Source organism: Mucilaginibacter sp. (assembly GCF_965201005.1).
Classification (GTDB): domain Bacteria; phylum Bacteroidota; class Bacteroidia; order Sphingobacteriales; family Sphingobacteriaceae; genus Mucilaginibacter_A.
Window position 1 is genome coordinate 403700 of sequence record NZ_OZ241747.1, and the last position, 115343, is coordinate 519042.

The 115343-nt window shown below is 41.9% G+C and carries 105 protein-coding genes (2 of these 105 running past the window's edge); 59 read left to right on the plus strand and 46 right to left on the minus strand.

The genetic code is table 11. The features are described 5' to 3' along the window. The 3 genes from ACOFKR_RS01740 to ACOFKR_RS01750 form a co-directional block, all read right to left on the minus strand. Positions 1–691, minus strand: partial view of an exodeoxyribonuclease III gene (locus ACOFKR_RS01740; protein ID WP_419802310.1) — the 5' portion only. It extends 80 nt beyond the left edge of the window; 691 of the gene's 771 nt are visible here — the first part of the coding sequence; its start codon is at positions 689–691; its stop codon lies off the left edge, out of view. 99 nt (positions 692–790) lie between these two features. Next, complete coding sequence (locus ACOFKR_RS01745; protein ID WP_419803603.1) at positions 791–1483, minus strand: peptidylprolyl isomerase; 693 nt, start codon at positions 1481–1483, stop codon at positions 791–793. A gap of 80 nt (positions 1484–1563) precedes the next feature. After that, positions 1564–1908 (minus strand): hypothetical protein, encoded by a 345-nt coding sequence (locus ACOFKR_RS01750; protein ID WP_419802311.1) that lies wholly within the window; start codon positions 1906–1908, stop codon positions 1564–1566. Between the two features lie 197 nt (positions 1909–2105). On the opposite strand from ACOFKR_RS01750, the gene ACOFKR_RS01755 reads away from it, so the two are divergent. The 3 genes from ACOFKR_RS01755 to ACOFKR_RS01765 all read left to right on the plus strand — a co-directional run bounded on the left by ACOFKR_RS01755 (position 2106) and on the right by ACOFKR_RS01765 (position 5728). Then, the gene (locus tag ACOFKR_RS01755; RefSeq protein ID WP_419802312.1) at positions 2106–2432 is read left to right on the plus strand and encodes a hypothetical protein; all 327 of its coding nucleotides are present in this window, start codon (positions 2106–2108) and stop codon (positions 2430–2432) included. 71 nt (positions 2433–2503) lie between these two features. Next, complete coding sequence (locus ACOFKR_RS01760; protein WP_419802313.1) at positions 2504–5017, plus strand: TonB-dependent receptor; 2514 nt, start codon at positions 2504–2506, stop codon at positions 5015–5017. A gap of 159 nt (positions 5018–5176) precedes the next feature. Next, positions 5177–5728, plus strand: coding sequence for a Uma2 family endonuclease (locus ACOFKR_RS01765; RefSeq protein ID WP_419802314.1), 552 nt, complete (start codon positions 5177–5179; stop codon positions 5726–5728). A 34-nt stretch (positions 5729–5762) separates the two neighbouring features. Here ACOFKR_RS01765 and ACOFKR_RS01770 read toward each other — a convergent pair whose 3' ends face one another. Further along, complete coding sequence (locus ACOFKR_RS01770) at positions 5763–6707, minus strand: SMP-30/gluconolactonase/LRE family protein (protein WP_419802315.1); 945 nt, start codon at positions 6705–6707, stop codon at positions 5763–5765. A gap of 168 nt (positions 6708–6875) precedes the next feature. On the opposite strand from ACOFKR_RS01770, the gene cobA reads away from it, so the two are divergent. Continuing rightward, positions 6876–7607 carry a uroporphyrinogen-III C-methyltransferase gene (cobA, locus tag ACOFKR_RS01775; protein ID WP_419802316.1) on the plus strand — a complete coding sequence of 244 codons (732 nt, stop codon included), beginning with the start codon at positions 6876–6878 and terminating at the stop codon, positions 7605–7607. Between the two features lie 71 nt (positions 7608–7678). Here the strand turns inward: cobA and ACOFKR_RS01780 are convergent, their stop codons facing one another. From ACOFKR_RS01780 to ACOFKR_RS01795, 4 genes are all read right to left on the minus strand, one after another. After that, the gene (locus tag ACOFKR_RS01780) at positions 7679–8413 is read right to left on the minus strand and encodes an SGNH/GDSL hydrolase family protein (protein WP_419802317.1); all 735 of its coding nucleotides are present in this window, start codon (positions 8411–8413) and stop codon (positions 7679–7681) included. A 49-nt stretch (positions 8414–8462) separates the two neighbouring features. Further along, positions 8463–8912 carry a signal peptidase II gene (gene lspA / locus ACOFKR_RS01785; RefSeq protein ID WP_419802318.1) on the minus strand — a complete coding sequence of 150 codons (450 nt, stop codon included), beginning with the start codon at positions 8910–8912 and terminating at the stop codon, positions 8463–8465. A gap of 83 nt (positions 8913–8995) precedes the next feature. Beyond that, positions 8996–10678 (minus strand): ArnT family glycosyltransferase, encoded by a 1683-nt coding sequence (locus ACOFKR_RS01790; protein ID WP_419802319.1) that lies wholly within the window; start codon positions 10676–10678, stop codon positions 8996–8998. Positions 10679–10714: 36 nt separating this feature from the next. Further along, positions 10715–11662, minus strand: a complete 948-nt coding sequence (locus tag ACOFKR_RS01795) for a Smr/MutS family protein (protein ID WP_419802320.1) — start codon at positions 11660–11662, stop codon at positions 10715–10717. A 222-nt stretch (positions 11663–11884) separates the two neighbouring features. On the opposite strand from ACOFKR_RS01795, the gene ACOFKR_RS01800 reads away from it, so the two are divergent. The 12 genes from ACOFKR_RS01800 to ACOFKR_RS01855 all read left to right on the plus strand — a co-directional run bounded on the left by ACOFKR_RS01800 (position 11885) and on the right by ACOFKR_RS01855 (position 26034). Next, positions 11885–12523 (plus strand): MBL fold metallo-hydrolase, encoded by a 639-nt coding sequence (locus tag ACOFKR_RS01800; RefSeq protein WP_419802321.1) that lies wholly within the window; start codon positions 11885–11887, stop codon positions 12521–12523. A gap of 39 nt (positions 12524–12562) precedes the next feature. Further along, on the plus strand, positions 12563–13786 hold the full coding sequence (locus tag ACOFKR_RS01805) for an FtsX-like permease family protein (RefSeq protein ID WP_419802322.1): 1224 nt from the start codon (positions 12563–12565) through the stop codon (positions 13784–13786). A 9-nt stretch (positions 13787–13795) separates the two neighbouring features. Beyond that, complete coding sequence (locus tag ACOFKR_RS01810) at positions 13796–14155, plus strand: hypothetical protein (RefSeq protein ID WP_419802323.1); 360 nt, start codon at positions 13796–13798, stop codon at positions 14153–14155. Between the two features lie 266 nt (positions 14156–14421). Beyond that, positions 14422–15918: a tagaturonate reductase gene (locus ACOFKR_RS01815; protein ID WP_419802324.1), complete on the plus strand. Its 1497-nt coding sequence runs from the start codon at positions 14422–14424 to the stop codon at positions 15916–15918. An 82-nt stretch (positions 15919–16000) separates the two neighbouring features. Then, positions 16001–16684, plus strand: a complete 684-nt coding sequence (locus ACOFKR_RS01820; RefSeq protein WP_419802325.1) for a hypothetical protein — start codon at positions 16001–16003, stop codon at positions 16682–16684. Further along, positions 16681–18453, plus strand: coding sequence for a hypothetical protein (locus tag ACOFKR_RS01825; protein ID WP_419802326.1), 1773 nt, complete (start codon positions 16681–16683; stop codon positions 18451–18453). The genes ACOFKR_RS01820 and ACOFKR_RS01825 overlap by 4 nt, the downstream gene beginning before the upstream one ends. 58 nt (positions 18454–18511) lie before the next feature. After that, on the plus strand, positions 18512–20164 hold the full coding sequence (locus ACOFKR_RS01830) for a UxaA family hydrolase (RefSeq protein WP_419802327.1): 1653 nt from the start codon (positions 18512–18514) through the stop codon (positions 20162–20164). A 66-nt stretch (positions 20165–20230) separates the two neighbouring features. Further along, on the plus strand, positions 20231–21631 hold the full coding sequence (gene uxaC / locus ACOFKR_RS01835) for a glucuronate isomerase (RefSeq protein ID WP_419802328.1): 1401 nt from the start codon (positions 20231–20233) through the stop codon (positions 21629–21631). A 1-nt stretch (position 21632) separates the two neighbouring features. Continuing rightward, a complete protein-coding gene (locus ACOFKR_RS01840; RefSeq protein WP_419802329.1) occupies positions 21633–22679 on the plus strand; it encodes a PfkB family carbohydrate kinase in 1047 nt (348 codons plus the stop codon). Continuing rightward, positions 22672–23331, plus strand: coding sequence for a bifunctional 4-hydroxy-2-oxoglutarate aldolase/2-dehydro-3-deoxy-phosphogluconate aldolase (locus ACOFKR_RS01845; RefSeq protein WP_419802330.1), 660 nt, complete (start codon positions 22672–22674; stop codon positions 23329–23331). The genes ACOFKR_RS01840 and ACOFKR_RS01845 overlap by 8 nt, the downstream gene beginning before the upstream one ends. Positions 23332–23339: 8 nt before the next feature. Next, a complete protein-coding gene (locus tag ACOFKR_RS01850; protein ID WP_419802331.1) occupies positions 23340–24713 on the plus strand; it encodes an MFS transporter in 1374 nt (457 codons plus the stop codon). A gap of 157 nt (positions 24714–24870) precedes the next feature. Beyond that, positions 24871–26034, plus strand: coding sequence for an esterase-like activity of phytase family protein (locus ACOFKR_RS01855; protein ID WP_419802332.1), 1164 nt, complete (start codon positions 24871–24873; stop codon positions 26032–26034). Between the two features lie 34 nt (positions 26035–26068). Here the strand turns inward: ACOFKR_RS01855 and ACOFKR_RS01860 are convergent, their stop codons facing one another. Further along, positions 26069–26587 (minus strand): DUF2335 domain-containing protein, encoded by a 519-nt coding sequence (locus tag ACOFKR_RS01860; RefSeq protein WP_419802333.1) that lies wholly within the window; start codon positions 26585–26587, stop codon positions 26069–26071. 11 nt (positions 26588–26598) lie between these two features. Continuing rightward, positions 26599–26811, minus strand: a complete 213-nt coding sequence (locus ACOFKR_RS01865) for a hypothetical protein (protein WP_419802334.1) — start codon at positions 26809–26811, stop codon at positions 26599–26601. A gap of 267 nt (positions 26812–27078) precedes the next feature. On the opposite strand from ACOFKR_RS01865, the gene ACOFKR_RS01870 reads away from it, so the two are divergent. The 8 genes from ACOFKR_RS01870 to ACOFKR_RS01905 all read left to right on the plus strand — a co-directional run bounded on the left by ACOFKR_RS01870 (position 27079) and on the right by ACOFKR_RS01905 (position 32342). Next, entirely contained in the window at positions 27079–28359 is a 1281-nt protein-coding gene (locus tag ACOFKR_RS01870; RefSeq protein WP_419802335.1) for a replication-associated recombination protein A, read from the plus strand. 57 nt (positions 28360–28416) lie between these two features. After that, a complete protein-coding gene (locus ACOFKR_RS01875; protein WP_419802336.1) occupies positions 28417–28653 on the plus strand; it encodes a hypothetical protein in 237 nt (78 codons plus the stop codon). A 12-nt stretch (positions 28654–28665) separates the two neighbouring features. Further along, positions 28666–29025 carry a type II toxin-antitoxin system PemK/MazF family toxin gene (locus ACOFKR_RS01880; RefSeq protein ID WP_419802337.1) on the plus strand — a complete coding sequence of 120 codons (360 nt, stop codon included), beginning with the start codon at positions 28666–28668 and terminating at the stop codon, positions 29023–29025. Between the two features lie 51 nt (positions 29026–29076). Continuing rightward, positions 29077–30549: a DUF5687 family protein gene (locus ACOFKR_RS01885; RefSeq protein WP_419802338.1), complete on the plus strand. Its 1473-nt coding sequence runs from the start codon at positions 29077–29079 to the stop codon at positions 30547–30549. A 2-nt stretch (positions 30550–30551) separates the two neighbouring features. Beyond that, entirely contained in the window at positions 30552–31247 is a 696-nt protein-coding gene (locus ACOFKR_RS01890; protein WP_419802339.1) for an ABC transporter ATP-binding protein, read from the plus strand. Between the two features lie 9 nt (positions 31248–31256). Next, positions 31257–31751: a GNAT family N-acetyltransferase gene (locus ACOFKR_RS01895; protein ID WP_419802340.1), complete on the plus strand. Its 495-nt coding sequence runs from the start codon at positions 31257–31259 to the stop codon at positions 31749–31751. A 43-nt stretch (positions 31752–31794) separates the two neighbouring features. Next, complete coding sequence (locus ACOFKR_RS01900) at positions 31795–32001, plus strand: 2-oxoisovalerate dehydrogenase (protein WP_419802341.1); 207 nt, start codon at positions 31795–31797, stop codon at positions 31999–32001. A 110-nt stretch (positions 32002–32111) separates the two neighbouring features. Further along, positions 32112–32342 carry a type II toxin-antitoxin system HicA family toxin gene (locus ACOFKR_RS01905; RefSeq protein WP_419802342.1) on the plus strand — a complete coding sequence of 77 codons (231 nt, stop codon included), beginning with the start codon at positions 32112–32114 and terminating at the stop codon, positions 32340–32342. 115 nt (positions 32343–32457) lie between these two features. Here the strand turns inward: ACOFKR_RS01905 and ACOFKR_RS01910 are convergent, their stop codons facing one another. Continuing rightward, entirely contained in the window at positions 32458–32763 is a 306-nt protein-coding gene (locus ACOFKR_RS01910) for a hypothetical protein (RefSeq protein ID WP_419802343.1), read from the minus strand. Between the two features lie 304 nt (positions 32764–33067). After that, complete coding sequence (locus ACOFKR_RS01915; RefSeq protein WP_419802344.1) at positions 33068–34606, minus strand: glycoside hydrolase family 10 protein; 1539 nt, start codon at positions 34604–34606, stop codon at positions 33068–33070. A gap of 339 nt (positions 34607–34945) precedes the next feature. Between ACOFKR_RS01915 and ACOFKR_RS01920 the strand changes: the two genes are divergently transcribed. Beyond that, complete coding sequence (locus ACOFKR_RS01920; protein ID WP_419802345.1) at positions 34946–35881, plus strand: hypothetical protein; 936 nt, start codon at positions 34946–34948, stop codon at positions 35879–35881. A gap of 190 nt (positions 35882–36071) precedes the next feature. On the opposite strand, the gene ACOFKR_RS01925 is transcribed toward ACOFKR_RS01920, so the two are convergent. Genes ACOFKR_RS01925 through ACOFKR_RS01940 form a run of 4 tightly spaced genes read right to left on the minus strand, consistent with a single transcriptional unit; the run spans position 36072 to position 41825 of the window. Next, positions 36072–39815 (minus strand): ATP-binding protein, encoded by a 3744-nt coding sequence (locus ACOFKR_RS01925; protein WP_419802346.1) that lies wholly within the window; start codon positions 39813–39815, stop codon positions 36072–36074. Positions 39816–39856: 41 nt separating this feature from the next. Continuing rightward, positions 39857–40738 (minus strand): ACP S-malonyltransferase, encoded by an 882-nt coding sequence (gene fabD, locus ACOFKR_RS01930; protein ID WP_419802347.1) that lies wholly within the window; start codon positions 40736–40738, stop codon positions 39857–39859. Between the two features lie 13 nt (positions 40739–40751). Beyond that, positions 40752–41390: a GTP cyclohydrolase I FolE gene (gene folE / locus ACOFKR_RS01935; RefSeq protein ID WP_419802348.1), complete on the minus strand. Its 639-nt coding sequence runs from the start codon at positions 41388–41390 to the stop codon at positions 40752–40754. Between the two features lie 18 nt (positions 41391–41408). Beyond that, positions 41409–41825: a 6-pyruvoyl trahydropterin synthase family protein gene (locus tag ACOFKR_RS01940; RefSeq protein ID WP_419803604.1), complete on the minus strand. Its 417-nt coding sequence runs from the start codon at positions 41823–41825 to the stop codon at positions 41409–41411. Positions 41826–41902: 77 nt separating this feature from the next. Between ACOFKR_RS01940 and mqnB the strand changes: the two genes are divergently transcribed. From mqnB to ACOFKR_RS01955, 3 genes are all read left to right on the plus strand, one after another. Continuing rightward, positions 41903–42556, plus strand: a complete 654-nt coding sequence (gene mqnB, locus ACOFKR_RS01945; protein WP_419802349.1) for a futalosine hydrolase — start codon at positions 41903–41905, stop codon at positions 42554–42556. Positions 42557–42610: 54 nt separating this feature from the next. After that, a complete protein-coding gene (locus ACOFKR_RS01950; protein WP_419802350.1) occupies positions 42611–43462 on the plus strand; it encodes a menaquinone biosynthesis family protein in 852 nt (283 codons plus the stop codon). 113 nt (positions 43463–43575) lie between these two features. After that, complete coding sequence (locus ACOFKR_RS01955; RefSeq protein ID WP_419802351.1) at positions 43576–44184, plus strand: PAS domain-containing protein; 609 nt, start codon at positions 43576–43578, stop codon at positions 44182–44184. Between the two features lie 27 nt (positions 44185–44211). On the opposite strand, the gene ACOFKR_RS01960 is transcribed toward ACOFKR_RS01955, so the two are convergent. The 3 genes from ACOFKR_RS01960 to ACOFKR_RS01970 are packed head-to-tail and all read right to left on the minus strand — an operon-like array spanning position 44212 to position 45643. Then, entirely contained in the window at positions 44212–45120 is a 909-nt protein-coding gene (locus tag ACOFKR_RS01960; RefSeq protein ID WP_419802352.1) for a prohibitin family protein, read from the minus strand. Between the two features lie 21 nt (positions 45121–45141). Continuing rightward, positions 45142–45327 (minus strand): DUF6358 family protein, encoded by a 186-nt coding sequence (locus ACOFKR_RS01965; protein WP_419802353.1) that lies wholly within the window; start codon positions 45325–45327, stop codon positions 45142–45144. Between the two features lies 1 nt (position 45328). Continuing rightward, a complete protein-coding gene (locus ACOFKR_RS01970; RefSeq protein WP_419802354.1) occupies positions 45329–45643 on the minus strand; it encodes a rhodanese-like domain-containing protein in 315 nt (104 codons plus the stop codon). 195 nt (positions 45644–45838) lie between these two features. Between ACOFKR_RS01970 and ACOFKR_RS01975 the strand changes: the two genes are divergently transcribed. Together ACOFKR_RS01975 and ACOFKR_RS01980 are read left to right on the plus strand one after the other, a co-directional pair. Further along, positions 45839–46960: a DUF4407 domain-containing protein gene (locus ACOFKR_RS01975; protein WP_419802355.1), complete on the plus strand. Its 1122-nt coding sequence runs from the start codon at positions 45839–45841 to the stop codon at positions 46958–46960. 84 nt (positions 46961–47044) lie between these two features. After that, complete coding sequence (locus tag ACOFKR_RS01980; RefSeq protein ID WP_419802356.1) at positions 47045–48349, plus strand: M28 family metallopeptidase; 1305 nt, start codon at positions 47045–47047, stop codon at positions 48347–48349. Between the two features lie 360 nt (positions 48350–48709). Here the strand turns inward: ACOFKR_RS01980 and ACOFKR_RS01985 are convergent, their stop codons facing one another. The 6 genes from ACOFKR_RS01985 to ACOFKR_RS02010 form a co-directional block, all read right to left on the minus strand. Further along, positions 48710–48889 (minus strand): hypothetical protein, encoded by a 180-nt coding sequence (locus ACOFKR_RS01985; protein ID WP_419802357.1) that lies wholly within the window; start codon positions 48887–48889, stop codon positions 48710–48712. A 107-nt stretch (positions 48890–48996) separates the two neighbouring features. Then, positions 48997–51990, minus strand: coding sequence for a T9SS type A sorting domain-containing protein (locus tag ACOFKR_RS01990; protein ID WP_419802358.1), 2994 nt, complete (start codon positions 51988–51990; stop codon positions 48997–48999). A gap of 10 nt (positions 51991–52000) precedes the next feature. Continuing rightward, positions 52001–52522, minus strand: a complete 522-nt coding sequence (locus ACOFKR_RS01995; RefSeq protein ID WP_419802359.1) for a hypothetical protein — start codon at positions 52520–52522, stop codon at positions 52001–52003. A 364-nt stretch (positions 52523–52886) separates the two neighbouring features. Continuing rightward, on the minus strand, positions 52887–54497 hold the full coding sequence (locus ACOFKR_RS02000) for an ATP-dependent DNA ligase (RefSeq protein WP_419802360.1): 1611 nt from the start codon (positions 54495–54497) through the stop codon (positions 52887–52889). Positions 54498–54550: 53 nt separating this feature from the next. Beyond that, complete coding sequence (locus ACOFKR_RS02005) at positions 54551–55660, minus strand: ligase-associated DNA damage response exonuclease (protein ID WP_419802361.1); 1110 nt, start codon at positions 55658–55660, stop codon at positions 54551–54553. 90 nt (positions 55661–55750) lie between these two features. Next, positions 55751–57859, minus strand: a complete 2109-nt coding sequence (locus ACOFKR_RS02010; RefSeq protein ID WP_419802362.1) for a carboxy terminal-processing peptidase — start codon at positions 57857–57859, stop codon at positions 55751–55753. 109 nt (positions 57860–57968) lie between these two features. Between ACOFKR_RS02010 and ACOFKR_RS02015 the strand changes: the two genes are divergently transcribed. Continuing rightward, complete coding sequence (locus ACOFKR_RS02015) at positions 57969–58292, plus strand: hypothetical protein (protein ID WP_419802363.1); 324 nt, start codon at positions 57969–57971, stop codon at positions 58290–58292. Then, positions 58216–58977: a TerC family protein gene (locus ACOFKR_RS02020; RefSeq protein ID WP_419802364.1), complete on the plus strand. Its 762-nt coding sequence runs from the start codon at positions 58216–58218 to the stop codon at positions 58975–58977. The genes ACOFKR_RS02015 and ACOFKR_RS02020 overlap by 77 nt, the downstream gene beginning before the upstream one ends. Positions 58978–59080: 103 nt before the next feature. Here ACOFKR_RS02020 and ACOFKR_RS02025 read toward each other — a convergent pair whose 3' ends face one another. Next, entirely contained in the window at positions 59081–60265 is a 1185-nt protein-coding gene (locus tag ACOFKR_RS02025; RefSeq protein WP_419802365.1) for a class I SAM-dependent rRNA methyltransferase, read from the minus strand. A 159-nt stretch (positions 60266–60424) separates the two neighbouring features. On the opposite strand from ACOFKR_RS02025, the gene ACOFKR_RS02030 reads away from it, so the two are divergent. Then, positions 60425–60670, plus strand: coding sequence for a DUF6364 family protein (locus ACOFKR_RS02030; protein WP_419802366.1), 246 nt, complete (start codon positions 60425–60427; stop codon positions 60668–60670). Positions 60671–60676: 6 nt separating this feature from the next. Continuing rightward, on the plus strand, positions 60677–61090 hold the full coding sequence (locus ACOFKR_RS02035; protein ID WP_419802367.1) for a type II toxin-antitoxin system VapC family toxin: 414 nt from the start codon (positions 60677–60679) through the stop codon (positions 61088–61090). A gap of 56 nt (positions 61091–61146) precedes the next feature. On the opposite strand, the gene ACOFKR_RS02040 is transcribed toward ACOFKR_RS02035, so the two are convergent. Both ACOFKR_RS02040 and ACOFKR_RS02045 read right to left on the minus strand, forming a co-directional pair. Beyond that, positions 61147–62418, minus strand: coding sequence for a DUF1501 domain-containing protein (locus ACOFKR_RS02040; protein ID WP_419802368.1), 1272 nt, complete (start codon positions 62416–62418; stop codon positions 61147–61149). 44 nt (positions 62419–62462) lie between these two features. Then, positions 62463–64364 (minus strand): DUF1800 domain-containing protein, encoded by a 1902-nt coding sequence (locus ACOFKR_RS02045; protein WP_419802369.1) that lies wholly within the window; start codon positions 64362–64364, stop codon positions 62463–62465. A gap of 70 nt (positions 64365–64434) precedes the next feature. Here ACOFKR_RS02045 and ACOFKR_RS02050 point away from each other — a divergent pair, with 70 nt between their 5' ends. The 4 genes from ACOFKR_RS02050 to ACOFKR_RS02065 all read left to right on the plus strand — a co-directional run bounded on the left by ACOFKR_RS02050 (position 64435) and on the right by ACOFKR_RS02065 (position 66960). Continuing rightward, positions 64435–64665 carry a hypothetical protein gene (locus ACOFKR_RS02050; protein ID WP_419802370.1) on the plus strand — a complete coding sequence of 77 codons (231 nt, stop codon included), beginning with the start codon at positions 64435–64437 and terminating at the stop codon, positions 64663–64665. Continuing rightward, positions 64652–65128, plus strand: a complete 477-nt coding sequence (locus ACOFKR_RS02055; protein WP_419802371.1) for a nucleoside deaminase — start codon at positions 64652–64654, stop codon at positions 65126–65128. Before ACOFKR_RS02050 ends, ACOFKR_RS02055 begins: the two co-directional genes overlap by 14 nt. Before the next feature lie 149 nt (positions 65129–65277). After that, on the plus strand, positions 65278–65889 hold the full coding sequence (locus ACOFKR_RS02060; protein ID WP_419802372.1) for a superoxide dismutase: 612 nt from the start codon (positions 65278–65280) through the stop codon (positions 65887–65889). A 75-nt stretch (positions 65890–65964) separates the two neighbouring features. Then, on the plus strand, positions 65965–66960 hold the full coding sequence (locus ACOFKR_RS02065; protein ID WP_419802373.1) for a quinone oxidoreductase family protein: 996 nt from the start codon (positions 65965–65967) through the stop codon (positions 66958–66960). A 63-nt stretch (positions 66961–67023) separates the two neighbouring features. On the opposite strand, the gene ACOFKR_RS02070 is transcribed toward ACOFKR_RS02065, so the two are convergent. Next, positions 67024–67959, minus strand: coding sequence for a hydrogen peroxide-inducible genes activator (locus tag ACOFKR_RS02070; protein ID WP_419802374.1), 936 nt, complete (start codon positions 67957–67959; stop codon positions 67024–67026). Between the two features lie 261 nt (positions 67960–68220). Between ACOFKR_RS02070 and ACOFKR_RS02075 the strand changes: the two genes are divergently transcribed. After that, a complete protein-coding gene (locus ACOFKR_RS02075; protein WP_419802375.1) occupies positions 68221–68736 on the plus strand; it encodes a DUF4142 domain-containing protein in 516 nt (171 codons plus the stop codon). Between the two features lie 247 nt (positions 68737–68983). Here the strand turns inward: ACOFKR_RS02075 and ACOFKR_RS02080 are convergent, their stop codons facing one another. Genes ACOFKR_RS02080 through ACOFKR_RS02095 form a run of 4 tightly spaced genes read right to left on the minus strand, consistent with a single transcriptional unit; the run spans position 68984 to position 73351 of the window. Next, on the minus strand, positions 68984–71626 hold the full coding sequence (locus tag ACOFKR_RS02080; RefSeq protein WP_419802376.1) for a hypothetical protein: 2643 nt from the start codon (positions 71624–71626) through the stop codon (positions 68984–68986). Beyond that, complete coding sequence (locus tag ACOFKR_RS02085) at positions 71589–72653, minus strand: hypothetical protein (protein ID WP_419802377.1); 1065 nt, start codon at positions 72651–72653, stop codon at positions 71589–71591. Before ACOFKR_RS02085 ends, ACOFKR_RS02080 begins: the two co-directional genes overlap by 38 nt. Before the next feature lie 19 nt (positions 72654–72672). After that, entirely contained in the window at positions 72673–72921 is a 249-nt protein-coding gene (locus ACOFKR_RS02090; RefSeq protein ID WP_419802378.1) for a GH36 C-terminal domain-containing protein, read from the minus strand. Positions 72922–72934: 13 nt separating this feature from the next. After that, entirely contained in the window at positions 72935–73351 is a 417-nt protein-coding gene (locus tag ACOFKR_RS02095; protein WP_419802379.1) for an alpha-galactosidase, read from the minus strand. Between the two features lie 89 nt (positions 73352–73440). On the opposite strand from ACOFKR_RS02095, the gene ACOFKR_RS02100 reads away from it, so the two are divergent. Beyond that, positions 73441–74109 carry a GDSL-type esterase/lipase family protein gene (locus tag ACOFKR_RS02100; RefSeq protein ID WP_419802380.1) on the plus strand — a complete coding sequence of 223 codons (669 nt, stop codon included), beginning with the start codon at positions 73441–73443 and terminating at the stop codon, positions 74107–74109. A 246-nt stretch (positions 74110–74355) separates the two neighbouring features. On the opposite strand, the gene ACOFKR_RS02105 is transcribed toward ACOFKR_RS02100, so the two are convergent. Next, positions 74356–75792, minus strand: a complete 1437-nt coding sequence (locus ACOFKR_RS02105; RefSeq protein WP_419802381.1) for a DUF4270 domain-containing protein — start codon at positions 75790–75792, stop codon at positions 74356–74358. Between the two features lie 13 nt (positions 75793–75805). After that, entirely contained in the window at positions 75806–76630 is an 825-nt protein-coding gene (locus tag ACOFKR_RS02110; protein ID WP_419802382.1) for a glycogen/starch synthase, read from the minus strand. A 147-nt stretch (positions 76631–76777) separates the two neighbouring features. On the opposite strand from ACOFKR_RS02110, the gene panC reads away from it, so the two are divergent. Genes panC through rfaE2 form a run of 3 tightly spaced genes read left to right on the plus strand, consistent with a single transcriptional unit; the run spans position 76778 to position 78498 of the window. Next, positions 76778–77608: a pantoate--beta-alanine ligase gene (gene panC, locus ACOFKR_RS02115; protein WP_419802383.1), complete on the plus strand. Its 831-nt coding sequence runs from the start codon at positions 76778–76780 to the stop codon at positions 77606–77608. Positions 77609–77653: 45 nt separating this feature from the next. Then, positions 77654–78004, plus strand: coding sequence for an aspartate 1-decarboxylase (gene panD / locus ACOFKR_RS02120; RefSeq protein WP_419802384.1), 351 nt, complete (start codon positions 77654–77656; stop codon positions 78002–78004). Then, on the plus strand, positions 78004–78498 hold the full coding sequence (gene rfaE2 / locus ACOFKR_RS02125) for a D-glycero-beta-D-manno-heptose 1-phosphate adenylyltransferase (RefSeq protein ID WP_419802385.1): 495 nt from the start codon (positions 78004–78006) through the stop codon (positions 78496–78498). Before panD ends, rfaE2 begins: the two co-directional genes overlap by 1 nt. A gap of 243 nt (positions 78499–78741) precedes the next feature. Here the strand turns inward: rfaE2 and ACOFKR_RS02130 are convergent, their stop codons facing one another. Then, complete coding sequence (locus ACOFKR_RS02130) at positions 78742–79767, minus strand: LLM class flavin-dependent oxidoreductase (protein WP_419802386.1); 1026 nt, start codon at positions 79765–79767, stop codon at positions 78742–78744. Positions 79768–80103: 336 nt separating this feature from the next. On the opposite strand from ACOFKR_RS02130, the gene ACOFKR_RS02135 reads away from it, so the two are divergent. Further along, positions 80104–81351: a peroxiredoxin family protein gene (locus ACOFKR_RS02135; RefSeq protein ID WP_419802387.1), complete on the plus strand. Its 1248-nt coding sequence runs from the start codon at positions 80104–80106 to the stop codon at positions 81349–81351. 3 nt (positions 81352–81354) lie between these two features. Here ACOFKR_RS02135 and ACOFKR_RS02140 read toward each other — a convergent pair whose 3' ends face one another. Then, on the minus strand, positions 81355–81696 hold the full coding sequence (locus ACOFKR_RS02140; RefSeq protein ID WP_419802388.1) for a phage holin family protein: 342 nt from the start codon (positions 81694–81696) through the stop codon (positions 81355–81357). A 204-nt stretch (positions 81697–81900) separates the two neighbouring features. On the opposite strand from ACOFKR_RS02140, the gene rimP reads away from it, so the two are divergent. The 11 genes from rimP to ACOFKR_RS02195 all read left to right on the plus strand — a co-directional run bounded on the left by rimP (position 81901) and on the right by ACOFKR_RS02195 (position 94402). Next, positions 81901–82365, plus strand: coding sequence for a ribosome assembly cofactor RimP (rimP, locus tag ACOFKR_RS02145; RefSeq protein WP_419802389.1), 465 nt, complete (start codon positions 81901–81903; stop codon positions 82363–82365). Positions 82366–82443: 78 nt separating this feature from the next. Then, positions 82444–83679: a transcription termination factor NusA gene (gene nusA / locus ACOFKR_RS02150; protein WP_419802390.1), complete on the plus strand. Its 1236-nt coding sequence runs from the start codon at positions 82444–82446 to the stop codon at positions 83677–83679. Between the two features lie 50 nt (positions 83680–83729). Then, complete coding sequence (gene infB / locus ACOFKR_RS02155) at positions 83730–86807, plus strand: translation initiation factor IF-2 (RefSeq protein ID WP_419802391.1); 3078 nt, start codon at positions 83730–83732, stop codon at positions 86805–86807. A gap of 454 nt (positions 86808–87261) precedes the next feature. Then, a complete protein-coding gene (gene rplM, locus ACOFKR_RS02160) occupies positions 87262–87705 on the plus strand; it encodes a 50S ribosomal protein L13 (RefSeq protein ID WP_174288123.1) in 444 nt (147 codons plus the stop codon). 19 nt (positions 87706–87724) lie between these two features. Further along, positions 87725–88111, plus strand: coding sequence for a 30S ribosomal protein S9 (gene rpsI, locus ACOFKR_RS02165; protein WP_419802392.1), 387 nt, complete (start codon positions 87725–87727; stop codon positions 88109–88111). 21 nt (positions 88112–88132) lie between these two features. Continuing rightward, positions 88133–88996 carry a 30S ribosomal protein S2 gene (gene rpsB, locus ACOFKR_RS02170; RefSeq protein WP_419802393.1) on the plus strand — a complete coding sequence of 288 codons (864 nt, stop codon included), beginning with the start codon at positions 88133–88135 and terminating at the stop codon, positions 88994–88996. Between the two features lie 156 nt (positions 88997–89152). Next, positions 89153–90004: a translation elongation factor Ts gene (gene tsf, locus ACOFKR_RS02175; protein ID WP_419802394.1), complete on the plus strand. Its 852-nt coding sequence runs from the start codon at positions 89153–89155 to the stop codon at positions 90002–90004. A 65-nt stretch (positions 90005–90069) separates the two neighbouring features. Next, a complete protein-coding gene (gene nagA / locus ACOFKR_RS02180) occupies positions 90070–91197 on the plus strand; it encodes an N-acetylglucosamine-6-phosphate deacetylase (RefSeq protein WP_419802395.1) in 1128 nt (375 codons plus the stop codon). 32 nt (positions 91198–91229) lie between these two features. Next, complete coding sequence (gene pyrH / locus ACOFKR_RS02185; RefSeq protein ID WP_419802396.1) at positions 91230–91934, plus strand: UMP kinase; 705 nt, start codon at positions 91230–91232, stop codon at positions 91932–91934. 79 nt (positions 91935–92013) lie between these two features. Next, on the plus strand, positions 92014–92577 hold the full coding sequence (gene frr, locus ACOFKR_RS02190) for a ribosome recycling factor (RefSeq protein WP_419802397.1): 564 nt from the start codon (positions 92014–92016) through the stop codon (positions 92575–92577). A gap of 70 nt (positions 92578–92647) precedes the next feature. Then, positions 92648–94402: an ABC transporter ATP-binding protein gene (locus tag ACOFKR_RS02195; protein ID WP_419802398.1), complete on the plus strand. Its 1755-nt coding sequence runs from the start codon at positions 92648–92650 to the stop codon at positions 94400–94402. A gap of 164 nt (positions 94403–94566) precedes the next feature. Here ACOFKR_RS02195 and ACOFKR_RS02200 read toward each other — a convergent pair whose 3' ends face one another. After that, positions 94567–96867, minus strand: coding sequence for a glycoside hydrolase family 3 N-terminal domain-containing protein (locus ACOFKR_RS02200; RefSeq protein WP_419802399.1), 2301 nt, complete (start codon positions 96865–96867; stop codon positions 94567–94569). Between the two features lie 448 nt (positions 96868–97315). On the opposite strand from ACOFKR_RS02200, the gene ACOFKR_RS02205 reads away from it, so the two are divergent. Continuing rightward, positions 97316–100468 carry a GH92 family glycosyl hydrolase gene (locus tag ACOFKR_RS02205; protein ID WP_419802400.1) on the plus strand — a complete coding sequence of 1051 codons (3153 nt, stop codon included), beginning with the start codon at positions 97316–97318 and terminating at the stop codon, positions 100466–100468. A 528-nt stretch (positions 100469–100996) separates the two neighbouring features. On the opposite strand, the gene ACOFKR_RS02210 is transcribed toward ACOFKR_RS02205, so the two are convergent. The 8 genes from ACOFKR_RS02210 to ACOFKR_RS02245 all read right to left on the minus strand — a co-directional run bounded on the left by ACOFKR_RS02210 (position 100997) and on the right by ACOFKR_RS02245 (position 111546). Continuing rightward, entirely contained in the window at positions 100997–101671 is a 675-nt protein-coding gene (locus ACOFKR_RS02210) for a basic secretory protein-like protein (protein WP_419802401.1), read from the minus strand. Between the two features lie 69 nt (positions 101672–101740). After that, positions 101741–104041 carry a GH92 family glycosyl hydrolase gene (locus ACOFKR_RS02215; protein ID WP_419802402.1) on the minus strand — a complete coding sequence of 767 codons (2301 nt, stop codon included), beginning with the start codon at positions 104039–104041 and terminating at the stop codon, positions 101741–101743. A 613-nt stretch (positions 104042–104654) separates the two neighbouring features. Then, positions 104655–105944 (minus strand): MFS transporter, encoded by a 1290-nt coding sequence (locus ACOFKR_RS02220; protein ID WP_419802403.1) that lies wholly within the window; start codon positions 105942–105944, stop codon positions 104655–104657. Positions 105945–105997: 53 nt separating this feature from the next. Beyond that, a complete protein-coding gene (locus ACOFKR_RS02225) occupies positions 105998–107383 on the minus strand; it encodes a M20/M25/M40 family metallo-hydrolase (protein ID WP_419802404.1) in 1386 nt (461 codons plus the stop codon). 51 nt (positions 107384–107434) lie between these two features. Continuing rightward, positions 107435–109540, minus strand: a complete 2106-nt coding sequence (gene recG, locus ACOFKR_RS02230; RefSeq protein WP_419802405.1) for an ATP-dependent DNA helicase RecG — start codon at positions 109538–109540, stop codon at positions 107435–107437. A gap of 57 nt (positions 109541–109597) precedes the next feature. Next, positions 109598–109978: a RidA family protein gene (locus tag ACOFKR_RS02235; RefSeq protein WP_419802406.1), complete on the minus strand. Its 381-nt coding sequence runs from the start codon at positions 109976–109978 to the stop codon at positions 109598–109600. Beyond that, entirely contained in the window at positions 109975–110118 is a 144-nt protein-coding gene (locus tag ACOFKR_RS02240) for a DUF6728 family protein (protein WP_419802407.1), read from the minus strand. Before ACOFKR_RS02240 ends, ACOFKR_RS02235 begins: the two co-directional genes overlap by 4 nt. 66 nt (positions 110119–110184) lie before the next feature. Next, positions 110185–111546, minus strand: a complete 1362-nt coding sequence (locus ACOFKR_RS02245; protein WP_419802408.1) for an OmpA family protein — start codon at positions 111544–111546, stop codon at positions 110185–110187. 152 nt (positions 111547–111698) lie between these two features. Between ACOFKR_RS02245 and ACOFKR_RS02250 the strand changes: the two genes are divergently transcribed. From ACOFKR_RS02250 to ACOFKR_RS02260, 3 genes are all read left to right on the plus strand, one after another. Continuing rightward, entirely contained in the window at positions 111699–112988 is a 1290-nt protein-coding gene (locus tag ACOFKR_RS02250; protein ID WP_419802409.1) for an aminopeptidase P family protein, read from the plus strand. A 181-nt stretch (positions 112989–113169) separates the two neighbouring features. Continuing rightward, on the plus strand, positions 113170–114987 hold the full coding sequence (locus ACOFKR_RS02255) for an ABC transporter ATP-binding protein (RefSeq protein ID WP_419802410.1): 1818 nt from the start codon (positions 113170–113172) through the stop codon (positions 114985–114987). Between the two features lie 251 nt (positions 114988–115238). After that, positions 115239–115343 carry the 5' end (the start) of a glycosyltransferase family 2 protein gene (locus ACOFKR_RS02260; protein WP_419802411.1) on the plus strand. It continues 819 nt past the right edge of the window, so only the first 105 of its 924 coding nucleotides appear in the window; its start codon is at positions 115239–115241; its stop codon lies beyond the right edge, outside the window.

A 115343-nucleotide genomic window follows, 5' to 3' on the forward strand; every position in this document is an offset into this window, starting at 1 on the left:
GGATTAAAGCGTGCGTGGCTAAATTATAATCAATCCGCCAGCCCAAATTTTTGCCGCGCGAACCAGCGCGAAAACTCCACCAGGTATAATTATGCGGTTCTTTGTTGAAATGCCTGAATGTATCTGTAAAGCCGGATTCGAGCAGTTTTTCCATCCATTCGCGCTCTTCGGGCAAAAAACCGGAACTGTTGGCGTTTGATTTCGGATTGTGGATATCGATCGGTTTATGGCAGATGTTGTAATCGCCGCAAACCACCAACTTCGGGAAAGCCCATTGGAGTTTATGCAGATAATCGCCAAATTCATCCAGAAAACGAAACTTAAAAGCCTGCCGCTCCGCGCCGGATGAGCCCGATGGAAAGTAAACGCTCATCACCGAAAGTTCTTCAAAATCAACACGTAAACAACGGCCTTCAAAATCAAAATCCGGGATGCCGCAGCCATATTCCACATGCACTGGTTTTTGCCTGGTAAAAACAGCAGTGCCGCTGTAACCCTTTTTTTGCGCCGGAAACCAGAAATGTTGATAACCCATTTGCTCCAGCAAAAACAGTTCGCTTGGGATGACCTCCGGCGAGGCTTTGATTTCCTGCAAACAAACCACATCAGCATCCGTGGCTTGCAGCCAGGCGAGCCAGTTTTTGCTGATGGCCGAGCGGATTCCGTTAACGTTGTAGGTGATGATTTTCATGGGTATGAGGTGTGGGGTTTGAGGAAAAAAGCGGAAGATGAAAAGGTTTGAAGACTGACTCGGCTCGTTTGCTAAAGCCTGATACCTCTAACCTCGTACCTAATCGCTCAAAATCCTATCCAGCCGCCTGCATTCTTTTTTCTTGAGCAAACTAACGGTCATTGGCACGTTTTGCAGCGGCCGGTCGTGTGCATCTTTTTTAACAGCGGCAATACGGTCAACCATATCCAAGCCAAAAACAATCTCGCCAAAAACCGTATAATTCTGGTCTAAATGCGGTACGCCGCCAACCGATTTATAAATTTCCCGTTCAGAAAGCGGGATTTTTCGTCCTTTTAAGCGCGTTTGTTCTAATTTATCCAGCTGCTCATCGGTAAAGCGTTTGCCTTCCACCAAATAAAACTGCGTGGCACTGGAAGCTTTGGTCGGGTTGTCATCGCGCGCAGCGGCAAGCACACCTTTTTTGTGGAACAGGCTGTCGCGGATTTCGGCATCAACTTTATATTTTAAATCGCCATCGCCCAAAGCTTGTCCGGGTTTGGCATTTTTAGAATCCGGATCGCCGCCCTGGATCATAAAATCCTGGATCACGCGGTGAAATAATGTTCCGTTGTAAAAACCTGCTTTGATTAGTTTGATAAAGTTGTCGCGGTGTTTAGGCGTTTCGTTATAAAGCCGGATAATACATTCGCCATAATTGGTTTTGATCCGGACATATTGGTTTTTAGGTGGTTTGGCGAAAAGGCTGAACGTTAAAAAAAGTAGGGTAAAAACAGTAGCGAGTTTTTTCATGGGAAAAGAAATTATGTTGATGGCTGCATCGTTCATGGTAAATAGTCAGTGATTTTGGCTAATAGCCGGAGCCTCACACCTCAAATATCTTCCTCCTCAAAGTAATTGATCACCAGAGATTTCATTACCATTTCCTGTTCCATCAAGGTATAATTCGGGATCGTTTTTACCAGTTTCCAGTGCGGCCAGCCATCCTGGTCCAAACCTTCCAGTTCGTAAAAACCAAGCTGACTGAACAGTTTGCAGGTGGCAATGTGCATCAGTTCTTCCTTTTGGCGTTTGGTAAATTTTTGCGGCCCTTTGCCCAGTTCCTGCACGCCAATTAAAAAAAGCATCACTTTGATATCCGGCACGTCCGAATCAAAATCCTGTGCAATACGGTTTTGTAGGGCGGTCCATTTCTGGTTTGTTTCAGCAGCGGTCATGCTGGCAAATATAAGGTTTGGCTTAAGTTGAAACTGACAAATTTAGGTCGATAAAAACAGCATCATCTGCCTGTCATTACATTGTTACAGCTAAATACCGCCAATCAGCATACCTCGCCATAACTAAAGATGGTTTTTGATGAAAAAAACATAAAAATAAAGGATATTTGCAAAATGCTTAACGCAAACAAGGTATTTTGAACAAACGGAAAGCACCTATAATTTTGGCCCGGCTGCTGCTGCTGTTTTTTGCAGTTGGGCAAATTATTGTTTTTGCGCACCAGCATCATACCAAATACAGCATTTTATCGGTTCGTCATAATCATTCGCAGCATCCGCAGGTTGTTCATGAAAGCTGTAGTCTATGTGATCAGATGCACCATGCGGCAATCAGCTATGTGGGCACCCCGGATTACAGCACTGTTTTAACACCTGTATTTCGGCTTTACACTTACGCGCGGCAGCACTATCTGGGCAATGCGCTGGTTCATGCTGATGGCCTTTCCCCGCCTGCAAAAGTTTAATTTTTGAATTCCGGTTTTCAAATTCCGGACAATTTATTTACTAAACTTTCCAAAAACGAATTTTCTTTACGATGAAAATAAAGCTATTTAGCGGCTTATTATGTTTATTTATAAGCTTCACAACCATTTTAAATGCCGCAGTAAAAACCCATAATGATGAAGAAGCCATAGGAAGCCTGTCCGGCACGGTAACAGACAAAGCAGATGGCAGCCCTATCTTTGGCGCCTCTGTAAGTATCCCCGATTTGAGGACCGGTACTTCTACCAACTCAAAAGGGCAATATACCTTAAACCGTGTGCCTAAAGGTATTTATATAGTTCAGGTCAGTTATCTGGGTTATGCTACAATTACCCAACGGGTAGATTTCTCAAAGACCAGTGTGTTGAACATTCAGTTGCAGCTTTCTGCTATCGAATCCGGTGAGGTTGTGGTTACCGGCGTAAGCAGGGCCACAGAGATAAAAAGAAGCCCGATACCATTGGTTGCTGTTGGCAAGGAATATTTAGACAGGCGCGCTGCATCAGGAAATATCATTGATCAGATTGCTAATTTGCCCGGCATCAATGCGGTTACTACAGGCCCGAATGTATCTAAACCGTTTATTCACGGTTTGGGCTACAACCGGGTAGTTACTTTGCAGGACGGCATACGCCAGGAAGGCCAGCAATGGGGAGATGAGCACGGGATTGAAGTAGATCAAAACGCTATCGACCGGGTAGAAATTATCAAAGGGCCGGCCAGTTTAAGCTATGGTTCTGATGCGATCGGAGGCGTTGTTAACCTGATTTCTCCCACACCAGTGCCGGAAGGGAAAATTTTAGGCTCTGTACAGGGGCTTTACGGGACAAACCAAAGTTTGTTAAACGGTTCATTCCGCTTATACGGCAATCAAAACGGTTTGGTGTGGGGAACGGTGATATCTGCTAAAGAAGCAAAAGATTACCAAAACCAGCATGACGGCCGCGTATATGCTACCGGTTATCAGGAAAGGGATGCCCGTGTAATGGTTGGCCTCAACAAATCCTGGGGCTATTCTTATTTCCACGCTTCTTTATATGATGACTTGCAGGATATACCTGATGGTAGCCGTGATTCTGCAACCCGACAGTTTACCAAGCAAATCACAGAAGACGATATGTTCCGGCCAATTGTATCTGCCTCTGAATTAAATTCATATCATATCCCAACCCTGCATCAGCATGTGCAGCTTTACCGGATTTACAACAACAGTAATTTTGTTTTGGGTAATGGCAACCTGATTGTTAACCTTGGCTACCAGTTTAGCCACCGCCGGGAATATACACATCCGGAAGATGCCGATATTGCCGGCCTAAACCTGCATTTAAGCACTTATACTTATGATGTTAAGTATAACTATGTTTTTGCAAACGGCTATGATGCCACTGTTGGTGTTAATGGCCAATATCAGAACAATACTATCGGCCAGGCTACAGATTTTCCGATCCCTGCCTATCACCAGTTTGATGTGGGGCCGTTTGCGATCGTTAGAAAGTCTTTTGGCAAGTTAGACCTTTCGGCTGGAGTAAGGTATGACGTCCGTACTTTTAACGGCCAGGCAGCTTTTATTGATACTTTAAGTAATAAATATCCGCAATTGTATGAAGGAAATAACCCAACCACGGCACCAGGCGTATCAGAGCAATTTACAGCCTTAAACAAAACGTTCTCCGGTTTTTCCGGAAGTTTTGGCGGAACTTACAATTTTTCTGATGCGTTTTTATTAAAGGCAAATATTGCAAGAGGTTTCAGGGCACCAAGTATTGCCGAGCTTTCTGCCAATGGCCCGGACCCTGGTTCACAGATATATCATGTTGGCAACAGCACTTTTAAACCGGAGTTTAGTGTGCAGGAAGATGTTGGCGCTTTTCTTACTTTGCCAAGTATTTCTGCAAGTGTTGAACTTTTTAACAACCATCTTGAAAATTATATTTTTCAGCAGCAGTTGTTAAACCCTGATGGTTCGCCTGCAGTTAACCCTGCATTTCCGCTATATAACATTTTCACTTATGTGCAAAGCAAGGCACGTATCCAGGGCGGCGAAATCAGTCTGGATGTTCACCCTTTGCCATGGCTGCATTTTGAAAATTCGTTAACGCTAACCTATGGACGGAATTTGGGCAGTGGCGGCAACGAACCTGATAGTTTAAAATACCTGCCTTTTATCCCTCCTTTGCACACACATTCTGAACTTCGGGGAAGCTTTAACAAAGGGCTTGATCATTTTAAAAACCTGTATGTTTTTGTTGGCTTTGATCATTACAACGCGCAGGACCGTTTCTTTTCAGCCTACGGAACAGAAACCTATACCGCCGGTTATAATTTATTAAGTGCCGGCATTGGCGGAAACCTGACCAATAGTAAAGGCCAAACATTAGTAAGGTTGTTTATTGAAGGCAGAAACCTGACCAACGTAAATTATCAATCCAACATGAGCAGGTTGAAATATTTTGACAATGGTAATGTGCCTGCCGGTGTTCAGCCCGGTATTTTCAACATGGGCCGTAACATCAGCTTTAAAGTGATCGTACCGTTTGATCTTTCCCCAAAAAGCAAACAAATTTAAAACAGGTTGCCTGCGCAAAGTTTCGCGCTTTGTAAGGATTTCTCAGGCAGATGCTTCTTTTATCAACCCAAATTTAGGCTGGTAAAAGAAGCATTTTGCTTATATATAAAACGTTGGTTGCCGTGCTGTTTTTATCGCCCCAAAAATGTATATTTGATTATGCACATCGCCGAACAGAAAAAATACACCGAAGCAGATTATAATCTGCTGGAAGAAGGCGCACCTTTTCAACTCATTAACGGAGATTTAATCATGTCGCCAGCCCCAACTTCTTATCATCAGATTTTATCAGGAAGGTTTTATTATTTAATTCAAACCTACATCGAAAAAACCAATAACAATGGCATCTGCCTCTATTCGCCAATCGATGTTCGGCTTGATGAAGAAAATACTTTTCAGCCCGATTTAATTTATATTTCTGCAGAAAGAAAAACCGAGCTGCTGCAAAACCGGATCATGGGCGCACCGGATTTGGTGATCGAAATCCTCTCTCCATCAACCGCTTATTATGATTTGAAGCAGAAAAAAGATGTTTATGAACGTTTTGGTGTGAAGGAATACTTGATTATTGACCCAATCAAAAAAGATGCTGAAGATTATTTTTTAGAAAACGAAGAATTTATGCTGAAGCAAAAAGAGAAGCAAAACGGGACAATTACTTTATCCACTTTGCCGGGTTTGCAGATTGATCTGCAAAAACTGTTTTCCTGATGCTGTTTTTATCGGCATAAAAACAGGATCAATATCACTCCACGCCTTTAACCTTCATCTGCAACAGATACAGATTTTCTGAAGCCGTAATCAACAATTGATCGCGGTTTTTACCGCCAAAGCACAGGTTGGCCGTCCATTTTGCGGGCACATCGATATGCTCAATTTCTTTTCCTGCGGCGTTAAAAACCGTAATCCCGTTTCCGGCCAGATACAAATTTCCCTGGTTGTCCAGCGTCATCCCGTCAGCTCCTTTTGGTGCAAAAAGTTGCCGGTTGGTCAGCGATCCGTCGGCTTCAATTTCATATTTATAAGTTTTATTAGCTTGAATATCTGCCACATACAGCTGTTTCCCATTCGGCGTGCCCACAATTCCGTTTGGTTGTTGCAGATCATCGGCCACCAAAACCAATTTTATTTTCCCTTTTGGCAGATAATACACTTTCTGGCCATCCAAACCGGGCTTTTTCCGCGCCCAGTAATCGCGCTGGTAATACGGATCGGTGATGTAAATGCCGCCCTTCACGTCCACCCACAAATCATTCGGGCCGTTCAATAATTTTCCGCCTAAATCTTTCACCAAAACTTTTATTTTCTTTTTTGGGGAGATTTGCCAAAGCTGATCGTGTTCGTCCGCACAAGCGATCAGGTTGCCTTTTTGATCAAAATACAAACCGTTGGAACGGCCGCTCCTGTCCATAAAAACAGAAAGTTTGCCGTTCGTACCGTATTCCCAGATTTTGTCGTTTGGCTGATCAGTAAAAAAAACATTGCCTTGCCGATCAACCGCCGGGCCTTCGGTAAAGCCGAATTGTTTGGAAACGAGCTGCAGCTTTTGCCCGTTTGCAATTACAGCCGATTTTGCAACGCTTGTGTCTTGCGCGCAAACCGCAGCCGAAAAAAAGAGGGCCAAAAGAAGCATGTATATGGAGGGCATACTGTTTTTACCGGTGTTTTTTGGGTGAGGTTTGTCAGTCATGTCATAATTGTTTCACCGCTTCAAATTAACCATCTTTCTTTCGGATAAAAACCTGCGTAAAAAAATATACTTGCAAAACCGGTCGAACACGTAAACGGTGTGTAATTTAACGCCGGATTGCAAGGCGATAAAAAGCAAACAGCCCTAAAAAAGGTTGATAAAAGAAGTATGGACGAGGAAGCAAAACCCGAATTATATGTAGTGGGCGCCGGACCGGGCGACCCGGAATTGATTACCTTAAAAGCGTACAAATTGCTGCAGCAGGCCAAAGTTATTTTGTATGATAACCTGGCCAACAAACAATTGCTCGATTTCGCCCCAAAAAACTGCGAAATGATTTACGTAGGCAAGCAGCCGTACGGCGAATACACGCCTCAGGAAAAAATCCTGGAACTGATCAAACATCATGCTTTTGCCAGCGGGCAGGTGATCCGCTTAAAAGGCGGCGACCCGTTTATCTTCGGCCGTGGTTTTGAAGAGGTTTTATTTGCCCGGGAAAACGGCATCAAAACCTATTTTATCCCAGGCATTACGAGTATGCAGGCTTCCGGTTTTGAAGACATCCCGCTAACGCACCGCAATTTGAGCGAAAGTGTTTGGGCGATCACCGGCACCAAAAAAGACGGTTCGCTTTCTGCGGATTTGCGCCTGGCCATGCAAAGCAACGCAACCGTTGTGATTTATATGGGCATGAAAAAACTAACTGAAATTGCGGCAACTTATGTAGAAGCTGGAAAAGGAACAGTTTCGGCAGCCATCATCCAACATGCTTCTTTGCCTTATCAAAAATCGGTAAAAGGTTTGGTAAAAGATTTGGTGGAGATGGCGGAAAAAGATAAACTGACTTATCCGGCGTTGGTGATAATCGGTGCGGTGGTTGGGATTGCTAATCGTGGATAAAGGCAAAAGAGGTGAGTTTTTGTCGCATAAAAGAAGCATGAAAAACAGTTCAGGCAAATTTCAAAAGCCTCTCAATGCAAAGCCTTTTTAATTGCCGCTTCCGTTACTTCCGCCATAATTTTGTAACCGGCCGCGTTCGGGTGCACGCCATCCAGTGTAAGTTCTGGCTTTTGCCCGTTTCTGCTATCTGCCAAAGGTGTAAAATAATCTAACAAAACCAAGTGTTTTTCCTTCGCGTAAGCTTCAATCAGCTTGTTTAAAGTGATGATTTTTCCGGCAGGCTCAATGCCTTTTCGCCAGGGATATTCAAACACGGGCAGGTAAGCACAAAGGATAGCTTTGATGTGGTGCCGCTTGGCCAGTTCGGCCATGGATTTAATGTTGTCCATAATGCTTTCCATTGTTATGTGGCCTCTGTTTGCGGCAATGTCGTTGCTCCCGGCCAAAATAATAACCGCTTTAGGTTTCAGGTCGATCACGTCCTGCCTGAACCGGATCAGCAATTGCGGCGCAATTTGCCCGCTGATGCCTCTATCCACATAATTTTTATTTTCAAAGAATTCAGGCATTAAAACCGGCCAGCGTTCAAAAATAGAGCTTCCCAGGAAAACCACCCGTTTATCACCTCTGGCAGGCGCAGGCAAGGCAGCGTTTTTCGCTGCGTAATGGTGCAGATCAGCCCAGTCGTCCTGGAAATCTTCTTTAACAGATATTGCAGTGGCGGCGTGCTTTGAAGTATCGGTTTGCTGCTGGCCAAAACTGATAGAAACGAGGAACAGCAGAATTAATGTTAAATTGATTTTCATGCTTTAAACGCTACAATTTGATGGTTTTTAAAGGAGATAAAAATGCCGATCACACCAGCCGTAATACAAATATCGGCACGTTAAAAATACCAGTGCGCAGGTTTTGAATGCCTAAGTTCATGAAATCGGTTACATGCCGGTCATTAAAAATACGGTCAATAATATTTCCGATTCCTCCCGCAAAAATCAAAGCAAATGATAAAAGCCGGAGCCAATTAAATTCTTTGATATGGATGACCGTGTAAAAAAACAAAGCCAGTAAAAGCAGCAACGGCATAACGCTCAGCAAGATAAAATTATAAGGCTGCGGCAAACCTGCGCCTAAGCTTAGCGCGGCCCCGGTATTTTCTGCATATTCCAGCCGAAAAGTATCATGAAAATAGGAAGCCGGTTGCTGATCTGCCAAATGTGTTTTGGCCAGCTTTTTCGTTACCTGGTCGCAACTAATCAAAGCAAAAGAGGTTAGGCAAAAAAGCAGTATTTTAATTTTCGATTGCATCACATTTTTGGTTTTAGTTCGATCCGGGTTTGTGCTTGTACTTTCAAATGCTTCTTTTATAGGCAAAAATTTGGTGTTTAAAACTACGGCTTTACCACGTCCTTTTCCACCAAAACCAAATCTTTCTGCTCCAGTTCTTCTTTTCGGGTTTGGTGGTTTAAAAACTTTCCTTTTAAGCGAGTTACCAAATAATCATCAAAGCTTTTGGCCGGTTTTATTTTCCAGCCTTTTGACTTTAATTGGTTGATGTGTTCCGGCGAAGCATACAACAAATAAGGTTTTTTCGGAAGGTTTCCTTTGCCGTCTTCATTCACCAAAAAAAGCGGCTGGTGCAGGTAAAATTCCAAAGCGTGCCTGTATTCTTCTTCCTGCAACTGCGCAACCGGGAATTTCGATAGACTGTTTTTATCGATATAAAATGCAGCTTCACTGCCGGATTGATATTTTAAAAGCGACGGATAAAAGTTAAGGTTGAGGAAAAGATTGATGCCAATTGACACCAAAACCGATTGGAAAAGCAATTTATATTTTGGCGAGAATGCTTCTTTTACCGATACAAAAATGAACAGCGCAATTGAAAGCAGCAAAGATAAAATGGTTAAAAAAGTGATATTTTCTGCCTGATAAAAATATTGTAAAAGGAGGATGATCGAAACCAGCAAAACCAAAACTGCGGTTTGTGTAACACGAATTGCCCGCCAGCCTTGTACTGTTTTTATGCTGATTAAATACTGCGCCGTTAAGACCGCAAAAAACGGAAAAACGATGGTAATGTAATGCGGCAACTGAAATTTGGAAGCCGAAAAAACCAGGAACGTAAGCAGCGCGCCGCTAATGCAAAACCATTCTTTTTTCTGCCGGATTGAATTGCTAAAAAACTGAAATAAAGCAATATATAATAATACTGACCAAGGGATAAATGCCCATAAAATTGTATGGAAAAAGAAAAACGGATCGCCGTGGCCTTTGATTGGCCCGCTGTTGAAAAAGCGGCCGAACTGGCTGTCCCAGAAAAAGAATTTAATGCCCGAAACGTGGTGCTTGTTAAAAACCAATTTTTCGGGATGCAAATCAAACTGTTGGTACAAACAATAAATTTCGGGCACTAAAAACAGTATCGTTAAAACAAAAGCCAGCAGCCAGCGCCAATGGAAAAATTGCTTCCAGTTTTTAGTGAAGATAAACTGGCCGGCAAAAGCACCAAAGATCGGAATCAGCGCAAAAATACCTTTCGTCATCACGGCGCAAGCGGCAAACACGCAACCTAAAACCAATTGCCAGATGCTGTTTTTATCAAGTGTTTTGTAGAAATGATAAACCGAAGCGATGATCAAACCGGTTAAATAAGGTTCGGCGCGCACATCGTTGTTGGAAATGATGAGATGTTCGGAAGTCAGCAAAATCAAAACCGACCATAACGCAATTTCCTGATTATAAAGCCTTTTGCAGAACAAATACGTGTAAACGCCGCCCATCAGCACAAACAAAATGGCTGGCAATTTGTAAGCCCAGGTTGTAAAACCAAATAAATTGAAGGACAAAGCCGTAACCCAAAACGGAAAATGTGGTTTGTCCAGCCAGTCTTTCCCTTGCGAAAACAAATTCACGTAATCGTGTTTCAGCACCATGGTTTTGGCGATGGTGGCGTAAAGCGGGCCATCCAAACCTAAAATCGGTACAAAAAGTCCGCTGAAATTGAGCAAAACCGCCAGCGCAATAAAAAAATAAAGCCAGTTATAATGCGGTTTTGAACTTTCGGAAACCATAATTTTAAAGCGATGCTGTTTTTATCGGGTAAAAATCTACTTCAGGAAAACCTCTGTGGCACCGTAGCCAAATTTCTCTTTTCGGGCATCGGTAAATGTTTTTACCTGCGGATGTTTGCTCACCAATTTATGGATTTCGTGGCGTAAAATGCCGTTGCCAACGCCATGAATAAACACAACCGACGGCAGCTGGTGCACAATGGCCGCGTCCAGCGTTTTCTGGAAACGCTCCAGTTGCGTTTTGATAATGTCGCTGCTGCTTAAAAATTGATAATCTTCGCGCAGTTTTTCGATATGGAGATCAACTTCTTTGAAAGGTTTTTCTACCACTTTTTTTTCCTCCGCAGATTTAAAAAAGCTTTCTTTCAATTTTTCGGCATCCACTTTTACCTCACCCAAATCCAGCTGAAACTGCCAGCCTTGTTGGTTTAAAAGGTGCACAGCCGTTTTTGACCCGGCAAAATCCTTCGCTCTAAAACGTTCGTTATAAATTAACGGATCTAAAAAATCAGCGTTTTGTTTGCTGTGATATAACAGCTGAAAAATAAATTTCGGCCAGATCGAAATATCCGGCAACGCGGCAGAAAACACTTTTACAGCAGTTTTTGGGGCGATCAACCCGGCAAATTCACCTTTGTATTCCTGGTTTTTTTCCGTGCTAAAAGAAGCAAGCAACGTATAAGAAGTGTTGTTGATCAGATGAAACTGCACCACAGAAGTTACCTGTTTTTCGGGGATGGCGGCCAGATAAATTCCTTTGGCCACAAATTCTGCCGAAGCTTCTTCAACTATAATTTCCTGCTCTTTGGCAGCGGCAATTTTGGCTTCGCGGCCATGTACCGAAGTAACTTTGGAAGCCAAAACCGGTATTTCAAAATCATCGTCGCCGGTTACGCCGATGGTTTGTTCATCAATGATCCGCGTGATAAAACCTTCCCGTTTCTCTTCCACAAAACGCACAAAATCACCTAATTTATATTTCATAACTGTTGATAATGGTATAAGCAAAATATATTTTCTGCATAAAATTAAGGATAAAAAGGCCGCAGTCAGGCACAAATGACGGATTTAAGCAGTAATATTGGGGCAGCCTGTAAGTGATCAAAAGGAAATATTTTGCAGATTTCTGGTATCTTGCCTAACAAAGCCGCTCCGTTTTTGCTTATAAGCTTACCGCAGCAATGCTTCTTTTATCCACTAAAAATTATGTTGCACGTAAAATCCTTCGCCAATAACCCTTATTACGAGAATACGTATCTGCTTTTTGACGATACGCTGGAATGCGTCATTATCGACCCCGGCATGTACACCCGCGAAGAGCAAAACAAGGTTGCTTCTTTTATCACCGAAAATTTGCTGAAACCGGTTTTGCTGCTGAACACGCATTGCCATATCGACCATGTGCTGGGCAATAAATTTATTTTTGACCAATATGGATTAAAGCCACAGTTCCATGAAGGCGAACTGCCTTTGCTTTCGGCGGTGCCAGGTTATGCGCCGCAAATGGGCATCCGTTATCAGGTTTCGCCTTTGCCGGATACGTTTTTGCCCGAAACCGGAACGATCAACTTTGGCGAAACCGAACTGAAGCTGATTTTTGCGCCCGGCCATTCGCCTGCGCATTTGTGTTTTTATGCGGAAAATGAGCATTTGCTGATTGGCGGCGATGTGCTTTTCCGCGAAAGCATTGGCCGTACAGATTTGCCCGGTGGGAACACCGAACAACTCATCAAAAATATCCGCAAAAAACTGTTTGTTTTGCCGGATCAGGTAATTGTGTATCCCGGCCACGGCCCGGAAACCACTATCGGTTACGAAAAACAATACAATCCGTTTTTAACCTGAACAACAAAAAAAGTATCATAAAAGAAGCATCACCAAAAATTGAACACCTCTGCATTTATCGCCCGGCGTTACCTTTTCTCTAAAAAATCAACCAACGCCATCAATATTATTTCCGGTATTTCTATGCTGGGCGTGCTGGTTGGAAGTGCCGCGCTGGTGCTTATTTTGTCGGTTTTTAATGGAATTGAAACATCAGTACTTGCTCTTTATAGCAGTTTTACACCTGATTTAAAAGTGCTTCCTGCAAAAGGAAAAACCTTTGACCCGCGAACATTACATTTAGATAGTTTACGAAAACTGCCAAATGTGCTTTCGATAACTGAAGTGCTGGAAGAAAAAGTGCTGCTACGCTATGGCAAAGGGCAATTTATCGGCACAGTAAAAGGCGTGAGCAACGATTTTTTAAAAAACCCGAGTTTAGACAACACGCTGCAAATGGGTTCTTTTACGCTGGAAGAAAAAGGCGAAAATCTGGCTGTGATCGGTGCTTCAGTGGCGATTAGTTTGGGCATCAACATTAAAGACCAATCGGCCATGCTGCAAATTTATTCGCCGCGGCACAATATGGTTAATTCGTTTAATCCGATGGACGAATTTGTGCTAAGAAGCATTGCACCTTCGGGTGTTTTCTCCGTTTTACAAGATTTTGATGATATCGTGATTACGCCGCTCAGCTTTACCAGGGATTTGCTGGACGAACCGGTCAAAATTTCTTATGTAGAACTGAATTTGCGTGGCAACATCGACCCAAACAAAATACAGCGGCAATTGCAAGGTAAGTTTGGCAAAAATTTCGTGATCAAAAATCGGCAACAGCAAAACACATCGCTTTATAAATTACTTAATGTTGAAAGATGGGCAGTATTTTTAATCCTCACTTTTGTGCTGATTATTGCCATTTTTAACATTATCGGTTCGCTGACCATGCTGGTGATCGACAAGCGGAAAGACATTGCCATTTTAACCAGTCTGGGTGCGGATAAAACCCTGATCCAGCGCATTTTCTTTTTTGAAGGAATGCTGATTACGCTGGTTGGCTGCCTTGCCGGGATGCTGGCCGGTTTGGTTTTTGCGCTGCTGCAGCAAAAGTTCGGCTTTATCACGATGGGCGGCAGCACCATGGTCCAGCCTTATCCGGTTACGTTAAAAGCAAGCGATTTTTTATTGGTTTTTATTACCGTAAGCGGTATTTCTGTGCTGGCATCGGGCATTAGTGCCCGTTTAAGCGTGCAAAAACTGGATGAAATTAAACAGGAACTGTAACTTAGCAGCATGAAAAGAACAGTGTTCATCGGTTTTATTTTAGGGTTGATTGTTTTTTCCAGCTGCAACACACACAGTGCCGCAGAAAGCAAGGTTTACAAAGGTTTGTACAGTTTTGGGCTGGAGGTGAAATCTTTTAAAGAGTGCAGCACCGGCCGCGAATATTGGGTGAAAGACAGTTCTGGCAAACTGGAACTGGATTACTCGAACATGAACTTTGAAAAGCCTTACGAACCGGTTTATGTAGAAGTGGAAGCCATGAAAATAAAATCCGGCCCGGAAGGTATCGGTGCCGAGTTTGACAGCACAATGGTGGTTACCAAAGTACAAAAAATCACCCGCGAAATCCCGGAAGATATGTGTAACTGAGGCTGGAGGTGTGGACTATTACCTATTAGCCGTCGGCTGTTTTCAACATTTTTTGCCGATAAAAACAGCATTGCCCATCAAATAAACGGTTATGAAAATCGGAGGGCCCTTTCCACAACGCACACCTAAAAAAGGTCGGTAAAAGAAGCATTTAAATGGAAGTAATCGGGCATTGCCGTAAAAACTTGTGTATTTTCATGGAAATGGATAATTTTCAAATCTGAACTCACCTGAACGGGAAATAAACTAATTTTTAACAACCTGAAATGATCTTATCAAAATCTAATTTAAAAGATATCCAATCGTCTGAAATAATCGTTCCTGATGCGGCAATTTTTAATCTCCCGGAGAAAGTTTTACAATTTGGAACAGGCGTTTTGCTGCGCGGTTTGCCGGATTATTTTATCGACAAAGCCAACCGCCAGGGTGTTTTTAACGGGAGGATTGTTGTTGTAAAATCAACCGCTGCGGGCAGTTCTTCAGCGTTTGACGATCAGGACGGACTTTATACTTTATGCATAAAAGGTATCGAAAACGGACAGAAAACTGAAGAGGATATCATTTGTTCTGCCATTAGCCGCGTTGTATCAGCAACAGAAAACTGGCCGGAAATTTTAAAATGTGCCCGTAACCCGGAAATGAAAATCGTGATTTCCAATACAACAGAAGTCGGGATTTCCCTGGTAAAAGAAGCACTTGATCTGCAGCCGCCAACTTCTTTTCCGGCAAAATTATTGGCTTTTTTGCTGGAGCGATTTAATGCTTTTGGCGGAAGTGAAGAAAGCGGAATGGTGATCGTGCCGACGGAACTGATTGTTAGCAATGGCGATAAATTAAAAGCTATTTTGCTGGAACTGGCGGCTTTTAACCAGCTAAAAGAAGCATTTATTAATTGGCTGAAAGATCAGAATACGTTTTGCAACTCACTGGTTGACAGGATTGTGCCCGGAAAACCGGATGTGGAAACCGTTGCCGATTTCCAGGAAAAAGCCGGTTACGAAGATGAGTTGTTAACCGTATCAGAAGTTTACCGTTTGTGGGCGATTCAAGGTGATGAAAAAGTAAAAGCTGTTTTAAGTTTTGCCGAAGCAGATCAAGGCGTGGTCATTGCGCCAGACATTGAAATTTACCGCGAATTAAAGCTCAGAATGCTGAACGGCACGCATACTTTAAGTTGCACGCTGGCTTTTCTCGCCGGTTTTGATACGGTAAAAGAAGCAATGGACAACACTGTTTTTGCGGGATTTATCAGCAAACTGATGACGGAAGAAATTGCATCGTCGATTCCTTACGAAGTAAGTAAAAAACAAACCGATGAGTTTTCGTCGCAGGTTTTAGACCGTTTCCGCAATCCGCACATCAAACATCAATGGATCGCGATCACGATGCAAAGCACGGCCAAACTGAAGATGCGCGTGGTGCCGGTTTTGCTAAATCATTACCAAAAATCAAGCGAAATACCGAAACGCATAGCTTTAGGTTTCGCCGCTTTTTTGCGTTTTGTACAAGTGCAAAAAGAAGAAAACGGCAAATATTTTGGCGAACTGAACGGAAAAAGCTATCCGGTAAACGATGACCAGGCACACTATTTTTATGCCCTTAAAAACAGCATTCCGGCCGACCTTTGGGTTTACACGATATTAAGTAATACCGAACTTTGGGGAACGGATTTGACGTTGTTGCCAGGGTTTTTGGATGCGGTGCAGTGGGATTATAATGTTATCCTTGCTGATGGGGCTTTGAGGGCGATGGAGAAGTTATAAAGAACTGTATCTAACATCTATAGTCTGATAGAACAGCATTCACAATACAATTTGCCGAAGTTTAAAACGATACTTTTACAATATGGAGATTAAAGAAAAACTTACGCTGCCTAAGCTTATTGAAGAAGCCCAACTTTTCTGTGTTGAACAATCAAAATTTCAGCATAAAGAACTTTTTGGAGTTACTGACGGCAAAGCTGTTGGGACGTTAATCGAACAGAAATTTCAAAAGTATTTGCAAGATAAATATGAAGTTACAATTGGCTCATCTGCTAATGGTATTGACCTACCATCTGCTGACATTTTAACGGATATTAAAGTAACTTCCATAAAACAACCTCAATCCTCTTGCCCTTTTAAAGATGCAAAGCAAAAAATATTCGGATTAAGTTATAATCTGCTTGTTTTCGTTTATGATAAAAGCGACGATGAGAACACCAGAACTGCAACGCTCAATTTTGTTAGTTGCTCTTTCGTTTCTAAAGAGCGAACGGCAGATTACACGACTACTTTTCGCTTAAGAGAAATGGTAAAAGATAATGCTAATGAAGCAGATATTATAGCATACTTGCAAGACAAAAACATCCCTGCAGATGAAATAACACTGTTAAAGTTATCCGAACTCATTTTGCAAACCCCACCCGAACAGGGTTACCTAACAATTTCCAATGCTTTGCAGTGGAGATTGCAGTATCAAAGGATTGTGGCGTTGATTGATGATATTCCGGGCATATCTAAAATTGTTAGTTATAATAAACCTAAATGATGAAAGTATTTGAAGCAAATATTAGTTATAAAGTTTCAGATTTCTTAAACCAAAGTTTAAGAAATATTGCATCATTTGAATTAGCCAATCAGAAAATGTTTAATGCCTTTGGTATAAAACATTTTTTTGACAATAATGAAGGTTTAGAAACTCTTAAAGAAGTAATATCTGATAATTACAATATACTTGAAGAGCCTGAAAGAGCTGAATATGGCGACTTTCAGACAAATGAAGAGTTAGCAAATAAAGTAACACTACACTTAGCTTTCAAAAGTATCTCACCAGAAGTAATAGTTGAACCAACTTGTGGAAAAGGGAATTTTATCATCGCTTCCTTAAAGAATTTCCTAAATGTCCAAAACATATTCGGAATCGAAATATACAAGCCTTATGTGTGGGAAACCAAATTTAACATTATCAATTTTTTTCTTGAAAACCCTGACACTAGAAGACCTATAATTTCTATCATTCATTGTAACGTTTTTGATTTCGACTTTAAGCAGATTGAAAAGCAGTTTTCAAACAAAGATATTTTAGTAATTGGTAATCCACCCTGGGTTACAAACTCAAAGTTAGGAAGCTTAAATTCGGTTAACTTACCAAGAAAAACGAACTTTAAAAACCATAGCGGATTAGATGCAATGACAGGTAAAGGCAACTTTGACATTGCTGAATATATTACTTTGACATTACTTAAAACCTTTCAAAAAGCCAATGGAAATTTACTTTTATTAGTTAAAAATTCCGTCGTTAAAAATATTGTTTTTGACCAATCTAAAAATAAATACAATATTGCGTCTATTGAAAAGCATTGCATTGATAGTAAGAAAGAATTTAATGTTTCTGTTGAAGCATCTTTATTCTATTGTGAATTAAATGCTGTACCTGATTTTTATTGTACTGAATTTAATTTTTACAGTAATCAAAAATCTTATCAAAAGTTTGGTTGGTTGAATAACAAATTTGTTTCAAATATTGATACTTATATCCATACAAAAGAAATTGATGGAGAATGTCCTTTCATTTGGAGACAAGGCTTGAAGCACGACTGTTCAGGCATAATGGAATTAGAAAAAGTGAATGACCATTATGTAAATGGCTTGAACGAAGAAGTAAATTTAGAAGACGGATTAGTTTATGGTCTTCTCAAAAGTTCTGACCTCAAAAATACAGTCATTGCCGGAACAAGAAAATTCACAATTGTTACACAAAGAAAAGTAGGGCAGGAAACTAATTATATAAAATACGATTATCCTAAAACATATCAGTATCTGATAGAACATCAATCCAGTTTTGATGCACGGAAATCAAGTATATATATTAACAAACCTCTTTTTTCAATTTTTGGCATTGGCAACTATTCTTTTAAACCTTTCAAAGTTGCCATATCCGGCCTTTACAAAACGTTTCATTTTACATTAATTCTGCAACAAACCGGCAAGCCTGTAATGCTTGACGACACTTGTTATTTAATAGGTTTCGATAAAATAGAATTTGCTGTATATACTTTGATGCTTTTAAATTCAGAATTAACAATGCAGTTTTTGCAATCGATAACCTTTTCTGACGCAAAAAGAACTTTTACAAAAGATGTATTGATGCGGATTGACATTTTAGAATTAACAAAAGCTATTAGTAAACAAAATTTGCAAACAGAACTGGATCAACTAAATATTAAATACAAACTTAGTTTAACATTGGACTTGTGGGACAGTTTCCTAACCGAAATATTGCATGTTGGCAGTAGACAAATTGAAATGTTTGCATAATAAACCTTGAAAGGCACTACGAAAAGAAGAGTGGCTTTACTTAACTAAGATTAACACAATGAAAAACCAAGTCTTAAAAGTTCATCCCAACGATAATATAATTGTGGCGTTAACGGATTTGGCTCAGGGAACGCAGTTTGAATTTGATAATCAGCAATATATATTAACGGAAAACGTGCCTGCGAAACACAAATTTGCCGCGCAGGATTTTCAAACTGGCGATGATATTACAATGTATGGCGTTTTAGTTGGCAAAGCGCAAAATTTCATTCCGGCCGGCGGATTATTGACCACCAAAAATATCCATCATGCGGCCAACGATTTTTTTATCGGCGAACGGCAAACCGATTGGCACAAACCGGATATTGGCAAATTTGTAAACCGTAAATTTTACGGCTTCCAAAGATCGGATGGCAGCGTTGGAACGGCAAATTATTGGTTGGTCATTCCGATGGTTTTTTGTGAGAACCGCAACCTGGAAGTTTTGGAGGAAGCACTGATCAAACCTTTGGGTTATGGCCGCAACCGCGTTTACGCCAATCAGGCGCAGGAACTGATTAAAATGTACAAATCAGGCAGCGACGTAACGCAAATCCTGAATGCTGAAATGCCTTATGTTGAGCAGGTTGCCAAGCAGGAACGCCTTTTTCCAAACGTGGACGGCATTAAGTTTTTGGTACACAATGGCGGTTGCGGCGGCACGCGGCAGGATGCGCAGGCACTTTGCGGTTTGCTGGCCGGTTACATCACGCACCCAAATGTGGCCGGTGCAACGGTTTTAAGTTTGGGTTGCCAGAATGCACAGGTTTCTATCTTGGAAGAAGAAATTAAAAAACGCCTGCCAATATTTGACAAACCGTTTTTTGTACTGGAACAACAGAAAGTTGGCACCGAAGCGGATTTACTTTCATTAGCGATCAAGCAAACTTTTGCAGGACTGGTTTTGGCCAATAAAAACAGCAGGCAACCCGCGCCGATCAGTAAAATTTGTATTGGTTTGGAATGCGGCGGTTCGGATGGTTTTTCGGGGATTTCTGCCAATCCTGCTATCGGTTATACATCCGATTTACTGATTGCCGCTGGCGGTTCTGTTATTTTGGCCGAATTCCCGGAGTTGTGCGGCGTTGAGCAAAACATGAGCGACCGCTGTGTGGACACAGAAAATGCGGAAAGGTTTTCTTATTTGATGCGCACTTATAACGAACGCGCAAAAGCAGTAGGTTCTGGTTTCGACATGAACCCTTCTCCCGGAAACATCAAAGATGGTTTGATTACGGACGCGATAAAATCTGCCGGAGCAGCCAAAAAAGGCGGCACTTCTCCAGTCGTCGATGTGCTGGATTATCCCGAAAAGGTAAAAAAACCGGGTTTAAATTTACTTTGCACGCCGGGGAACGACGTAGAATCGACGACTGCGGAAGTTGCGTCCGGCGCAAATGTGGTTTTGTTCACGACAGGTTTAGGCACGCCAACGGGAAATCCGGTCGCACCGGTTGTCAAGATTTCCAGTAACACGAAACTGTACAATAAAATGCGTGATATCATCGATATAAACACCGGAACTGTGATCGAAGGCGAAGAAACCATTGAACAAGCCGGTGAACGTATTCTGGATTACGTGATCCGCGTGGCCAGCGGCGAAATCGAGGTGAGTGCCGTGCGCCACGGTCAGGATGATTTTATCCCTTGGAAAAGAGGCGTTTCTTTATAAACCGATGCTTCTTTTATCACCTAAAAAATTGAATTTAAGCTGTTTATCAGCATAAAAAATAAATAAATGAAACCTTTTTTAGACGAAGAATTTCTGCTGCAAACGCCAACCGCGCAAAAACTTTATCATGCTTTTGCGGAGAAACTGCCGATCATTGATTACCATAACCATTTGCCTCCAGATCAGGTTGCGGGCAACATCAACTTTAAAAATATTACACAAGTTTGGTTATATGGTGATCATTACAAATGGCGCGCGATGCGTACCAACGGAATTAAGGAAGATTTTATCACCGGCGGAAAAAGCGATTACGAAAAGTTTAAAAAATGGGCGGAAACTGTTCCTTACACCATGCGGAACCCACTTTATGTTTGGACACATTTAGAATTGCGGCGATATTTTGACATTCACGATTTATTATCGATAAAAACAGCACAAAGTATTTACGATAACGCTACGGCGAAATTGCAAACGCCGGAATTTTCGGTTCAGGGTTTGCTGCAGAAAATGAACGTGGAAACAATCTGTACAACCGATGACCCGACGGATGACTTGCACTTTCATCAGCAATTAAAAAACGAAGGCGGAACGGTGAAGATGCTGCCTGCTTTTCGGGCGGACAAAGCCATGAACCCGGATGATTTAGAAGTTTTGAATGCTTATATTGATCAATTAGAATCTGTAACCAACACATCGATAGCCAGTTACGAAGCTTATCTTTCTGCCTTAAAATCCCGCCATGATTATTTTGCCGAAAACGGCTGCTCGGTTTCCGATCATGGTTTGGAGCAAATTTATGCCGAAGATTATACCGAGGAAGAAATTAAAAATATTTTTGAAAAAATACGTGCTAAAAACAGCATCAGCTATTCCGAAAACCTTAAATTTCGTTCAGCTTTATTGTTTCAATTTGCCATTTGGGACCATGAAAAGGGCTGGGTGCAGCAATATCATTTGGGCGCGCTGCGGAACAATAACGCGCGGATGCTGAAGCAGTTAGGGCCAGACACGGGCTGGGATTCGATCGGTGATTTTAGCCAGGCAAGGCAATTGTCTAAGTTTTTAAACCGCTTAGATGCGGAAGACCGGTTGGCGAAAACGATTATTTATAACTTAAATCCGGCTGATAATGAGTTGATTGCAACCATGGTCGGGAATTATAACGATGGTTCGGTTGCCGGTAAAGTACAATTTGGTTCGGCCTGGTGGTTTTTGGATCAAAAAGATGGCATGACGAAGCAGATCAATGCGCTTTCCAACATGGGTTTACTCAGTAAATTTGTTGGTATGCTGACTGATTCGCGCAGTTTTTTATCGTTTCCGAGGCATGAATATTTCCGCAGGTTGCTTTGCAATTTGTTTGGGAAAGACGTGGAAAACGGAGAATTGCCAAATGATTTGGAACTGATCGGCAAGATTATTTCGGACATTTGTTACCACAACGCCAAAAATTATTTCAACTTTTAAGATGCTACCGTCAGTTAAAATTATTTCAACGTTTAATTATGGCAAAATACTCAGTTTTGGCGAATTATTGCTGCGGATTTGCCCTGATACAGAAGGTAACTGGCTGAAAGAAAATTCGTTGCCTTTTTATGTTGGCGGTGCGGAACTGAATGTGGCAACAGCTTTGGCTTTGTGGGGTTTGCCTTCTGCCTATTTTACGGCTTTGCCTAAAAACATGCTGTCGGAACATTTGATCAGCTATCTTCAGCAAAAAAAAATTGATACAACTGCTGTTCTTTTTCAGGGGAACCGGATCGGCACGTATTATCTCCCGAAAGGAAAAGATTTGAAAAATGCTGGTGTGATTTACGACCGCAATTATTCGTCGTTTGCCGAAATCAAACCTAAAACTATTGATTGGGACGCTGTTTTTACGGGTGTTTCCTGGTTTCATTTCAGCGCGATTTGCCCGGCTGTGAGTCAAAATGTTGCTGAAGTTTGTGAGGAAGCTTTAAAAGTTGCATCTGCAAAAAATATTTTTATTTCGTTGGATTTGAATTACCGCGCCAAACTTTGGAAATATGGAAAAGAGCCGATAGAAATTATACCAAAACTTGCCCAGTATTGTGATTTGATCATGGGCAATATTTGGGCGGCAAACCAAATGCTCGGGACAGGTTTGGATGAAAACGTGCAGGAAATCGGCACAAAAGAAAACTACTTAAACCACGCGCAAAAAACTTCAGAAGCAATTATCAAAACCTATCCAAAATGTAAATATGTGGCCAATACTTTCCGTTTCGGAGATCCCGGGATTGAATATTATACGACTGCTTTTACGGAAGGAAAATTGGAGGTTTCGCAGGAGTATTCGGCAGCAAAAATTTTGGACAAAGTGGGCAGCGGTGATTGTTTTATGGCCGGATTAATTTATGGTTTGTACAAAAAACTACCGGTAAAAGAAGCATTGGGTTTTGCAACGGCCGCAGCTTACGGAAAATTATTTATTGAAAGCGACGCAACAACCATGAGCGCGGACGAAGTATTTAAAACCATCAAAAATGAGTAAAAAAACACACTCCCTCAACCTGATTTTGGAGCAGGGAACGTTGCCTTTGTTTTTTTACAAAGATGCGGAAGTGAGCTTGGAAATTACCAAAACTTTGTACAAAGCTGGTGTGCGCGTGTTTGAATACACCAACCGCGGGCCGGAAGCTTTGGAAAATTTTAAGCTGATCAGAAAGCTGGTAAATGAGGAAATGCCGGACATGGATTTGGGCATCGGCACAATTAAGTCGGTAAAAGAAGCACAGGATTTTATGGCGGCCGGAGCAGATTTTTTGGTCAGCCCGATTGTAAACCCAAAAGTTGGACAGTTAGCTTTAGAAGCTGAAATACTTTGGGTTCCGGGTTGTATGACGCCGACGGAAATTTACACAGCACAGGAAAACCAGGCAGGATTGATCAAGCTTTTTCCGGCCAATATTTTGGGCGAAGTTTTTTTAACTTCGATAAAAGATTTGTTTCCGGGACAGCTTTTTATCCCAACCGGAGGCGTAGAACTGACCAAAGAAAACCTGACCGGCTGGTTTAAAGCAGGCGTAAGTGCCGTTGGTTTGGGCAGCAAGCTCATCAGCAAAAATGTGATTGAAAACAAGCTGTACAATGAGCTTTTTTATGCCATAAAAGAAGCACACGAACTGGTTAGAAACTGCCGGTAATTTAAAAGATGATGGACAATAAAATAGGTAAATATAGGTGGACAATATGCGCCCTGTTGTTTTTTGCTACTACAATCAATTATTTAGACCGCCAGGTTTTAAGCCTGCTTTCGGGCAGATTGGAAGAAGAATTTCATTGGACAAATACCGATTATGCAAATATAACAGCCGCTTTTCAGTTTATTTATGCTATTTCCATGCTGTTTGCAGGCCGCCTGATTGATAAATTAGGGACGAAATGGGGTTATGCAATCGCTATTGTTATCTGGTCTTGCGGCGCAATTTTACATGCCAAAGCCATCCCGATCGGAGGGGCAATAGCTTCTGTTTTTGAATTGGTTGGCATTACCGGCTTATCGGTATCGGTACTGGGTTTTATTTTTTCGAGGGCTGTTTTGGGCTTTGGCGAATCCGGGAATTTTCCGGCAGCAATTAAAGCAACGGCCGAATATTTCCCCAAAAAAGAACGTTCTTTTGCTACGGGCATTTTCAATTCCGGAGCCAACGTTGGGGCAATTTTGGCACCGGCAACTGTACCTTATATTGCCAAGGTTTGGGGCTGGGAAACCGCTTTTTTAATTATCGGCGGGGCTGGTTTTTTGTGGTTGATTTTCTGGTTTATTTTTTACGATAAGCCGGAGCAGCAAAAACGCCTGTCTAAAAACGAACTGGAATACATTTTACTGGATGCGGATGAAAAAGCAATCGTCCCGAGCGAATCGGAAACAGCGGCAAAAAAAGTTTCCTGGTTTAAACTACTGGCTTACAAGCAAACCTGGGCATTTACGTTTGGCAAATTCATGACAGATGGTGTTTGGTGGTTTTTCCTGTTCTGGCTGCCTTCTTTTTTAAAAGCAGAGTATGGTATGGAAGGCACATCTATTTCCATCCCGCTGTTTGTACTTTACAGCATGACCATGGTCGGTAGTATCGGCGGCGGCTGGTTTCCGGCTTATTTCCTGAAAAAAGGTTATAACGCCTATGAAGGGCGGATGAAGGCGATGATGATGATTGCCCTGTTTCCGCTGGTTATTTTGCTTGCGCAGCCTTTCGGGCATTATTCTTACTGGGTTCCGGTGGTTTTAATCGGCATTGGTGCCTCTGCGCATCAGGCATGGTCGGCCAATATTTTCACTACCGTTTCGGATATGTTCCCTAAAAAAGCCATCGGTTCCATCATCGGGATTGGCGGTATGGCCGGCGGGATCGGCGGCGTGATCGTATCAAAAACCGGCGGTGCTTTGTTTGATCATTACAAAACCTTGGGCCACATCCAAACCGGCTACACCATTATGTTTACATTTTGCGCCGTTGCCTACCTCATTGCCTGGGCAATTATGAAAGCTTTGGTGCCCAAGTTTGCACCGATCACCGATATTTAATTAAGCTTTTCAGGATTTTTCTTTTACTTTAAAAGCCTGTTTAATTTTGTTTTCACAAAGTTTACCATGCTTCTTTTATCACCAAAATTTAGGCGATAAAAGAAGCATGACAATCGTTTCCGGCTAAATTTGGACAGGCTTTAAGGTTTATCTAAACATGAATACAAATAAAGTACAAAGCTTTTTTTTTGTGGCGATGGCTTGCCTCTTATTTTCCGGATGTTCGGTTTTTAAAAAAACACCGGTAAAAACAGCATCGGCCACAATCAGCGGTTTAAAATTTCTGGACGAATATGATCTGCCCTACAACCTGCAATATAAAAACACAACCGTTGGCGGCTTATCTTCAATAGATTATGATGTTAAAAACGACCGGTATTATCTGATTTCTGATGATCGTTCGGAGATCAATCCTTCTCGTTTTTACACGGCCAAAATCAGCCTTAGCAAAAATGAAATCAACAGTGTAAAAATAGTTGCCGTAACTACACTGTTGCAGCAAAACGGCAAACCATATCCTGATTTAAAAAAGCATACCAAACAAACCATCGATCCGGAAGCGATGCGTTTCGACCCAAAAACAAACCAATTGGTTTGGAGCAGCGAAGGGGAACGTATTGTAAACCAAGGGGATACGGTTTTGATTGATCCGTCTGTAAATACTGTTTTTACCGATGGAAAATACAGCGGCACATTGCCATTGCCGGATATTTTAAAAATGCACGCTACCGAAAACGGTCCGCGCAGAAACGGCGTTTTAGAAGGTTTAACTTTTGCGGACAACTATAAAACGCTGTATGTAAACCTGGAAGAGCCGCGTTATGAAGATGGCCCGCGGGCAGATTTAACAGACGTAAACCCATTGATCCGGATTTTTAAATTTGATTGGAAAACGAAGCGCAACACAGCGCAATATGCTTACAAACCGGAGCCGGTTGCTTATCCGGCCAAGCCCGAAAATGCGTTCAAAATCAACGGCGTGCCGGATATTTTATCTGTAGGCGAAAACCAGCTTTTAGTAACCGAGCGTTCCTTTTCCACTGGCCGCGAAGGTTGTGTGATTAAAGTTTTTCTGGCTGATATGAGTGATGCTGATAATTTGATTTCAAACCCTTCTTTTATCAAAAACCCACCGCAGCATTTGATCAGCAAAAAACTGTTGCTTAATATGGATACACTTGGGGTTTATATCGATAATGTGGAAGGCGCAACCTTCGGCCCGATGCTGGCAAACGGACATCGGTCCATCATTTTTGTGGCCGACAACAACTTCAGCAAAACCGAAAAAACACAGTTCTTTTTGTTTGAGGTGATGCCGTAAGCAGGATTGGTGATACTGTTTTTAGCAGTTAAATCTATTTAGACAATGGCAAGGCTTTTTGAGGACTTTTTGATTTTAGGTTATTTACTTGGTAAAACCTACCCATTATAAATACTGTTACCAAACCAACCAGATCAACTGACCCTAAAATACCACCTGAAACTTCATGCCCTAAGTATATTAAAAACATAGAACCAGCGAAAACAAATATTGCTATTATGAAAGCATAAATTTGTCCCCATGCACTTTGTTTTTGTTGGGAAGTTACAACTAATGTTTCCATAGCAGTTCTATGACTGGACTGATTTTTAAAAACGTCGAAAATTATTTGTACGCTTTCTGGATATATTTCTTTGTATTGCTGTAAAGTTTCAGGGTCTGGTAACGGCCCACTTTGCATTTTTGTGATACTTAAAATCTGTCTTACCAGTGCCTGTTGCCTATCAGGAGTGTTAACACTGTTAAAGAGTTTCGGATCGATCTTGCTAACAATATCCGCTTCGGTCTTAATTATCTCATCGTTGGATTTTGATTTTTTCCTAGCGTTTGCCATTAGCAAAAGAATTATTTTTCCATTATTTGAGAAATAGATTTTTTTAAATCATCTCCGGTAATATTGAAGTCATTTGCTATTGCTACTCTATCGGCTTCTTCACCGGTTTCACACGAATTATATTCATAAAAATTACCGGCCAAATTAAAAATAGTAGCTGCACCAGTTAAGTAACTGGGCGTTGTAAATAAAAAATCTGTGTGATTTTGCTCTATGTTGTTCATAACTAAATTCCTTACAAATAAAAACGTGTTTTTCTACGAAATATTTGACAGTTAGTTCGCGCTAACTTTGGAAATGATTCATTTTTAATGACATCCAAATCTATAAAAAGTTTTTTAGTTAATTTTGAAAATTAATTATTTTAACTTTCTATGTTAAACATATTTAACAAAAAGTCTTAAAAAATTTAAATTAGATACTGTAAATAAGTATACCATTGCCTTTCTATGAATTAGGTTTTCAATCTGATAATCTCCAATTTTATCGCAATGAACAACCTACCACCTTTAGCCGAACGGATGCGGCCAAATAACCTGGACGATTACGCCGGTCAGCAGCATTTGGTTGGCGCAGGAGCCGTTTTGCGCCGCGCAATTGAATCCGGGAATATGCCTTCTATTATTTTATGGGGGCCGCCGGGCGTGGGCAAAACTACGCTGGCCAACATCGTTTCCCAATCTTTAAAACGGCCTTTTTTTGCTTTGAGCGCCATAAATTCAGGTGTAAAAGAAGTACGCGAAGTGATTGAAAAAGCTTCCCTTTTGAAAAAAGGCGGACAACCGCAGCCCGTTTTGTTTATCGATGAAATCCACCGTTTTTCCAAATCGCAACAGGATTCTTTACTCGGCGCAGTAGAAAAAGGGATTGTCACCTTGATTGGTGCGACGACCGAAAACCCATCTTTCGAAGTTATTTCGGCTTTGCTTTCGCGCTGCCAGGTTTATATTCTGAAGAATTTAACAGAAGAAGAACTGATCAGCCTGCTTCAGAAAGCTATCAAAACCGATGCTGTTTTTAGTGTTAAAAAAATAGAAATTGAAGAATATGAAGCGTTAATTAGGCTTTCAGGTGGCGATGCACGCAAATTGCTTAATATTTTTGAGTTGCTGGTGAACGCTCTAGACGGCAACGAAATCACGATCACCAATAAATTAGTGCTGGAAAACGTGCAGCAAAACATGGCGTTGTACGATAAGGCCGGCGAGCAGCATTACGATATTATTTCGGCTTTTATCAAATCCATTCGCGGCAGCGATCCAAATGCGGCGGTTTATTGGCTGGCGCGGATGATTGCCGGCGGCGAAGATGCTTCTTTTATCGCCCGGAGATTGCTGATTCTGGCATCCGAGGATATTGGCAATGCCAACCCGAATGCACTGCTTCTGGCCAATAATTGTTTTCAAGCTGTAAACGTAATCGGCTGGCCTGAATCGCGGATCATCCTTTCGCAAACGGTGGTTTACCTGGCCACTTCGCCCAAAAGCAACGCCAGTTATGAAGCCATTGGCAAAGCGCAGCAAATTGTAGCACAAACTGGCGATCTGCCCGTGCCTTTGCATCTCCGCAACGCGCCAACCAAACTGATGAAAAACATCGGTTACGGCAAAGAATACCAATACGCGCACGCTTTTGAAGGGAACTTTGCCGATCAGGAATATTTACCGGAAACCATAAGCGGCACAAAATTTTATGAGCCGGGGAAAAATCCGGCAGAAGTGAAAGCACATGAACGGTTGAAAGCTTTGTGGAAAGGGAAGTATGGGTATTAAAAATTATACAAAATCACTGATTTTTAATTAAGTTTGTTTACAACATAAAAATTTATCATGAAAGTTTTATTAGAAGATTTCGATGAAAAACACATTCGTCTTTTATACGAAATGGCAGATAAATTAAAATTTAAAGTAAGCAAAATACGTAGCACTTTAACTCAGATTACTGACGATCTGGCCGTTGCATCCGAAGAAAAAGAAATGACATTATTAGCTATGCAAGCATCGGAACAAACGATGGCTAAGGTTTGGGATAAAGATGACGATGATTACTGGAATTCCTACTTGTAAACAAAACCGATAATGACTTATAAGCAAGGCGATGTTGTGCTCCTGCCATTTCCGTTTACCGATCAGCAAGGAACTAAAGTAAGGCCCGGAATTGTAGTTTCAAACGCGCTTGTCAGCAATGTATCAACTGATGTAATCATTGTACAGCTTACCACTCAAAATCTTAGTAGCAATGCTTTAGCTGTTGAATTAAACAACAAGCATATAACCATCCCTTTTAAGCCTCCGCACAATACTCAGTTTGTTTATTGCAAAAAGGTATTGGTGATTGATAGTCAAATCATTATTAAAAAGATTTCGGCTGTTGCAGATAAAGTTAAATTAAAAGAAATATTAACAGTAATTAAGTCTGTTTTTGATATTGAATTGTAAAAATACGTTCAGTTCTACTTCAAATATATGATTTACTCGCAAATTAAACCGATGACCGGAATTTTCTTTCAGCACGAAATCAAATCTTTTACGCGCACGGTGGGCGCGGGCAAAAGTATCGCCATAAAAGTAATTATGGGTATTTTGATTTTATACCTGTTTTTGAACGTGCTGGCCCTGGGGTTTTTTATGGATAAATTGCTGGAAGAAATTTTTCCGAACGAAGACCTGATCACGTCTTTTTGCAAAATTATCCTGTACTACTTTTTGTTTGATCTGCTGTGGCGTTTCCAACTGCAGGAACTGCCAACATTGCAGGTGCAGCCTTACCTGCATTTGCGGGTCAAAAAAAATGCAATTGTTCGTTATTTATCGCTCGCTTCTTTGCTTTCGGCTTTCAATTTGTGGCCGCTCATACTGTTTTTACCCTTTATTTTTAAGGTAATTTGGGTTGATACCAGCCATGTGACCGCATTGCTGTTTGTTGTCGCAATTTTGGCATTAACGGTTTTTAACAACTATTTAAGTTTGTTTATCAAGCGGAAAGCCAACTTAAACGGCTGGGTTTATATTGGTTTTGCATTGTTGCTGGTGCTGCTTACCACGGCAGATTTTTCCTGGCATTTATATTCCATCCGCAACTTGTCTTTCGCGTATTTTGGCGGATTGCTGCATCAGCATTATTTAGTATTACTACCGGTAATCCTGGCTGTGCTGATGTATCTTGTCAACTTTATCTACCTAAAAAACAACCTTTATTTAGAAGAACTCAGCAGCAAAAAAACAGCTTATAAAAGCAGTACCGATATTCCGTTTTTTAACCGTTTCGGTAAAATCGGTGATCTGGTTTCTAACGAGATCAAACTCATTTTACGCAATAAACGAAGCCGCTCTGCCTTGATCATGACGGGCACTTTCCTGTTTTACGGCCTGCTTTTTTACACCAACAAAGCGTATGGCGAAGGCATGAAACTGTTTTGCGGCACTTTCATAACAGGCTTGTTCATCATCAACTACGGCCAGTTTATGTTCAGTTGGCAGGGTTCTCACTTTGATGGCATTTTAATCAGTAAAATTTCCTTCCGGGATTTTATAAGGGCGAAATTCCTGCTGTTCACAAGCGTTTCCACACTGGCATTTTTGCTTACGCTGCCTTACGTTTACTTTGGCTGGCACGTTATTTTTGTCCATTTTATGATGTATTTGTGGAACATCGGCGTAAACACGGTGATCGTACTGTTTTTTGCCAACCGAAATTACAAACGCGTTGATCTGTCAAAAGGTGCTTCTTTTAACTGGGAAGGCGTTGGTGCCACACAGCTGCTGATGGGTTTCCCGATTTTGCTGGCACCATTTATCATTTATTGGCCAAGTTCGTGGCTCGGCCATGCAGATATTGGCTTGATTTTGCTGGGCGTTACCGGGATTGTGTTTATCCTGACCCGCAATTACTGGATCAAACAGTTGGAAGCAGATTTTGAGGTGAAAAAATATACCATTGCCGAAGGTTTCAGAAACAAATAACCATGATTGAAATTAAAAACCTAACCAAAGCCTACGCCGGCGCAACGGTTGTAAACATTTCTCACCTGAATATCAGAAAAGGCGAAACTATTGGTTTGGTTGGGAACAACGGTGCCGGAAAAACCACGCTTTTCCGCATGATTTTGGATTTGATCCGGCCGGAAAGCGGCGAGGTTTTATCCAACGGAAAAAACGTGATGCAGGACGAGCAGTGGAAAGATTATACGGCTTCTTACCTGGATGAAGGCTTTTTGATCGAATATCTTACGCCCGAAGAATATTTTTATTTTGTGGGAAGTCTGCACAATCAAAACAAGGTTTATGTTGATGAAAAACTGGCCGGTTTAGCAGATTTTTTTAACGGTGAAGTTTTGCAAAAAGGCAAATACATCCGCGATCTGTCCAAAGGAAATCAGTGTAAAGTTGGCGTGGCTGCCTGTTTGCTCCAAAACCCGGAAATTTTGATGCTGGACGAGCCTTTTGCCAATATCGACCCAACCACACAAATCCGGCTGAAAAACCTGCTCAAAAATTTAGGGCATAAAAACAGCATGACTACCATCGTTTCCAGTCATGATCTAAACCATGTAACCGATGTTTGCCAGCGCATTTTGCTGATGGAAAAAGGCGAAATCATCAAAGACATCGAAACAAATTCCAACACGCTGGAAGAACTGGAAAATTATTTTGCGGTTTAATTTTGTGCAATGATCACGATCAGACATGCTACCCTGGCCGATGTAAAAACGATACATCTTTTAGCACATCAAATTTGGTGGCCAACGTATGCCGACATCCTTGAAAAAGAGCAAATCGGTTTTATGCTGGATTTATTTTACAGCGAAGAAAAGCTAAAAAAATATATTGGCAGCGGCGGGCAAAGTTTTGTGCTTTTAACAGAAAACGGACATGCGGTAGCTTTTGCCGCTTTTGCTGCCGATCAGGAAGATGAAAAAGTAATGATTTTGGAAAAGATTTACTGCCTGCCCGAAACGCAGGGAAAAGGCTACGGAAAACAACTGCTTGATTTTGTGGCCACAGAAGCCAAACTCGCCGGAAAATTGTTCCTTCAACTTTACGTTCACCGTGAAAACAAAGCCAAAAACTTTTACGAAAAAATGGGTTTTAAGGTGATAAAAGAAGTAAACCGGCCGCTGGATAAATATTTGCTGACGGATTTTGTGATGCAGAAGGCGTTATAAATTCAGCTGAATAAACGTCTTTTAAAAACTGTAAATTTGAAATATGAACGAAATATTTTTTTTAGTAGAAGAAGCTTTAGAAGGCGGTTATACAGCTAAAGCTTTGGGCGAATCAATATTTACGGAAGCTGAAACCATGGAAGAACTTCGGGCAAATATCAGAGAAGCTGTGCAATGTCATTTTGAAGGAAATGCTTTGCCTAAAATTATACGCTTGCATTTGGTAAAAGAGGAGGTTTTAACGCTATAAAATTAATTCCTTAAAAACTTCAAGTTGAATAAGGATTTAGGATTTGTAGTTTTTCCCACAAATAATAAATTCATATTAACAGGCTCCATTTTCTGGAGCGTAACAATTATATGAAAACCCCAAGAGATTTATCTGCACAGGATCTAATAAAAATATTAATTAAACACGGCTATCAGATAACCAGACAAAAAGGAAGTCACATCAGGTTAACCAAATCATCTTCAAAAGGAGACCATCATATTACTGTACCCAATCATGATCCGCTAAAATTAGGAACACTTTCTTCTATTGTAAATGACGTTTCTATTTATTTAGAAATTGATAAAGGCGCATTTTTTTGAAATTACCTAATTGAAAAGAAAATTATATTTTGTGATATAAAAGAAGCTGAAATATATAAAATGGATTTAAACCACCGATTTAAATCCATTTATTAAACAAGTTTAATGAGAACGGTTATTCCGCTTTCATTTTGAGGAAATCCACCAAATGGCTTTCCAGCAATTCTGTATTATATTCCAGCATGTTTTCAGGTTCCGTATCATTGTCCGTAACCACAATCTGATCTTCAGAAACCGTAACGGTCAAAACCGTGCCTGCAATTACTTCCGGAAACGATACATTGATAATATCATAAACGTGTGCAAATTCGATTGTTAAAGTCGAGTCTAATTTTTCGTTGATATAATCAGGAAATTCTTTTTTTAAAATATCAAAAAGTGCTTCTGCATTTAACGGCTGGATGTTTTGAATAGATGTCATTGCGTTTTATAGTTGATGTGAAAGTATTACTTCAATTACAAAATAATGTTTGATAAAAGAAGCAAGGGCCTGTTTAAAATTGGTTCGATTTGTTTGCTGTGCTTCTTTTACCATATAAAAAACAAGAAAAACCCATGCTTCTTTTATCGGTATAAAATCGAAATACAAAATTTATAGGATAAAAGAAGCATAGTAAATTTTTTTGATACAAATCCAAACACGCCATAAATATAAAAAAGCGACAATTTTTTATATTTACTTTACCAGCTAAGGGCAAAAACCACTAATACCTTTTTTGCCCTACTTATAAACTTACGGTAGGCACGCTGATGATAACTGTATTGGATGGATAGCTTTCGTTTTTTAGCCGGTCTAAAGCCGTAACTACATATTGATAGGTTTTTCCGGCTTCGGCGGTTTGATCTGCAAAAGAACGTTCTTGCGTATAATTCAGGCTGATGATATGTTTTGGGTCGATAAGATTAATGGCTTCACCCTGATCAAAACGATAAACCACATAACCTGAAGCCGTGTTGCCGTCGCTGGCCGGGATAGGCAATTGCCATTGCAGGTTTATATTTTTGCCCATCGTGCGGGCAATCAGTTCGCGCGGAATGTTGGGCACCACGGCATCGCGCCAAAGCATGGCTGGCGGCAAAGCCGGATAGCGGTAAAAATCGTTTTTCAGGCTATCGGTAAAGCCCAGTAAATTATTTTGCAAGGATCTCGAACTGAAATAAACGGTGCCTTCTACGCGCGGATTTTCCCGTTCATAGCGTATTTGTCTGGGCATCTGGCTCACGTCTCTCCAGCTGGCACTCATGCGCTCGTTGATGCGGTAAGCCGCCAAACCAATGTACAAATGCCGACCGTAAGTGTTGTTGCTCCACCAATCCACCAATTTCTCGTAAGCGGCGGCGCGGTTGTTAAAAGGCCAGTAAATTTGTGGGTTGATGTAATCCAGCCAGCCTTCTTTAACCCATTTTCGCGAATCAGCAAACTGCTCGTAATAAGAAGAACCGCCGCCCGTTTCGGAGCCTTCGGGGTTTTGGCGTTTATTTGCCCAGATGCCAAACGGACTGATGCCAAATTTCAGGTAGTTTTTATGGTGATGGATGCTGTCGCTCAACGCATGGATCAGCGTATCTACATTATGCCTGCGCCAATCTTTAATATCGGTAAAACCATCCGGATGGTCTGCAAAGGTTTGTGCATCATCAATATGCTGTCCATCAACCGGATACGGATAAAAATAATCGTCCAAATGTACGCCGTCGATATCGTAATTATCAACCACATCCAAAATCACTTTAATAATATAAGCCCTCACCTCAGGCAAACCGGGGTTAAAAAGTTTCCTTCCGGCGTAGGTAAAAAACCATTCGGGCTTTTGTTTGGTGATGTGATCATCGCTTAATCCTTTTTGATTGGCCGAAAATGTAGCACGGTACGGGTTAAACCAGGCGTGCAGTTCCATACCTCGTTTGTGCGCTTCATTAATGGCCAGTTCTAACGGGTCATAAGCCGGGTTTGGTGCCTTGCCCTGCTTTCCGGTAAGCCATTGCGACCACGGCTCCAGGCTTTTGGCATAAAGCGCATCTGCAGCAGGCCGCACCTGAAACATGATGGCATTGATGCCGGTTTGATGGTGCGCGTTGATAATCCCGATCAGTTCCTGCTGCTGCTGTTGCGAACTGATTTTGCTGCTGCTTGGCCAGTCGATATTGGTTACGGTAGCAATCCAAACGCCGCGAAATTCCCTTTTAGGCTGAGGCAAAACCTGGCCATCAGTCAATCCAACCATACCCATCAAAAACAGCAACAGCAAAGCACAACGATACATCCGGTTCTTTTTTAAAAATGGCAAAGATACTTAAACTGTATCTGCCCGATTTTATTGGAATAAAAAATAATTATAGGAAAATAAATCCAAAATCAGTTCAAGTTTAAGGTAACCTGCTCAAATAAAAGTAATTAGATGCTGTTTTTACCGGCTATTTTTATCCATTTAAACGGGAATATGTTATCTTCGGTTCAGGATTTTTTTCGATCGTGATACAATATCCCGCATATAATCTTAGTTTTATCGGGAATATTGATTGCTTTAGGGCGAACAAATCACCATAAAACCGAACGTTTACATAAGTTTTTCATCTGAAACCAATTAACCAAACTCTTAAAAATGGAGAATCAAAACCCACAAACACCTGCCAAAAAATCAAATCTGATTTATTTTTTGATCGTTGTTGTACTGGCTTTGCTGGGCACAAACGCGTATTTATACTTCCAGAAAAATAAATCCGACGAGCGGATTGTTACGCAGAAAGCGGATGATACCAAGGTTTTGACCGATACGCGCACTACTATGCGGGCTTCTCTGGACAGTTTGACCACGCAATTAGATTCTGCAAATAGTGGCAAACACCGGGTTTCTGCGGCTTTGCAGGCGAAAGATGAAGAACTGAAGGCCAAAATCACCCAGTTAAGAAGGGCACTGGCCAGCGGTAATTTAAACGCAAAGCAACTTGTTTCTGCCCGCGAAGACATTAAGCAATTGCGCTATTTTGTAACCAAATACACGACCGATATTGAAGAATTGAAACAGCAAAACGCCACTTTAACAACCGAGCGCGATACCTTGAAAACCAACCTGGCAACCGTAAACCAAAAAGCAACTACCCTGCAGCAGCAAAATCAGGATCTGAACACCAAAGTACAGATTGCAGCTGCCTTAAAAACTTCTGCGGTGCAAATTGCGGCCTATAAAGTTAAAAACAGCGGCAGGGAAGTGGAAGTTTCGCGCGCCAATCCGGCCAAAAAAATAAAAGTTAAATTTACGGTTACCACTAATGAACTGGCCCAGAAAGGCTTGCATGATATTTATCTGCGGATAATTGACCCGACCGGCAACCTGATCACTACCGGAAACTCCGGAAATTTTACCATTAATGGCCAGGATATGCAGTTTACTTACAAAAGTTCCATCGATTTTAAAAATGACGGCAGTGCTTATGCCATTGATTGGGTAAACCCAAGCGAGTTTCAAAAAGGGACTTATTCGGTTATGCTTTATGCTGATGGCTACCAAATGGGCAAATCTTCTTTCAACCTGCGATAAAAGCGGTCAACTATTTTTTAAAAAAGGATTTGGTGTGAAACCCAAATCCTTTTTTTTATGTGGTAAAAACAGCATTGGTTGGTTGTTGATGCTGTTTTTACCACCTATTTTTTGGGGTGATCAATGGCACTGCGCAAAGTATTTCAATCCTGAAATTTACCCGGTAAAAACAGCATCGACCTAAAACCGGTTACAAAAAGTTTTTTGGTGCTGCAGGAAAAAGCAGGAAAAACGTGGTGCCAACGTTGATCTCTGATTCAAACCAGATTTTGCCGCCGGCGTTTTCAATAGCATTTTTGATAAAAGCCAGGCCCAGGCCCGTGCCAGAACTTTTGGTGGTAAAGTTGGGCTGAAAAATGCTGCTCCGCAGGTTTTCCGGGATGCCGCTGCCGTTGTCTTTCACCTCAATCCGGATGTTGTCGTCCGTGCTTTGATAGGTAATGGCAATTACACCTTTATAGTTTACGGGCATTGCTTCAATAGCGTTTTTAAGCAGGTTGTTAAAGCAGCGCATCAACTGGTCTTTATCTGCCCGGATGAGGTAAAGTTCATCGGAGGGTGCATAATCAATACGCATGTTTTCACTTTGACTGAAAATATTGGCTGCCCCGGAGATCACATCAAAAATATTGACCACTTCCGGTTTTGCATCGGGCAATTTGGCAAAATCAGAAAACTCGGTGGCAATGCGCGATAAGGTTTCGATCTGCTCGATAAAAGAAAGACTGAATTTTTGAAATTTCAGGTCGAATTTCGGGTCTTTGTCTTTCCAGGATTTACTGAGCAATTGCAAACCCAATTTAAGCGGCGTTAAAGGGTTTTTTATTTCATGGGCAATTTGTTTGGCCATTTCGCGCCAGGCGTTTTCCCGCTCGGATTTGGCCAGCTTGCCGGCACTCAACTCCAGCGAAGTAATCATTTTGTTGTATTCTTTAATGAGCGAACCGATTTCGTCGTTCCGTTTCCAGTTGATCGGTTCGGTTTTGCGGCCATACACGGTGTTGGTTAAGCCCTGCTGAATCAAAGTAAGCGGATTGGTGATTTTTTTAGCGATAAAAACAGCAAACAAACCTACGGCAACCAGCACCAGCGCATAAACGTTGAGCATCGAATTGATAAAATACCCAATACGTGCTTTGTACTGTTCCTCGTTAGAAAAATAGGGCAATTGTAAAAAGTCAACAACTTTATGTTCTGCATCATAAATAGCAATATAGGCCGATTTGTACTTAAAACTGCCGATATCTTCATCATTTAAAAGCTCTGACTTTTGTAAACGCTGCATTTTAACAAAAGCGGTGGCGTTCATCCGGCGGCCAATCAGGCCGTAATTGTAAAGTTTGGGCTGCGTGTAAAGCAGGGGCACGCCCTGGGTATTGTACAAAATCAAATCTACGCCATAGGTTTCTGCGAAAGCACTGAAATGCAGTTCGCGCTCTTCCGGATTGGTAATTTTACTATCTACAAACTGGCTTTCATAATCAGCGGCAATTTGTTTAATTTTTTCATGATTCAGATCATCCTGCTGCTTGCGGTCTTGCCTGCCAAAAGTAATAAACGTAACAAAACCAATAATCAGCAGCGTAATGACCACTGAAGCTACCATAGAAACCTGGATACGGGTTTTATACAATAAATTGTTGGCGGCTACTTGCAGGCTCCACACAAAATGGTTAAAATTTAAAGTTTTAATACGGTTCCAGAACCAGTAAAAAGCAATGACCAGTAAGGCAAAAAATAAGAAAATGACAAAGAAAAAGATGAACACAGACAGTTCATCTGCTAATTTTTTATCTTCCATGCTCACAACAATAAGCTTGCGGGCGTTAAGCTGATAGATTTCGTGGTTGTAATCACCACCCGGATCTTTGGTTTCCAGAAAACTGTATTCGTTTGGTTTGCCTTTAAACTGCTTGTTTATCAGGTTATATTCGTATTTACCGTTTTGATTAAGCAACCTGTTGTCTCTATAAAAGGCATAAGAATAATTTTTTAAATTGCTTTGCTGCGCAGTACTTCCGCCTGACAGCAGTTGCGGAAAGGAAGGATTGGTTTCTAATGATTTTGAGACCAGGTCAATCACCAGCGTACCTTCCAGCTCCCGCCCCTTTTTGATCGGGATGAGGGCAAAATATCTTCTTTCGCCAAAAACATCGGTTACTTTGTAAAAGCCGGTAGTGCCTTTTACCTGTGGCGAACCCAGCAATACCATATTCTGGAAAACATCCAGCTCGTAATCCTGCTGCCCGGATATATTGTGGCGCAGGTTGTTGTAGGCATACACTTTAAACTTGTACTTAGACAGATAATCATCAAAATACATGGTACGGATATGGTTTTTGAGATACACCTCGTTACGATCAGGCTTGGAGAAATAGCGCACTAAAACCGGATCCGTTTTGATGTTGTTTTCTGCACGCTTGAAAATTGATTCGGCATTTGTATCCGTGGTATTGGCCAGCTTTTGCACCAGCAGTTTGCCATTCTCTTTATCCAATACTTTTTGGATAAGGGCAAGCTTGAGGGTGGCAATCAGTGAAGCCGCAAACAAAATCAGGATAAAAACCACAGCGGGCATTTTTCCGCCTTCATAAAAAACATTATAAGCGCGCCAGGCAACCACTGCAGCCCACAGCAGATAAAATGATGTAAATTCTTTACAGAAATATACATGCAGCAAAGTTGCCAGCACAATAGCAACTGCAAAAAGCAATAATTTGGTTTGGTTTGATATGCTGAGTTTCTGACAAACGGTAATACAGGTCTCGGCAAAAAGATAAAAAATCAGGTACGACAGGCACAGCATGATCGTGCCTAAAAAATTGTATGCGGTTAGGTTAAGCAGGTTATCAATATCAAACTGAATCCGAGAATCAATAATCAGGTTTGAAAACAGGTTTGAAAAAACAACCGATAAACCAATGAGTAAAAACAGCATCAGCACAAATAACACATAACTTAAAACCGGCTTAACCTTTGAACGTAACAGCCGACCGCGGTTGCTATAAACAAATGTTGCCAGCCAGCTGATAAACAAAATAATCAGTGCAATATCGCCTATAGAAAAATAAGTAACATAAACATTTTTTAACTGAAGCAGGGGCATCGCTTTGGCTCCGGAAGCATAATCAAGCGCGTGCAGAAAAAAGTTTACGGTGATGCAGGCCAGCACAAACAAACCGGCCAGCAACACGGCGCGCTTTACATAACCTTTGCAAACCAGGTAAGTACAAAAGTTGTAGGCCAGGGCAAATAAAGCAAGCAGGCTCAATCCCCACAAAACAATTTCTAAAGAGGTAAAATAGTTGTTACGGTAACCGGCTTTTAATTTTACATAAAACAAGGTTTGCTGGCCGAGGCTGGTAATTTTATAAGTTTGTTTGCCGGCAGTATTTACCAAATCAAGATAATCATTGTCCAGCAATTGCCTGGAAAACCGGTTTTGAAGATACTTGTTCTGGAGTGTATAAGCTGTTTTTACCGGTATAAAAAACAATACCGAAAAATTGCCCTGGGTTTTTTTGACCACTTCATAATAACCATTATTTTCCTGGGTAAAAGAAGTACCGGCTTTGTAGGCTGATGAACTATCCGGAACGATACGGCTGCTGCTCCAAAAATTTAATTTGTTTTGCCGATAAGTGCAGAAATAGATTTTTTTGTTTTTGGTAATGTTTTGGATCAGGCTTAAAGCTGCTTTTTCATCATGATCAATCCGTTGCAGTGTTTTAAACTGAACCGGGTCACTTAAAATATCCTGAACAAATGCTTCCCGGTCGTTCAGTTTTTTTTGTAGCGTAAGTGCAGAACCGGCCAGCAAATTGCCGGTATCAGAAGTCATTTTTACGGTCAGGGCCGATAAAAACAGACTTACACACAGTACCAGCAGCAAGAAACGTACCTTCACAGATGTATTCAAAGCAGTTGTTTCCATCTGTATAAAAGTAGTATAAAATTTAGCCCAAACGATAGAAATTAAATCCAGGCATGTTCAGTTACTACATTGCGGTCAACTTTTTTTACCAAACCCTGAAGCACACTGCCGGGGCCGGTTTCCGTAAAACTGGTTGCGCCGTCTTGCAGCATCCGTTGCATGGTTTGCGTCCAGCGCACGGCACCGGTCAATTGTTTGTTCAGGTTGATTTTGATTGTGTTCGGATCCGTTGTTGGCTGTGCGTTTACGTTTTGATAAATAGGGCAAACGGGCACTTTGATAGCTGTTTTTAAAATAGCTGTTTCCAGTTCTACACGGGCCAGTTCCATTAGCGGCGAGTGGAAAGCACCGCCAACATTCAGCGGCAAAACACGTTTGGCACCGGCCGCTTTCAGCTTTTCGGATGCTTCTTTTACCCCCTCAATTGTGCCGGAAATCACCAGCTGGCCCGGGCAGTTATAATTAGCAGGAACCACCACACTGCTTTCGCGCTGGCAAATATCTTCTACCGTAAAATCATCCAGGCCCAAAACCGCCGCCATGGTAGATGGCTGTATTTCGCAGGCGTGCTGCATGGCATTTGCACGGGCAATAATCAAACGCAAACCATCTTCAAAACTGATGGAACCGGCCGCAACCAAGGCAGAAAACTCGCCTAAAGAATGCCCGGCAACCATCTCAGGCTTAAAATTATCGCCCAAAGTTTTGGCCAGGATAACCGAATGCAGAAAGATGGCCGGTTGTGTTACGCGTGTTTGTTTCAGGTCATCATCCGTTCCGTTAAACATTACATCGGTAATGCGGAAACCTAAAATTTCGTTGGCCTGTTCAAAAAGTTCTTTTGCTTCCGGATGTTTCTCGTATAAACCGGTCCCCATGCCCGGAAATTGCGCGCCCTGCCCCGGAAATAGATATGCTTTCATAAAATCAAATGGTTTAGCTTAATTTAGAGGAAATCAACTGTAAAAACTCGCTGCGTGTTTTATCGTGCAAAAATGCACCCGTAAAAGCAGAAGTTGTGGTAAACGAGTTTTGCTTTTGGATGCCGCGCATACTCATGCACAAATGGCGGCACTCAATCACTACGCCTACACCAATCGGGTTTAGGGTTGATTGGATGCAATCGCGGATTTCATTCGTCAAACGTTCCTGTACCTGCAAACGGCGCGCAAAAGCATCTACCACACGCGGGATTTTGCTCAGGCCGACAATGTGCCCGTTGGGGATATAAGCCACGTGCGCTTTACCAAAAAACGGCAACATGTGGTGCTCGCACATCGAGTACACTTCAATATCTTTTACAACAACCATCTGGCTGTAATCTTCTTTAAACATGGCAGATTTTAAAATATCTGCCGGGTTTACATCATAGCCATGTGTAAGATATGCCAGCGATTTTGCCACGCGCTCCGGCGTTTTCAACAAACCTTCGCGCTGCGGGTTTTCGCCGAGCTGCGTTAAAATTTCTTCGTAATGACTGGCGATTTTGCCGATACTTTCCATGCTGTAGCGATCTGCTTTTACATGTCCTTCTATCTCATCATCCAAATCAGGAATGTATTGTTCGTTGTTCATTTTTTGATAATGCTTCTTTTACCCGCCAAAATATTCGGCAGAATTGTTTTCGGTTTCGTACAGCTTTACAGAATGTAAAAACACGCCGGGATGCAGCTCGATGGGTTTTTTAAGCTGATTGAAAATCTCAATCGTCAGCAATTCTGTCGAAGCCATTTTGCCTTTCATAAAATCAACATCCAGGTTGATGTTTTTATGGTCCAGTTTTTCAACCACATAATTATTGATGATCACTTTCAGGTCCTTCAAATCCATCAGATAGCCGGTTTCCTGCGTAACTTCACCCTTAATCGTTACAAATAAATTGTAATTATGGCCGTGCCAGTTGGGGTTGGCGCATTTGCCAAACATTTCCTGGTTTTGCTCGGCCGTCCATTCTTCGCGGTACATCCGATGTGCTGCGTTAAAATGTTCTTTCCGTGTAATGTAAATCATCATAACCTAAATTGCTGCAAATATATCAAAACAAAAAGAAGCCGGTTGTTTATAACTTCGCCCCAAATTAGGCTGAAATGAATATCCTGCTTGTTGCCGCCACGCAACCCGAAATACAACCTTTGCTGGATTATTTTGGCGATGAAAAACCGTTTGACGTGCTGATCACCGGCGTGGGCATGGTGGCCACGGCGTTTGCGCTGGGCAATCACTTCGCCCAAAACAAATATGATCTGGTTATTAACCTGGGTATTGCCGGCAGTTTTGACCGCAGTTTGGTTTTAGGCGAAGTAGTTGAAGTTGAAGAAGATATTTTATCAGAATTGGGTGCCGAAGACGGTAACGGTTTCCTGACGATAGAAGATTTAGGTTTTGGCGAAAGCCGGTTCCGGCCGATTGGCACAATGCTGTTTTTACCGGTAAAAAAAGTGCGTGGTATTACGGTAAACACGGTTCATGGCGATGAAAACTCGATCCGGAAAATAACCAAACGGCTGCAGCCGCAATTGGAAAGCATGGAAGGTGCGGCCTTTTTTTATGCCTGTAAAAACAGTATGGTGCCCTCGGTACAGATCAGATCGGTGTCAAATTATGTAGAGAAACGCAGCCGCGAAAACTGGAAAATCGGTTTGGCCGTTAAAAACCTGAATGATTTTGCAATTGGGCTTTTAAAGAAGTTAAGCTTATTGCGTTGCCATCTCGACCACGGGGGAAATTTTCATTCAACATGATTCCTATTTTTAGGTGATAAAAGAAGCATCACTGAAAACCAACAACTAAATAACATGAAACTTACACTCGGTTTTTCGCCCTGCCCAAACGATACTTTTATTTTTGATGCCTTGATCCACCATAAAATCGATACCGAAGGTTTGGATTTTGAAGTGTTTTTTGATGATGTGGAAACGCTGAACCAGAAAGCTTTCCGCGGGGAACTGGATATTACCAAACTCAGTTATCACGCTTTTGCTTACGTAACCGGTCAGTACGTTTTGCTGGATGCAGGCAGCGCGCTCGGTTTTGGCGTTGGCCCGCTGCTGATCTGTAAAAATGAGCAATTTTTAGATCAGGAAACCCTCAAATCCATAATCCGAAACCTTAAAATTGCCATTCCGGGAAAATATACCACGGCCAATTTTTTGCTCAGCTTAGCCTTCCCCGAAGGAAAAAACAAAACGGAAGTGCTTTTTTCGAAAATTGAAAACCAGGTCATCAGCGGTGAAAAAGATTTGGGTTTGATCATTCACGAAAACCGCTTTACGTATCAAAACAAAGGTTTGCACAAAATTATTGATCTGGGCGATTTTTGGGAGTGCGAAACTGGTTGCGCCATTCCGCTGGGCGGCATTGTGGCAAACCGTAATCTGCCGGAAGAAATTCAGCATAAAATCAACCGCGTACTGCGTAAATCGGTAGAATTTGCCTTTGCCAACCCAAAATCCGGCTTGGGGTTTATCCGCCAACACTCGCAGGAAATGAGCGAAGAAGTGATGTACAAACATATTGATTTGTATGTAAACCAATATTCGGTTGATTTGGGCGGGGAAGGCCGAAAAGCCATCCGCATTTTATTTGATAAAGCGATGGAAACGGGCATTATACCAAAAGTTAGTAATCAACTGTTTTTATCCGTATAAATAACGTTTCTGCTTGTGGTAAATACGTGATTTTTATCTTTTAAAATAATAATTGAATCCTCAGTTTAAGAATTCCGTATTAATTTCACTGAAAAATACCCGATAAAAGAAGCATGAACAACTTCAGCGAAACGATCAGCCTGTTAGAAAATTCTAATTTTTATTATATCATCATAACGGCCATGGACGGCAATTACAGCTATGTAAACACGCATTATGCCAACGCTTTCGGATACATTGCCGAGGAAATGGTTGGCCAACCGTACTACATTACCATGCACCCGGACGATACCAAAGTTTGCGGGGAAGTGGCGGCAAAATGTTTTCAAAATCCGGGCAAATCGTTTCCGGCAACCATCCGCAAGCATGATGGCAAGGGCGGCTACATCATTACGCAGTGGGAATACCGCGCCATTTTTGATGAGCAGGACCAGCCGGGCGGCGTGTTTTGCATGGGTTATGATATTACCGAATACATGCACGCCAACCAGCAATTAGAAGTGGCCAAAACAGAAATTGAGCAGAAAAGAAGTATTTTAGACCAGATTGGCTGGGAACAGTCGCACCTGATCCGAAGGCCGGTAGCCAACATTATTGGCTTGGTCAATATTTTGAACAAGATGGATTTAGACCAAAACACTAAAAACATTTGCGAAATGCTGGCCGATAGTGCCACCCAAATGGACGAGGCCGTAAACGGAATTGTCAGGAAAACGGATTAAACCAAATTTTACCCGATAAAAGAAGCATCAGTTTTTATCGCCCAAAATTATTGGCGCGCCTTTGCCGTTCCCCATCAAAATTACTTTGGTGTTGGGCGATAAGGCAATTGCTTTTTGTGCCTGGATAGATTCGTACTGCAACTGCTGCTCGGTTAAATTGGTGGCGATAATACGCTGATAATCAGCAATCCCCTGCGCCTGGATGCGTTTTTGCTCGGCTTGCTGGCGTTCTTTCTGCAACACAAACTGCATTTTTTGCGCATCCTGCTCGGCATTTATTTTGGATTCGATGGTTGCCCGGACGGATTGCGGCAGTGTAATGTTACGGATCAAAAGCTGCTGTAGTTCCAGTCCGCGTTTGGCAAAACTTTCGCTGATGGTGCGGTAAATCTTGTCCTGAAATTCCTGTCTTTTAGTGGAATACAAAGCCACCGCTTCATAATAAACAGCGTTATCGCGGATGGCCGTGCGCGAAACCGGCCGCACGATTTTATCCAGGTAATCGGCACCGATATTTTGCAGGATAAACGGTGCCTGATCCGCCTTCAGCCTAAATAAAACCGACAAATCTATGGTTACTTCCAAACCGTCCGCAGATAAAATACGGATGGCATCATCGCCTTCTTTTTGCCCTTCGTTGCTCTGGCCGCTCATGGTGTAATTTTGGGTTTTGGCATCAAACGTAGTAACGTCCACCAGTGGGTTGATAAAGTGCAAACCGCTGGGCAGCACATCATTTTCTACCTTGCCAAATAGCGTTTTTACGCCTACTTTGCCGGGCTCTATCACTTTAAAAACCGAAAAACTTAGCCCTAAAAGAAGCATTGCAATACCGGAAACAGAAATAACCGGACTATAAGCCGGGTTGATGGAAGGCGTGCGTTTGAACCAGCTGCCGGTAACCAGCAGGATAACACCCAGAATAATCAGCAGCATGTGGTTTTAGGTTTATAGGTTTTATTTTTTTTGAAGTGCGCGTACTTCTTTGGCCAGCCGTATTTTAAGCAGGATGGCCACAACAATAATAAAAACACCGGCCGCCAGCCAATCATAACGCTGGTGGTTGAAGCTCCAGTAAATCAGGAACACGCACAAAATAATGCTTAAATTGTACAAAATGTTGAGCAGCAGTTTGGCGCCCATTTTAGTAAACCTGCGTTTCGGGGTCAATTTCCTCGGCCCAGGCCAGCAAACCGCCCTTTAAATTATATAAATTAGTAAAACCCTGCTGCTCCAGCTGCATAATGGCAGCAGCACTGCGTTTTCCGCTGCGGCACATGACCACAACTTCTTTATTTTTATCAATTTTGCCGGATTCAATCAAAACGCCGCTCAGCGGAATCAGTTCGCCGCCCAGGTTAGACATTTCGTACTCAAAATCTTCCCGCACATCGATCAGTTGGAAATCTTCACCCGAATCCATTTTATCTTTCAGTTCCTGAACGCTTATTTCTTTCATTTTTTAGTTTGATTATGCTTCAAAGTTAAGCCTTTAATTGATTTTTAAAATCAAATTTAACCGCCGGTAAATAATTATTTCAGCGGATGGCCGTTCTCAAACCGTACTGTTTTTACCAGGTAAAAAAAGCATTGATAAAAGAAGCATCAACCTAAATATGAGCCGGATAGCATTTTTGTTATGTACTTTTGAAAAATGAAACAAGTAAACCGTTTTTTCTGGTTCTGCTCCGGCGTGCATGTGGATACGCTGAAAAAGTACCCTATCGAACTGAATAAATATGTTGGCATTGGCGCAACCATATTTTTTACGGCTTTATTTGCCTCGCTTTCAGGTGGTTATGCCATGTATTTTGTTTTCAGCGGAAACCCTGGCGCGCCGTTTTTTGCCATTTTGTTTGGGCTGATCTGGGGTTTGGCCATTTTTAACATGGACCGCTATATTGTGGGCAGTATCAACAAAAGAGGTTCTGTTAATTCTCAGATTTTGCAGGCCACGCCCCGGATTTTGCTGGCGGTTATGATCGGGATCGTTATTTCCCGCCCGCTGGAACTGAAGATTTTTGACAAAGAAATCCGCAACAAACTCAAAACCTCTTACCTTAAAGGCCAGCGTTCTAAGATCGATACCATGAACATTACTTTTAACAAAAAGTACGGTATGGATTTGGCCAAAGCTGCCGACATCAAAGCTGAAAAAGATTCGCTGCAAAAAGATATAACCCGCTCCCGCTATCAGCTAAACCAGGAAATTTTTGGCGATAAAACCAATCAGACTTCCGGCAAAACCGGTTTCGGCACGTATGCCAAACAAAAAGACGCGGTTTTGAAGGAGAAGGAAGCGCGGCTAAACACCGTTCGGGACGAGCAGCTGAAGGAAGATCAGTATATCTCAAACCGTAAAAATATAGAAGGCGTTACCGATACCAAATTGTTTAACGACCGGCAGCTGGACAGTTTGGCCAACGTGGCCGGATTTTCTGACCGGAACTGGGCTTTGGGCCAGCTTTCCTACAATAACAACGGCACGCGCGACCTGGACACTTACCTGGCGCAATCTTTCATCAGTTATTTGTTTATTTTGTTTGAATGTTTGCCGGTTTTGGTCAAGCTGATGTCGCCGAAAGGCCCGTATGATGTAGCACTTGGCAAAACCGAAGAAGCCAACATCCATTTCGCAGAAAAAGATATGGAGCAGGACATAACGGTTACCGATGCCGTGCAGGACCATCGCATCAACACCAATATTTCTTTGATCAAAAACAGCATCAGCAAGCGCGCCGAGCGTAAAGCTGTGCGCGAGGATTTAAAAACGTAAATGCTTCTTTTATCGATCTTTTTTAGGATAATTGGCAGATTTTCAATTTTAAAACAATTTATTAAAGCAAGTCTGCCATCAACCATGAACAAAAAACTAAGTTGCATACTGTTTTTACCTGCCTTTTTTTGTTGCCGGGTTTTTGCCCAAACGCCCGAGCAGCTCATCAGCAAAAACGATGTGGAACGCATCATCAAAACGCTTTCTGCGGATGATATGCAGGGCCGTGCCACGTTTACGCCGGGAATAGAAAAAGCGGCAAAATTTATCGAAAGCGAATACAAAATTACCGGTTTACAGCCGCTTGCAGGGAACAAAGATTATCGTCAGAGTTTCAGCATGACGAAAAGTACACCGATTTCGGTTTCTGCTTCCGTTAATAACAACATCATCCCGAAAGAAAACGTAACGGCAATAAGCGGTGCACCAACTTTTACCTGGGGCAACGATGCGGATGTGGAAGTGGTAAAAATAAAAGCGGAAGATAATTTCAGAACGGAATATGGCAAAATCCTCGGCAGCAATAAAAAAACGCTGGTGCTGGTTGATCCGCGTTTTGAAGCTTATTTTAAACGCATTGCCACCCGGAATGCCGACGGGAACATCAGCCGGGAAACCAACCCAAACCAGCAAATTGTTTTTGTTTTGGGCGATTTTACCGAAGTGAAAGCTTTTGCCGCCAGTTATACCGGAAAAGTGGAAAAACTGCCTTTATTTAATATTGCGGGCATGATCCCGGGAAAAACCAAACCGGATGAATACGTGGTTTTTTCCGGCCATTACGATCATCTGGGGATTATCAAAGCAGTAGATGGCGATTCGATCGCCAACGGTGCCGATGACGATGCCAGCGGCACAACCGCCGTAATCGAACTGGCCAAATACTATAAAAAACTGAACAACAACGCGCGTACCTTAATTTTTGTTGCTTTTACGGCAGAGGAAATCGGCGAATTTGGCTCGGCTTATTTTGCCACGCAAATCGATCCGGTAAAAACAGTAGCGATGTTCAATATTGAAATGATTGGCAAGGCTTCTAAATTCGGACCAAATTCAGCTTTTATCACCGGTTTTGAACGCTCTGATTTTGGGCCGATCCTGCAAAAAAACCTGGAAGGGACAGATTTTAAATTTTATCCTGACCCATATCCGCAGCAAAACCTTTTTTACCGCAGCGACAATGCCTCGCTGGCAAAAGTTGGCGTGCCGGCACATACCATCTCTACCGATCAGATTGATACGGATAAATTATACCATAGCGTAAAAGATGAGTTTAGTTCGTTGGACGTTAATAATATTACGGCAACCATCCGCGCAATTGCGCTAAGTTCGAGAAGTATTGTGAGCGGAAGAGATACGCCAAAACGGATCCCGAAGCTGGAGGAATAAGCTTATTTTATGATGTTCTCTATCCACGAATATTCGTGTCAGTCTTATATAACTTCCTTTTTGTCGCGTTACTTCGTATCCATATTTACCGGATAGTATTTTGATAAAATCCTTTGCTGACAGGTTTTCTGGCGTCTTCATAATTGAATATTGAGCCTGTTTAAACTTTTGTTTAATCCGTTTCTTAATGCTTCTTTTATGCCATAAAAAATGGTAAGCTTCGTTCCGCCGGCACTGATTTTTATAGGTTAAAAACAGCATCAGCTATTCATCACCGCGCCACAATTGATCAAAATATGTTTTGCTGCCGATGCTGTTTTTAGCATAGGAAAAAAGGGTTTACACAACTATAATTTCCGGTTAGGTTTGTGCCGATGATCTCGTCCCATCTGTAATTTTCTCTCCAGTAATACTCGCCGCCCACGCCGGGTTTGCAATAATTCCATCGATAAAAGAAGCATTGAGTTGTGTTGCTGCTTTTGCCAATTGGTTTTTATCGCGGATGTTGGCTGTTAAAATTTGGTGATTGTTTCCTGGCAAATAGTTTATAGGTAGTAAAAACAGTATGCTTCTTTTACCACCTATAATTTGGTAAGGGTTTAAGGGTGATGGATTACAACCTGTTTTTTGGTAACCTCTTTGCCATCCTAAACATGTAAAAAGTAGTTGCCGTTTTGAACATCGGCCGTATTTAAAACCACACCTTTGCCGTTGTTGCTTTTACCTGATTTTAAAACCTTTCCTTTATCGTTGTATAATTCCACACTAAAACTATTTAGTGTTTTGCTTTGCGTACCGGCATCTGATGTTGCAGCGGGGTTGGAACTGTCGGAGGCAGTTTGGTAATCAACCGTCATCTCCTGGTCTGCCGGGTTTGGGTAAGAGGCAACCCTGCTCCCAGTGCCGCAAGGGCTGTAAATGGTTACACCACCGTTTGCGGTATTGCCGCAAGGGTCTGTATAAGTTATATTGGCGCCACCACCGCCATGTACCGTTGCATAAGTACTTGGCGAATTAGGGCTTTGAAAGGTTATAGTACTGCCTGATGAAAGGTTGCTTGCCGTCCAACGCCAGTTGGTGGCATTTGGGTTACTTGGCGTGGCCTGCAAAAGCCAGTCCTGGTAGCCACCGCTCCGGCAAGAACCGCTCATGGTTGCGGAAATGGAAGTTACTGTTGGAGAGGTATTAACATTTACAGTAAATGAAACTGGTAGAGTACCGCAAGTTGTTGGAATTGCGGCTGTAAGGGTTATCGAACCATTGCCCGCAGGTGTTAAAGTTGCAACATTGTTGGATACGGTAATATTAACAAGACTGGATGGATTTGCTGTCCAAGTTACTGAAGAGCCAGCCGGTAAATTAGTCACGGAATACGGTTGCGCGTTACAAATACTAGCTAAGCCGTTGACTGAGAATCTAGTTGCGATCACCGGTGCTTGGGGTTGTTGGTCGATTTCATTAGCTAACCACTGCGCGCTACAAACCGTTAGGGAAACATGGTTTTCATTCTTGTTTGGTGTAAAGTAAGTGTTAAACGGAGTTTCACTACTTGTAACCAGATTTCTGTTGCTAAAATCTTCACCGTAGTTGGAACCATTTGTAACAGCAAGAGAACTTTTAGCCGGTATAAAGGAATGTGTGGGTATAAGTGTGTAGACCATTGATCTCAAAAACCATCCTTTAGCACCGTGCAAGCCATCCTGTATACCTGATACAATCTGTTGCTGTGTATTGTAATAACCACCAGATATATTATCCAAACCTATAGAGTTATTATAAGTAGCCCCATAATCTGTCCTTTTAAGGAAAATACCAAAAAGGGTACCTGAAAAAACTTTATTATAGCCATTATAACCAGGACTAAAATAAGAATACATATTAACAGCTTTAGCAGCATCAAGTGTTATCCCTGCTGCAACAGCAATAGCTTGAACCACTTTTATTAATATCGCCCTGTATATAAAACCAACTGCAGCTGTTCCTATAAATCTTGTCAAGGTAGTTGGCACTATTGCAACATTAAGGTTTAAACTACCGAAGTTGCCTTGTGTCAGGCCGTTTCCCGCACCGTTAATTAAAGCAATTTTTCTAAGTTGTGAAGGAAAACCTAAACTATTTAGTTCCTGCATAAAAGAATTACGTGTACCATAAGGCGTTGGTAGCGGTTGTTGGTTTGGTTTTATATAATGATCGAGCAGCATTTCTTTTGCAGCAGGAGAATTGATGGTTGAGTTAATTTTCTCCTTTGCAGAAGGGATGTGTAACACGTTACCGAGGTAATCTAATGCAAATTGATCACCTATTGGGATGTTGGCACCTAAGTGAGGGGAATCAAAAGAAACCCAAAGGCGGGTATTATGAGGCATGTTATGGTCTTCCATATACTTCAAAGCATACCGACTGATTAATCCACCCATACTTGGGCCAATGACAACTAATTTTTCGGTACTTCCGTTTTGTTGTAAAATCTGATTAACCTTTTGTATCAGTGTGATCAACGTAAAAGCATTTCTTTGGATATAATCGGCACCGCCGTCAATTTGTACCCCATTTTTGTTGTAAGTTGGAAATTTTAGGAAAATAACATCATATCCCTTAGCCAACATCTCATCACCAAAATTATTTAGATTGTTATTGTAATATAAGTTATTATGTAAATAAGTTATATCATTTCTGCTTCCTGGATTAAAACCATTGATTATTATAATTGGTTTTCTTAACATCTGATCACATGTATTAGTATGGTAAACAATTGTAGCAACCCCTTCTCCCTTGGTTGTGGTGTTTTCCTTTTCATAGCCCTGAAACCCGATGTCTGCAATTATTCTTGGTAAATCATGAGGGTTATTAAAACCGTTACATGTCGGCGCACCTTGAGGGGTAGGACTTTTTATTGCCAAGCGACTTTCAGTCGAACTTATATTTACATAAATGGTACTATAAGTTTCCACCTGTGTGCCATTAGAATAGTTGATATAATAATGAACTGTTTTTACTCCTGAAGAAGAATAATTAATACTGGTTCCCTGTCCTAAACCGATTGTATGCAGCCCAGTACCATCACCAAAATCAACATTTAGGTTTGCAATGGCATTGCTAGTATTGTTAAAGTATAACGAAGACGACAGTTCAAAATACGGTGAATTAGTGGTAATGGTGTCTGTTAGCACTGCCGCCACACTAACTAACCTTTCTAAATATGGGGAACGTGGCCTGTTTGCCACATCATAAAACAACATACCCGAGGTTGTTAGAAGATTGTTGTTTATTGCAGTCGTATCAATATAGTTAAACCTGTAATTTAGAATCCCAATTGGGACTATGCCATAATTTAATTTATTTGTAATTCGCTGAGATAGAGTATCAGGAATAATCATCCCTGCATTAGAGTAAGCAGCATAAAAAAGTTCACTATACGCTTGTATCAGGTGAACTTTCGAAGAGGTATCCGCATAGTTCTGGTTAAAAATAGGCAGGGCTGCCAATGGATAAATCCGGTCGTAGAGGATGCCGGTAGTAATCCCAGATTTGTTTAAATTGCTAAAGCAGCTATCGGCTGTTTGCGTATAGTCTTTAAGTGTTTGGGAACGGACAGTCAAACTTGCAAGGATTACTAAAACAAAGAGTAGTATTTTTTTCATAACCTAAAAATTAATTTTTCATATCAAAGCGGCCGTCAGTAACGGCGATAACATCTGCTGAGTTTTCCGAGTTTACAGCTGTAAAGGAGAAAGTGCCAGAGATAATTTGGGATAAATAATCTATATGGTTAAAGTTGATGCTTCCACCATTTGCACTGTACCGAAAGCCATTTCCAGTATTAGAAATTAGTTTTCCATACGTTATATTAAATGCCCCTTCTGAAATAGGAGGAGAAACTGTTAGATCTATTGTATAATCCGACTTATTTCCTATATACATAACCGCTTCACATTCAAAATGATAACTATTGGTAGCCCCTCCCCCCCTAAGCCCACCAATAAGGCCGGGTGCGAAAAGATCATTTTTTGCCACGTAAACCTTACCATTTATTTTACAAGAAAAAGTATTGGCACCAGTTTGGGTGGGTTTGGTCAGGCTTTCTTTATTACAAGAAACCAGTAATGGTAAAAAAAATAGAAACAGGGAAAACGTTCTAAGCGGTTTCTTAAACAGGTAAGGCAGTGTTTTCATAAGCATTTTTATAAAACTATGAGCAACAACAAAAAGAAAATAAGTTTTTATTCGGTAGAAGTAGCAGGCGGCTTTTGGTAATTTTAGGCAATTACAAAAGCTTTATTTAGGTATAATAATGTTTTACGATAAAGATATTGGCTTTGTTTTACAACTGCAATTTTATTTAGGTTAAAAAATTGTTAAGTAAAAACATCTGTGCCTTCTTAAAACAGGTCAACTCCTATTTTTGCCCGGTAAAAGAAGCATCAACAAAAAAGGCAGGCCAAAAATTAAGGCTTAACAGTTGGATTATTATATTCTAAGCTCAAGGATAAAAACAACTTCAACTGTTCATATTAGAAGAATGGTTGAAGTTTATTAGCTAAAGCAAACTTTTCAAACTCTCCAAAGTATCCGCTTCCTCCTTTTTCTTATCGTGCCGCCAGCGCAAAATCCGCGGAAAACGCAAAGCAATTCCCGATTTATGCCGCGAAGATTGGTTGATGCCTTCAAACCCAATTTCAAAAACCAGTTCGGGTTTTACGGTGCGTACCGGGCCAAATTTTTCGAGCGTGTTGCGTTTTACAAAAGCATCCACTTTGCCAATTTCCTGGTCAGTTAAACCGGAATAGGCTTTGGCAAAAGGCACCAAACGGTCGCCGTCCCAAACGGCAAAAGTATAATCGGTATAAAGGTCGGCGCGGCGGCCGTGACCTTTTTGTGCGTAGATCATTACGGCATCCACCGAAAGCGGGTCAATTTTCCATTTCCACCAGTCGCCGCGTTTTCTGCCAACCTGATAAGTTGCGTTTTTTCGCTTCAGCATAATCCCTTCGGCAATCATCTCTCTGGATTGTTTTCTAACTTCTGTCAGTTCTTCCCACGAAGTAAAATTAATAATGGGCGACACCCGAAAAATAGAGCTAAAAACAGTATCTCGCTGCAATTGCTCCAAAATTTCCCGGCGCTCGGTTTGCGTTTTGCTGCGGATGTCTTCGCCGCCGACTTCCAAACAATCATAAGCAATAAAAGCAACCGGGTTTTCTTCCAGTATTTTTTTGGTGAGGTTTTTCCGGCCGATACGCGTTTGCAGCAAATTAAACGGAAGCGGCTGTTCATCACGGAAAGTCAACAGTTCGCCGTCTAAAACTGTTCCTTCGGGCAAAGCCTGGATAAAAGGATGCAGTTCCGGGAATTTTTCTGTTGCCAAATCTTCGCCTCGGCTCCAGATAAAAATCTCACCTTTTCGGTGGATAATTTGCGCGCGGATACCGTCCCATTTCCATTCCGCCTGCCATTCGCTTGAGTTGCCCAAAGCAGTTTGCATTTCCTCCGGCGATTTCTGTTTTTCGGAAGTTTCCTGGATTGGATAGGCCAGAAAAAATGGATACGGGCGGGAAAGATCGTCCAGCGCGCCCTGCTCTTCCATTAATTGATCGAAAGTATAAACATTTGGGTCCCAGCTGCCCATGATGCGATGTGTGAGTGTTGGCGCATCCAGTTTAGATATCTCGGCCAATGCTTTTACAACCAAACTTTGCGAAACGCCAACCCGGAAACTGCTGGTCAGCAGTTTATTAAAAACAAAACATTCCTGCCGGGACAATGAAGCCCAGGATTCTGTGAGCCAGAGTTTGCGCTCCACCTCATCCAATTTGCTTAGCTGATTGATTTCTGCAATCCATTCCGTCAGGCTTTTATCGGAGGATTTGGTGCTGGTTGGCAGCAGCAGCGAAATTGTTTCCGCCAGATCGCCCACAACCTGATAGCTTTCCTCAAAAAGCCAAACCGGAATATTGGCCAGTTCTATTGCCCAGTTTTTTACCAAGGTTGAATTGATTTGACGCTTGGGTTTTCTGCCGCTAAACAAAGCGAGCATGTGCATTTTGTCTGCATCGCTTACGGTTAAAAAGTAAGCTTTGATGGCGTTTACCTTTTCGTTGGTTTTGTTGGTTTCGTCGAGCGCGGCAAATAAGGCGGCAAAGTGTTTCATAAAGATTTGGATTGATTGGCTTCGGCTTCACCAAATGTTGCAATAGTTTCGTTTTATGCGGATACTTCTTTTACACCTGTTTTTTTGGTGTCCGCTTCGTCTGCGATCCCCGCTTTTCCGCTCTCATTTTCCCCGCTCTCCGCTCCTAAATCGTCGGACGGAACTTCACCCTCACTTTCATCGCCGCCGTACAACGTGTGGACTTCGTGTGCATCAAAACCTATCTCCCTTAAATATCTGGAAAAGGTAGCCGTGTAACCATGCGTTAAATAAACCGATTCGCAGCCGGTAGCATCAATAGCGGCGATCAATCCGTCCCAATCAGCATGATCAGAAAGTACAAAACCACGATCGGCAGCGCGCCGTTTTTTGGCACCGCGCACGTTCATCCAGCCGGAACAAAAACCAAATTCAAACGGTGCGAGTTTGCGCATCCAGTTGCTGCCTACAGCGGATGGCGGCAGCAAAATAATTCCTTTTTTCAGGTCTTCCTTCGGGATTTCCGGGCTGATGCGTACTGTTTTTGGCAGCTCAATCCCGTTTCTGCGCAAAGCATCATTGGTGTTTTCGATCACGCCGTGTGTAAAAACGGTACCAAGAGAAAGATCCAGGTTGCACAAAATGCGTTGCGCTTTCCCCAAAGAATAACCGGCAATAATGGTGGCTTTGCCTTCTTCAATGTTCTTTTCCCACCAATTATTTATATCGGTAAAAACAGTATGCTGGGGTTTCCATTGGTAAACAGGCATCCCAAAAGTGCATTCCGAAATAAAATGATGGCATTTCACCGGTTCAAAAGGCGTGGAAATGCCATCATTTTCTACTTTATAATCTCCGGAAACTACCCAGACTTCGCCCTGATATTCAACCCGGACCTGCGCCGAACCAATAATATGCCCGGCCGGAAAAAGCGAAATCTGCACACCATTTTTACATACCGTTTCTCCATATGGGATGGTTTGCAAGTTGATGTCTTCCCCCAAACGGTACTTTAAAATTTCCCGAGAAAGCTCATGCGCCAGATAGCGTTTGCTGCCGGGCCGCGCATGGTCGGCGTGTGCGTGGGTAAGCACGGCATCATCTACCGGCCGCCACGGGTCGATGTAAAAATTTCCTTCGGCACAAAAAATACCATTGTCTGTAAACTGGAGCAGCTTGGCCATGTGTGTGTAACGGGAGAAATGAATATTTGGTTTGAAACAAAAAAACCTCCGGCAGTTTGGCCGAAGGTTTTTTAGGTGATAAAAACAGTATTACTTTTTTATATCGATGTAATCTGACAGGATTTGCCCGGCTTCAATTTTCAGGAAGTCTGCATCTTTGTCTTTCGTACGCGCTTCGCCTTTTACAAGCGGTTTCAGCCCTAAAGCTGCCCGTCTTGCGTTATCATGGGCCAGGCTTTTTGCATCATCGGTATCACGCTCTTTTTTCAGATCCGCTTCATTTAGCGTAACGGTTTTTTCGGCGTCTTTTTTCTTATAATCTGCAATGTCCTCGATCAGGTTTTTGTAGCTGACGTTGGATTGCATCCGTGTATCGTGCAAGGTTTTAAGCTGTGGGATAACAGATGTAAAGCTGCCGTAAACAGTATAATTGCTGCGCGGGATCATATCAAAAGGCAATGCAGAAGCTTCGGTATCTTCTCCATATTTATCCAGAGGGATGGCCGATGGAAACTGAATGTCCGGGATAACGCCTTTATGCTGCGTAGAACTGCCGCTGATCCGATAAAATTTGGCAATAGTTAAGTTAATCTGACCATAGCTTTGCGGACTATCAGTTGCGTTGGTGCTTACAGCTTTACCTTTCACACTGGCCAGCAATTTAGAAAAAGAATTACCGATAACTTTATCCAAGTCAATGGCAGATTGTACCGTGCCTTTGCCGTAAGTTTGTGTTCCGATGATCAATCCTCTGCCATAATCCTGTATTGCACCGGCAAAAATTTCGGAAGCAGAAGCACTAAAACGATCAACCAGCACAGCCATCGGCCCGTCCCAGGCTATAGAAGGGTCATCGTCATCATCCTGCTCAATTTTGTTTCGCACATCCCGGACTTGCACCACCGGGCCGGTTTTGATGAACAAGCCAGTCAACTGTATGGCTTCCGGCAAAGAACCACCGCCGTCCTGGCGCAAATCTATCACAATACCATCCACTTTTGCGGCTTTTAAACTATCGATAATCAGTTTTACATCACGGCTGATGCTGCGGTAATTTTTATCACCGGCCTGATATGCTTTGTAATCCAGATAAAACCCGGGCACATCAATGATACCGATTTTCAGCGTTTTCCCGTTTTGATTATAAGTCCGGATTTCTTTGCTGGCCAGCTGATCTTCCAAAACGATTTTTTCCCTAACCAATTCTATAATCTTAGGCGTTGTTACGGTTTTTCCTTTTGGCAGGATTTTAAGGCGTACAATTGTTCCTTTCGCCCCCCGGATCAACGTGATGGCGTTATCCAGCCGCCAACCGATAATATCTTTAAACTCGCCATTTTTACCTTGCGCCACACCAACAATCCGGTCGTCAATCGTCAGCAGTTTACTACGGTCTGCCGGCCCGCCTTTTACAATGGTTTTAATCGTAACGTAATCATTTACAGATTGTAACGAAGCACCGATCCCTTCCAGCGATTTAGACATTTCAATGTTGAACTGCGCCGCGTTGGAAGGGTTAAAATAGTTGGTGTGCGGATCGATAGATTCTGTAAACGAATCCATAAAAAGCTGGAAAACATCCTGATTATTGAGCTTTGCAGATTGATTGATGAGGTTTTGATAACGCTCTTTCAGCGTTTCTTTGTTTTTTGCCAGGTCTGGTGTAGCCAAATTCAGGTTCAGCAAATCATATTTTACGCGCTTGTCCCAAAATTTGTTCAACTCGGAAACCGAAGAAACCCAGGGCTGATTTTCGCGGTTAAAAACAAATTCATCATGCTGCGTAAAATCATAATTTTTGCCCAGCTGCTCCAGCGAATATTTGATCCGCTCGTTGTAACGCTTTTGGTAAACATTAAAAATGTAAAAAACGTGGCTCAAATCGCCGTTTTTCAAATCATCGTCCAACTGTGTTTTGTATTGATCAAAATCTTTTAAATCCGATGCCAGCAGGTAATTACGGTTATCGTCCAACGCTTTGATATACTTATTGAAAATCACGGTCGAAATCGAATCGTTCAGCTTGATTTTTTTGTAATTATAGTTGGTGATCATTTCCGTAACCTCTTTACAAACAATCGCTTGCTGCTCGTCCGGCTCCAAATTTCTGGAACCGGCCACTTTTATAGGTTCTCCCGGCGTGGCGTGGCAGGCTACGGAAGCACCAAGAATGGCCATTAAATACAACTTTTTGAACATATTTTTTATCAACGTTAAATTAATTTCAGTACCAAACATCCGGCTTTTAAGTAAATACAGTTTGCTAATTTAAAACAAAAAAAAGACAGTCAATACGGCTGTCTGCGCTATGATAACAATATTACAATCAATTGTTTTTAGCAAAATCAAACCGGCGTCAATTAAAATCCCTCACCTAAAAATAGCCCGTAAAAACAGCATGGGCAAACCGGTCAGCAGTCAATCCTGTTTCTCAAACAAAGGAACGGTTTTGCATCAATTAACGGTTTTTGCGGCGTTTAGTTATCAAATCTCAAAATTGTTGATGGAGTTTCTTTTTGAGGATTTTATATTGATAAAAGAAGCATTTTTGCAGCATGGAAATATTAACGCAGCCCGAAGCCTGGATTTCACTCATCACTTTAACGGTTTTAGAAATTGTTTTGGGGATTGACAACATCATTTTTATTTCGATTTTATCCGGAAAATTACCGGCCGGGCAGCAGGACAAAGGCCGGAAAATCGGGTTGTTCCTGGCCATGTTTACGCGCGTTTTGCTGCTACTGTCGCTCACCTGGATCATGAGTTTGACCAGGCCGATCTTCAATTTGTCTGGTTTAATTGGCGCAACCGATCCGGACTGGGTGGCAAAACTGGCCATTTCAGGCCACGATATTATATTGATTGCCGGCGGTTTGTTCCTGATTTATAAAAGTACCGCCGAAATACACGAAAAATTTGAAGGCGGCGAGGATGATGCCGAAAACATTAAACCCAGATCATTTTGGGCCACAATTATAGAAATTGTGTTGCTGGACATTGTTTTTTCGCTGGATTCTGTGATCACGGCCGTTGGCATCGGCAGCCATTTGGAGGTGATGATCGCTGCAGTGATCATTGCCGTCGGCATTATGATGTGGGCATCCGGGCCGGTATCTGATTTTGTTAATCTGCACCCAACTGTCAAAATGCTGGCCTTATCATTTTTATTGCTGATCGGGTTTTCGCTGCTGGCCGAAGGGTTTGATCAGCATATCCCGAAAGGTTATTTATACTTTGCCATGGGTTTTTCCATTTTGGTAGAAGTGCTGAACCTGCGCTTGCGTTCCAAATCCAACAAGCTGAAAAAAGTGTTGTAAAAGAAGCATTGTCATCCTAAACTCGTTTCAGGTTCTCTCATGAAAAGTAATAAACCTTATTTGTAAAGTGCCGAAACAAACTCAGAATGACAAAAATCAACACTTAATCTACCCGGCAAATCAATCCTTTCAAATATTCTCCTTCGGGAAAAGAAGAACGGATCGGATGGTCTTCCGGCTGGCCCAGCTGGCTGATAAATTGCACTTCTTTGCCTGCATCCAGCGCGGCCCAGGCCAAAACCTGTTTAAAAGTTGGCATATCCATCGCCCCGGAACATGAAAAAGTGGCCAGTAAACCGCCTTTGTTCAGCAGCAGCATGGCCAGCCGGTTCAGATCTTTATAAGCACGAGAAGCACGGTTTAAAGCCGAACGTGAGGGCGCATATTTAGGCGGATCAAGGATAATCAAATCAAACTTTTCTTGTTCTTCCCGAAACTTCCGCAACTGTTTGTTCACATCGGATTGGATGGCGATGCTGTTTTTAGCACTAAAATTATTGAGGCGGATATTTTTTTGCAATGTTTCTATCGCCAGGGCAGAACTATCCACGCTGGTAACGGACCCGGCATTATTTTGCAGGCAATTCAAACTAAAACCGCCGCTGTAACTAAAGCAATCCAGCACTTTTTTGCCCGAAGCATGGGCGGCAACCAGTTTTCGGTTTTCGCGCTGATCACAATAAAAGCCTGATTTTTGGCCTTCGGCAATGCTCACTTCATATTTGATCCCATTTTCGGTCACTTCTACAAATTCCGGCGGATTATTGCCATAAAGCAACCCAAACGAAGCTTCCAAACCTTCGTGCGAACGGGAAGTTGCATCGCTTCTGTCAAAAATACTTTTGGGCTGAAGCAGATTTCGCAGTTCGTCAATCCAGATTTCCTTCACTTTTTCCATGCCTGAAGTTAGGATTTGTACCGAAAGATGATCCGCGTATTTATCTACAATTAATCCTGGCAGAAAATCGGCTTCACTAAAAATCAAACGGCAGGCATTGGTTTGATCGTTCAAAACTGATTTGCGGTTGTTTACAGCCGTGGCAATCCGGGTGCGCCACCAAAATTCATCGATAAAAACAGCATCGTCCCACTCCAGCAAGCGCACCGCCACGCGCGACTGGTTGTTGTAAAAACCATAAGCCAGAAAGTTGCCCTTGCTGTCAATTGTGCGCACGATTTCGCCATTTTCCGGTTTGCCTTTTACCGTTTCGATCGCCCCGGAAAACACCCAGGGATGGCGTTGCAACACGGCTTTTTCTTTGCCTTTTTTTAGAATTACCTCGTTCATTTGTGAAGCAAAGGTAGGGTTTGGGGCGGAACGGGGAAGGATGAAAGTGGAGGAAGTTTTTTTATAAATCTGACTTTACGGGAAGGTTAAGACAGTTATACTAAAAAATATTTATGTTGTACGTAAAATTGTTCATATTTGTACGTACATGCTGTTTTTATGGATGCAAAACTCACTTTAAAGCTCGATCAAAATGTTATCGAAAAAGCTAAATCTTATGCCAAAACAAAAAATATTAGCCTGTCCAAATTGATTGAAAACCATTTAGATTTTTTAACAGATAGTAAAGAAAAAATTGCAGTTACACCTTTTGTTAAAAGCCTTTCAGGAACGATAACGCTACCTTCGGATTTTAATCATAAGGAAAGTTACAAAGATCATCTTTCTAAAAAATACCTGAAGTAAAATTTAATGGAAAGGATTTTTGTGGATACTGATATTTGCCTGGATTTGCTTTCCGGCAGAAAACCATTCAACAGTTTTGCTGAGCAATTATTTTCTTTGAGCGATAAAAGAGAAATTGAAATATGTGTATCTGCGCTGTCTTTTTCTACAATTGATTATATTTTACATGCTCATTATGCTGTAAAAAATCCACGGCAATTGATTGCTAAGTTTAAAACTTTAGTCACCACATTGCCGGTAGAAAGCAAAACGATTGATCTGGCAATTGCTTCTGATTTTAATAATTTTGAAGATGCTATTCAATATAATACTGCAATTGAAAATGAAATTACTGTTTTAATTACCCGAAATATTAAAGATTATAAAACGGCTCAGATTAAAGTGATTACTGCCGAAAGTTATCTGGCAAAAAATATATAACAAACCAGCAGGCAAATGGCAGAAATGCAATGGATTTTATGCCGATAAAAGAAGCATCAGCCTTTCATCACCCCAATGCGGCTGCCTTTCCAATCCGGGAACAAGATGCGGTCGTTGTTTACCTGGAGATGTTTATCGGCCACTTCGCTGAAAACGCTGCGGAAATCGGTAGTTACAGGCAAATCACGGCCGTCTTCCAGGTTTTCTACGGATAAAGGCTGCAGATTGCCATGCACTAAACCACCATTCACTTCGTTACCCAAAATAAAATTGCAGGAAGCGCGGCCATGATCGGTTCCGCCGGTGCCGTTTTGATGCACGGTGCGGCCAAATTCGGTCATGGTCATTACGGTAACATCGTCTTGATACGCGTCCAGATCGTTCCAGAAAGCCATGATACTGCTGCTCAAATCGTTCACGTTTCGGGCGAAAACACCGGTATCATTGCCCTGATTGTAATGTGTGTCCCAGCCGTTAGATTCTGTAAACGCCACTTCCAAACCCACGTCCATTTTAACCAGTTGCGCAATTTGTTTCAAAGAATTGCCCAGCGAAGAGTTTGGATAAACCACGTTTTGCGCCGGTTTATAGTTTTTAATGTCGGCTTTTTGCAGCATTTTCATCGCATCAAAGCTTTCTTTGCCGGTGTCTTTTAATAATCCTGGTGAGGTTTGATCGTATAAATCTTCAAAACTTTTGGCAGCCATATTTACGCCGGAAGGGTTGCCGCGCATCTGGATGGCAAAATCCTGCAAATTATTTATTGCCACGGCTGGATTGTCGCCGTAAAGTGAGCGCGGCATGGCAGAAGTTAAGCTGACCGCAGAAAATGGCGTAAGCGCATCATGGCCAAGCAAACCAACCGCACGGTTGAGCCAGCCGCTGGCCGTACCTTTGCTAAACGGCGTACCGGATTCCATATAATCCTGGGCATCAAAATGTGAACGCGTGTTGTTTGGCGAGCCGATACCCTGCACAATTGCGAGGCGTTTATCCCGGAAAACCTGCTCAAAACCCTGCATTGCCGGGTGCAAACCGAAGCGGCCGTCCAGATCAATCAACGGTTTGCCGGTACTGTTTTTAGCGGCAGAAATAAACAAGTTAGGCCGGGCCGCTTTTAGATATTCATCGGTAAAAGGCGTAACGGCCATCAGCCCATCCATAGCGCCGCGCTGAAAAATGCACACCAGCACTTTGCGTTTTTTATAGGGGGAAATTAATTGGTTTTGAGCAACGGCTTCGGCCAGAAAAGCCGGGATGCCGCCCATTAAACCCACGCCAAGCAAGGCCACGCCGCCTGATTTTAAAAAACCTCTTCTTGAAACCATGATTAAATCGATTTTAAGCTGAAATGAATATTTTGTTTAAAAAACTATCTGCGCTGAAATTCCGGCGAACCGATAATCACCCCAACAACCTGTGCCAGCATGGTGGAATTTGTGCCGGTTGGATTTTTTTTGTTGGCAGAGATAATGGGTTGCATTTGCTGCGGATTATCGGTTGCACCTGCATTGGCAGGAGCGGTTTTCTGACTGGCCAGTTCTACTTTTTTGACTAAGTTCGGGTCGTTCAGCATTGGTGTTAAACGTTTGATGGTTTGATCGAGGTTTCGTTCGGGCAAAATCAATTTGCTGTACGTAACCAATGCGTTTTCTGCACTTTCCGGTTCGTGGTGATGGTTTAAGGCGATCAAATCTACCGCAACGCCTGGGATGCGGCCGGATGCCAAAGCAAGTCCGAAATTCATTCTGTTGAGCAGCGCGCCGGTATTGATCCAATATTGGCCTTTGTCCGGAAAACCGGTTGGCGCAAGGTAATAATATTTTTTTTCGCCCATTTTAGTCATCCAGTTAAACAGTTGATAAGGCTGATTGATGCTGGCCTGTAAGCTGCGTACGGCACTGATCGTCAGTTCAAAAGGCGATTTTGTTTTCTGGCGGATGGCGGCCGCGTTCCAAAATTCCGGTGCAGAAACCATCGTTAGCAATACTTCTTTTATATCCCCATTTTTCTTTAAAAAAGTGGCCGCCATTTTATCTACCAAAGTTTGCGGCGGGTTATCACTTACAAAGCGGACCGCAATCTTGTGTGAAATAAATTTTGCAGTAGCTGGTTTTTGAGCGAGCATCGTCAGCAAATCCACGCCTTCCTGATATCCGCCATCGGGGCCAAAGTTTCGGCCTAAAACCGTTTTCGCTGTTTTATCGTGCCGGTTTGGGTTGAACAGGAAATCGCCTTCGTGCACAAAACCCGGCTTTTCCTGATTGTTATCTGCTTTTTTTATCGCCTGAAAATTATTGCCCATCGGGAAAATTGCCCAGCCGGTTAGCACTTTGGCCGCGTTGGTCACGTCTTGCTGCGTGTAGCCGCCATCCACACCCAAAGTGTGCAGTTCCATCACTTCGCGGGCATAATTTTCGTTCAAACCTTGTACTTTTTTTGGTTTTGGGGGATTGTTGATCCGCATCACTTGCATCGATGTATCCTGGTTTTGGAGTCTGTTCATCAGTCGGCGTGCCTGCATTTTTTGAGGCTGATCGTTGGAGGCTGTGCTGCTGAAATTGTCCAGATAATACAACATTGCCGGGGATTTTGCCGTGGCCAGCAGCAAATCCGTGAAATTTCCCAGTGCGTTCGGCCGGATGACATCGCGCTCATAAGACGGGATAAACTGCGCACAATCATTTTTAGAGATCGAAACGTTGAAATGATTGAACCAGAAATCCGCCATCACTTCCTGCAACTGATTGTTGGAATACGCCGCCCGCAGCACATTTTGACTGATAAACTGCCTGAACAATTCCTGCTCCGGCTTCAAACCCTTTTGCTGCATGTAGTTTTGCAGCATCGCTTTGTAAGCCGGTTTATCCGTTTTTACAGAATCTTTGTTCACTACGCCATCCCGCACGGCCATCCGCAAAACCTGGCCATTTTTCGGAAATGTTTGCGTTACTTCCTCATTACTTAAGTTTAAATCATCGTATTTGCTTAGCAATTGATTGAGGGAATCATCAGGCAATTTGCCATTTAACTGTTGCAAAAACCATTTTTTTAAGCCGATTTTAACTACTTCGTCCACCTGGCCGGGCGTGGCACCGTATGTAAAACGGCTTAGTAAATGTGCCGCAGCCTGTCGTTCTGTTAGTCCGGCTTTTTTATATGGTAGGTCAAAGCTGAAAGCAGTGGTTTTTGGCAGATAAAAAAAAGAGGATAAAAGCAGTATTCCGCTAAAAAGAATTAATAAACCATAAAACCATTTTGAGGCAGCTTTCATATCAATTTAAAATATTAAATGCTTTGTTAACCCTGACTGTCAGCTTTTTAAAAGGTTTAGTTTAAAGGAGATGGCAAAAGCTTATATTTTTGCAGTGAAGTTGAATGCTGTTTTTATCAATGTTTTTTTGGGTAATGAAATGCTTCAATTTCATTGCCGTTATGATCCAATGTTTGGTTGTTCATCTTTTAAAATTAAAGAAAATCTTTTAAAAAAGCTTATTTTATGCGCTGTTTATAAACCTTTAGCTTCGCGGTCAATACTGTTTTTATCACCCCAAAATCAAGATGAGATATTATAGTTTTACGGATGAACCGGTGGTTTCACCGGATGATTTTTTTATGAAACTAGCTTTAGAGGAAGCAAAAGCGGCTTTAAAAGAAGACGAAATCCCGATTGGTGCGCTGGTGGTTTGCAACGGACAAATCATCGGCCGCGGACACAACCTGACCGAACGATTGAACGATGTTTCTGCCCACGCAGAAATGCAGGCTTTGACAGCGGCGGCTAATGCGATGGGCGGCAAATACCTGCAAAACTGCACGCTTTACGTTACGATGGAACCATGCGTGATGTGCGCCGGAGCAAGTTATTGGTTTCAGATTGGGAAAATCGTGTTTGGCGCGCATGATCCGCAACGTGGTTTTGGGCGGATCAACCAGCGCATCACTCACCCCAAAACGTTAGTAACCGGCGGCATTATGGAAAACGAATGTGCCGAACTGGTACGCGCTTTCTTTCGCAGAAAACGACTGAAAAACTGAGGTCCGATAGAACAAAAACCGGTTTCAAGCCTTTTAATCATAGCTGATTATCAACCCAAATTCAATTTTTGACCGATAAAAACAGCACTGCAGATATTTTTGTACGTTTGCGAAAACCACTATTTATTCACCCTTTAAATTTAAACGTTATGGCATTTGTATTACCGGCGTTACCGTACGCCACCGATGCGTTAGAACCGCATATTGATAAAATGACGATGGAAATCCACCACGGAAAACACCATCAGGCTTACGTAACCAACCTGAACAAAGCACTGGAAGGAAAACCGGAAGCCAACAGCCCGATCGAGGACATCATCAAAAACATTTCCAAGTTTCCGCCTGCTGTGCGCAATAATGGCGGCGGCCACTATAACCACACCATGTTTTGGACGATTTTATCGCCAAACGGCGGCGGCGAACCGACCGGGGAACTGGCAACGGCAATCAACTCGTCTTTCGGTTCTTTTGCTGATTTTAAAACCAAATTTGCAGAAGCCGGTGCAACCCGTTTTGGTTCCGGCTGGGCCTGGTTAACGGTTGGTGCCGATAAAAAACTGCAGGTTAGCTCTACACCAAATCAGGACAATCCGTTGATGGATTTGGCTGAGGTGAAAGGCACGCCGATCCTGGGGATGGATGTTTGGGAACACGCTTACTATCTGAAATATCAGAACAGAAGGCCGGATTACATAGCCGCTTTCTGGAACGTAGTAAACTGGAACCACGTTGCCGAATTGTATAAAAAAGCAATGGCTTAATACTTCTTTTATCGCATAAAAATTAGTAAAACCGGCATGGATAAACATTCAGGCCGGTTTTTTATTTTATAAATTATGAAAGCAATCGTTTTGGAAGCTGCCGATAAGCCGCTTGTGTTAAAAGATGTTGAAAAACCGGTTTTAGGTTTTGGAGAAGTTTTGGTTGAGGTAAAAGCTGCCGCATTAAACCGGCGCGACTGGTGGATTACACAAGGAAAATATGCAGGCATTCAATATCCGTCGATTTTAGGTTCTGACGGAGCCGGGATTGTAGCCGAAGTAAGTGCAAATGTGAACCAAAGTTGGATTGGAAAAGAGGTAATTATCAATCCTTCAACCAATTGGGGCGATCATCCCGACTATCAGCAAAAAGATTTCAAGATTTTAGGTTTGCCCGAAAACGGCACTTTTGCCGAATTTGTAAAAATCGGTGCCGAATATCTTTACCCAAAACCCGCACATTTAACTTTTGAGCAGGCTGCGGCCATTCCGCTGGCCGGTTTAACCGCTTACCGTGCTTTGTTTACCAAAGGAAAATTGGAAAAAGGCAACAAAGTTTTGATCGTTGGCGTAGGTGCCGGAACAGGTTCTTTTGCTTTACAATTTGCGGTAGCAGCTGGCTGTCAGGTATTTGTAACTTCCGGAACAAGTGAAAAAATTGAAAAAGCACGCGAACTCGGTGCTGCTGCCGGCGTAAACTACAAAGCGCAGGATTGGGCCGAACAGTTAAAGCAATTGGCCGGGGGTTTTGATGTGGTTATCGATAGTGCTTTGGGCGATGGTTTTGCCAAACTACTGGATTTATGCAATCCCGGTGCGCGTATTGTTTTCTTCGGAGGAACGGCGGGCGGTTTACCGGCTTTGGATGCACGCAAACTATTTTGGAAACAGCTGCAGATTTTGGGAACCACCATGGGCACTAAAGAAGATTTTGAGGCGATGCTGGATTTGATCAACGAACACAAAATTGTGCCGGTTGTAGATGAGGTTTTTCCATTGGCCGAAGCAGAAAAAGCCATCCGCAAAATGGATGATTCCGTCCAATTCGGCAAAATTGTGCTGCGCAGCTGATGCTGTTTTTATCGGTGTAAATTTGAGTTTGTTATGCAGGAATTTGCCCGGCGAAACAAAGCCTTACTTTTCCACAACCTCTTTCTGCTTTTCGTCAAGCATTTTTTGAGGGATAAAAGCTAAGATTTCCTTTTGCAAAGCCCCGATCATTTTTCGTTTCAAAAAGCTTTTTTGCGTAACCAGACTAATTTCGCGGGCCGGTTCCGGAGATTGAAAGTAACGAACGCGTTTTAATTGTTCGGCGGTCAGATCTTCCAAAACCAGTTCGGGCAAAATAGTGGCACCGTTATTTTGGTCAACCATGCGTTTCAGCGTTTCTATGCTGCCGGTGTTGTACTCAAATTGCTGCGAACTTTTGGTGCTGTTTTTACGCTGGCAAATGTTCAAAACCTGATCGCGCATGCAGTGGCCTTCGTTCAAAATCCAGGTTTCATCCAGGTCAATATCTTTTGGGACAATGCTTTTTTTATCGGCCAAAACACTGTTTTCGGAAACATAAGCTACAAAATTTTCATAAAAAAGCGGGATTTCGATCAGGTTGTTTTCATGCAAAGGCGTAGAAAGCAGGCCGCAATCCAGCAGGCCGGATTTGATTTGCCGGATAATTTCTTCCGTTGTTTTTTCCCAGACCACTAATTTTGCCAGCGGGTATTTCTCTACAAAACCATGGATGATTTTGGGCAGCAAATAAGGTGAAACCGTTGGGATGATGCCAATTTTCAATTCGCCGGAAAGCTCTTTTTTACGATCAACCACCAGTTCCCTTATTTTCTGGTTTTCGGTGAGAACGGTACGCGCCTGGGCAATAACTTTTTCGCCGATTTCGGTTGGCACGATGGGCTGCCTGCTGCGGTCAAACAGTTTCGCGTCCAGCATTTCCTCCAACTTCTGGATCTGCATACTCAGCGTTGGCTGCGTAACAAAACATTGCCTGGCGGCCAGCACAAAACTGCGGTGCGTATCTACGGCCACAATATATTCCAGTTGCACTAAAGTCATTATCAATAAATTTTATGCAAATATAAATGCCCTTAGTTTTTATCTATTGGTTTTTTAGAAGAAATAGCTTTTTAGTGCCTTTTAATTATTTTCAAATGCTTCTTTTAGGAGGTATTTTTTAACTGATAGGATTTTTAAAAGCAGTTTTTTGAAACCGATAACCTGATAAGTGGGTTATCTATCAAAAAAACCTGAATGTGGCGCGCAATAAACTAAACCGGCCACGCTTTGATAAACATTAATCAAATCAATTGTACACGCATGAAAAAATTAATCATTTTACTGTTTTTAACAGGGTTTTTTACATTTGATAAGGCAGCTGCACAAAACCCAGACCCGGATACTACGACACTGCATTTTATCATTCAGGCCAGTATTGGCAACCTGCAGGAAATCAGTGCGGGCAATTTAGCTGCTCAAAAAGCAAACCGGCCGGATGTAAAAGCCTTTGGGCAACGCATGGTTGCTGATCATACCAAAGCACAAACCGCACTGATGCAACTGGCCAAAGCCAAAGGTTATCAATTACCGGCCGCGGCTACCGTTACTGTGCCGGAACCTATGCTGGTTAAAGCAAGCGGAAAAGATTTTGACCGTCTTTACGTACACATGATGGCACCCGGCCACCGAAAAGCGGTTTTGATGTATCAAACGTATGCGGTAAACGGAAAAAACCCGGATGTGAAAAATTATGCGGCCCAAACTTTACCGGTCATCAAAAGCCACCTTAATACAATTACCGCAATTGATGAGCAGATAAAAGATCCTGCTAAATAAAAAGCCGATTAAGTTAAACCTTTTTAAAGCCGACCAGATTTATAAATCCGCTCGGCTTTAGTTTTACAAAAAAAATTTTGGGTTGATTATGCCTCGTTAAAAATAAACCCCAATCAGGCGGAATTATACATTTGATACTGTTTTTACAAGGTATTTTTTGTGCTGCTGCAAAACGCGCTGTTAAGTTATTGCGGACATTGATAAAAACTGTCTTTCATCAAAAAAAACATACATCAGGATTAACCGCTTATTTTGCGGTGATAAAATCCCGCAGATAACTGCATTCCTGCACAGCGGTTTTATAAAATTTGGTTTGCTTGTATTGGGTTAGTTCCTTGAAATAAGGATTTTGGCGCATCTGCCTGCTGTAATTTTTTTGTGCAACTTCATACGCCTGATAATCAGAAAGATAATCGGGCATTTGCTGCTGTTTTTGCTGGCATTTAGCAGCCATAAACGTACATTTTGCTTTAAAATCAGCATCGTTGCTTAGCGAGCGGGCTTTCAAATAATAACGCTTGGCGTTACTGGTTTGCACATAATCGGCATCGTAAGTATAAATAGGTTTTCGGGCGAAATCCGTTGACGACCAATCATAAGAAATCAGGTTCCAGCTGTTTCCATAGGTAGAAGTATTGTACAAACCCGTTGCATAGCGGTAATAAAGCTGTGGGTTTTCCGGTTCAGTTTTAAGCTGATTTTGCAATTCGGCCATCGCTTTTGCAAAATCAGCTTTGGTAAAACCCTGTTTGGCATTGGCAAAAGTTTTCGGGTAATCATTTAGCTGCGCCAGAAAAGGATCGCCGGTTTCTTCTTCCAAACTTCGGTTGCCGGCGGTTGTTTGTTTAGCAAAAGCAGTTGCTGCAGCGGCATAATTATGTTCACGCAAAAAAGCGGTTCCTAACAAATCATATAAATCATCAAAGTTAACTTCCTTTAAATCAGCGGTTAAAAATTGCAGCCACTGGTTTTCAGGCGGATTTTGCTTCCATTTAACCAACTGCCTCAACTGGCCCGAACGCAAATAGTAATACCAAAAATCGGGCAAACCTTTACTTTGGCGATAGCTGTAATTAAACTGCTCTGCCCCAAAAGATCCGCTTTTTAACAACGCCAGCGCGGCACGTGTACTGTCGCCCTGATGCAGGTAAGCCGGTGCCAGAATATGCAGGTAAAAATTGCGCGCGGTTGTGGTAAAACGGTTAATCCGTCCTTCATACCATTGATTGTCAATTGTTTCGGTTTGAGTAGATTTGGATTTGCCGTCCAGCCATTTCAGCGAAGGCAGCAATTCCGGCTCACTGATACTGTCTAATTGCTGTATTTTTTGTGCCGATAAAAGCAGCCTTACAATTTGCCGCTGATCCTGCATTTTCAGGTTCAGCTTTTCATTTTCAGATGCTGCGATCGCTTTAAAACCATCGGCAGTTTTGTTTTGCATCCAGGCCAGATATGCCTTGGTGAGATTGCCGATCCCGGCTTCCGGGTAAATATTTTCTGCCGAAAGCCGATCACAAAAAGTGCTTAGTTTTTGGATATAATTACTGTATTTGGCTTCATCAATTGCAGAAACAGACGTAAAAAAATCAGGTTTCAGTTCCGTGTTTTCTTTTTGTGCCGATGTTTTTTGCCTGGTAAAAAAAGCATAGGCCACCAATACGCCACCGGCAATCAGCAAAAAAGAACTGCTGATTTGCCATACTGTTTTTACCGCCTTTTTTTTCAGGATAAACCCAAGCAACCCAACAAAAAACAAAACCGAACCGCCAAAAATAAGCCAGCCGAAATAAGGGTTACGAACCGTTTGCTGATCTGCATAAACCTTTTTTACAGGTTTATTTTTTGCTGCCGAATCGGTAATGTTGTTCAATCTTAAATTCAGATAATACGCTTCCAGTTTGTTCACTTCCCGCAAAAGTAATACGCCAACCATCGGCGATTTAGGTTGAAACTGATAAACTTTTTGCAGGTTTTCCAGCCCGATTTCCGGATTGCCAAAACCGTTTATCGCATAAATCACGGCTTTATCCTCATCGGTTTTGGCCAAAGGCAACACTTGTGCAACCGAAACGCGGTTGTAAAAATAATCGCGGTAAGCCTGGTTGCGACGCTCGGGATAATCTGCAAAAACCCTGGAAAAATGATATGCCGATGTTACCGTATCGCCCAATTTGCGTTCTTCACCGGCTTTTAAAGCCAAAGCCCAGCCTTTTACATGGCTTTTTGATGCGTTTTTGCTGATGAAATGATCATAAACATCGCTGGCCTGCCGGTAATCAAACCCAAAATGAAACAGCCGCTGCGCCTGATAATAATACCGAAGTTTAAGAAAAGGGTCTGTTTCTGCCTGCGCAAAATTTAACGCTTTTGTGGCTGCCGTGCGTAAAGTCATGGTGTCCACCGGCGTGGGTTCCCACAAATGATAAGCAAAATTAGCGGCCGGTTCTACCGCTTTGGCAAACTGATAATAGTGCAGCGCGCCTGTCTGGGCAACCACATTTTTTAAAAAAGTATTGCCCGATAAACTATCTGGCAAGCTGTTTTTATCAACCAAAAACTGTTGGTCAACTGCCTGATTACTGGCACTGTCCAAACCATACATTGCTTTTTGTACATCAGCAGGTTTTACGTTTTTGCCGAGGTATTGCGCCCATTCCGTTGCATTGATTTTGGCTTCGCTGGCTGGCTCGGCATCATCATACAAAAATTTGTACTCGGTAAAATAAAACGATTTATAACCCGGGTCTGGCTGTAAATTGTTGTGGAAGAAGGAAATATAATAATCATACGGATCAATTTCGCCGCCGCAAGCCAGATCAATGGCCACGTTGGCAAAAAAAGCGCAGCAAAAGCTAACGAAAAATGCGGCTGATATTTTCCAGTTCTTCATAAGTATAGTTTTTTATTACCGATCCGTCTAAATCAAAAAAAAGCAGATTAAAAGGTCCGGGTTTCATTTTTCGGGACAAATAATTGCTTGCCGCGCGTAAATCATCCGCAGTAACGTTTTCCCAGCGGATTTCATCGTTCTGCTTCAAACCCAAAGCTGGCAATGCTGTTTTTAGCACATAAAAATTAGTGTTTTTTTGCTGAAAGATACTTTTATTTTGAAGTAAACCATAATTAAGCCTTTTAGAAATCCCGGCATACTGCTGGTTGCGGAAAACCACCGCCCAGCTAAAAAGCGGCAGGCCAATATCCGCAGGCAGCGGATAGGCGGTTAAATTATCACCTGCATATTTTTTCAGTTCGGTAACCTCTAAAATAGAGTTTTGCCGACCGTACTTACGCAGGTTGCCCATGTTGTAGCACATCAGCATTACGCGGTTTGCGGGCGGAATGCCAGCCGATAACTGGTTTTTGAGCTGATGCAAACGCAGCGTAACCGATAAAACCTGGTCGGTTTTCAACTGCTTTTTAATATTTTTAAGCAGATAAAAATAGTTGTTGCGCGTGGTGGCCGTCCAATCGCAATCCAGCTGCAATTCTTCAAAGCTGTTTTTACCAGCCTGTTTTACTTTCCCGTTCACAAAATAAATGATCTGGTGCGAAAGCTTTTCTAATTGTGCTTTGTTTAGATTTCTGAGCGCATCGTTCACTACAAAAACAACCGGCACAATGGCCAAACTGTCCGGTAGTTTTTCCCTGAAAACAACCGGCGAAACCGGAACCGGCAAACGGGTGTTTTCATCCAAATCCACATCCATAATGCGGACGTATAATTTGTGCGGTTGTAATTGATTGAGCAGTTTTTGTTCGGCAGGGTTCAACTTAAAACCGGTTTTCCAAAAGTAAAAACTGGTGTTGACCTGTCTCGGTGCCCGTTGGCAGCCCATCAGCAAAAACAAAAAAAACAGTAGGCGGCGGTGCATCGCTGCCAAATTAAACAATTGTTTTTTACCCTGTAAAAACAGCATTTGTAGTTAACAGGCAGCGTTATTTTGTGCTGGTTTCCGTTACGGCCAATACTACGCTTGTTCTGGTTAAAGTTAGGTCAGGGTTGATGCCAACGGTCATTAAAAAATCACCGGTGTATAATTGTTTGGTGTTGATGGTTGAAGTGCTGCCCGGATATAAGTTAATTTCCTGAACCTGATACATTGAAGTTGGGTTTAAGCCTTTTAACCTTACCGGCCGCTGGCTTGCGGTAAGCAAAAACCTGTCGCCGGTTAAATAACTGAACACCAAGGCTTTCTTTTTATCGGGGGGATGAAAACTCCAGTGAAGCCATCGGGTTTTCGTGCGGATTGACCAAGCGGTACATATCACCTTCAAAAATCAGGTTTTTTAAGGATTTATACGTAGCAACTGCATTTTGCGAAAACTTTAAATCCTTTTCGGATAATTTGTTCACTACAATAGCATAGCCCATTTTGCCCATCATGGCCACGTCCGTCCGAAATTTCAAGGAAACTGAACTCCAGTCTGTAATATGGTTGCAACTGGCAATTACCGGATAAAAATAAGAGTATTCCCACTGGATATAAATGCGCTCCAGCGGGTTGGTGTTGTCGCTCGGCCAATATTTGGTAAAATATTGCAGGCTGCCATAATCTATCCGGCCGCCACTGCACAACATCATCGATACTTTTAGGTATTTAGGCTCGGATACCACTTAAAACGCTGTTTACAGTATAATTTTTTGTGCCACGTTTCTTATTAATAGTTTTAGGGTAGATTTACGGCTTTCAACAAAACTGAAAAATGAAAAAAAATTTCCTGCTTACCATGTTGTTTTTATCGGGTATTTTTTGGTGCCAAAGTGTTTTTGCGCAACAACAAGAACCGTATCATGATGAAATACAGGCTTTTAAAAAGCAGGACAGTTTAAAACCGCCGCCTAAAAACGGTATTGTTTTTATCGGCAGTTCTTCCCTGCGGAAATGGACGGACCTGGAAAAAACTTTTGCCGATTATCACGCCATTAACCGCGGTTTTGGCGGATCAACTTTAACAGATGCGATTTATTACGAGCATGATCTGGTAGATCCGTATCAGCCCAAACAGGTTGTGATCTACAGTGGCGAAAATGACATTGCTTACGGAAACGTAACGGCACAAATGGTTTTAAACCGGTTTAAAACATTGTTCAGGCTGATCCGAGATAAACAGCCGCTGCTGCCGGTTGCTTTCATTTCGATCAAACCAAGCCCAAGTCGTGCCCAGTTTCAACCGATTATGATCGAAGCCAATCAACTTATAAAAAACTTCCTGCAGAAGGAACGCAAAACGGTTTTTATTGATGTTTACAAAAAAATGCTGGACGAGCAAGGCCAAATGCGGCCGGAATTGTTTGGGCCAGACATGCTGCACATGAACGCAATGGGCTACCAAATCTGGACTGATGCCATCCGGCCGCATCTTATTAAATAAATTGTCAACAGTTTGTTTTCCTTAAATTTTAGCCGAAAAAACACCGGTAAAAACAGTATCGGCAACAGTTTTTTATTGCGGACTCAGCTTTTCCTAACCTGTAGCCACCCAAAAAAATCATGCTAAAAGAAGCATCGTTCTGAAAATCAAACCGGAGAAATTTAAGCTATATACAAACTGACCAGCTATTCCGCACATGCTGTTTTTATCGGTATAAAATCAGGGATATGTGCGGATATAATTTTATCATTTAATGGCCGGGGTATAAATAATGTTCAGCTTCATTTTGTAGGCTGAGGTTTTATCGCCACCGGCAATCAATCTTGCCGCACTTTGTACAGAACCGGTATTGTACTCAACAGCAGTTAGGTTATAGTAATCTGCCGGTGCTAAAAACGTACCATAATCTATTGTTTTTCCTGAAATTAAATCGCTGATATAACTGGTGATAACGAAGTGGTATTCATTTTTGGATGAATTATAGATACCTCCAAATACAGCAAGATAGTTACTGCTTAAGGATAAAGTATAAGTTCTTTTATCGTTTGTTGTTGCATCTGGCAATTCTATGCGTTGTTTGGCAACATTGTAACGATACATGGTTAATCGCGGTGCCGGTAAAAACGGGTACAATTGTGTGCCTGCAACTGGCGTAACAATCAGTTCTGCACGGTTTAAAGTAGCATTCCCCAATATTTGATGTACGCTGGTTGCCAAAGAAGGAAAAGCAATTTTAGCACGCAAACCGGCCAAACCCTGCAAATAAATTGTGCCGGCAGATTTGGTGTTGCTTAACGCCGCCGGAACAACGGTGCCCGTATAATCATGCTTGATTTGTGAAGCAAAAGTGCCCGAAGCCGGGAAGGAAGCCACCACCGTATCAATTACACCGGTACTGCTGGTTTTTTTATAGTAGATATTTAACTGGCATGAATCTGTTTGCAGATAAAAATTACCGCCTGTGCCGCCAGTAGTTTGTGCTTTGTCAAACGTTAGGTACAAACCTTTAAAATATCTTTTAAAAGCTTCTGTACCAATCAATTTTAAAGAATCTGTCAATAAAATATTACTTTTTACAAAAGAGGTATTAACAGGAATCCTAATCTGTGGCGGCAGCTTCTTGATCGTGTCTTTTGCACCGGTCACAATTTGTAAAACTTTAACCATATCACTTGGGCGGGCGTTAAAACTTCCCGTTCCGATGATGGTTGGATTGTAAGCCCAAACTTTGGTGTTATAATAAGTTTGATTTAACGGCTGCTCGGCCAACTGATAAACATTAAGCTTGTATTTGGTAGAAGTGGTATCACCATAAAACCCATGTGGTGTGTAACGCAAAACCAAAACGGCAGAATCAACCGTAACTGTACCGGTTGGTTTTGTAAAAGCAGAAGAATTTGGCGTACCGATAGACATAGCCACATTTGCTTCGGTAATACCTAAAACCGGATCTTTATAGTAAGCAAGCGGTGCAATATAAACACCAGCACTGTTGGCCAAATTAGTTGTTGCCACACTGTCATCGCGCAACGTATTTGTAACGATAGAAACAGTATCCAGCAGCGTGCCATTGATAACCTGCGTCGGGTCAATTGCCAAACTAACTGCATCCGGCTTTTTGCAACTGCTTAAAATAAAAAGACTTATCAACAAAGTCAATAAGTCTGTTTTAACAAATTTCATATAAAATCAAATCTTATGCAACATGTACCAATTCTTCATTGGTGATTTCTTCGTAAAAGTTGTAAAAATTTTCTGAATCCGAGGTTAAATTATACTCCAAAACCGGTTTGCCTGCCTTTTTAACATTATTTAACAGTTCAGGGTTCACTTCCTGGCTACCGATAACAACCGCGTCAGAATACTCCAAAGCACCGGTTTCCAAAGCTGAACTTGTGCCTGTTGCATAGGTTTCAACCTGTTTTTCAGTCATGCCGTTCATCACACTTTTTTGTATGAATGACGGGCTCAAGGTTTCGGTAAATCCGTTTTCATACAAAGAATAAATTACTTTGGAGTTTTTAAAAGTCGGGTCATCTTTATAGCTGGTTTTTACATAGGCCGGTATCAAAGAAGTCATCCAGCCGTGGCAATGGATCAGATCCGGTGCCCAGCCTAATTTTTTAACAGTTTCCAGCGCGCCTTTGCAGAAAAAAATCATTCGTTCATCGTTATCGGCGTAAAATTTTTCTTCTTTATCGCGGAAAACGTATTTGCGTTGAAAATATTCTTCATTGTCCAGAAAGTAAACCTGCATCCGGGCAGAAGGGATAGAAGCAACCTTGATAATCAGCGGGTTATCATTATCATCAATAATGATGTTCATGCCGGACAATCGGATCACTTCGTGTAAACGGTTCCTTCGTTCATTAATGTTACCGAACCGTGGCATCAGAATCCTGATTTCAAATCCTTTCTCCTGCATGGCCTGCGGAAGCTGACGGGTGATTTCGGAAATTTTAGAGAGTTCAAGAAAAGGCGACATTTCTTGGGTAATAAACAAAAGCTTAGGTTTACTCATCTTCTATTATTGTTAATTATATGTAAAGGAATTTACAATTAAGGGCACAAAGATAAACATTATCTTAAGATTAATCAATCAATTAGGCAAGCACATGGCCTGATATTTTGTATATATGCGCATTTTTGAACGCAAAAATTTTTTCACTTGGAAATTATCAAAACCATCGCTGCCCTGCAAAACCGGCTGCAAAATCAGCCTGAAACCATTGGCCTGGTGCCTACCATGGGCGCGCTGCACAATGGGCATTTATCGCTGATAAAAACAGCATTGGCACAAACCGGCTTGGTGGTTTGCAGCATTTTTGTAAACCCAACGCAGTTTACAGATGCCAGCGACCTGGAAAAATATCCGCGGCCGGTTGAGGCCGATATTGAAAAGTTGGCACAAGCCGGTTGTGCGGTTTTGTTTATGCCGGATGTGCCCGAAATTTACCCGCAAAAAGAGCATTGGCATTTGGACATTGGCGAAATAGAACACCGGCTGGAAGGCAAGTTCCGGCCGGGCCATTATCAGGGCGTGATGCAGGTGGTGTACAAACTTTTTATGGCCGTAAAACCTGATTTTGCTTACTTCGGGCAAAAAGATTTCCAGCAGGTAAAAGTAATTGAGCAAATGGTAAAATTGAAAAATCTGCCGGTAAAAACAGTAATGTGCCCGATTGTCCGCGATGCTGATGGTTTGGCCATGAGTTCGCGCAACGTTCATTTATCCCCGGAGGAAAGAAAACATGCGCTCATTTTATCGTGGGCTTTGCATCAGCTTAAAAAAAGTTATGTAAAAGAAGCATCCGAAGAACTGCGGAAAGAAGCTATTGAACTGATTAATGCTGAACCAAATGTACAGCTGGAATACTTAGAAATTGTAAACGCTGCAGATTTGGACACCGATATCAGCAACCCACAAATAGGGATTATTGCCCTTGTTGCCGCCAAAGTTGGCCAAACGCGCCTGATCGACAATGTGATTTTGGCTTGAAATTTTACGCTTACGATAATCATAAATCAATATTAACTTTGTGATATGGTTATTCAGATTTTAAAATCCAAAATCCATCGGGTAAAAATAACGCAGGCCGAACTTAATTATGTGGGCAGCATTACCATTGATGAAGATTTGATGGATGCCGCCAACATCATTGCCAATGAGCGCGTGCAGGTGGTAAACAATAACAACGGTGCCCGTTTTGAAACATATGCCATAAAAGGGGCACGCGGATCAGGCACGGTTTGTTTAAACGGTGCCACTGCAAGATTGGCGCAAGTTGGTGATATTGTGATTATTATGTCATACGGTTTTCTGCCGATGGACGAAGCAAAAACTTATGAACCGGTTTTGGTTTTCCCGGACAACAACAATAATCTGCTGATCTGATGGATAAATTAGCAGTTATAAAAAATAAGATAGCCGGCGAAAAACAGCTACAGCGCGAACTGGCTGTTTGGCGGCTCAGTGATCAGAAAATCGTTTTTACCAACGGTTGTTTTGATATTTTGCACGCCGGCCATGTGCAAAGCCTGGCCGGGGCGGCATCGTTTGGCAACCGTTTGATTGTGGGCTTAAATTCGGACGCATCGGTTAAAAGGCTGAAAGCTGAAAACCGGCCCATTCAAAACCAGGATGCGCGGGCATTGATCCTTGCAGCTTTGCACTTTGTGGATTTGGTGGTGGTTTTTGAAGAAGATACGCCCGAAAACCTTATCCATCTGGTTAACCCGGACGTGATGGTAAAAGGTGGGGATTACAAAATTGAAGACATTGCCGGTGCACAATGGGTGCTGGACCAGGGCGGAAAAGTAGAACTGATTCGTTATCTCGACAATACTTCAAGCACTGGCATCATCAACAAAATTAAAAAAGGTTTATAAAATTTAGCTGGTAAAAGAAGCATAGGCCAAACCTTTGCTAATGAACAGGCGTCTTGCAGGTGTTATAAAGCAGGCAAAGCACTTCAGCATTAAAAATTACAGAAAGCGGGTTTAAATTTATCAAAGGATTTTTACATGCTTCTTTTATCACCTAAAATCTGGTGGTTTTTGATGATTTCCTCATCAGCAAAAGCAAAATTTACCTGCATAAAAGAAGCATGGTTTTCTGATTTCGGCAAATATTTATCCGCCTGCAGCTCTCACCAGCGGGATCATTTTTGTGCCGATAAGTTCTATCGATTTCATTAACTGTTGATGTGTAAGCCCTGCATTATCCATTTGAAAGGTAAACCTGGAAATACCGCCAAGCGACTCGCTGTGCGCCAGTAGTTTTTCAGCTGCTTTTTCAGGGCCGCCTACCAGCAACACGCCTTGCGGGCCGATCAGTTGGTCAAACTGCGGCTTTGTTACAGGCGGCCATCCGCGTTCACGCCCAAGCTTTGTCCAAAGTTCGGCATAGCCGGGATAATATTCTGCCACGGCTTTTTCATTATTACCGGCCACGTAGCCGGGCGAATGCAGCCCTACTTTTAACTGTTCGGGTTTAAACCCTGCACGTGCTCCGGCTTCCCGATAAAGATCAATTAGCGGGCGAAACCGGTGTGTGCTGCCACCGATAATGGCCACCATCAGCGGCAAACCAAGTGTGCCTGCGCGGGCAAAAGATGCGGGTGTGCCGCCAACGCCAAGCCAGATGGGTATTTTTTGCTGTAATGGCCGCGGATATACGGCCTGGTTTTGCAATGCCGGACGAAACCGCCCGGACCAGGTTATAAATTCCTGATCGCGGATTTTTAACAACAAATCGAGTTTTTCCCGAAAAAGTGCGTCATAATCATCCAGGTTGAAGCCAAACAAAGGGTAAGCTTCAACGGATGACCCGCGGCCAACCACCAGTTCGGCCCTTCCTTTAGAAATAAGATCAAGCGTTGCAAAACTTTGAAAAACCCTCACCGGATCAGCGGCGCTCAAAACCGTAACCGCACTGGTTAAACGGATACGGCCGGTTTGTGCCGCCGCCGCCGCCAGGATCACGGCTGTCGCAGAATCCAGAAATTCTTTTTTATGATGTTCCCCGATACCAAAAACATCTAACCCAACCTGATCTGCCAATTTAATACGCTCCAGTAATTGCTCCATTGCCATAACGCCCGTCAGCGTGCCGGAACCATACATCGCCGAAGCAAAACTATCGATACCTATTTCCATTGCTTTTTGAATAACCAATGGCAATTTTCAACATAAGCGCATACAGTTTAGCTACACGAATGTAAATTTCTGCCTGTTCCTTCCTTTTTAAATAAAATAAAACGTGTATCCCGGGCCTTAAAAGCACTTTCAATTTTGAAGTTGTTATATTTGTTTACAGGCAAAAACAAGGCTCTTTATCATTATTTCCGGTTCTCCTTCATGCTTCGTTTATCGCCATAAAAACAATAATTGCCCATGCTTTGGTTTTGCCTAATTAATAAAAACAAAAATTTTGCCGGTAAAAGAAGCACGGTTATCCTAAAATTAATTTAACAAGTATTTTTTAAAATCTAAATGAAAATCAAATCAGGATATTTTTTTACAATTGCGGTTTTAGCTTTTGTGTTTAGTTCGTTTAATCATATTTCTGTGTTTAAAAGCGGCATCTGGCTGGCCAAACTTAAAACCACTTCGGGCACGGTGATCCCTTTTAATTTTGAGCTGAAAGACAGTGCAGGCAAAAAATCCATCAACATTATCAACGGAAAGGAAAGGTTCAAAGTAAACGATGTCAGGGTTGTGGGCGATTCTGTATTGATCAAAATGCCTTTGTTTGACAGTGAAATCCGTGCGCAATTAAAAGGGAATACGCTGGAAGGAAACTGGGTGCGGCATTTAGGCACCAAAAATGTTTTGGTCCCTTTTTCGGCACAAGCGGATGTTTCTTACCGGTTTTTTTCTTTTCCGCAGCAAGCAAAATTTAATATTTCCGGCCGATGGTCTGCGCCTTTTACCGATCAGGACGGGCAAAACAAAGATGTTACCGTTGGCGAGTTTAAACAAAACGGCACCGATGTAACCGGAACTTTTTTGACCACAACGGGCGATTACCGCTTTTTACAAGGCACGGTTTCTGGTGATGAATTGTATTTATCGTGTTTTGATGGTTCGCACGCTTTTTTGTTTACGGGGAAAATCAGCAATGAGAAAACCATTGTGAACGGAAAGTTTTATGCCGGTGCTTCATCGGTAAGTTTATGGTCGGCCACGAAAGATGAAAACGCCAAACTGCCGGATGCTTACTCGCTGACTGTTTTAAAACCGGGTTATAAAAAAATCGATTTTTCGTTTCCGGATTTGGATAAAAAACAGGTTTCGCTGGCCGACCCTCAGTTTAAAAACAAAGTGGTTATTTTGCAGATTTTGGGTTCGTGGTGCCCGAATTGCATGGACGAAACCGCGTATTTAAGCAACGATTTTTACAAAAAATACCATGCAAAAGGAGTAGCTGTTTTGGGCTTAGCTTACGAGCGGACAACGGATTTTGCGGCTTCTAAAAAAAACCTGGATCAATTGAAAACGCGTTTTAATATTCCTTACGATATTTTGGTGACCGGTTATACCAGCAACAGAGCCGAGGCGGCCAAAAGTTTGCCCGCACTATCCGGGATTGTAGGTTTCCCAACCACAATTATTATTGACAAAAAAGGCGATGTGCGCAAAATCCATACAGGTTTCAGCGGCCCCGGAACCGGAGATCATTACACCGAGTTTACACACGAATTTGAAACCCTGATCGATCAGTTACTGGCAGAAAAGTAGGTTTTAAGCCCTAGGTTCCAAAGCACCGAAAATCATTTTCAACACAGCCAGCACAATGGCAAAAATAGCGGCGGTAAAAAATCCGTCAACACTAAATCCGGTAAGCATGTGAGAAACCAACAGAACCATGCAAATAGTGATTACAAAACTGATCAGGCCCAAAGTCAGGATATTGATCGGAAAGGTCAATATCCGCAGTATAAAACCAATGGTTGCATTAACCACGGCCAGTAAAACGCCTGTCAGCACGGCTGTAAAATAACCGTTTACGTGCACGCCAGGAATAATTTGTGCGGCCAAAAAAACAGCCAGCCCGGTCAGTAAAATTTCAAGTATAAATCTCATAATAAATGTTTCGGCTGCAAATTTATCAATCCGGCTAAAAAAAACACCACTAATTTTTAGGTGATAAAAACAGTATCGTGCAAAACCAGTTCCTGCAAAATTAGTTTTAAAAGCTTGACAGTTAAATATTTTATCTATATTTGTGTTATTAAAGAAAAGAGGGGACATTGTCCCCTCTTTTCTTTTAACCGTTAATTTTGAAATATGAGTGTTGAGCAGCAGGTGAAAAACTTGGTAGAAGAGAAAATAAGCGACCGGCCAGACTTGTTTTTGGTTGATGTGAAAATGCACCCGAACGGCAACCTGATTGTGCTGGTAGATGGAGATCAGGGGATCGGGATACAGGATTGTGCGGCCATCAGCAGGCATGTAGGTTTTCATCTGGAAGAAAATAATGTGATTGAACAGGCATATAATCTGGAGGTTTCTTCCCCCGGCATTGATTTTCCGTTAAAATCAGTGCGGCAGTATCAAAAAAACATTGGCCGCAACCTGCTCGTAACACTAAATGACGGCAGTAAAAAAGAAGGCAAATTAATAGCTGCAGACGAAGAAAATATCACAATAGAAGAAAAAATAGCCGTAAAAGGCAAAAAAGCTACTTTTGAAGCAGTGCAACTGCCGCAAAACCTGTTACAGGAAGCAATCGTTTTAATATCATTTAAATAAAACCGTTGCATACTGTTTTTATAGGGATAAAAACAGTATGTGGCAGCAAGATACATTAATATAAAATTTGGTGAAAAAATGAGCAATATAAATTTAATTGATTCTTTTCAGGAATTTAAAGATTTCAAAAACATCGACCGCCCAACGATGATGAGTGTGATGGAAGATGTGCTGCGGAGCATGATCAGAAAAAAATACGGCACCGATGAAAATTGCGACATTATCGTGAACACGGACAATGGCGATCTGGAAATCTGGCGTACGCGGATGGTTATGGAAGACGGGTTTTCTGAAGATGATGATCTGGAAGTGGAGCTTGCAGAGGCCAAAACGTACGATCCGGATTTGGAAGTTGGCGATGAGCAGATTGAACTGATTACGCTGGAAAGTTTTGGCCGCAGGGCAATTTTAGCGGCGCGACAAACACTGGTTTCCAAAATTTTGGAACTGGAAAAAGACGAAATCTATAAAAAATACAAAGACCGCGTTGGAGAAATTGTGACTGGTGAAGTTTATCAGGTTTGGAAAAAAGAAGCCTTGATCCTGGATGACGAAGGGAATGAACTGCTGCTTCCGAAATCAGAACAAATCCCGGCAGATTACTTTAAAAAAGGAGATTCTGTGCGTGCCGTGATCCTGAAAGTGGACATGATGAACACCAATCCGAAGATCATCATTTCCAGGACTGCGCCAGAATTTTTACAGCGTTTGTTTGAAATGGAAGTTCCCGAAATTTTTGATGGTCTTATTGTAATTAAAAAAATCGTGCGCGAACCGGGCGAAAGGGCAAAAGTTGCGGTAGAATCTTATGATGACCGGATTGATCCGGTTGGTGCTTGCGTAGGCATGAAGGGTTCCAGGATTCATGGGATTGTGCGGGAATTGAAGAACGAAAATATCGATGTAATCAATTACACCAACAACACATCACTTTATGTACAGCGCGCTTTGTCCCCTGCTAAAATCACCTCGATAAAATTAGATGATGAAAAGAAGACAGCAGCCGTTTATCTAAAGCCGGATCAGGTATCTTTAGCGATCGGCAGGGGCGGCCACAATATAAAACTGGCAGGTAAATTGACAGGTTACGAAGTAGATGTTTACCGTGAAGTGGATGAGCACGAAGAGGATGTGGACATTGAAGAATTTTCTGATGAAATTGACGGCTGGATACTGGATGAATTTAAACGCATCGGTTTGGACACCGCCAAATCGATTTTAAACCTCAGCGTGGACGATCTGGTAAAACGTACCGATTTGGAAGAAGAGACGATAAAAGAAGTATTGTCGGTTTTACAGTCGGAATTTGAATAAAACCAATTAAAAAAATGTACTTTTGTGTAAAAGTGCAGAAAGCAATATAAATGTCAGAAGACAAATCGATAAAATTATTTAAAGCAGCAAAAGAGCTGAACATTGGCACCGGTACTATTGTTGGTTTCCTGGGTGGGAAGGGTTTTAAAATTGAAAATAAACCTACAACACAATTGAGCGGTGATATGTACGATGCTCTTTTGAAAGAATTTCAGGGTGATAAAAACATAAAGGAAGAGGCAAAGCAAATCAGCATCGGAAAAATAAGGAAAGACGAAGCTGTACAAGTGGCGGAAAAGCCTGTTGCCTTTGCTGGCCGCGAGACTGATAACCAGGAAGTGCTGGTTAAAAATTTAGGCAACCATACTGATACTGCGCGTCCTGCAGCTGCACAAGGCACAAAAGATGATGCTCATTTGCCGGGCGTAAAAGTTGTAGGCAAAATAAATTTAGCTGATTTGAACGGCCGCGGCCATCAGCAAAAAGAGGTGGTAAAAGAAGCACCCAAAGTTGAAGTGCCGAAGCCGACCGAAACACCAAAACCGGTTGATAGAAAACCGGAACCGGTTAAGGCAGAAGTGCCAAAACCTGTTGAAAAACCGGAACCTGTTCAGCAAAAACAACCGGAAATCATAACAACATCAACTTCTGCTCCGGCCGCAAAACCAGAAGATGCCAAAAAAGATGCGATAAAAGAAGCATCGAAACCAGCTGAGGCACCTGCAGCAGTTGCAGCACAAGTATCAACTCCTGAATCGAAAGAGGTACAGACTGCACCGGTTGCTATCCCTGTAAACCCAGTTTCAGTTGAAGAAACACAGCCGGACACAGAAGTAATACGCGCGCGTGCAGACCGGTTAAGCGGCCCTAACGTAGTCGGCAGGATTACTTTGCCGGTAACACCGCCAAAACGTAAAGATCAGCCTGTTGCATCTTCTAATGCAAACAGTAACGCAGCAGATCAAAAACGCAAACGCAAGCGCAAAGACAACGCACCGGGCCAGCCGCCATATCATAATCAAAATCAAAATCAAACACCTCAAGGCGGAAACAATAACGGTTTCAGCCCTGGTCAAAATAATCATCCGCGCCCGGCAAATGGTGCACCCGGCAGTCGGCCTCCTTTTAATAGAAATACCAACTCTGGCCGCCCTGATAACCGCAATAATCACGGGAACAACCGTCCGGTTTCTACAGGCCCTAAAGAAGAGCCAACAGAAAAGGAAATACAGGATCAGATTAAAGCAACGTTAGCCAGGTTAAGCGGTGCCGGTAAATCCGGTAAATTTGCGCAACGGGCTAAAATGCGCCGTCAAAAACGTGATGATTACGCTTCATCTGCAGAAGATGCGGCCATGGAGCAGCAAATGCAATCCAAAGTATTAAAAGTCACCGAATTTGTTACGGCAAACGAACTGGCATCGATGATGGATGTTTCTGTTACCCAAATTATTTCAACTTGTATGAGTTTGGGGTTATTTGTATCGATCAACCAGCGTTTAGATGCAGAAACTTTAACAATTGTGGCCGATGAATTTGGTTACGAAGTTGAGTTTGTAAAACTACAGGATGAAGAAGGTAATTTAGAAGAACCGGATGCCGCTGATACGTTGGTGTCACGCGCACCGATTGTTACTATTATGGGTCACGTGGATCATGGTAAAACGTCCTTACTGGATTTTATCCGCAAAACAAATGTAATTGCCGGAGAAGCAGGTGGTATTACGCAACACATTGGTGCTTACGAGGTTACTTTAGAAAATAATAAAAAAATTACGTTTTTAGATACACCAGGCCACGAGGCTTTTACAGCAATGCGTGCCCGTGGTGCCCAGGTAACGGATATTGTTATCATTGTGATTGCCGCGGATGACAGCATTATGCCGCAAACGCGGGAAGCAATTAACCATGCACAGGCCGCCGGTGCACCTATTATTTTTGCTTTTAATAAAATTGACCGTCCTGGTGCCAATGCCAATAAAATACGCGAACAATTGGCTGCCATGAACATTTTGGTGGAAGACTGGGGCGGAAAATATCAGGCACAGGAAATTTCTGCAAAAACAGGTTTAAATATTGATTTGCTGTTGGAAAAGATTTTGCTGGAAGCAGAATTGTTAGAGCTGACCGCCAACCCGGACAAACGCGCTGTTGGTACCGTAATCGAAGCTGCTTTGGATAAAGGCCGCGGTATTGTAACCACCGTTTTGGTTCAGGCTGGAAAACTAAGGGTAGGTGATCCGATTTTGGCCGGTTGTTACAGTGGGCGTGTTAAAGCATTAACAAATGAACGCGGACAACGGGTAGAAGAAGCCGGACCATCAACGCCGGTACAGGTTTTAGGTATGCAGGGTGCACCTACTGCAGGTGATAAATTCAACTCGATGGAAAGCGAGGTTGAAGCAAGGGAAATTGCAAACAAACGCCTGCAGTTACAACGCGAACAAGGCTTACGTACCCAGAAACATATCACGCTTGATGAAATTGGTCGTCGTTTAGCAATTGGGAACTTTAAAGAACTGAACATTATTGTTAAAGGTGATGTGGATGGTTCTATCGAAGCACTTTCTGATTCATTATTAAAACTTTCTACCGATCAGATACAGGTTAATATCATTGGCAAAGCGGTTGGCCAGATTTCAGAATCTGATGTATTGCTGGCTTCTGCTTCAGATGCAATCATCATTGGTTTCCAGGTTCGTCCTTCCGGAAGTGCACGTAAACTGGCCGAGCAGGAGCAGATCGATATTCGTTTATATTCTATTATTTACGATGCCATCAACGAGATTAAGGCAGCAATGGAAGGCATGTTGGCACCAACTTTTGAAGAGAAAATTGTGGCCAATGTAGAAATCCGTGAAACCTTTAAGATCAGCAAAGTTGGTACCATTGCAGGTTGTATGGTGATCGACGGTAAAATCAACCGTAACAGCAAAATCAGGATTGTGCGTGATGGCGTAGTGATTTACACAGGCGAATTAGCTTCGTTAAAACGTTATAAAGATGATGTAAAAGAAGTAGCAACCGGTTACGAGTGCGGGTTGAACATCAACAATTTCAACAACATCGAAGTGGGTGATATTGTAGAAGCCTACGAAAATGTTGAAGTAAAGCGGAAGCTGGCTTAAAACTAAGCCAATTTACTATAAGTCATAACAAAGCCTTGCTATTTCAAGTTAGTAAGGCTTTTTTTGTGCTTCTTTTACAGGGTTAAATATTGTGAACCTGTTTAAATTTTATCCAATATATTTTTAATGCTTCTTTTATCCTATAAAAAACGAAAATTTCCATGCTTTTTTTATCGGCTTAAAATTGGAAAACAAGATTTACGGGCATAAAAGAAGCATGGTGGTTTTTTTCGACATAAATTCAAACAGGATCTGATAAAAGGATACGGATCAAAAAGTGCAAACAAGCAGCTGGTATAACAACAATATTTTATTTGTTCATTCAAATTCCCATACTTCTTTTATCACCTAAAATTTTACCGCTAACACTTTGTAATAAAACAATTTCCAGTATCTTTGCAGTCCCGAAAATTACGGGAAAAACAAACTGTTTAATTAATTTAATACAAAGCAAGTGAATACGTTAAGTTACAAAACTGTCTCTGCCAATAAGAAAACCGTCAATAAAGAATGGGTTGTTATTGATGCACAAGGAGAGATTTTGGGGCGCTTGTCTTCTAAGATCGCAATGGTCATCAGAGGAAAACACAAGCCTGGTTTCACCCCAAACGTAGATTGCGGCGATAATGTGATCGTTATCAATGCAGACAAGGTAAAACTGACCGGAAACAAATTCAGTGAAAAAGAATATGTTTCTTACACGGGTTATCCGGGCGGTCAGAAATTCATTTCCCCTAAGGAGTTAATGGCAAAACATCCAACCCGCGTGGTAGAAAAAGCGGTGCGTGGCATGTTGCCCAAAACACGTTTGGGCAAAGCCTTATTTGGCAATCTGCACGTTTACGCAGGTGCCGAGCATCCGCACGAAGCACAAACCCCTAAAACCATTACACTTTAATTTTTAAAGGAGAAAAAGAATGTCAGTTACCAACACATCCGGCAGGAGAAAAACTGCAGTTGCCCGCATTTATCTGCAGGAAGGCAACGGTGCCATTATCGTTAATGGCAAAGATTATAAAGAGTATTTTCCAACCTTACCATTGCAATATGTGGTTACCCAATCATTAGAAGTTTCCGGCTCTACCGGGAAATTTGACGTGAAAGTTAACGTTGCAGGCGGCGGTGTGAACGGACAGGCGGGAGCCGTTCGTTTGGCAATTGCCAAAGCTATTGTTGAATTAGATGGCGAGAAAAAATCTGCTTTAAGCGCAAAAGGTTTGATGACACGTGATGACCGTATGGTTGAACGTAAAAAACCAGGCCGCAAAAAAGCACGTCGTAAATTCCAGTTCAGTAAACGTTAATTTTAAAGGAGGACACAAACAATGGCAAGAACAACATATCAGGATTTACTGGATGCAGGTGTACACTTTGGCCACCTTACCCGTAAATGGGACCCGAAAATGGCGCAGTACATTTTCATGGAGCGTAATGGCATCCATATTATCGATTTAAACAAAACATTAAGCAAAGTTGATGACGCTGCGGCGGCCATCAAACAAATTGTAAAATCAGGCCGTAAAGTATTATTTGTTGCTACTAAAAAGCAGGGGAAAGATTTGGTTGCCGATTTTGCAAAATCTGTAAACATGCCTTTCGTAACCGAGCGTTGGCTGGGTGGTATGTTGACCAATTTTCAAACGGTTCGTAAGTCGATCAAAAAGATGTCTAACATCGATAAGATGACGAAAGACGGTACGTACAGCATTCTTTCTAAAAAAGAAAGATTGATGATCCAGCGTGAGCGTGTTAAATTAGAATCACTTTTGGGCGGTATCGCTGATTTAAACCGTTTGCCGGCCGCTTTATTTTTGGTTGATGTGAAGAAAGAGCACATTGCTGTTTCTGAGGCATTAAAACTGAACATCCCAACGTTTGCAATGGTGGATACCAACTCTGATCCAACAAACATTGATTTCCCAATCCCGGCAAATGATGATGCCACCAAATCCATCTCTTTGATCTGCGGTATCATCACCAAAGCGATTGAAGAAGGTTTGGATGAGCGTAAACATGATAAAGAAGTCGAAGCTGAAAAAGAAGCTGCTGCTGCGAAAGCAAAAGCTGATGCACCACAGCAGGATGTTGCCGTTGCTGAAGGTACACGCCGCAGAAGGGCTGCCGCTGAAACGGAAGCACCTACAAACGTGATAGACAGCACTGCGACAGAAGGACATGGAGCGGCTTAATTTCCTTTTCAACAGAAAGGAAAAATAACAAATTAAAATTTTCGGGTTGCGGGTTCAGGTTGAAAAACTGATAATCTTCAACCCGAAATAAAATATTAACTGTTGTAACCGAACTGTTTTAAGTTTAGGGTGTACAACTTTTCAAATCAAAAAAATATGTCAACAGTACAAATTTCTGCGGCAGACGTAAACAAACTGCGCCAGCAAACCGGAGCCGGAATGATGGATTGTAAAAAAGCATTGACGGAAACCAATGGTGATTTTGAAGCTGCAATTGATTTTTTGCGTAAAAAAGGTGCCAAAGTTGCCGCAAGCCGTTCAGATCGTGAATTAAATGAAGGCGTAGTTATCGCCCGTACATCTAATGACGGGACGCGTGGTGTTTTGATCGAACTGAACTGCGAAACAGATTTCGTAGCTAAAAATGCTGCTTTTATCGCTTTTGCAAATGATATTGCCAACCGTGCAGTTGATGAAAAACCGGCCACTATTGCAGATTTAACGGCTTTAGGTTTAGATGTGGACAATGATCGTTTAACTATTGCCGATGCGATTTTAGATCAAACCGGAAAAATCGGTGAGAAAATCACGATTTCTAAATACGAGGTTTTAGAAGGAACACGCGTAGTGCCTTATATCCACGGTAATTTCCGTTTGGGTGTTTTGGTTGCTTTAAATGAAGTTGCCGAAGGTGTTGACGAAGCCGGAAAAGACGTGGCCATGCAAATTGCGGCGATGAACCCGGTTGCGATTGACAAAGGTGACGTGGATGCAACCACCATCCAACGCGAGCTGGACATTGCGAAAGAGCAAATCCGTGCCGAAGGAAAACCGGAAGAAATGGTGGAAAAAATTTCCCAGGGAAAACTGAACAAATTTTATAAAGATTCTACTCTATTAAATCAGGAATTTGTGAAAGATTCATCCAAAACGGTTACCCAGTTTTTAAATACCGTGCAAAAAGGATTAACGGTGACCGCATTTAAAAGAGTTGCTTTAGGCTCATAAACAATCATCTCAATCCCCGCCTAACCAGCGGGGATTTTTTTTGTGCTTTTTTTATCGGTAAAAAAATGACTTCAGCGTTTTACAACTTACAACTGATTACCAACGGAACGATTTTTAAAGAAAAAGTGGTTTTGGTTGAAAATGGTTTTGTAACCGATATCATTGATCAACACCAATTTTTACCCGATAAAAACAGCATCAATCTAAATGGTGCTTACCTTGCCCCAGGCCTGATCGATCTGCAGATTTACGGCTGCGGAAATGCTTTGTTCGGAGGAAAACCAACCGTTGCAGCTTTGCAGGAAATGGAAACATGTTTGCTGCAACAAGGCACAACCGGTTTTTTTGCCACGATTGCCACCAACACAACCGAAATTGTTTTGCAGGGAATTGAATCTGCAAAAACATACCGTAAAAACAGCATCGGCAATTTTCTGGGTCTGCATTTGGAAGGCCCGTTCCTCAACCCAAAACGAAAAGGCGCACATCCGGAAAACCTGATCCGGAAAGCCGGTTTGCAGGAACTGAAACATTGGTTTGATCTGGCCGAAGGTGAAATCAAAATAATGACCATTGCGCCGGAACTGCAAAGCGATGAAGTGCTGTATTTTCTGGATCAGCAAAACATTATTTTATCTGCCGGGCACAGCAATGCTTCTTTTACCGAGGCAAATCGTTTTTTAAAATCGCCCGTAAAAGCGGTAACGCATTTATACAACGCCATGCCGCAAATGCACCATCGCGATCCGGGTTTTATCCCGGCTATATTTGAGCAAAAACCGTTTACAAGTATTGTTCCGGACGGGATTCATGTAGATTATCCGATGGTCCGCCTGGCAAAACGCGAATTGGGCAACAAGCTTTTCCTCATCACCGATGCGGTAACAGAAAGCAGCGAAGGCGTTTATCAGCATCAACTCAACAAAAACCATTACGTAATGCCTGACGGAACTTTATCAGGTTCAGCCTTAACAATGCTAAAAGGTGTGAAAAACTGCGTTCAGTTTGCTGATATTGCTTTGGCAGAAGCGGTTAACATGGCTTCGCTTTATCCGGCACAAATGTTAAAAGACGAAACAAAAGGACAAATCCAAAAAGGCAGCCGGGCAGATTTTATCATATTTAATGCAGATTTTGAACACCTGCATACTGTTTTTAAAGGACAATTTTTGCCCGTCAAACCTCAACCTTAAAATAAAATTTACAATAAACACTTTAGCAAAACATGAAATATAAGAGAATCCTCCTGAAATTGAGCGGTGAATCCCTGATGGGCGACCGACAATACGGTATTGACAACAAACGGGTTTTACAATATGCAGAGGATATTAAAAGTGTGTTTGAGGCCGGCATGGAAATAGCGGTTGTGGTTGGGGGAGGAAATATTTTCCGCGGATTGAGTGCAGAAAAATCAGGAATGGAGCGCGCCCAGGCCGATTATATGGGCATGTTGGCTACCGTGATTAATTGCATGGCTTTGCAAAGTGCGCTGGAAGGGATCGGCGTAGAAACCCGTTTGCAATCGGCCATCAAAATGGAGCAGATTTGCGAGCCTTACATCCGCCGCCGGGCGATGACGCATTTGCAAACCGGCCGCGTGGTGATTTTTGGTGCCGGTACAGGAAACCCTTATTTCACCACAGATACGGCCGCTTCTTTGCGTGCGATTGAAATCAAAGCGGATGTGGTTTTGAAAGGCACCCGCGTGGATGGCATTTATTCTGCCGATCCTGAGAAAAACCCTTCCGCAGTAAAATATGACCAGATCACGTTTCAGGAAGTTTACGATAAAGGCTTGAACGTGATGGACATGACGGCCATTACGTTGTGCCAGGAAAACAAACTGCCGATCATCGTTTTCGACATGAACAAAACAGGGAATTTTAAAAGGATTGCCGAAGGTGAAGCCATCGGCACGCTGGTACACTAATTTTAGGCCGATAAAAACAGCATCATTCCCCAACAATTTTAGATCAGTATTTTTACTTTTGTCGAAATTATAATCAACAATGAGCGAACTCATTAAAACACAGTTAAAAGATACGAAAGCGCAGATGGAACGCGCCATTGAGCATTTAGATAGTGAATTGTTAAAAGTACGTGCCGGAAAAGCTTCCCCGGCCATGCTGGACGGCCTTTTTGTAGATTACTACGGAACCGCAACGCCATTGGCGCAAGTTGGCAGCATCAACTCGCCGGACGCGCGCACTTTGGTGATCCAGCCCTGGGAAAAATCATTGCTTGGACCGATTGAGAAAGCGATCATCGAATCAAACCTCAGCCTGAACCCGCAAAACGACGGGCAGATCATCCGCATCAACGTACCGCCATTAACCGAAGAACGCAGAAAAGACCTTGTAAAAAAAGCACATGCCGAGGCGGAAAACGGCAAAATTACCATCCGCAACATCCGCAAAGATGCCAACGAAAAAATCAAAAAGTTTAAAACGGAAGGTGTATCTGAAGATGATATTAAAGTTGGCGAAGGCGACGTGCAAAAACTGACAGACAGTTATATTATAAAAGTTGACCAACTGGCCAGCGTAAAGGAAAAAGATATTATGACGGTTTAAAAACTATTTTTAAACTACTTTAGAGAGGGAATATCCGAATGGCAATTCCCTCTTTTTATTTTAAAATTACATGAATTTACTACTCAATTATTTAAAAACCCATCGTGGCTATGTGTTAATAGCATTGTTGCTTGCTGCTGTTAATCAGGGATTTTCATTGCTTGATCCATACATTACGGGTCGTGTTTTTGATAAATACATCGATAAAATCAATGTCCTGTCGCGGCATGATTTCATTTATGGCGTGCTTGCTTTAATCGGTTTGGCTATTGGGGCAGCAATGGTTTCGCGTATTGCCAAAAATTTCCAGGATTATTACACCAATATCATTACTCAAAAAGTGGGTGCCAAAATGTATGCTGATGGCTTAGAACATTCTTTAAAATTGCCGTATCAGGTATTTGAAGATCAGCGGAGCGGAGAAACTTTGGGTGTTTTGCAGAAAGTAAGGCTCGATACCGAAAAGTTTATTACTTCTTTTATCAGTGTTTTATTTGTAAGCCTGATCGGGATGATGGCCATCATTTTTTATTCGTTAACCGTTAGCTACAAAGTTACATTGGTTTATTTTGCCGCCATCCCGGTCATCACTTTTGTAAGTATGTTTTTGAGCCGGAAAATAAAAACAATCCAAACAAAAATCGTTAAGCAAACAACCGCACTTGCCGGCTCCACAACAGAATCGCTGCGCAATATCGAATTGATTAAAAGTTTAGGTTTGGCCGGACAGGAAATTAAACGATTGAATAAAACAACGTATCAAATCCTGGAATTAGAATTAAAAAAAGTGAAATATGTGCGAAGCATGAGTTTTGCACAAGGCACAACTGTAAACTTTGTCCGCAGTACAATGGTAGTGGTTTTACTGATTTTGATTTTTGAAAAAACGATTTCACCAGGGCAATATTTATCATTTCTGTTTTATTCGTTTTTCCTTTTCAATCCGCTGCAGGAATTAGGAAATGTAATCCTTTCCTGGCGGGAAGCCGAGGTTTCGCTGGGTAATTTTAAGCAGATTTTAAGTACAGATATCGATGTAAAACCAGCCAATCCTGTCCATCTGCCAAAAATTAATACCTTGACTTTTGATGAAGTAAGTTTTAAACACCTTACCGGAAAACGCAATGCCATCAGCGATATTGATTTTAGTGTGGAAAAAGGGGAAACCATCGCTTTTGTTGGCCCTTCGGGTTCCGGGAAAACAACTTTGGTGAAAATGCTGGTCGGTTTGTATCAGCCTTTAAGCGGAAAAGTGCTTTATAACAACATCAGCAGTAAAGAAATTGATTTGGACCAGCTGCGCGAAAAAATTGGTTTTGTAACGCAGGATACGCAACTATTTTCCGGGACAATCCGCGAAAACCTGCTTTTTGTGCAGCCCAAAGCAACCGATGAAGAATGTTTATCGGCCATGAAACGTGCAGCTTGCTACAACTTGTTGGCACGTGCAGAAAATGGTTTGGACACGGTTATCGGCGAAGGCGGCGTAAAGGTTTCGGGCGGGGAAAAGCAGCGTTTATCGATTGCGAGGGCTTTGCTTCGGAAACCGGATCTGTTGGTTTTTGATGAAGCTACTTCTTCGCTGGATTCGATTACGGAAGAAGAGATTTCTAAAACGATCCGCGATGTTTCTGAGCAGGAAAACCACATCACGATTTTGATTGCGCACCGATTATCCACTATTTTACATGCCGACCGGATTTATGTGCTGGAAAAAGGCCGCATCATTGAATCCGGGAAACATGCAGAATTGCTGGATTTAAAAGGTTTATATTACGCCATGTGGCGCCAGCAAATTGGCGAACGTACAGAAGCGGAAGTGTGATTTTAAATTAAAAAGCTGGGTTAAATTTAAGCGGTGATCATTTAGAATGCTTCTTTTACCACCTAAATTTTGCTTCTTTTAATTGTTGGCAATAGAAAAATCTACGTAAAAAAACCATCAATTTTTAGGTGATAAAAGAAGCATGGAAAATTGAGTTCAAGTTTTTAAAGCCTGAACTCAATTTGTTTTTTTAACAAAACATCCTCTGCTGATCTGGCAATCATTACATCAAACGTTCCCGGCTCTGTAACCAACTTCATGTTTCGGTTCCAGATGGCAATGTCTGCTGCACCAATATTGAAAGTAACGGTTTTCACTTCTCCCGGATCAAGTGAAATCTTGCTAAACCGGCTTAAAGCCATAACAGGCGTGCTCACAGAGTTCACCTTGTTTCCCAAATATAACTGCACTACTTCTTTACCTGCAATGCTGCCTGTGTTTTTTACGTCAACAGAGATCGTTACCTGATCGTTTTTATTGAATTGCGTTTTTGAAACCTTTAAATTATCATATTTAAAGGTTGTATAACTTAAACCAAAACCGAATGGGAACAAAGGGTCTGTTGATGAAAATACATAATCCAAGCCCGGTTTGTCTAACGTACCATGCCGTCTATTAATCCCTTTTGCCGAATTTACATAGTTGTAAAACACCGGAATGTGGCCTGCCGATTGCGGTACGGACATGTTTAACCTGCCGGAAGGGTTTACTTTGCCGAATAGGATGTTTGCAATTGCGTTACCACCTCTTTCGCCCGGATACCAGGCTTCGAGTATGGCCGGGACGTGTTCTTTTTCCCAGCCAATGCTCCAGGGGCGGCCGTGCACTAAAACCAAAATTACAGGCTTCCCGGTTTTATAAACAGCTTGCAGCAGCTCGCGTTGTACGCCCTGCGGGTCAATATCGGTAACATCGTATCCTTCTCCGCAGGTAAATGGGTCTTTAGGTTCACTTTCCGGGGCATGGCCATTCCACCCAATCCCGGAAAAAACCACACTGGTTGTACCCAGCACTACAACAACTGCATCGCTTTCCCTGGCAGCTTTTACAGCCTGATCAAACCCGCTTTTATCGTACCCTGTAAGCTCGCAGCCCTGTGCGTAATTAATTTTTATCCGATTATCAACGAGTTGTTTGATACCTTCTAAAACCGTAGTGCCAGAACGGTTGTCGCGCGTAAAACTATAATCCCCGTATTGAACCTTATCGGCATTTGGCCCGATCACAGCAAGTGATTTTAAATTACTGATATTTAATGGCAAAGTATTATGGTCATTTTTCAGCAGGATGACAGACTCCTCGGCAATCTTCTGAGACAGGTTAATATGGTCTGCCGTGTGCAACCGTTTGCTAAAGTTCAGCGTATCTGCCAGCGGTTTTTCAAACAAACCTGCTTTAAATTTTGCAGTAAGTATCCTTGTAACTGCATGGTCAATTTGTGATTCTTTAATTTTTCCGCTTTTGACCAGTTCTGCCAGATGCGTATATACGTCCGGACGGGAAGCTTCCAGATCAACACCGGCAGTAATGCCCATCAGAGCTGCATCGGCAGGGGTTTTGGCCACTTTATGAAAGTTGTAAAGCTGGCTTAAGCCACCGTAATCAGAAAAAACATATCCTTTAAAACCCCATTCTTCCCGTAAAACCTGCTGAAGTAAAAATTGGTTGCTATGTGCCGGTACACCATCTATTTCGTTGTAAGACGGCATTACCGCATAAATATTTGCGTTTTGTACCGCTACTTTAAACGGAGGCAGAAACATAGACCGTAATTCCCTTTCACCGATTTCTGCAGGCGCAAGGTTTATGCCAGCCATAGGCTTGCTGTAAGCTGCAAAATGTTTGGCTGTGCACATTAATTTGTTTGCTGCAATAAACTTTTTGCTTGATGCCGGCACTCCCTGCATACCTGTTACAAATGCAGCACCCATCCGGCCCACTAAGTAAGGGTCTTCTGCAAAACACTCTTCCACACGGCCATAACGGGCATCCCGGATAATATCAAAAAGAGGTGAAAGTGCCTGATCCACACCCGATGAAGATGCCTCATAAGCGATTACCGAACCCATTTGTTTGATCAGTTCGGGGTTCCAGGTACTGCCTTGCGCTATCGCCTGCGGAAACACGGTTGCCCCGGCCGCCAGCTGGCCATGCAGGCATTCCCCAATCTGTATTGGCGGAATGCCCAGCCTTGTTTTATTTTTGGCGTGTTGCTTTGCGGTTATTGATTGGGCCGCAACTTCTTTGGCACTTATAAAAGGGCTTTCCAAAACCCCGTAAGCTATGTTGCTGGCCGTAGATTCTTTTAATGAAGACATGCTCATCTGCCCGATTTTTTCTTCGAGTGTCATCCGCTTTAAAAGATCGGCCACACGTTTTTCAACAGGTGCATTTTTGTTTTTATATAACTGGGCATTTGCAGCACTTGTGAGCAATAAAGCACTGAAGAGAATATATCGAAACATGAGCGTATTATTTAATCCTGTTTTAAATGTTATTGAATTCACAATGCTTCTTTTACCTGTTAAAAATCATTAAACCAGTTGTTTTTACCACCACAAAAAAACAAACATAAATTTTATGGGATAATAGAAGTATTATGGAAAAACCATAATGAAGTTTAAACAGGGTTTTGGTTTAAATTGCATTAGCTGATTTTTAAAATAATGAACTTATGCAGGTAAATGTAGTAGTTTTGTACTATTGCGGGCCTGTTTAAATTGTGTTTATTATAAAATCCTGATGCTTCTTTTAGCACCTAAAATTTAGTGTTTATAGCTTTATTGTTATGAAAAGTAAAATATACTTCACTGTTTTTTAGGCGATAAAAGAAGCATCATAAAAAATTAAAGTTATGTTCTGCAAATAATCAATGCGGTTCCGGTAATAACATTATAATCTTAATCAAAAAAAATGAAAGTAACAACAAGTTTTCTGATAGCGGCTTTTTGGATGCTGTGCAGCGTGTCTTTTGGCCAGCAGAAAGTGGTTTGGGAAATCGGGAAAAGCGACAACAGCAACGCAGATATGGCTTTATCGCCTAAAAACTATACAGACTTTTTAAAAAAAGACTTTGGCTGGGAAGACCGTTACTTTTTAATCGGTTATTCCAACCCTAAAACCGACTGGCCTTATATATTGCCCGGGCCTAAAGATAACTGGGCAGGAACGGGTCAAAACTCCGGTATCCGTTCGCAGGTGTTAAATATTTTGTTCGGCATAAAAGCATTGCCGGCCAATACAAGCTGTAGCCTGATCATTTCCATGTTGGGCTATCACGGCAGCCTGCCGCCTTTATTAAAAGTAGTGCTAAACGGGCAGTCGTTTGAGTTTCAACTCCCAAAAAGGGCAGATGACAAGAGCATTGAGGGCGATTTCTCCCGATCCAATAAATACAAAATTTCTATCCCTGTCAAAAACGGACTTTTACGCAAAGGCGGTAATGAGGTCAATATTACTTCTTTGGATGGCTCCTGGTTGGTGTTTGATCAGGTAAAACTGGAAAGCCCTAACATTATTTCGCTGATCAAACCCGGAAAACTGTTTGTCAGACAGGTAAAACCAGCCAATTACGAAATAAAAACGGAGTCCGGACTGTTTCAGCCGTTACTGGTAAACGTTCAGCATCTTTACGGGAAACCCAGGCTTACCGTTAAATTAGATGGCAAATTGATTTTCAGGGAAATGCCTGATTCGGGGCAGCATGAATTTGAAGTACCGATGCCTGCCGTATCAAAAGCAAAAAAAAGCCAGTATGAAATTTTTAGTGATGGCCAATCCCTGGAAAAAGGCACGGTTGACCGCCGGGCTTGTAAAATAAACACTTTTGCTGATTATGTAGATACCAAACTCGGTTCGGCACATTCCCGCTGGATGATTGCGCCCGGGCCCTGGATGCCTTTTAGCATGGTTAAATTAAGTCCCGACAATCAAAATTCGGGATGGATGGGAGGGTATGACCCCACATTTGAAAGTATCGGTACATTTAGCCATATACACGAGTGGACAATGGCGGGCTTGGGCATTATGCCCACCAGCGGAAATTTAACCACAAATATTGGAGATCAGCGCCAGCCGGGTGGTGGTTATCGTTCGCAAATTGATAAACAAAGCGAAGAAGCACCATTAGGCTGTTATAAAGTGATGCTGAAAAACTTCCACATTAAAGCAGAACTTACCGCAACTAATCGTTGCAGCTTTCAGCGTTACACCTATACTAAATCCGGAGATGCCAGGGTGATGATCGATTTAAAAATCCCTGCCGAATATGATTATAACATAGAAGCGGCAACGTTAAAAAAAGTAAACGATCATCGTATTGAAGGATATAGCAAACAATACACGCGTGATGTATGGGCAGGAGGGGTTAACCAGGAGTACACTATTTATTTTGTAATAGAATTTGACCGCCCGATGAAAAAATTTGGCACCTGGACTAACAATAAAGTATCTGAAAGTGATGCAATTAACGTCCTAAACCCGGAAAAAGCAGGTGCTTATGTTGAGTTTGACAACAAAGAAAATCAGACGGTACAGATCAGGACCGGCATATCGCTTGTCAGTTTAGCAGGTGCGGCAAATAATTTATCCCAGGAAATTACAAAACCTTTTAATTGGGATTTTGACAAGGTTTACAATTCCCAAAAAGAAAACTGGAACAATTTATTAGGCCGGCTGGAAATAAGCACCAATGACCGTAGGGAAAAAACCCGTTTTTACAGCAATATGTTCAGGGCGTTGGCCAGCCGTAATACCTGGAGTGATGTTGACGGGCACTGGGTAGATGCTTCAAAACAAATCCGGCAGTTAAAAAACCCGGACGAGCTGGCAATGGGTTGCGATGCCTTTTGGAATACCTTTTGGAACCTGAACCAGTTTTGGAACCTGGCAACACCGGAATGGTCTTCCAAATGGGTAAAGTCCCAATTGGCCATGTACAATGCTGATGGCTGGCTGGCAAAAGGCCCTGCCGGGATGAATTATGTCCCTGTAATGGTAGCAGAGCATGAAATACCACTGATTGTAAGCGCGTATCAGATGGGGATAAGGGATTTTGATGCCCAAAAAGCTTTCGAAGCCGTTTATAAAATGCAAACTACACCGGCGCAAAAAGTTGGAAAAGCAGGTTTTGCCGGAAATGAAGACCTCAACGCTTATTTAAAATACAAATATGTGCCGTATGATTTGGGCCGTTTTTCTAATACACTGGAATATGCTTATGATGATTGGACGGTTTCGCAGTTTGCAAAATCACTTGGGAAGAACCAGCCTTATCAGGAATTTAGCGATCGCTCAAACTATTGGAAAAATGTTATAGATAAAGAATCAGGTTATGCACGGTTGAAAAAATCCGATGGCAGTTGGTTTCCAAACTTTGATCCGTTTAAATCTGGTGCAAATAAACATTATGTAGAGGGAAATGCCTGGCAGTTAACGTATTACGTCCCACAAAACATACCGGGGCTGGTTGAGGCAGTAGGGGCAGAAAGATTTGCAGACCGGCTTGAATGGGGCTTTGCCGCAAGCTATAAATGGAGGTTTAACGCTCCTGAAGACAATTACTGGGATTATCCGGTTATGCAGGGGAACGAGCAAACGATGCATTTGCCTTATTTGTTCAACTGGATAAAAAAACCCTGGCTTACCCAAAAATGGAGCCGTGCAATTATTGACCGCTATTATGGTTACGGCGTTGCCAATGCTTACCTCGGTGATGAGGACCAGGGGCAAATGAGTGCCTGGTTTATCATGAGTGCCTTAGGCCTTTTCCAAACAGATGGCGGAGCTAATGTACATCCGATTTATGAAATCGGAAGCCCGTTATTTTCTAAAGTTATTGTTCATTTAGATCATTTATACGGCCGCGGGAAAAGCTTTACAATCAAAGCCGGGAATGTGTCCAGAAGTAATAAATATATCCAGCACGCCATTTTGAACGGAAAAGAATTGAAATCTTTTTGGTTTCCTGCCGAAGAACTCCTTAAAGGCGGTGATTTGGTTTTGGAGATGGGGGCACAACCAAACAAAAATTGGGGTACAGCCACACTTCCCCCAGTTGAAAAATAAAATTTAAACGGGTTTTTAAACCCGTTTAAATTTGTGTCCCGAAAAAATCCGGATGCTTCTTTTACCACTATAAAATTGGTGGCTTGTATCATCTGCCAGCAAAAAGCAAATTTATAATTCAGCAATTTTTAGGTGATAAAAGAAGCATTATGAATAATCCGGACAAAATTAAAACAGGCTAAATTTTAAAAGATCACAAAAAAATGCTCAAAGTCATTGTTTTTTAGGTGATAAAAGAAGCATCTTGTTTTTTTAAAATTAACAATATGTCAAAAATGCTTCAACCCAAATTTAGAGCCTGTTTAAATTTTATCCGATTTATTTTGTATGCTTCTTTTACCCTATAAAAAACGGAAATTCCCATGCTTCTTTTATAGGCATAAAATTGGAAAAGTAAGATTTAATGTTATAAAAGAAGTATTGTCAGCTTATCAATAAAAATTAAACAGGCTCTTAAACAACTTCTGAAAGTGTTGAGGTTGTAAAATGTATTCGCTTATAATTTCCCAATCATCAAAAAAAATTGTGTTAAGTCAGTTTAGGGTTTTTAACATATTCGGCCCAAAGTTCATCCAGGTCTTTTCCGGTTTCGTGTTTCCAGATGTTGTTTGTGTAAGTATGATCACGAAGGCTTTTATCTACCGTTTTGATGATCCCAGGCTTTACTTTCGCTTCCATCCAGGTAAAAAACCTTGCTGTGATGCGGTAGCTGTTTTTATAACTTTGTCCCGGTTTTAGTTCAGGCAGCGTCCATCGGGCACCGGCATTATCCACCCCGAACGTAGAACGTGCATAATCGGCAATGCCTTCTGTCAGCCATCCGGGGCCAACGGTGTTGCCATAATTTTGTACAATGTGCATTACTTCGTGGGTAACTACGTCAATATCTTCCGGATGCTTTATCATCCACATCGAACTGATCACAACTTTGTCATTAGCCGTTTCAGCAACACCTTTATAAGCGGTATCTACAAAAAAAGTAACCTTTTTTGCCGTATTCGGATTATATTCTTTGGCCAGTTCGGGGTAAACGGTAAAAAATGTCTCGATCAGCCGCTTTTTCAACTTTGGGTCAAGGGCGGCAAAATTACTTTCAAAAGTAAGGGTATAACCTTTTTTGCTGACAACATCCTGCGCTTTTGAAACAGAATTGTTAAATATTATTGCCAATAAAAGGATGATAAAAATACTATGTTTTTTCATGTTTTGAAGTGAACCAACTGTTACCTATTTATGCTGTTTTTATAGCAAAAATTAACTTCATCAGCCGGTTTATTTTTCGTTTGTTAATGAATACGGGTAATCTTTAGGTTCAGAGCCACGGGTTTTGTTGGGTACTGAACTCATGTTAAAGTTCAACACCGCCCCTTTAACGAGGTCATTATGATTGATCCAGCTTGCGGAATATGGCTTCCCGTTTAAAGTTAAGGATTGTATATAAAAGTTTTGTGCGCTGTTGTTCGCCGCGTTGATTGTTACCTGTTTACCATTTTCTAAATTTATGGTCAGCTTTTTAAATAATGGTGCCCCCAGCACATACTGGTTTGTTGCAGGGCAAACCGGGTAAAAACCCATTGCAGAAAACACATACCAGGCAGATGTTTGCCCGTTATCTTCATCGCCGCAATAACCGTCCGGCGTTGCTTTATAAAGCCTGTCCATAACCTGCCTTACCCAATATTGGGTTTTATAAGGCACACCCGCGTAGTCATACAGATAAGTCATGTGCTGTATAGGCTGGTTCCCATGCGCGTACTGGCCCATGTTCATGATTTGCATTTCGCGCATTTCATGTATTACGCCACCGCGGAAACGGGTACTCGAAAAAACCGGCGGGGCAGAAAATACAGAATCAAGTTTTGTTATAAATTTTTGCTTGCCTCCCATTAAATTTATCAAACCCTGTATGTCATGGAACACAGACCAGGTATAATGCCAACTGTTGCCTTCTATAAAAGAACCGCCCCACCTGTATGGATCAAAAGGGGTTTCAAAGCTTCCGTCTTTGTTTTTGCCACGCATAAAATCAATCGAGGGATCAAATACATTTTTATAGTTCATGCTGCGCTTTTTGTACAACGCTATTTCGGCAGCGGGTTTATTTAAAGCTTTGGCAAGCTGATATATCGCAAAATCGTCATAAGCGTATTCTAATGTCCGGGCTACTCCTTCGCCTATACGCACATCATGCGGTACATAGCCTAAGGAATTGTAATATTCTACACCACGGCGTCCTGTGGCATTTGGGCCTTCATTGTTTGCACCATGTATAACTGCTTCATATAGTTTTTGTATATCATAACCTCTTCCGCCTTTTATATAAGCATCAGAAACAACCGAGGCCGAATTGTTCCCAAGCATAATGTTGGCATAACCCGGGCTGGACCATTCAGGCAGCCAGCCGCCTTCTTTATAATCATTGATCAACCCTTCCTGCATTTCTTTGTTTATAGAAGGATAAACGAGGTTTAAAAAAGGGTATAACGCCCTGAAAGTATCCCAAAAGCCTGTACCGGCAAACATATAACCCGGCTTAACATCGCCAGTATATGGACTCCAGTGCACAATTTTATTCTGGCTGTCAATTTCATAAAGCTTGTTCGGGAAAAACAGCATCCGGTAAAGGCAGGAGTAAAAAGTCCGGGTTTGATCAACCGTTCCCCCTTCAGCCTTTAGCCTGCCGAGGGTTTTGTTCCATACTGCTTTTGCTTTATCTTTTACAACATCAAAGCTGTCATTTCCCTGTTCGCGCTTTAAATTAAGCTCTGCCTGTTCCTCACTGATAAATGATGATGCAACTTTTAAATGCACTTTCTCTTTATCGCCGGTTTTAAATCCTATGACCGCTAAAACATGATCCGCAGTTAATTTGTTGCCATTGATTGCAACCGTATCATTATACACGCGGGTAAAGGTTATCGGCTTATCAACATAAATTACAAAAAAGTTTTTGAAATTTTTTAACGGTCCACGGGCGTATTTTGTAGAATATCCAACGATTTTACGTTCTCCGGGAATAATTTTAATATATGACCCTTTATCAAAAGCATCGATCACAACTGAAGAACTGTCATTTTTAGGATAAGTAAACCTAAACTGGGCAGAACGTTCTGTTGGGGTAATTTCGGCAGTTACATTATGATCTGCCAAAAAAACACTGTAATAATACGGTTTGGCAATCTCTGCTTTGTGTGAAAACCAACTGGCACGGCTTTTCAAACTTGCGAGCACTTTCCCGGTTACAGGCATGATAGAAAACTGTCCGTAATCGTTCATCCAGGGCGAAGGCTGGTGGGTTTGTTTAAAACCGTTTATCTTATCGGCCGAATAAGTGTAAAGCCATCCATCGCCCATGCGGCCGGTTTGCGGCGACCAAAAGTTCATGCCCCATGGCAAAGCAATAGCAGGGTAGGTGTTGCCGTTAGAAAGTTCGTATTTTGAATCAGATCCCGTCAAAGGGTTTACCCATTCAACAGGGTCTGTTATTACTGAAGTGTTTTGGGCAGAGGCAACAAAACTTCCGAGAAACAATGTCAGCAATAAGCTGGATTTCTTTATGTTATTGAACAACATAGTTTGATAGTATATAAATGGTGTAGTTATCTTGTTTTGTTTGTTTGAAGAGGAAGAGTGTGTTGATAGTCAGATAGTTTCGCTAAATCCCGCCTGATTAAAACTGCCTTTGGGCACAAGTTTGGTTTAAGCATTCTATATCAAACTAAGTTGTATTTTTTGAAAGTATCGTTGTTGTCAAAAGTTAAACTTAAATTGTCTGTCGCCAGATCCATCTATTTTGCAGCCATTTGGCTGACAATGGTTTGCTGTTTTTGTAAGTGTTATGTTGATTTTTAAAGATCAGAACATAAGGATATACTTAAAATTAATTTTTCAAATTCTATTCAAAAAATTGTATGCTTCTTTTACCACCTAAAATCTGGCGGGTTTTATTTAATTCTTTTATACACAATAATTTTGTAAACAAAATTTGATGGCATAAAAGAAGCATTGTAAAGAATAAATCATGTATGTTTCTTCCTTTGTTTTTAACAAGAAACAGGAAAGCTTTTTTTAAAAGCCAATGCTTCTTTTATCAGCCTGAATTTATACCGATAAAAGAAGCATCGTTTTTGGTCAAGGTTTTCCTCTTCAGCGTAAAATCAAAGTAAAGAAAGAGCTTCGGCTTAAGTTATACTTTAGCTACTTCCGGTGCATTGATTTCATCCAAACGCATTGGCACTAATTTTTTGGTTTTGAGGAAGGTGGTCAGCACAACAATCAGCGTCATCGTTCCGCCAAAAATAACGGAGGTAACCGTGCCCATTAATCTTGCGGTAACACCGGATTCAAACGCCCCGATTTCGTTGGATGAACCGATAAACATAGAATTAACGGCCGAAACCCTACCGCGCATTTTATCCGGCGTGAGCAATTGCATGATGGTAGAACGGATTAAAACGCTGATACTGTCAAACGCGCCCAAAGTAAACAGGAAAAAAAGCGACAAATAAAAGTTTTTGGACAATCCGAAGCAAATGATAGAAACCCCAAAACCAATTACGGCAATCAGCAGGTTTCTCCAGGGCTTTCCCATTGGCGAAAACCGCGTCATGGCCAGCATGGTCAACACCGCACCAACAGAATCTGCGGCGCGCATCAACCCGAAACCTTCTGCGCCTACCTTTAAAATATCGTTTGCAAAAATCGGCAGTAAAGCCACGGCCCCGCCAAAAAACACGGAGAATAAATCCAAACTTAAAGCACCCAGAAGCATCCGGTTTCCGAACACAAAATTGATTCCTTCAGATAAACTTTTGTAAATGCTTTCTTTGGGTACAAATTCTGCTTCATGTTTGTTTAATGTGAGGATTGCAACGATGGCCGTGGTGATAAAAACAACAACCAGCGTAAACGTAACAGAAATCCCCAGTCGGTCAAAAATCAAACCGCCGGCCAGCGGGCCCAAAACCGAGGCCGTTTGATAAGCAGAACTGTTCCAGGTTGAAGAGTTTGGGTACAATTCGCGCGGGATAATCCTTGTCATCACCGAAAAAGCCGTTGGCCCGTAAAAACCGCGTGCCAGGCCGATAAAAAATATCATTACATAAAGTACAAGCACAATGTGGCCGCTGCTTAAATACCGAGTTGCAGCGGGCAGAGTAACCAGCAGCATTACGGCAGAACAAATCCACATCACCGAAAAAATGAGCAGCAGCAAACTCTTTTTTTCTGATTTATCGGCCACATAACCGCCATACAGCGCAATACCGATAGAAGGGATTGCTTCTGTTAAACCGATCATGCCTAAGGCTAAAGCACTGTGTGTGAGCTGATAAATATGATAACCGATAATTACGGCCTGCATTTGGTAGGCAAACGTGAGGAAAAAGCGCATGGCCATGTATGACCGGAACTCCTTGAAACGGAGTGCTGCAAACGGATCAGATTTTTTTATAAGTTGAGGGTCTTCGTCGGCCACAGATATTAAAATTTAGGTGCTAAAAGAAGCATGATGATTTCCGGATTGTTTTGTTAAAATGACAGGCCATGCTGATCAATCAGGTAAATTAAGGCGGCTATAGCTGCGGCACCCAACTCCAGTTCGCGTTTGTTTACGTTCTCAAAAACATCTTTCGCGGTATGGTGCAGATCAAAATATCGCTGCGAATCCGGCCGAAAACCAATTAAAGTGATATTTGGTACAGTGGCTTTCAAGGGTTCTATATCAGTTCCGGCACCGCCTTTTACCAAGCGGTCAACTTCATAAGGCTCCAGCAAAGGTTGCCAATTTTTGTTTATCCCTGATAAAAATGCCGGTTTTACATCACTAAAAGAAAAACCGCGCGGCGTAAACCCGCCTTCGTCTGATTCGATCGCGGCCAAATGTTTTTCGTTGTTTTTTTGGGCGAGTTCTGCATATTTCAAACCGCCTTTGTGTCCATTTTCCTCATTCATAAACATTACCGTGCGGATACTATGTTTAGGGCGATAATTTAAAGCTTTAAAAATCCGCAGCACTTCTACCGATTGCATTACGCCGGTGCCATCATCATGTGCGCCTTCAGCCAAATCCCAGGAATCCAGATGGCCGCCAACGGTAATAAATTCATTAGGGCTTTCCGTGCCTTTCAGTTCCCCTACAACATTATAGGAAAGTACATCCGGCAAAGTCTGGCAGTTTTGCTTGAGGTAAAACTTAACAGCTTTTTGCTGCTTCAACAGCGCACTTAATTGGTTTGCCCCTTTGGTTGAAATAGCCGCTGCCGGGATTTTGCTGCCGCCTTCATCATATTGTGTGGCACCGGTATGCGGATAGTCATCAATAACTTCTGTCATCGAACGCACAATTGCACCAACAGCACCATATTTTGCCGCTTCTGCCGGGCCGCGGAAACGCTGATCGCTTGCTGTGCCATAAGCTGCGCCGGTTTCGATAAAACGCGGATCAAACGGACGGTTGTAAAAAACGATTTTACCTTTAATGGCTGCTTCGCCCAAAGTTTTCAATTCCTGTAACCCTTGTACTTCAATCACTTCGGCCGTTAAACCGTTTTTTGCCGTAGCAACTGATCCGCCTAAAGCTACAACCGAAACAGGAATTTGCCGCTTGCCGGATACTATTTTTGCCTGTTCTTTTTCGCCCCGAACCCAATGTGGCACCATTACTTCCTGCAAAAAAACACGGTCAAAACCATATTGCTCCATCAGTTTTTTTGTCCAGTTGACCGCTTTTTGCGCATTTGCAGAACCGCTTAATCTTGGGCCGATTTTTTTGCACAGATATTCTAAATTTTGGTAAGGTTTTCCGTTTACCAAAGCTTCGTCATAAATTTTCCGAAGATATAAAGAATCCTGATTTTGAGCAGATGCGGCCAATGAACCGCAAAATAAAATGGAAAGTAAAAATTTTAACTTCATAAAAACAGCTTTAACAGCAAAATAGAAATTTGCCGGGTTTTTTGCAATAGATCAGGAAATTTTATTCCAGCTTAAACCTTCGTTTTTTTGCTGGAAATGTTGGTTTAAAATCTGGTTTTTCAGTAATTCCAACTGCGGGTCAGTTTTGAAGATTTCTTCCACGTCCATCCGAGCCAAATGCAGCACAGCCTGATCTTCGGTCAGACTGGCAATTTTCAGGTCGAGAACGCCGCTTTGCTGTTTGCCTTCAATGTTTCCGGGCCCGCGCAACTGTAAATCTATTTCAGCAATCCGGAAGCCGTCATTGGTTTGCACCATTGTGTCCAGCCGGATTTTCCCTTCTTTGGATAATTTCTGGTTGCTCATCAAAATACAAAACGATTGCGCTGCGCCCCGACCAACCCGGCCGCGCAACTGGTGCAACTGCGAAAGCCCGAAACGTTCCGCATTTTCAATAACCATTACAGAAGCGTTTGGCACATTTACCCCAACTTCAATTACCGTGGTTGCAACCATAATCTGGGTTTCGCCTTTGATAAACCGCTCCATTTCAAAAGCTTTGTCTGCAGCAGAAAGTTGCCCGTGAACGATGCTGATGCGATAATCCGGCAGCGGAAATTCCCTCGACATTACTTCTATCCCATCACTTAGGTTTTTCAAATCCAGCTTCTCGCTTTCTTTAATCAGCGGATAAACCACATAAACCTGGCGCCCTTTCGCAATTTCCTGTTTCATAAAACCAAACATGCGCAGGCGGCTGTTCTCATAAAAGTGCTTTGTTTCGATGGGTTTTCGTCCGGCCGGCAGTTCGTCAATCACCGAAACGTCCAGATCGCCGTATAAAGTCATGGCCAATGTCCGCGGGATTGGTGTGGCCGTCATCACCAGAATATGCGGCGGGATGCTGTTTTTACGCCATAATTTTGCGCGTTGCTCAACACCAAAACGATGCTGCTCGTCAATCACCACAAAGCCCAAGTTTTTAAATTGTACTTTATCTTCGATCAAAGCGTGCGTACCGATCAGGATTTGCAGTTTTCCGCTTTCCAGATCGGCATGAATCACATTTCGGTTTTTCTTAGAGGTTGAACCAGTTAATAAAGCAAATTTCACAAAGTCTTCGCCCAAAAGCTGTTTTACCGATTGAAAATGCTGATTGGCCAGGATTTCGGTAGGTGCCATCATGCAAGTCTGGAAACCGTTGTCAATGGCCAGCAAAATGCTCATCAAAGCAACCACGGTTTTGCCGCTGCCCACATCGCCTTGCAGCAAACGGTTCATCTGGATGCCTTTTTGCGTATCCAGCCGGATTTCTTTTACTGTTCTTTTTTGAGCCGAAGTGAGCGGAAACGGCAACTTTTCAGTATAAAACCCATTGAAATAAGCACCTACTTTATCAAAAGTATTGCCTTTAAATTTTTGCTCCCGAAATAATTTGTTTTTAAGCAGTTTGATCTGAAGAAAGAAAAACTCTTCAAATTTCAACCGTTTGGATGCTTCTTTTAGCTGTTCAAAATGGTCAGGAAAATGAATTTGCTGGTACGCTTTTGCCCGGTTGATCAAATGATGTTTTGCAAGCAGATATTCCGGCAGGTTTTCGGAAATTGTGCGCCCGTATTGTTCCAGCAAAGCCAGAACCAGTTTTTGGATCCCTTTAGAATCAAGCAAAAATTTTTTAAGTTTTTCAGTAGATGTGTATGCTGGTTGCAAAGCCAGGCTGCCTTTATTTTCAGCAGGTTTAGAGTTGTAAAGTTCGGTTTCCGGATGCGCAATTTGGGGTTTGTTGTTGAAAAAACCCGGTTTACCGAAAAAAACATAAGCCTTTCCAACGATCAGGTTTTGTTCAATGCGTGTAATCCCCTGAAACCAGACTAATTCTATCGGCCCGGTTTCATCCTGCGCAACCGCAACCAAACGTTTGGCCGCTTTTTCGCCAACAATTTCTTTATGCGTTAACCGCGCCAAAACCTGCACGTATGGCAAATCCGGTAATACTTCTTTTACCTTATAAAAACGGGTGCGGTCAATATATTTATACGGAAAATGCTGCAGCAAATCGCCGTAATTAGCAATACCGAGTTCTTTTTTCAAGGCATCGGCCCTTGCTGTGCCAACACCTTTTAAATACTCAACCGGCGTTTTAAAAAATTCGTCCAAACAAAAATCAGTTTATAACAAGCCTAAATTTATGCCGGTAAAAACAGCATCAGCGGTTTATGCTTTGATGGCAATGGCAGAGATTTCTACATTCATGTTTTTTGGCAATACAGAAACCTCTACGGTTTCGCGTGCCGGAAAATCTTTGAAAAAATAAGAACCATAAATTTCGTTTACCAAAGCAAAGTTGTTCATGTCTGATAAAAAGATCGTGGTTTTAACAATGTGATCAAAAGTTAAACCGGCTTCGGCCAATATTGCTTTCAGGTTTTTTAAAACGGTGTGCGTTTCGATGGCAATATCATCTGTAATCAAATTACCGCTTTTGGCATCAATGGCAATCTGCCCGGAAATAAACAGGAAACCACCTGCGGCAACGGCCTGATTGTATGGGCCGATTGGCTGCGGTGCTTCTTTTGTATTGATAATTTCTTTCATTTTTTTAGGATAAACCAGTCAATTAGTTTCCAGATAATCCCCAGTAAAAACATCACAATTGCTGTTTTATTGATGAAATGCATCGCACGGATATTAAAATTATCCGGCCGGTTTTTATCTTTTTTTCTGAAAAAATACATGGTACAAATATAAAAAAAGGGGTTCAGAATAATCTGAACCCCTTGTATATGAATTAAATTTATTAATTACATACCAGCTTTTAACTCAACACGACGGTTTAATACACGTCCTTGTTCGGTTGAATTATCAGCCACCGGATTGGTTTCTCCGTAAGCTTTAACAGTCAAGCGTTTTGCATCAACACCAGAGTTGACCAGGTAAGTTTTAACTGAGTTTGCCCTGTCTTTAGATAAACGCATATTATGTGCAGCAGAACCTTCTGATGAAGCATAGCCATCTAATTCAAATGTCTTAGCAGTATTGCTTCTCAAATCAGCAGATAATTTATCTAATGTTGGGTAAGCAGAAGTTCTCAATACAGAACTGTCAAACTCAAACTGAATGTTGGAGTATGTACCGGTAGCCATTGTAGTATCCGGTTTAGGGAACTTGATTTCGCAACCAGAACCATCAACAACAGTACCAGCAGGAGTACCAGGGCATTTGTCAAATTGATCAGAAACACCATCACCGTCAGAATCTTTTTTCAGATCGTCAACTGATTTCTCTACATTAGATACACGGCCTTTTAAGGCTTCAACTTCTTCACGCAAAGATGGGTCTTTCAACTCATCATACATTAAAGCAAGCGGGTTTACCCAATCCAAATTCGGTTTTGATGATTTGCCTAAAGTAAATTCTAAACCGCCATAACCGTATGAAAATTTATCTTTTGTTGGATAGTTAACATTAGCACCGTCAAAGTTGTCTCCGTCAACAAAGTTGGCTGTATAACCTAAGTTCAATGCTACAACTTCAGATAGTTTGAATTTTACGCCAACACCAACCGGGATAACCAATTCGTGAACGTATTTTTTATCGCGAGTAGAACCAGCATGATCTTTAAAATCAACTACCTGGCCACTGGCTAAAGTTACTTTTGGTGCATAAGCAGCATAACCACCACCGGCAGTTACAAAGAAATTAACCGAATTTTTTCTGCGGATAAAATCTACAGTTGCAACGTTAACCACACCCATTAAATTTGCGTAATAAGCTAAATCAGTTTTAAAAGACTGAAAACCATTTTTTACGCCGTTAACAGCACCTGATCTGTTTCTGCTATTGTCTCCAGATACAGTACCACGCATTACATTTAATTGTAAACCGAAAGCATGGCCTAACTGCTCTCTGAATGAGATACCATAACCCAACTCGTAGTTGCTTTTGGTAAAATCATTGACCCCAAAAGGGATATTAGGTGCTAAAACGCCGGCATTTGCTCCAATGCTGAATGTTTTGTACTGCCCCCTGCCACCAAATACCTTGGCTGACCCCGGAGCAACAGTTGTAGTCGAATCTGTTGAGGTTTGTGCATGGGCGGCAACAACACTCATCAGGGAAGCTATCGACAGGACAACCGTTTTCTTTAAGGTAGAATAATTCATAGTTTTAAGATTAACGATTTTAATTGTGATTTTTTTTTCAAAAATAGTTATTATGTTTGGTTCGCTCTACCAAACTTTGTTCCATTTTTATATTTTATTTTCCTGTGTAAACATATAAATTTTTAACATCAAATATAAATTATTGTTTTTCAATGAAATATACTCAGATAGCTAACGAATTGTTTTGTACGAACAGGATCAATTTTTGTTCAAAATTAAAACCATATTCTTTAGTTTTGATTAATTCCAACGATGAATTTCCCCGAAGCGGCGATCAAAACCATGTTTTTAAGCAAAATGCCGATCTGTTTTATCTGAGTGGAATTGACCAGGAACAAACAATTTTATTGTTATTTCCGGATTGCCCGAACCCATTATACCGGGAAGTTCTGTTTTTGAGACAAACTAACGAACAAATTGCTGTTTGGGAAGGACATAAATATACAAGGGAAGAAGCCGGCAAAGCTTCCGGTATCAAAAAAATTTACTGGTTGCAGGAATTTGATGCGATCTTGTCATCAGTAATATTTTACGCAGAAAACATCTACCTCAACACTAACGAAAATGACCGTTACGCACATTCCGTTTCTTACCGAGATCTTCGTTTCATCCAGCAGTTAAAAGAAAAATACCCGCTGCATCAGTATTTTCGTGCTGCACCAATTTTCCGGGGCTTGCGCGCTATAAAATCTTCTGTAGAAATAGAATTGATCAGTAAAGCATGCCAGCTAACCAACGATGCTTTTTTTAGGGTACTAAAATTTGTGAAGCCCGGCGTTGGCGAATATGAGATTGAAGCCGAAATTATCCACGAATTTATCCGCCAGCGCGGAACAGGCCATGCCTATAACCCGATTATTGCATCAGGCAATAATGCCAACATCCTGCATTACAACGACAACAGCCAGATTTGCCGAAATGGTGATGTGATTTTGATGGATTTTGGGGCCGAATATGCCAATTATAATGCGGATATGACGCGCTCTATCCCGGTGAACGGCCGTTTTACAACGCGGCAAAAAGCGGTTTATAATTCAGTTTTGAGGGTAATGAAAGAATCGATCCAACTGCTAAAATCTGGTGTGATTTGGAATGCTTACCATGAAGAAGTTGGCAAAATCATGACTTCGGAACTGATGGGTTTGGGTTTGCTGGATAAACACGATGTTGCGCATCAAAACCCAGACATGCCGCTGTACAAGCAGTATTTTATGCACGGCAATTCGCATCATCTGGGTTTGGATGTACATGATTTTGCCGGAAGATATACGCCTTTTGCCGCCGGAAACGTGCTGACCGTAGAACCAGGTATCTATATTCCCGCCGAAGGTTTGGGCATCCGCTTGGAAAACAATATTCTGATCACCGAAAATGGAACGATAGATTTGATGGCGGATATACCTTTGGAAGCAGAGCATATTGAAGAGTTGATGAATGCTTAATTTATAGGGATAAAAGAAGCATTGTAATTAATTCAAAATCATAGTTGTAATAGATTATAAGCTATAAAGCAGTATAATATTACAGAAATAAGCTGAGATATTGTTTGCGATCAAATGCTCAATTGCTAAAGTAAACATTTCATACCCTTATTTTCTTAATTTTACCGGCTGAATATTTTGAATGAAAACCTACTTCCGCCTGCTATCTTTTGCCAAGCCGATCGAAAAATTTGCTATTCCATATATTATCGCCACTGTTTTTTCTGTTGTTTTCAACACGCTGAACCTGGCATTGCTGGTGCCTTTGCTCAACACATTTTTTTTAAACAAAGGCACAAAACCGATTACCGCCAAGCCAGCGCATTTTTTGTCCTTAGATACTTTTAATTATTACGCCCATCAGGCAAACGTACATTATGGCATCGACGGTGCTTTAAAGTTTGTTTGCGTGATGATTGTGGTTTCCGTTTTCCTAAGTAACATTTTTCGTTATCTGTCACAGCGGATCATGGAAAACCTGCGCATACATACTTTGCTAAATTTGCGAAAAGCGGTTTTTAACAATGTGATGGACCTGCATCTCGGCTATTTCAACAATGAACGGAAAGGCGATATCATTTCTAAAGTTGCTTCTGATGTGCAGGTTGTGCAATTTTCCGTCACCGGCACGTTGCAGGTTGTTTTTAAAGAACCGTTTCAACTGATCGCCTATATCGCTTACCTGTTTTTTGTGTCCTTACGGCTTACCTTTTTTGCTTTATTGGTGATTCCTGTTTCCGCTTTTATCATTTCAAAAATCGTAAAAAGCCTGAAACAGCAGGCAACAGCGTCGCAACAATCTTACGGCATAATGATCAGTTATTTGGACGAAGCGTTGTCCGGCATCAAGATTATCAAGGCTTTTAACGCGGCCGGTTTTATCAAAAACAAATTTGGCGAAGAGAACAACCGTTATTCCGATATTACACGTTCGATGGCGAGAAGGCAGCAATTGGCGTCGCCGGTTTCAGAGTTTCTGGGCGTTTCTATGGTTGCCGGGATTGTTTTGTATGGCGGTTCGCTCATCATTTCCAATAATTCCTCGCTGAGTGCCGCGGAGTTTATTTCTTATATCGCCGTTTTTTCACAAGTGATGCGGCCTGCAAAAGCGATTTCCGATGCTTTTAGCAACATACATTCGGGTATTTCGGCCGGCGAACGCGTGCTGGAACTGATCGATGAAAAACCAAAAATCAATGATGCGCCTGATGCTGTTTTTATCGATGCTTTTTCTGATTCGGTCCGTTTGGAAAATGTTTCTTTCGCTTACAACGAAAAAGAGGTGCTAAAAGAAGTATCGCTTACCATCCCAAAAGGAAAAAACATCGCATTGGTGGGTCCTTCCGGCGGCGGAAAATCAACTTTGATGGATTTGCTGCCAAGGTTTATCGAACCAAAAAGTGGTAAGATTTTGATCGATGGAAAAGACATCCAGCATATCCAAACTGATTCGCTGCGTGCTTTAATGGGTTTTGTGAACCAGGAATCCGTTTTATTTAACGATAGCATTTTCAACAATATCGCTTTTGGCAAACCAAACGCTACGCAAGCCGAAGTGGAAACCGCCGCTAAAATTGCCAATGCGCATGAATTTATCCTGAACACGGAAAACGGTTATCAAACCAATATCGGCGACCGCGGTTCCAAACTTTCCGGCGGACAAAAACAGCGCATCAGCATCGCACGCGCCGTTTTGAGTAATCCGCCGATTATGTTGCTGGACGAAGCGACTTCTGCGCTGGATACCGAATCCGAAAAATTAGTGCAAGACGCTTTAAACAACCTCACCAAAAACCGCACTTCGCTCATTATTGCGCACCGGCTCACGACTATTCAAAATGCAGATGAAATTGTGGTTTTAGACAATGGAAAAATTGCAGAACAAGGCAGCCATCAGCAATTGATGGCCAAAAACGGCATTTACAAAAGGTTGATTGATATGCAAACGTTTGTTGATTAAGCTACGCCTGTTTAAATTTATACAAAAAAGAATACCAATGCTTCTTTTACCCTATAAAAATTGGTGTTTGCATCAATTTAAACAAACAAAATACTTACCATTTTTTAGGTGATAAAAGAAGTATCTAAAAATAGATCAAGCAAATCTAAGCAAACCTTAAAAGTTTATTCTGGTTAGAATCGGACAAAGAGTTATAGCAAATGTTTGTTTCCACACAGTTGTTTATATAGTTGCAATAATCCTAAATTACAATGATAGAAGTATCTGTTATTATCCCAAATTATAATCATGCCCAGTTTTTAAGACAAAGGATAGATACTGTACTGAACCAAACTTTTCAAGATTTCGAGCTGATT

Coding starts and splice junctions, on each gene's coding strand:
- ACOFKR_RS02235 (WP_419802406.1), bottom strand. CDS start 109,978: ATGAAAGAAATTATCAATACAAAAGAAGCACCGCAGCCAATCGGCCCA.
- ACOFKR_RS02205 (WP_419802400.1), top strand. CDS start 97,316: ATGAAAGTAACAACAAGTTTTCTGATAGCGGCTTTTTGGATGCTGTGC.
- ACOFKR_RS02110 (WP_419802382.1), bottom strand. CDS start 76,630: ATGAGTAAACCTAAGCTTTTGTTTATTACCCAAGAAATGTCGCCTTTT.
- ACOFKR_RS01845 (WP_419802330.1), top strand. CDS start 22,672: ATGAGTAAAAAAACACACTCCCTCAACCTGATTTTGGAGCAGGGAACG.
- pyrH (WP_419802396.1), top strand. CDS start 91,230: ATGAAATATAAGAGAATCCTCCTGAAATTGAGCGGTGAATCCCTGATG.
- mqnB (WP_419802349.1), top strand. CDS start 41,903: ATGAATATCCTGCTTGTTGCCGCCACGCAACCCGAAATACAACCTTTG.
- ACOFKR_RS02070 (WP_419802374.1), bottom strand. CDS start 67,959: ATGACTTTAGTGCAACTGGAATATATTGTGGCCGTAGATACGCACCGC.
- ACOFKR_RS01850 (WP_419802331.1), top strand. CDS start 23,340: ATGATGGACAATAAAATAGGTAAATATAGGTGGACAATATGCGCCCTG.
- ACOFKR_RS02045 (WP_419802369.1), bottom strand. CDS start 64,364: ATGAAAGCTGCCTCAAAATGGTTTTATGGTTTATTAATTCTTTTTAGC.
- ACOFKR_RS02025 (WP_419802365.1), bottom strand. CDS start 60,265: ATGAACGAGGTAATTCTAAAAAAAGGCAAAGAAAAAGCCGTGTTGCAA.
- ACOFKR_RS02255 (WP_419802410.1), top strand. CDS start 113,170: ATGAAAACCTACTTCCGCCTGCTATCTTTTGCCAAGCCGATCGAAAAA.
- rfaE2 (WP_419802385.1), top strand. CDS start 78,004: ATGGATAAATTAGCAGTTATAAAAAATAAGATAGCCGGCGAAAAACAG.
- ACOFKR_RS01995 (WP_419802359.1), bottom strand. CDS start 52,522: ATGAAAACACTGCCTTACCTGTTTAAGAAACCGCTTAGAACGTTTTCC.
- ACOFKR_RS02200 (WP_419802399.1), bottom strand. CDS start 96,867: ATGTTTCGATATATTCTCTTCAGTGCTTTATTGCTCACAAGTGCTGCA.
- ACOFKR_RS02010 (WP_419802362.1), bottom strand. CDS start 57,859: ATGTTCAAAAAGTTGTATTTAATGGCCATTCTTGGTGCTTCCGTAGCC.
- ACOFKR_RS01825 (WP_419802326.1), top strand. CDS start 16,681: ATGATGAAAGTATTTGAAGCAAATATTAGTTATAAAGTTTCAGATTTC.
- ACOFKR_RS02210 (WP_419802401.1), bottom strand. CDS start 101,671: ATGAAAAAACATAGTATTTTTATCATCCTTTTATTGGCAATAATATTT.
- ACOFKR_RS02105 (WP_419802381.1), bottom strand. CDS start 75,792: ATGAAATTTGTTAAAACAGACTTATTGACTTTGTTGATAAGTCTTTTT.
- ACOFKR_RS01800 (WP_419802321.1), top strand. CDS start 11,885: ATGTTGCACGTAAAATCCTTCGCCAATAACCCTTATTACGAGAATACG.
- ACOFKR_RS02085 (WP_419802377.1), bottom strand. CDS start 72,653: ATGCTGTTTTTACAGGGTAAAAAACAATTGTTTAATTTGGCAGCGATG.
- ACOFKR_RS02005 (WP_419802361.1), bottom strand. CDS start 55,660: ATGGCCAAGCTGCTCCAGTTTACAGACAATGGTATTTTTTGTGCCGAA.
- ACOFKR_RS01860 (WP_419802333.1), bottom strand. CDS start 26,587: ATGGCAAACGCTAGGAAAAAATCAAAATCCAACGATGAGATAATTAAG.
- ACOFKR_RS02060 (WP_419802372.1), top strand. CDS start 65,278: ATGGCATTTGTATTACCGGCGTTACCGTACGCCACCGATGCGTTAGAA.
- ACOFKR_RS01900 (WP_419802341.1), top strand. CDS start 31,795: ATGAACGAAATATTTTTTTTAGTAGAAGAAGCTTTAGAAGGCGGTTAT.
- ACOFKR_RS01950 (WP_419802350.1), top strand. CDS start 42,611: ATGAAACTTACACTCGGTTTTTCGCCCTGCCCAAACGATACTTTTATT.
- ACOFKR_RS02215 (WP_419802402.1), bottom strand. CDS start 104,041: ATGTTGTTCAATAACATAAAGAAATCCAGCTTATTGCTGACATTGTTT.
- ACOFKR_RS02240 (WP_419802407.1), bottom strand. CDS start 110,118: ATGTATTTTTTCAGAAAAAAAGATAAAAACCGGCCGGATAATTTTAAT.
- ACOFKR_RS02140 (WP_419802388.1), bottom strand. CDS start 81,696: ATGAGATTTATACTTGAAATTTTACTGACCGGGCTGGCTGTTTTTTTG.
- ACOFKR_RS01795 (WP_419802320.1), bottom strand. CDS start 11,662: ATGAAATATAAATTAGGTGATTTTGTGCGTTTTGTGGAAGAGAAACGG.
- ACOFKR_RS01940 (WP_419803604.1), bottom strand. CDS start 41,825: ATGATTTACATTACACGGAAAGAACATTTTAACGCAGCACATCGGATG.
- ACOFKR_RS02030 (WP_419802366.1), top strand. CDS start 60,425: ATGGATGCAAAACTCACTTTAAAGCTCGATCAAAATGTTATCGAAAAA.
- ACOFKR_RS01955 (WP_419802351.1), top strand. CDS start 43,576: ATGAACAACTTCAGCGAAACGATCAGCCTGTTAGAAAATTCTAATTTT.
- ACOFKR_RS01780 (WP_419802317.1), bottom strand. CDS start 8,413: ATGAAAATCAATTTAACATTAATTCTGCTGTTCCTCGTTTCTATCAGT.
- ACOFKR_RS01875 (WP_419802336.1), top strand. CDS start 28,417: ATGAAAGTTTTATTAGAAGATTTCGATGAAAAACACATTCGTCTTTTA.
- ACOFKR_RS01770 (WP_419802315.1), bottom strand. CDS start 6,707: ATGACTGACAAACCTCACCCAAAAAACACCGGTAAAAACAGTATGCCC.
- ACOFKR_RS01745 (WP_419803603.1), bottom strand. CDS start 1,483: ATGAAAAAACTCGCTACTGTTTTTACCCTACTTTTTTTAACGTTCAGC.
- rimP (WP_419802389.1), top strand. CDS start 81,901: ATGAGTGTTGAGCAGCAGGTGAAAAACTTGGTAGAAGAGAAAATAAGC.
- ACOFKR_RS02000 (WP_419802360.1), bottom strand. CDS start 54,497: ATGAAACACTTTGCCGCCTTATTTGCCGCGCTCGACGAAACCAACAAA.
- ACOFKR_RS02035 (WP_419802367.1), top strand. CDS start 60,677: ATGGAAAGGATTTTTGTGGATACTGATATTTGCCTGGATTTGCTTTCC.
- ACOFKR_RS01965 (WP_419802353.1), bottom strand. CDS start 45,327: ATGGGCGCCAAACTGCTGCTCAACATTTTGTACAATTTAAGCATTATT.
- ACOFKR_RS01815 (WP_419802324.1), top strand. CDS start 14,422: ATGATCTTATCAAAATCTAATTTAAAAGATATCCAATCGTCTGAAATA.
- ACOFKR_RS02015 (WP_419802363.1), top strand. CDS start 57,969: ATGATAACAATATTACAATCAATTGTTTTTAGCAAAATCAAACCGGCG.
- ACOFKR_RS02130 (WP_419802386.1), bottom strand. CDS start 79,767: ATGGAAATAGGTATCGATAGTTTTGCTTCGGCGATGTATGGTTCCGGC.
- ACOFKR_RS01880 (WP_419802337.1), top strand. CDS start 28,666: ATGACTTATAAGCAAGGCGATGTTGTGCTCCTGCCATTTCCGTTTACC.
- ACOFKR_RS01830 (WP_419802327.1), top strand. CDS start 18,512: ATGAAAAACCAAGTCTTAAAAGTTCATCCCAACGATAATATAATTGTG.
- ACOFKR_RS01975 (WP_419802355.1), top strand. CDS start 45,839: ATGAAACAAGTAAACCGTTTTTTCTGGTTCTGCTCCGGCGTGCATGTG.
- ACOFKR_RS02225 (WP_419802404.1), bottom strand. CDS start 107,383: ATGAAGTTAAAATTTTTACTTTCCATTTTATTTTGCGGTTCATTGGCC.
- uxaC (WP_419802328.1), top strand. CDS start 20,231: ATGAAACCTTTTTTAGACGAAGAATTTCTGCTGCAAACGCCAACCGCG.
- ACOFKR_RS01905 (WP_419802342.1), top strand. CDS start 32,112: ATGAAAACCCCAAGAGATTTATCTGCACAGGATCTAATAAAAATATTA.
- ACOFKR_RS02055 (WP_419802371.1), top strand. CDS start 64,652: ATGAGATATTATAGTTTTACGGATGAACCGGTGGTTTCACCGGATGAT.
- ACOFKR_RS01870 (WP_419802335.1), top strand. CDS start 27,079: ATGAACAACCTACCACCTTTAGCCGAACGGATGCGGCCAAATAACCTG.
- nusA (WP_419802390.1), top strand. CDS start 82,444: ATGAGCAATATAAATTTAATTGATTCTTTTCAGGAATTTAAAGATTTC.
- infB (WP_419802391.1), top strand. CDS start 83,730: ATGTCAGAAGACAAATCGATAAAATTATTTAAAGCAGCAAAAGAGCTG.
- ACOFKR_RS02080 (WP_419802376.1), bottom strand. CDS start 71,626: ATGAAGAACTGGAAAATATCAGCCGCATTTTTCGTTAGCTTTTGCTGC.
- cobA (WP_419802316.1), top strand. CDS start 6,876: ATGGACGAGGAAGCAAAACCCGAATTATATGTAGTGGGCGCCGGACCG.
- ACOFKR_RS01840 (WP_419802329.1), top strand. CDS start 21,633: ATGCTACCGTCAGTTAAAATTATTTCAACGTTTAATTATGGCAAAATA.
- ACOFKR_RS01810 (WP_419802323.1), top strand. CDS start 13,796: ATGAAAAGAACAGTGTTCATCGGTTTTATTTTAGGGTTGATTGTTTTT.
- rpsI (WP_419802392.1), top strand. CDS start 87,725: ATGTCAGTTACCAACACATCCGGCAGGAGAAAAACTGCAGTTGCCCGC.
- ACOFKR_RS02100 (WP_419802380.1), top strand. CDS start 73,441: ATGAAAAAAAATTTCCTGCTTACCATGTTGTTTTTATCGGGTATTTTT.
- ACOFKR_RS02020 (WP_419802364.1), top strand. CDS start 58,216: ATGGAAATATTAACGCAGCCCGAAGCCTGGATTTCACTCATCACTTTA.
- ACOFKR_RS01895 (WP_419802340.1), top strand. CDS start 31,257: ATGATCACGATCAGACATGCTACCCTGGCCGATGTAAAAACGATACAT.
- panD (WP_419802384.1), top strand. CDS start 77,654: ATGGTTATTCAGATTTTAAAATCCAAAATCCATCGGGTAAAAATAACG.
- fabD (WP_419802347.1), bottom strand. CDS start 40,738: ATGAAAGCATATCTATTTCCGGGGCAGGGCGCGCAATTTCCGGGCATG.
- ACOFKR_RS01925 (WP_419802346.1), bottom strand. CDS start 39,815: ATGGAAACAACTGCTTTGAATACATCTGTGAAGGTACGTTTCTTGCTG.
- ACOFKR_RS02195 (WP_419802398.1), top strand. CDS start 92,648: ATGAATTTACTACTCAATTATTTAAAAACCCATCGTGGCTATGTGTTA.
- nagA (WP_419802395.1), top strand. CDS start 90,070: ATGACTTCAGCGTTTTACAACTTACAACTGATTACCAACGGAACGATT.
- rpsB (WP_419802393.1), top strand. CDS start 88,133: ATGGCAAGAACAACATATCAGGATTTACTGGATGCAGGTGTACACTTT.
- ACOFKR_RS02245 (WP_419802408.1), bottom strand. CDS start 111,546: ATGAATTATTCTACCTTAAAGAAAACGGTTGTCCTGTCGATAGCTTCC.
- ACOFKR_RS02250 (WP_419802409.1), top strand. CDS start 111,699: ATGAAATATACTCAGATAGCTAACGAATTGTTTTGTACGAACAGGATC.
- ACOFKR_RS01980 (WP_419802356.1), top strand. CDS start 47,045: ATGAACAAAAAACTAAGTTGCATACTGTTTTTACCTGCCTTTTTTTGT.
- ACOFKR_RS01920 (WP_419802345.1), top strand. CDS start 34,946: ATGGAGAATCAAAACCCACAAACACCTGCCAAAAAATCAAATCTGATT.
- frr (WP_419802397.1), top strand. CDS start 92,014: ATGAGCGAACTCATTAAAACACAGTTAAAAGATACGAAAGCGCAGATG.
- ACOFKR_RS01990 (WP_419802358.1), bottom strand. CDS start 51,990: ATGAAAAAAATACTACTCTTTGTTTTAGTAATCCTTGCAAGTTTGACT.
- ACOFKR_RS01910 (WP_419802343.1), bottom strand. CDS start 32,763: ATGACATCTATTCAAAACATCCAGCCGTTAAATGCAGAAGCACTTTTT.
- ACOFKR_RS01960 (WP_419802352.1), bottom strand. CDS start 45,120: ATGCTGCTGATTATTCTGGGTGTTATCCTGCTGGTTACCGGCAGCTGG.
- ACOFKR_RS01855 (WP_419802332.1), top strand. CDS start 24,871: ATGAATACAAATAAAGTACAAAGCTTTTTTTTTGTGGCGATGGCTTGC.
- ACOFKR_RS01760 (WP_419802313.1), top strand. CDS start 2,504: ATGAAAATAAAGCTATTTAGCGGCTTATTATGTTTATTTATAAGCTTC.
- ACOFKR_RS01885 (WP_419802338.1), top strand. CDS start 29,077: ATGACCGGAATTTTCTTTCAGCACGAAATCAAATCTTTTACGCGCACG.
- ACOFKR_RS01865 (WP_419802334.1), bottom strand. CDS start 26,811: ATGAACAACATAGAGCAAAATCACACAGATTTTTTATTTACAACGCCC.
- ACOFKR_RS02040 (WP_419802368.1), bottom strand. CDS start 62,418: ATGGTTTCAAGAAGAGGTTTTTTAAAATCAGGCGGCGTGGCCTTGCTT.
- ACOFKR_RS01750 (WP_419802311.1), bottom strand. CDS start 1,908: ATGACCGCTGCTGAAACAAACCAGAAATGGACCGCCCTACAAAACCGT.
- tsf (WP_419802394.1), top strand. CDS start 89,153: ATGTCAACAGTACAAATTTCTGCGGCAGACGTAAACAAACTGCGCCAG.
- folE (WP_419802348.1), bottom strand. CDS start 41,390: ATGAACAACGAACAATACATTCCTGATTTGGATGATGAGATAGAAGGA.
- ACOFKR_RS02135 (WP_419802387.1), top strand. CDS start 80,104: ATGAAAATCAAATCAGGATATTTTTTTACAATTGCGGTTTTAGCTTTT.
- ACOFKR_RS01790 (WP_419802319.1), bottom strand. CDS start 10,678: ATGGTTTCCGAAAGTTCAAAACCGCATTATAACTGGCTTTATTTTTTT.
- ACOFKR_RS02050 (WP_419802370.1), top strand. CDS start 64,435: ATGGCAAAAGCTTATATTTTTGCAGTGAAGTTGAATGCTGTTTTTATC.
- ACOFKR_RS01970 (WP_419802354.1), bottom strand. CDS start 45,643: ATGAAAGAAATAAGCGTTCAGGAACTGAAAGATAAAATGGATTCGGGT.
- ACOFKR_RS01820 (WP_419802325.1), top strand. CDS start 16,001: ATGGAGATTAAAGAAAAACTTACGCTGCCTAAGCTTATTGAAGAAGCC.
- lspA (WP_419802318.1), bottom strand. CDS start 8,912: ATGCAATCGAAAATTAAAATACTGCTTTTTTGCCTAACCTCTTTTGCT.
- ACOFKR_RS02075 (WP_419802375.1), top strand. CDS start 68,221: ATGAAAAAATTAATCATTTTACTGTTTTTAACAGGGTTTTTTACATTT.
- ACOFKR_RS01765 (WP_419802314.1), top strand. CDS start 5,177: ATGCACATCGCCGAACAGAAAAAATACACCGAAGCAGATTATAATCTG.
- ACOFKR_RS02065 (WP_419802373.1), top strand. CDS start 65,965: ATGAAAGCAATCGTTTTGGAAGCTGCCGATAAGCCGCTTGTGTTAAAA.
- ACOFKR_RS01890 (WP_419802339.1), top strand. CDS start 30,552: ATGATTGAAATTAAAAACCTAACCAAAGCCTACGCCGGCGCAACGGTT.
- ACOFKR_RS01915 (WP_419802344.1), bottom strand. CDS start 34,606: ATGTATCGTTGTGCTTTGCTGTTGCTGTTTTTGATGGGTATGGTTGGA.